The 110,957-nt window shown below is 66.4% G+C and carries 111 protein-coding genes and 2 tRNA genes (2 of these 113 cut by a window edge); 51 read left to right on the top strand and 62 right to left on the bottom strand.

Annotated features, from left to right (window positions below):
* Positions 1-525, bottom strand: the 5' portion of a protein-coding gene (locus EJI01_RS17225; protein WP_126838358.1) for an aspartate/glutamate racemase family protein. 243 nt of this gene lie to the left of the window's left edge; only the first 525 of its 768 coding nucleotides appear in the window; its start codon is at positions 523-525; its stop codon lies beyond the left edge, outside the window.
* Between the two features lie 19 nt (positions 526-544).
* Positions 545-1,429, bottom strand: a complete 885-nt coding sequence (locus EJI01_RS17220) for a transporter substrate-binding domain-containing protein (RefSeq protein WP_126838357.1) — start codon at positions 1,427-1,429, stop codon at positions 545-547.
* A gap of 222 nt (positions 1,430-1,651) precedes the next feature.
* Between EJI01_RS17220 and EJI01_RS17215 the strand changes: the two genes are divergently transcribed.
* Positions 1,652-2,860, top strand: a complete 1,209-nt coding sequence (locus tag EJI01_RS17215) for a D-amino acid dehydrogenase (RefSeq protein WP_126838356.1) — start codon at positions 1,652-1,654, stop codon at positions 2,858-2,860.
* 264 nt (positions 2,861-3,124) lie between these two features.
* Here the strand turns inward: EJI01_RS17215 and EJI01_RS17210 are convergent, their stop codons facing one another.
* From EJI01_RS17210 to polA, 3 genes are read right to left on the bottom strand one after another with little or no spacing between them, the layout of a single operon-like run.
* On the bottom strand, positions 3,125-4,027 hold the full coding sequence (locus EJI01_RS17210) for a LysR family transcriptional regulator (protein ID WP_126838355.1): 903 nt from the start codon (positions 4,025-4,027) through the stop codon (positions 3,125-3,127).
* A gap of 11 nt (positions 4,028-4,038) precedes the next feature.
* The gene (locus EJI01_RS17205) at positions 4,039-5,331 is read right to left on the bottom strand and encodes a M20/M25/M40 family metallo-hydrolase (RefSeq protein ID WP_126838354.1); all 1,293 of its coding nucleotides are present in this window, start codon (positions 5,329-5,331) and stop codon (positions 4,039-4,041) included.
* 25 nt (positions 5,332-5,356) lie between these two features.
* Positions 5,357-8,149: a DNA polymerase I gene (gene polA / locus EJI01_RS17200; RefSeq protein ID WP_126838353.1), complete on the bottom strand. Its 2,793-nt coding sequence runs from the start codon at positions 8,147-8,149 to the stop codon at positions 5,357-5,359.
* Positions 8,150-8,245: 96 nt separating this feature from the next.
* Here polA and EJI01_RS17195 point away from each other — a divergent pair, with 96 nt between their 5' ends.
* From EJI01_RS17195 to EJI01_RS17185, 3 genes are read left to right on the top strand one after another with little or no spacing between them, the layout of a single operon-like run.
* Complete coding sequence (locus EJI01_RS17195) at positions 8,246-8,605, top strand: hypothetical protein (RefSeq protein ID WP_126838352.1); 360 nt, start codon at positions 8,246-8,248, stop codon at positions 8,603-8,605.
* A gap of 9 nt (positions 8,606-8,614) precedes the next feature.
* Entirely contained in the window at positions 8,615-9,673 is a 1,059-nt protein-coding gene (locus EJI01_RS17190) for a homoserine kinase (protein WP_126838351.1), read from the top strand.
* A gap of 27 nt (positions 9,674-9,700) precedes the next feature.
* Entirely contained in the window at positions 9,701-10,504 is an 804-nt protein-coding gene (locus EJI01_RS17185) for a BPSS1780 family membrane protein (RefSeq protein WP_126838350.1), read from the top strand.
* Between the two features lie 181 nt (positions 10,505-10,685).
* On the opposite strand, the gene EJI01_RS17180 is transcribed toward EJI01_RS17185, so the two are convergent.
* Positions 10,686-13,058 carry a UvrD-helicase domain-containing protein gene (locus tag EJI01_RS17180; protein WP_126838349.1) on the bottom strand — a complete coding sequence of 791 codons (2,373 nt, stop codon included), beginning with the start codon at positions 13,056-13,058 and terminating at the stop codon, positions 10,686-10,688.
* Positions 13,059-13,230: 172 nt separating this feature from the next.
* On the opposite strand from EJI01_RS17180, the gene EJI01_RS17175 reads away from it, so the two are divergent.
* The gene (locus EJI01_RS17175; protein WP_126838348.1) at positions 13,231-14,208 is read left to right on the top strand and encodes a GMP reductase; all 978 of its coding nucleotides are present in this window, start codon (positions 13,231-13,233) and stop codon (positions 14,206-14,208) included.
* Here EJI01_RS17175 and EJI01_RS17170 read toward each other — a convergent pair whose 3' ends face one another.
* On the bottom strand, positions 14,209-15,075 hold the full coding sequence (locus EJI01_RS17170) for an alpha/beta hydrolase (RefSeq protein ID WP_126838347.1): 867 nt from the start codon (positions 15,073-15,075) through the stop codon (positions 14,209-14,211).
* 58 nt (positions 15,076-15,133) lie between these two features.
* On the opposite strand from EJI01_RS17170, the gene EJI01_RS17165 reads away from it, so the two are divergent.
* Positions 15,134-15,209 (top strand) — tRNA-Ala (locus tag EJI01_RS17165).
* 40 nt (positions 15,210-15,249) lie between these two features.
* On the opposite strand, the gene EJI01_RS17160 is transcribed toward EJI01_RS17165, so the two are convergent.
* Complete coding sequence (locus EJI01_RS17160; RefSeq protein ID WP_126838346.1) at positions 15,250-15,957, bottom strand: SDR family NAD(P)-dependent oxidoreductase; 708 nt, start codon at positions 15,955-15,957, stop codon at positions 15,250-15,252.
* 99 nt (positions 15,958-16,056) lie between these two features.
* On the opposite strand from EJI01_RS17160, the gene bktB reads away from it, so the two are divergent.
* The 3 genes from bktB to EJI01_RS17145 all read left to right on the top strand — a co-directional run bounded on the left by bktB (position 16,057) and on the right by EJI01_RS17145 (position 18,585).
* Positions 16,057-17,238 (top strand): beta-ketothiolase BktB, encoded by a 1,182-nt coding sequence (gene bktB, locus EJI01_RS17155; protein ID WP_126838345.1) that lies wholly within the window; start codon positions 16,057-16,059, stop codon positions 17,236-17,238.
* Between the two features lie 64 nt (positions 17,239-17,302).
* A tRNA-Lys gene (locus EJI01_RS17150) sits at positions 17,303-17,378 on the top strand.
* Positions 17,379-17,535: 157 nt separating this feature from the next.
* Positions 17,536-18,585: an aldo/keto reductase gene (locus tag EJI01_RS17145; protein ID WP_126838344.1), complete on the top strand. Its 1,050-nt coding sequence runs from the start codon at positions 17,536-17,538 to the stop codon at positions 18,583-18,585.
* 6 nt (positions 18,586-18,591) lie between these two features.
* Here the strand turns inward: EJI01_RS17145 and EJI01_RS17140 are convergent, their stop codons facing one another.
* The 4 genes from EJI01_RS17140 to orn form a co-directional block, all read right to left on the bottom strand.
* A complete protein-coding gene (locus EJI01_RS17140; protein WP_126838343.1) occupies positions 18,592-20,037 on the bottom strand; it encodes an NAD-dependent succinate-semialdehyde dehydrogenase in 1,446 nt (481 codons plus the stop codon).
* A 107-nt stretch (positions 20,038-20,144) separates the two neighbouring features.
* Entirely contained in the window at positions 20,145-20,279 is a 135-nt protein-coding gene (locus tag EJI01_RS29325) for a hypothetical protein (protein WP_260602500.1), read from the bottom strand.
* A 230-nt stretch (positions 20,280-20,509) separates the two neighbouring features.
* Positions 20,510-22,345: a DEAD/DEAH box helicase gene (locus EJI01_RS17130; RefSeq protein ID WP_126838342.1), complete on the bottom strand. Its 1,836-nt coding sequence runs from the start codon at positions 22,343-22,345 to the stop codon at positions 20,510-20,512.
* 211 nt (positions 22,346-22,556) lie between these two features.
* Positions 22,557-23,153: an oligoribonuclease gene (gene orn, locus EJI01_RS17125; RefSeq protein WP_126838341.1), complete on the bottom strand. Its 597-nt coding sequence runs from the start codon at positions 23,151-23,153 to the stop codon at positions 22,557-22,559.
* A 64-nt stretch (positions 23,154-23,217) separates the two neighbouring features.
* Here orn and EJI01_RS17120 point away from each other — a divergent pair, with 64 nt between their 5' ends.
* The 4 genes from EJI01_RS17120 to EJI01_RS29600 are packed head-to-tail and all read left to right on the top strand — an operon-like array spanning position 23,218 to position 26,917.
* Positions 23,218-24,477 carry a M48 family metallopeptidase gene (locus EJI01_RS17120; protein ID WP_126838340.1) on the top strand — a complete coding sequence of 420 codons (1,260 nt, stop codon included), beginning with the start codon at positions 23,218-23,220 and terminating at the stop codon, positions 24,475-24,477.
* Between the two features lie 17 nt (positions 24,478-24,494).
* Positions 24,495-24,836, top strand: coding sequence for a 4a-hydroxytetrahydrobiopterin dehydratase (locus EJI01_RS17115; protein WP_126838339.1), 342 nt, complete (start codon positions 24,495-24,497; stop codon positions 24,834-24,836).
* A gap of 18 nt (positions 24,837-24,854) precedes the next feature.
* Positions 24,855-25,796 carry a ribosome small subunit-dependent GTPase A gene (rsgA, locus tag EJI01_RS17110; RefSeq protein WP_126838338.1) on the top strand — a complete coding sequence of 314 codons (942 nt, stop codon included), beginning with the start codon at positions 24,855-24,857 and terminating at the stop codon, positions 25,794-25,796.
* On the top strand, positions 25,793-26,917 hold the full coding sequence (locus EJI01_RS29600; protein WP_126838337.1) for a glycosyltransferase family 4 protein: 1,125 nt from the start codon (positions 25,793-25,795) through the stop codon (positions 26,915-26,917). Before rsgA ends, EJI01_RS29600 begins: the two co-directional genes overlap by 4 nt.
* 6 nt (positions 26,918-26,923) lie before the next feature.
* Here the strand turns inward: EJI01_RS29600 and hisC are convergent, their stop codons facing one another.
* The 7 genes from hisC to rpsP all read right to left on the bottom strand — a co-directional run bounded on the left by hisC (position 26,924) and on the right by rpsP (position 32,039).
* Positions 26,924-28,003 (bottom strand): histidinol-phosphate transaminase, encoded by a 1,080-nt coding sequence (hisC, locus tag EJI01_RS17100; RefSeq protein WP_126838336.1) that lies wholly within the window; start codon positions 28,001-28,003, stop codon positions 26,924-26,926.
* A gap of 16 nt (positions 28,004-28,019) precedes the next feature.
* Positions 28,020-29,021: a CobD/CbiB family protein gene (locus tag EJI01_RS17095; RefSeq protein WP_126838335.1), complete on the bottom strand. Its 1,002-nt coding sequence runs from the start codon at positions 29,019-29,021 to the stop codon at positions 28,020-28,022.
* Positions 29,022-29,073: 52 nt separating this feature from the next.
* The gene (locus EJI01_RS17090; RefSeq protein WP_126838334.1) at positions 29,074-29,790 is read right to left on the bottom strand and encodes a CoA pyrophosphatase; all 717 of its coding nucleotides are present in this window, start codon (positions 29,788-29,790) and stop codon (positions 29,074-29,076) included.
* A gap of 166 nt (positions 29,791-29,956) precedes the next feature.
* Positions 29,957-30,337, bottom strand: coding sequence for a 50S ribosomal protein L19 (rplS, locus tag EJI01_RS17085; protein WP_126838333.1), 381 nt, complete (start codon positions 30,335-30,337; stop codon positions 29,957-29,959).
* A 99-nt stretch (positions 30,338-30,436) separates the two neighbouring features.
* On the bottom strand, positions 30,437-31,183 hold the full coding sequence (gene trmD, locus EJI01_RS17080; protein WP_126838332.1) for a tRNA (guanosine(37)-N1)-methyltransferase TrmD: 747 nt from the start codon (positions 31,181-31,183) through the stop codon (positions 30,437-30,439).
* A 22-nt stretch (positions 31,184-31,205) separates the two neighbouring features.
* On the bottom strand, positions 31,206-31,760 hold the full coding sequence (gene rimM / locus EJI01_RS17075; RefSeq protein ID WP_126838331.1) for a ribosome maturation factor RimM: 555 nt from the start codon (positions 31,758-31,760) through the stop codon (positions 31,206-31,208).
* A gap of 15 nt (positions 31,761-31,775) precedes the next feature.
* Positions 31,776-32,039 carry a 30S ribosomal protein S16 gene (gene rpsP, locus EJI01_RS17070; RefSeq protein ID WP_093106418.1) on the bottom strand — a complete coding sequence of 88 codons (264 nt, stop codon included), beginning with the start codon at positions 32,037-32,039 and terminating at the stop codon, positions 31,776-31,778.
* Between the two features lie 165 nt (positions 32,040-32,204).
* On the opposite strand from rpsP, the gene EJI01_RS17065 reads away from it, so the two are divergent.
* Both EJI01_RS17065 and EJI01_RS17060 read left to right on the top strand, forming a co-directional pair.
* A complete protein-coding gene (locus EJI01_RS17065) occupies positions 32,205-32,726 on the top strand; it encodes a GNAT family N-acetyltransferase (RefSeq protein ID WP_126838330.1) in 522 nt (173 codons plus the stop codon).
* The gene (locus EJI01_RS17060; protein ID WP_126838329.1) at positions 32,723-33,169 is read left to right on the top strand and encodes a hypothetical protein; all 447 of its coding nucleotides are present in this window, start codon (positions 32,723-32,725) and stop codon (positions 33,167-33,169) included. The genes EJI01_RS17065 and EJI01_RS17060 overlap by 4 nt, the downstream gene beginning before the upstream one ends.
* Before the next feature lie 72 nt (positions 33,170-33,241).
* Here the strand turns inward: EJI01_RS17060 and EJI01_RS17055 are convergent, their stop codons facing one another.
* The 5 genes from EJI01_RS17055 to hda form a co-directional block, all read right to left on the bottom strand.
* Positions 33,242-34,252, bottom strand: a complete 1,011-nt coding sequence (locus tag EJI01_RS17055) for an inorganic phosphate transporter (RefSeq protein WP_126838328.1) — start codon at positions 34,250-34,252, stop codon at positions 33,242-33,244.
* A 13-nt stretch (positions 34,253-34,265) separates the two neighbouring features.
* A complete protein-coding gene (locus tag EJI01_RS17050; protein WP_126838327.1) occupies positions 34,266-34,910 on the bottom strand; it encodes a DUF47 domain-containing protein in 645 nt (214 codons plus the stop codon).
* A gap of 89 nt (positions 34,911-34,999) precedes the next feature.
* The gene (folK, locus tag EJI01_RS17045; protein WP_409513961.1) at positions 35,000-35,389 is read right to left on the bottom strand and encodes a 2-amino-4-hydroxy-6-hydroxymethyldihydropteridine diphosphokinase; all 390 of its coding nucleotides are present in this window, start codon (positions 35,387-35,389) and stop codon (positions 35,000-35,002) included.
* Positions 35,390-35,457: 68 nt separating this feature from the next.
* Positions 35,458-37,029, bottom strand: a complete 1,572-nt coding sequence (gene pcnB / locus EJI01_RS17040) for a polynucleotide adenylyltransferase PcnB (protein WP_126838325.1) — start codon at positions 37,027-37,029, stop codon at positions 35,458-35,460.
* A 27-nt stretch (positions 37,030-37,056) separates the two neighbouring features.
* Positions 37,057-37,743, bottom strand: a complete 687-nt coding sequence (gene hda / locus EJI01_RS17035; RefSeq protein ID WP_126838324.1) for a DnaA regulatory inactivator Hda — start codon at positions 37,741-37,743, stop codon at positions 37,057-37,059.
* A gap of 173 nt (positions 37,744-37,916) precedes the next feature.
* On the opposite strand from hda, the gene purM reads away from it, so the two are divergent.
* From purM to EJI01_RS17015, 4 genes are all read left to right on the top strand, one after another.
* On the top strand, positions 37,917-38,957 hold the full coding sequence (gene purM, locus EJI01_RS17030; protein WP_126838323.1) for a phosphoribosylformylglycinamidine cyclo-ligase: 1,041 nt from the start codon (positions 37,917-37,919) through the stop codon (positions 38,955-38,957).
* A gap of 74 nt (positions 38,958-39,031) precedes the next feature.
* Positions 39,032-40,030: an AI-2E family transporter gene (locus EJI01_RS17025; RefSeq protein WP_126838434.1), complete on the top strand. Its 999-nt coding sequence runs from the start codon at positions 39,032-39,034 to the stop codon at positions 40,028-40,030.
* A gap of 106 nt (positions 40,031-40,136) precedes the next feature.
* Positions 40,137-40,709: an isochorismatase family protein gene (locus tag EJI01_RS17020; RefSeq protein WP_126838322.1), complete on the top strand. Its 573-nt coding sequence runs from the start codon at positions 40,137-40,139 to the stop codon at positions 40,707-40,709.
* Positions 40,710-40,724: 15 nt separating this feature from the next.
* Positions 40,725-41,702: a GlxA family transcriptional regulator gene (locus EJI01_RS17015; protein ID WP_126838321.1), complete on the top strand. Its 978-nt coding sequence runs from the start codon at positions 40,725-40,727 to the stop codon at positions 41,700-41,702.
* Here EJI01_RS17015 and EJI01_RS17010 read toward each other — a convergent pair.
* The 3 genes from EJI01_RS17010 to murJ are packed head-to-tail and all read right to left on the bottom strand — an operon-like array spanning position 41,693 to position 44,584.
* Positions 41,693-42,112: a bleomycin resistance protein gene (locus EJI01_RS17010; protein WP_126838320.1), complete on the bottom strand. Its 420-nt coding sequence runs from the start codon at positions 42,110-42,112 to the stop codon at positions 41,693-41,695. The two genes, EJI01_RS17015 and EJI01_RS17010, sit on opposite strands and share 10 nt — an antisense overlap.
* Positions 42,112-42,963: a SirB1 family protein gene (locus EJI01_RS17005; protein WP_126838319.1), complete on the bottom strand. Its 852-nt coding sequence runs from the start codon at positions 42,961-42,963 to the stop codon at positions 42,112-42,114. The genes EJI01_RS17010 and EJI01_RS17005 overlap by 1 nt, the downstream gene beginning before the upstream one ends.
* A gap of 55 nt (positions 42,964-43,018) precedes the next feature.
* Complete coding sequence (murJ, locus tag EJI01_RS17000; protein ID WP_126838318.1) at positions 43,019-44,584, bottom strand: murein biosynthesis integral membrane protein MurJ; 1,566 nt, start codon at positions 44,582-44,584, stop codon at positions 43,019-43,021.
* A 116-nt stretch (positions 44,585-44,700) separates the two neighbouring features.
* Here murJ and rpsT point away from each other — a divergent pair, with 116 nt between their 5' ends.
* Positions 44,701-45,015, top strand: coding sequence for a 30S ribosomal protein S20 (gene rpsT, locus EJI01_RS16995; protein ID WP_093106455.1), 315 nt, complete (start codon positions 44,701-44,703; stop codon positions 45,013-45,015).
* A 116-nt stretch (positions 45,016-45,131) separates the two neighbouring features.
* Here rpsT and EJI01_RS16990 read toward each other — a convergent pair whose 3' ends face one another.
* Positions 45,132-45,449 carry a DUF3579 domain-containing protein gene (locus tag EJI01_RS16990; RefSeq protein WP_126838317.1) on the bottom strand — a complete coding sequence of 106 codons (318 nt, stop codon included), beginning with the start codon at positions 45,447-45,449 and terminating at the stop codon, positions 45,132-45,134.
* 161 nt (positions 45,450-45,610) lie between these two features.
* On the opposite strand from EJI01_RS16990, the gene EJI01_RS16985 reads away from it, so the two are divergent.
* The 6 genes from EJI01_RS16985 (at position 45,611) to EJI01_RS16960 (ending at position 51,875) form a co-directional block, all read left to right on the top strand.
* On the top strand, positions 45,611-46,816 hold the full coding sequence (locus EJI01_RS16985) for an aspartate aminotransferase family protein (protein ID WP_126838316.1): 1,206 nt from the start codon (positions 45,611-45,613) through the stop codon (positions 46,814-46,816).
* Positions 46,813-47,748: an ornithine carbamoyltransferase gene (argF, locus tag EJI01_RS16980; RefSeq protein WP_126838315.1), complete on the top strand. Its 936-nt coding sequence runs from the start codon at positions 46,813-46,815 to the stop codon at positions 47,746-47,748. The genes EJI01_RS16985 and argF overlap by 4 nt, the downstream gene beginning before the upstream one ends.
* A gap of 74 nt (positions 47,749-47,822) precedes the next feature.
* The gene (gene kynB, locus EJI01_RS16975; protein WP_126838314.1) at positions 47,823-48,467 is read left to right on the top strand and encodes an arylformamidase; all 645 of its coding nucleotides are present in this window, start codon (positions 47,823-47,825) and stop codon (positions 48,465-48,467) included.
* Positions 48,461-49,744 (top strand): kynureninase, encoded by a 1,284-nt coding sequence (gene kynU, locus EJI01_RS16970; protein WP_126838313.1) that lies wholly within the window; start codon positions 48,461-48,463, stop codon positions 49,742-49,744. The genes kynB and kynU overlap by 7 nt, the downstream gene beginning before the upstream one ends.
* 12 nt (positions 49,745-49,756) lie before the next feature.
* Positions 49,757-50,593, top strand: coding sequence for a tryptophan 2,3-dioxygenase (kynA, locus tag EJI01_RS16965; RefSeq protein ID WP_126838312.1), 837 nt, complete (start codon positions 49,757-49,759; stop codon positions 50,591-50,593).
* 34 nt (positions 50,594-50,627) lie between these two features.
* Positions 50,628-51,875, top strand: coding sequence for an SMI1/KNR4 family protein (locus EJI01_RS16960; protein WP_126838311.1), 1,248 nt, complete (start codon positions 50,628-50,630; stop codon positions 51,873-51,875).
* Positions 51,876-51,879: 4 nt separating this feature from the next.
* Here EJI01_RS16960 and EJI01_RS16955 read toward each other — a convergent pair whose 3' ends face one another.
* The 4 genes from EJI01_RS16955 to EJI01_RS16940 are packed head-to-tail and all read right to left on the bottom strand — an operon-like array spanning position 51,880 to position 55,530.
* Positions 51,880-53,061, bottom strand: coding sequence for an FAD-dependent monooxygenase (locus tag EJI01_RS16955; RefSeq protein ID WP_126838310.1), 1,182 nt, complete (start codon positions 53,059-53,061; stop codon positions 51,880-51,882).
* A gap of 7 nt (positions 53,062-53,068) precedes the next feature.
* Positions 53,069-53,350, bottom strand: coding sequence for a DUF6587 family protein (locus tag EJI01_RS16950; RefSeq protein WP_260602492.1), 282 nt, complete (start codon positions 53,348-53,350; stop codon positions 53,069-53,071).
* A gap of 1 nt (position 53,351) precedes the next feature.
* Positions 53,352-55,250, bottom strand: a complete 1,899-nt coding sequence (locus tag EJI01_RS16945) for a ferrous iron transporter B (protein WP_126838309.1) — start codon at positions 55,248-55,250, stop codon at positions 53,352-53,354.
* Complete coding sequence (locus tag EJI01_RS16940; RefSeq protein ID WP_260602491.1) at positions 55,243-55,530, bottom strand: FeoA family protein; 288 nt, start codon at positions 55,528-55,530, stop codon at positions 55,243-55,245. The genes EJI01_RS16945 and EJI01_RS16940 overlap by 8 nt, the downstream gene beginning before the upstream one ends.
* A gap of 98 nt (positions 55,531-55,628) precedes the next feature.
* Here EJI01_RS16940 and EJI01_RS16935 point away from each other — a divergent pair, with 98 nt between their 5' ends.
* Entirely contained in the window at positions 55,629-57,032 is a 1,404-nt protein-coding gene (locus tag EJI01_RS16935) for a C13 family peptidase (RefSeq protein WP_126838308.1), read from the top strand.
* Positions 57,033-57,112: 80 nt separating this feature from the next.
* Here EJI01_RS16935 and EJI01_RS16930 read toward each other — a convergent pair whose 3' ends face one another.
* Together EJI01_RS16930 and EJI01_RS16925 are read right to left on the bottom strand one after the other, a co-directional pair.
* Positions 57,113-59,986 (bottom strand): aconitate hydratase, encoded by a 2,874-nt coding sequence (locus tag EJI01_RS16930; protein WP_126838307.1) that lies wholly within the window; start codon positions 59,984-59,986, stop codon positions 57,113-57,115.
* A 95-nt stretch (positions 59,987-60,081) separates the two neighbouring features.
* Positions 60,082-60,498 (bottom strand): hypothetical protein, encoded by a 417-nt coding sequence (locus EJI01_RS16925; protein WP_126838306.1) that lies wholly within the window; start codon positions 60,496-60,498, stop codon positions 60,082-60,084.
* 131 nt (positions 60,499-60,629) lie between these two features.
* Between EJI01_RS16925 and EJI01_RS16920 the strand changes: the two genes are divergently transcribed.
* Entirely contained in the window at positions 60,630-61,463 is an 834-nt protein-coding gene (locus EJI01_RS16920; protein ID WP_126838305.1) for a helix-turn-helix domain-containing protein, read from the top strand.
* A gap of 38 nt (positions 61,464-61,501) precedes the next feature.
* Here EJI01_RS16920 and acnB read toward each other — a convergent pair whose 3' ends face one another.
* From acnB to EJI01_RS16895, 5 genes are all read right to left on the bottom strand, one after another.
* Complete coding sequence (gene acnB, locus EJI01_RS16915) at positions 61,502-64,087, bottom strand: bifunctional aconitate hydratase 2/2-methylisocitrate dehydratase (protein WP_126838304.1); 2,586 nt, start codon at positions 64,085-64,087, stop codon at positions 61,502-61,504.
* 68 nt (positions 64,088-64,155) lie between these two features.
* Positions 64,156-64,728 carry a hypothetical protein gene (locus tag EJI01_RS16910; RefSeq protein WP_126838303.1) on the bottom strand — a complete coding sequence of 191 codons (573 nt, stop codon included), beginning with the start codon at positions 64,726-64,728 and terminating at the stop codon, positions 64,156-64,158.
* Positions 64,729-64,756: 28 nt separating this feature from the next.
* Complete coding sequence (locus EJI01_RS16905; protein WP_126838302.1) at positions 64,757-65,758, bottom strand: HpcH/HpaI aldolase/citrate lyase family protein; 1,002 nt, start codon at positions 65,756-65,758, stop codon at positions 64,757-64,759.
* Positions 65,755-66,531, bottom strand: a complete 777-nt coding sequence (gene tam, locus EJI01_RS16900) for a trans-aconitate 2-methyltransferase (protein WP_126838301.1) — start codon at positions 66,529-66,531, stop codon at positions 65,755-65,757. Before tam ends, EJI01_RS16905 begins: the two co-directional genes overlap by 4 nt.
* A 121-nt stretch (positions 66,532-66,652) precedes the next feature.
* Entirely contained in the window at positions 66,653-67,639 is a 987-nt protein-coding gene (locus EJI01_RS16895; protein ID WP_126838300.1) for a malate dehydrogenase, read from the bottom strand.
* A gap of 161 nt (positions 67,640-67,800) precedes the next feature.
* On the opposite strand from EJI01_RS16895, the gene EJI01_RS16890 reads away from it, so the two are divergent.
* The 19 genes from EJI01_RS16890 (at position 67,801) to accD (ending at position 87,217) form a co-directional block, all read left to right on the top strand.
* A complete protein-coding gene (locus EJI01_RS16890) occupies positions 67,801-68,559 on the top strand; it encodes a GntR family transcriptional regulator (RefSeq protein WP_260602490.1) in 759 nt (252 codons plus the stop codon).
* A 159-nt stretch (positions 68,560-68,718) separates the two neighbouring features.
* Positions 68,719-69,165 (top strand): succinate dehydrogenase, cytochrome b556 subunit, encoded by a 447-nt coding sequence (gene sdhC / locus EJI01_RS16885; RefSeq protein ID WP_126838298.1) that lies wholly within the window; start codon positions 68,719-68,721, stop codon positions 69,163-69,165.
* 13 nt (positions 69,166-69,178) lie between these two features.
* A complete protein-coding gene (gene sdhD, locus EJI01_RS16880; protein ID WP_126838297.1) occupies positions 69,179-69,544 on the top strand; it encodes a succinate dehydrogenase, hydrophobic membrane anchor protein in 366 nt (121 codons plus the stop codon).
* Between the two features lie 87 nt (positions 69,545-69,631).
* On the top strand, positions 69,632-71,440 hold the full coding sequence (sdhA, locus tag EJI01_RS16875; protein WP_126838296.1) for a succinate dehydrogenase flavoprotein subunit: 1,809 nt from the start codon (positions 69,632-69,634) through the stop codon (positions 71,438-71,440).
* A 22-nt stretch (positions 71,441-71,462) separates the two neighbouring features.
* Positions 71,463-72,164 carry a succinate dehydrogenase iron-sulfur subunit gene (locus tag EJI01_RS16870; RefSeq protein ID WP_126838295.1) on the top strand — a complete coding sequence of 234 codons (702 nt, stop codon included), beginning with the start codon at positions 71,463-71,465 and terminating at the stop codon, positions 72,162-72,164.
* A 13-nt stretch (positions 72,165-72,177) separates the two neighbouring features.
* On the top strand, positions 72,178-72,480 hold the full coding sequence (locus EJI01_RS16865) for a succinate dehydrogenase assembly factor 2 (protein WP_126838294.1): 303 nt from the start codon (positions 72,178-72,180) through the stop codon (positions 72,478-72,480).
* A 23-nt stretch (positions 72,481-72,503) separates the two neighbouring features.
* The gene (gene gltA, locus EJI01_RS16860) at positions 72,504-73,814 is read left to right on the top strand and encodes a citrate synthase (RefSeq protein ID WP_126838293.1); all 1,311 of its coding nucleotides are present in this window, start codon (positions 72,504-72,506) and stop codon (positions 73,812-73,814) included.
* A gap of 122 nt (positions 73,815-73,936) precedes the next feature.
* Positions 73,937-74,077, top strand: coding sequence for an entericidin A/B family lipoprotein (locus EJI01_RS16855; RefSeq protein ID WP_126838292.1), 141 nt, complete (start codon positions 73,937-73,939; stop codon positions 74,075-74,077).
* Between the two features lie 121 nt (positions 74,078-74,198).
* Entirely contained in the window at positions 74,199-75,143 is a 945-nt protein-coding gene (locus EJI01_RS16850) for a LysR substrate-binding domain-containing protein (protein WP_126838291.1), read from the top strand.
* Between the two features lie 32 nt (positions 75,144-75,175).
* Positions 75,176-76,597, top strand: coding sequence for a 3-isopropylmalate dehydratase large subunit (leuC, locus tag EJI01_RS16845; RefSeq protein ID WP_126838290.1), 1,422 nt, complete (start codon positions 75,176-75,178; stop codon positions 76,595-76,597).
* A 14-nt stretch (positions 76,598-76,611) separates the two neighbouring features.
* Entirely contained in the window at positions 76,612-77,262 is a 651-nt protein-coding gene (gene leuD / locus EJI01_RS16840; protein ID WP_126838289.1) for a 3-isopropylmalate dehydratase small subunit, read from the top strand.
* Between the two features lie 27 nt (positions 77,263-77,289).
* The gene (gene leuB / locus EJI01_RS16835) at positions 77,290-78,378 is read left to right on the top strand and encodes a 3-isopropylmalate dehydrogenase (protein ID WP_126838288.1); all 1,089 of its coding nucleotides are present in this window, start codon (positions 77,290-77,292) and stop codon (positions 78,376-78,378) included.
* A 91-nt stretch (positions 78,379-78,469) separates the two neighbouring features.
* Positions 78,470-79,612 carry an aspartate-semialdehyde dehydrogenase gene (gene asd / locus EJI01_RS16830; protein WP_126838287.1) on the top strand — a complete coding sequence of 381 codons (1,143 nt, stop codon included), beginning with the start codon at positions 78,470-78,472 and terminating at the stop codon, positions 79,610-79,612.
* Between the two features lie 261 nt (positions 79,613-79,873).
* On the top strand, positions 79,874-82,495 hold the full coding sequence (locus EJI01_RS16825) for a FimV/HubP family polar landmark protein (protein ID WP_312846061.1): 2,622 nt from the start codon (positions 79,874-79,876) through the stop codon (positions 82,493-82,495).
* Positions 82,496-82,521: 26 nt separating this feature from the next.
* Complete coding sequence (truA, locus tag EJI01_RS16820) at positions 82,522-83,334, top strand: tRNA pseudouridine(38-40) synthase TruA (RefSeq protein WP_126838285.1); 813 nt, start codon at positions 82,522-82,524, stop codon at positions 83,332-83,334.
* Positions 83,331-84,017, top strand: coding sequence for a phosphoribosylanthranilate isomerase (locus tag EJI01_RS16815; RefSeq protein WP_126838284.1), 687 nt, complete (start codon positions 83,331-83,333; stop codon positions 84,015-84,017). The genes truA and EJI01_RS16815 overlap by 4 nt, the downstream gene beginning before the upstream one ends.
* Positions 84,018-84,065: 48 nt before the next feature.
* Positions 84,066-85,343, top strand: coding sequence for a tryptophan synthase subunit beta (trpB, locus tag EJI01_RS16810; protein WP_126838283.1), 1,278 nt, complete (start codon positions 84,066-84,068; stop codon positions 85,341-85,343).
* Between the two features lie 55 nt (positions 85,344-85,398).
* Positions 85,399-86,244, top strand: coding sequence for a tryptophan synthase subunit alpha (gene trpA, locus EJI01_RS16805; protein WP_126838282.1), 846 nt, complete (start codon positions 85,399-85,401; stop codon positions 86,242-86,244).
* A 100-nt stretch (positions 86,245-86,344) separates the two neighbouring features.
* Positions 86,345-87,217, top strand: coding sequence for an acetyl-CoA carboxylase, carboxyltransferase subunit beta (accD, locus tag EJI01_RS16800; protein ID WP_093106545.1), 873 nt, complete (start codon positions 86,345-86,347; stop codon positions 87,215-87,217).
* A gap of 11 nt (positions 87,218-87,228) precedes the next feature.
* Here the strand turns inward: accD and EJI01_RS16795 are convergent, their stop codons facing one another.
* On the bottom strand, positions 87,229-87,789 hold the full coding sequence (locus tag EJI01_RS16795) for a YggT family protein (RefSeq protein ID WP_126838432.1): 561 nt from the start codon (positions 87,787-87,789) through the stop codon (positions 87,229-87,231).
* 49 nt (positions 87,790-87,838) lie between these two features.
* On the opposite strand from EJI01_RS16795, the gene EJI01_RS16790 reads away from it, so the two are divergent.
* From EJI01_RS16790 to EJI01_RS16775, 4 genes are all read left to right on the top strand, one after another.
* A complete protein-coding gene (locus EJI01_RS16790) occupies positions 87,839-88,486 on the top strand; it encodes an LON peptidase substrate-binding domain-containing protein (protein WP_260602489.1) in 648 nt (215 codons plus the stop codon).
* A 91-nt stretch (positions 88,487-88,577) separates the two neighbouring features.
* Positions 88,578-90,116 (top strand): lysine--tRNA ligase, encoded by a 1,539-nt coding sequence (lysS, locus tag EJI01_RS16785; RefSeq protein WP_126838280.1) that lies wholly within the window; start codon positions 88,578-88,580, stop codon positions 90,114-90,116.
* Positions 90,110-91,366 (top strand): Hsp70 family protein, encoded by a 1,257-nt coding sequence (locus EJI01_RS16780; RefSeq protein ID WP_409513964.1) that lies wholly within the window; start codon positions 90,110-90,112, stop codon positions 91,364-91,366. Before lysS ends, EJI01_RS16780 begins: the two co-directional genes overlap by 7 nt.
* On the top strand, positions 91,363-91,872 hold the full coding sequence (locus EJI01_RS16775) for a M48 family metallopeptidase (RefSeq protein ID WP_126838278.1): 510 nt from the start codon (positions 91,363-91,365) through the stop codon (positions 91,870-91,872). Before EJI01_RS16780 ends, EJI01_RS16775 begins: the two co-directional genes overlap by 4 nt.
* On the opposite strand, the gene nagZ is transcribed toward EJI01_RS16775, so the two are convergent.
* From nagZ to EJI01_RS16665, 22 genes are all read right to left on the bottom strand, one after another.
* A complete protein-coding gene (gene nagZ / locus EJI01_RS16770; protein WP_126838277.1) occupies positions 91,869-92,945 on the bottom strand; it encodes a beta-N-acetylhexosaminidase in 1,077 nt (358 codons plus the stop codon). The genes EJI01_RS16775 and nagZ overlap by 4 nt on opposite strands.
* On the bottom strand, positions 92,942-93,337 hold the full coding sequence (gene acpS, locus EJI01_RS16765; RefSeq protein ID WP_126838276.1) for a holo-ACP synthase: 396 nt from the start codon (positions 93,335-93,337) through the stop codon (positions 92,942-92,944). The genes nagZ and acpS overlap by 4 nt, the downstream gene beginning before the upstream one ends.
* A gap of 85 nt (positions 93,338-93,422) precedes the next feature.
* On the bottom strand, positions 93,423-94,166 hold the full coding sequence (locus EJI01_RS16760) for a pyridoxine 5'-phosphate synthase (RefSeq protein WP_126838275.1): 744 nt from the start codon (positions 94,164-94,166) through the stop codon (positions 93,423-93,425).
* Positions 94,163-94,936, bottom strand: coding sequence for a DNA repair protein RecO (gene recO, locus EJI01_RS16755; protein WP_126838274.1), 774 nt, complete (start codon positions 94,934-94,936; stop codon positions 94,163-94,165). Before recO ends, EJI01_RS16760 begins: the two co-directional genes overlap by 4 nt.
* 30 nt (positions 94,937-94,966) lie before the next feature.
* The gene (gene era, locus EJI01_RS16750) at positions 94,967-95,935 is read right to left on the bottom strand and encodes a GTPase Era (RefSeq protein WP_126838273.1); all 969 of its coding nucleotides are present in this window, start codon (positions 95,933-95,935) and stop codon (positions 94,967-94,969) included.
* On the bottom strand, positions 95,932-96,633 hold the full coding sequence (gene rnc, locus EJI01_RS16745) for a ribonuclease III (protein ID WP_126838272.1): 702 nt from the start codon (positions 96,631-96,633) through the stop codon (positions 95,932-95,934). Before rnc ends, era begins: the two co-directional genes overlap by 4 nt.
* Before the next feature lie 45 nt (positions 96,634-96,678).
* Positions 96,679-97,038 carry a DUF4845 domain-containing protein gene (locus EJI01_RS16740; protein WP_093106579.1) on the bottom strand — a complete coding sequence of 120 codons (360 nt, stop codon included), beginning with the start codon at positions 97,036-97,038 and terminating at the stop codon, positions 96,679-96,681.
* Between the two features lie 29 nt (positions 97,039-97,067).
* The gene (lepB, locus tag EJI01_RS16735) at positions 97,068-98,039 is read right to left on the bottom strand and encodes a signal peptidase I (protein WP_126838271.1); all 972 of its coding nucleotides are present in this window, start codon (positions 98,037-98,039) and stop codon (positions 97,068-97,070) included.
* Between the two features lie 5 nt (positions 98,040-98,044).
* Positions 98,045-99,856, bottom strand: coding sequence for a translation elongation factor 4 (lepA, locus tag EJI01_RS16730; protein ID WP_126838270.1), 1,812 nt, complete (start codon positions 99,854-99,856; stop codon positions 98,045-98,047).
* Between the two features lie 521 nt (positions 99,857-100,377).
* Positions 100,378-101,862 (bottom strand): DegQ family serine endoprotease, encoded by a 1,485-nt coding sequence (locus EJI01_RS16725; RefSeq protein ID WP_126838269.1) that lies wholly within the window; start codon positions 101,860-101,862, stop codon positions 100,378-100,380.
* 48 nt (positions 101,863-101,910) lie between these two features.
* Positions 101,911-102,978 carry a MucB/RseB C-terminal domain-containing protein gene (locus tag EJI01_RS16720; protein ID WP_126838431.1) on the bottom strand — a complete coding sequence of 356 codons (1,068 nt, stop codon included), beginning with the start codon at positions 102,976-102,978 and terminating at the stop codon, positions 101,911-101,913.
* Between the two features lie 22 nt (positions 102,979-103,000).
* Positions 103,001-103,636 carry a sigma-E factor negative regulatory protein gene (locus EJI01_RS16715; RefSeq protein ID WP_126838430.1) on the bottom strand — a complete coding sequence of 212 codons (636 nt, stop codon included), beginning with the start codon at positions 103,634-103,636 and terminating at the stop codon, positions 103,001-103,003.
* Between the two features lie 13 nt (positions 103,637-103,649).
* Entirely contained in the window at positions 103,650-104,324 is a 675-nt protein-coding gene (rpoE, locus tag EJI01_RS16710) for an RNA polymerase sigma factor RpoE (protein ID WP_126838268.1), read from the bottom strand.
* Positions 104,321-104,806, bottom strand: a complete 486-nt coding sequence (locus tag EJI01_RS16705; protein WP_126838267.1) for a hypothetical protein — start codon at positions 104,804-104,806, stop codon at positions 104,321-104,323. The genes rpoE and EJI01_RS16705 overlap by 4 nt, the downstream gene beginning before the upstream one ends.
* Positions 104,807-104,819: 13 nt before the next feature.
* Positions 104,820-106,064 carry a beta-ketoacyl-ACP synthase II gene (gene fabF, locus EJI01_RS16700; protein ID WP_126838266.1) on the bottom strand — a complete coding sequence of 415 codons (1,245 nt, stop codon included), beginning with the start codon at positions 106,062-106,064 and terminating at the stop codon, positions 104,820-104,822.
* A 93-nt stretch (positions 106,065-106,157) separates the two neighbouring features.
* Positions 106,158-106,397, bottom strand: coding sequence for an acyl carrier protein (acpP, locus tag EJI01_RS16695; protein WP_007830471.1), 240 nt, complete (start codon positions 106,395-106,397; stop codon positions 106,158-106,160).
* A 99-nt stretch (positions 106,398-106,496) separates the two neighbouring features.
* Positions 106,497-107,240 (bottom strand): 3-oxoacyl-ACP reductase FabG, encoded by a 744-nt coding sequence (gene fabG, locus EJI01_RS16690; RefSeq protein ID WP_126838265.1) that lies wholly within the window; start codon positions 107,238-107,240, stop codon positions 106,497-106,499.
* Positions 107,241-107,266: 26 nt separating this feature from the next.
* Complete coding sequence (gene fabD, locus EJI01_RS16685) at positions 107,267-108,220, bottom strand: ACP S-malonyltransferase (RefSeq protein ID WP_126838264.1); 954 nt, start codon at positions 108,218-108,220, stop codon at positions 107,267-107,269.
* Positions 108,221-108,272: 52 nt separating this feature from the next.
* On the bottom strand, positions 108,273-109,250 hold the full coding sequence (locus tag EJI01_RS16680) for a beta-ketoacyl-ACP synthase III (RefSeq protein ID WP_126838429.1): 978 nt from the start codon (positions 109,248-109,250) through the stop codon (positions 108,273-108,275).
* Positions 109,250-110,338 carry a phosphate acyltransferase PlsX gene (gene plsX, locus EJI01_RS16675; protein ID WP_126838263.1) on the bottom strand — a complete coding sequence of 363 codons (1,089 nt, stop codon included), beginning with the start codon at positions 110,336-110,338 and terminating at the stop codon, positions 109,250-109,252. Before plsX ends, EJI01_RS16680 begins: the two co-directional genes overlap by 1 nt.
* A gap of 61 nt (positions 110,339-110,399) precedes the next feature.
* Entirely contained in the window at positions 110,400-110,582 is a 183-nt protein-coding gene (gene rpmF / locus EJI01_RS16670; protein WP_028248601.1) for a 50S ribosomal protein L32, read from the bottom strand.
* A 150-nt stretch (positions 110,583-110,732) separates the two neighbouring features.
* Positions 110,733-110,957: the 3' end of a YceD family protein gene (locus EJI01_RS16665; protein WP_126838262.1), read on the bottom strand. Its footprint extends 324 nt past the window's final position; the window shows 225 of its 549 coding nt (coding positions 325-549); its start codon lies beyond the right edge, outside the window; the stop codon is at positions 110,733-110,735.

Here is a 110,957-nt window from a genome sequence, read left to right as displayed (position 1 = left end):
GTCGTAGATGCCGCGCATCAGCAGCCGCCGCTCGTCGGCCAGCGGCAGGTGGCAGGCCAGGCCGGCGTCGGCCATCGCCTTCTCGTAGAGGCCGACGCGGTAGGTGCCCTCGGTCGCCATGAGCGCCGCATCGCGCACGCCCTCCGCGGCCAGGTGAGCCGAGACCTCGCGCGCGACGTGCAGCACCTCGATCTGCGGAAAGCGTTCCTGCAAGGTGGCGTGCCAGGCATGCGCGGTGTTGCAGGCGATGGCAACGGCGCGACTGCCGAGCGCAGCCAGCCGGCCCAGCGCTTGCAGCATCGGTTCGAGCGGCTGGTGCGCGCCGAGCGCGGCCGATTCGAGAGCGCCGCTGCGGTCCGGCACCGGCACCTGCGCGAGCCAGTGCTCCGGAAAGCCCTGGTCGCGTACAGGCTCGCCGCGCGAGCGCATGTGCTGCGCGCAGGCCTCGACGAAAAGCCGCACGAAGTCGGCGCCGGCGGCCGGGCCCATGCCTCCGAGGATGCCGACGGTCTGCGACCTGAGCATGGCGTCGCGCCTCGGCCCGTCAGGTCGCGGGTTTGTCGCTGGGCGTCTTGATGTTGTCGCGCAGCTGCGGGCTCATCGGCAGATTGAGCGCCGTGCCCTTCGGCGGGATCGGCGACATGAACCACTTGTTGTACATCTTCTCGAACTCGCCGCTCTTCATGAGGCCGACGATGGTGTCGTCCACCACCTTCTTGAAGGCCGGGTCGTCCTTGGGCAGCATGCAGGCGTAGGGCTCGACCTGCAGGGCATCGCCGACGACCTCGAACTCGGCCGGGTTCTTGGCGTTGGCGATCAGGCCGAACAACAGGATGTCGTCCATCGCGAAAGCCACGGCACGATCGCTCTCGACCAGCAGGAAGGCATCGGCGTGGTCCTTGCCGAGCACGATGTCCATGTCGAGGTTCTTCTCGGCGTTGTACTTGCGCATGACCAGCGCGTTGGTGGTGCCAGTCGTGCTGGCCACCGTCTTCTTCGCCAAGTCGGCGTAGTTCTTGATCTTGGACGACTTCTTCACGAGCAGGCGCGTGCCGGTGTAGAAGTGATTGACGGCAAAGGCGACGTCCTTGCCGCGAGCGCTGTTGTTGGTGGTGGAGCCGCACTCCAGGTCGATGGTGCCGTTCTGGATCAGCGGGATCCGGTTCTGCGAGGTCACCGGCATCAGCGCCACCTGAAGGTTGGGTTTGTTGAGCTTCTTCTTCACCGCCTCGACCACCGCGTTGGAGAGTTCGACCGAGAAGCCGATCGGCTTGCTCGGGCCGTCCAGGTAGCTGAAGGGCACCGAGGATTCGCGGTAGGCGAGCGTGATCTTGCCGGACTCGGCAATCTTGGCCAGGGTGTCGGCGGCTTGCGCGCCGGTCACGGCGACGGTGAGCAGAACGGCGGCCATCAATGCGGAGAGTTTCATGCGAGCCCTTTCGGTGGATATGGAATGTGTTTCGGAGTGTAGGAACGATTCACGTGCGGGGCACAATTCCTTTTGCGCCCATGGCCATGACCAAAAGTTATGGGCGCTGTCGCAGGGCATGAGCTTTGGCTATGGCCCGCGGCGGTTTTGGCATTTCACGCCCGAGCGATCCCTCCCTAGAGTCGACGCATCCAACAACAAGCAACGACAGGAAGGAGCGTCATGCGCGTGTGTGTGCTCGGTGCCGGCATCGTGGGCCTGGCCACTGCCTGGCAATTGAACCGGCAGGGTTTGGAGGTGAGCGTGATCGATCGCGCCGCGCCGGGCGCCGGCGCGAGCGGCGGCAATGGCGCCCAGCTGAGCTATTCGTACGTGCAGCCGCTGGCAGATCCTTCGATCTGGAAGCAGTTGCCCAAGCTTCTGCTCTCGCCCTCCTCCCCGCTCAAGCTGCGGCCGCAGCTCGATCCTCTGCAATGGCGCTGGGGCCTGGCCTTCCTGGCGGCGTGCAACGCGCGGACCTCGCGCGACACGACGATGCGCCTGCTCGCGCTCGCCGCGCAGAGCCGCAGCGCCTTCGAAGACATGCTGGCCGATGTGGCACCCGACTGCGACTTCTCCGCCACCGGCAAGCTGGTGCTCTATGCCAATTCCGCCGCCCTCGAAGGCGCGCGCCGGCAGCTCGACCTGCAGCGGGCGATGGGCAGCGAGCAGCGCCTCGTCACGCCCGAGGAGTGCGTCGCGATCGAGCCCGCGCTGGCCGGCTACCGTGGGCAGATGGCGGGTGCCATCCATACGCCGAGCGAGTGCGCCGCGGACTGCCTCAAGGTCTGCATCGAACTCGAACGGGTGCTGCGCGCGCGCGGCGTGCGCTTCATGCTCGATTGCGAAGTGCGCGGCTTCGATGTCCGCAACCGCCGGGTCACCGCGGCGCAGACCGGCGCCGGCGAGGTGGAAGCCGATGCCTTCGTCATGGCACTGGGCACGGCCTCGCACCGGCTCGGGCGCCAGCTGGGCGCCTACCTGCCGGTCTATCCGCTCAAGGGCTACAGCATCACGGTCGATGTCGATCCGGCGCCTGGCGCGGCGCCGCAGGTGAGCGTGACCGACAGCGCGCGCAAGGTAGTGTTCGCGCGCATCGGATCGCGGCTGCGTGTCGCGGGCATGGCCGAGCTCGTGGGCCACGATGCGAGCATTCCCGCCACGCGCATCGACACACTGGCCGAGGCCACGCGCGCCGTGTTCCCGCAGGCGAGCCGCCTCGAGGCGCTGCATCCCTGGACCGGCATGCGCCCGGCCACGCCGACCGGCGTGCCGATCATCGGCCGCCTCGCGAGCGCGCCGGCCAACATGCTGTTCAACACCGGGCATGGTGCGCTCGGCTTTACGCTGGCCTTCGGCTCGGCGCAGCGCATCGCGCAAGCGCTCGTCTAGGGCCTGTTAACGCTATTTGCGGGGTCGCGAAGGCCTGCCAGGGCGGGCCAATCAAGGCGCGCGACGCCGTGCGTGCGTCGGCACGCACAAGGAGCGCAACGCCGAGTGGCGCGCCCTGGCAGGCCTTCCCTCCGGGTTGCCCAGCCAAGGGGCCGTCTGCGGCGTTGCCCGCGCTTGCAAGGCGCAAGCCTTGCTGCGCACGGGCGCCTTGCATCCAGCCCCTTGGCTGGGCAACGCGATCCCCGCAAATAGCGTTAACAGGCCCTAGGCCATCCCCTCGATCGCCTCGCGCATGCAGCGCGTGATGCCGCGCACCGCCACCGAGTCGGGCTTGCCGGCAAAGCGCAGCGCGCGGATCGGCACCGGGATGTGCGGCTCCAGCGTCAGCACGTCGACCTTGGCGCGGTCGGCCGAGCTCGCGGTGCAGCCGTCGACCAGCGCGACGCCGAGCCCGTGGTGCGCCATCGCCAGCGCCGCGTGGTAGGTCTGCACTGTGACCACCGCCTGCTGGAAGCCCACGCCGGCCTGCCGGCAGGCCTGGCTCAGGCTGGTGCCGACGGGGTCGCGGCTGTCCAGCCCGACCACCGGCAGGTCGGCCAGGTCGTGCAGCGCCGCCGAGCCGTTGCGCACCAGAGCGCGCGGCAGCATGCCCTTGGGCGCGATGCAGACCATGCGGCTGTCCGCCAGCGTCTCCTGCGTCAGCGAGGGATGGACCGCCGGACTGAACGCGAAGCCGACGTCGGCCTCCTGAAGCAGCAGGGCCGACATGATCTGCGGCGAATGCAGCGACTCCACCGTGACGGCGATGCCCGGGTGCTTCTCGCGGAAGGTCTTGAGCGCGCGCGGCAGCACCTCGTAGCTGAGCGCGAGCACGGTGAGGATGCGCAGCTCGCCCACATCACTGGCGCTGCGCAGGTTGGCGGCCAGCCGCTGCACCTCGTCGAGCTGCGCGAACAGGCGCTCGATGTGCGGATAGAGCGCCAGCGCCTCGGTAGTCGGCGTGAGCCGCCCCTTGGCGCGCTGGAACAGCGAGAAGCCGAGCTGGATCTCGGCATGCTGCAGCGTGCGGCTGACTGCCGGCTGCGTGATGTTGATGAGCCGCGCCGCCGCGCTCACGCTGCCGGTGAGCATGATGGCGTTGAAGACTTCGATATGGCGCAGGCGCATCGCGGGACGCCCTAGGGCGCTGCCGCTGCCTTGCCGCGCGAGATGTCCATGATCATCCGCGCCGCGAGGTAGAGCCGCGGCTCGATCGAATCGATCAGCACGTACTCGGCATCGGCCGAGTGCGCGCCGAAGCCCTGCAGCCCGAAGCGCTCCACCACCGGCGCCTTCGTTTTCAGCGCGGCGAAAGCGGCATCGGTGCCGCCGCCCGCAACCTTGTCGTCGGCGCCGAGCTCGCGGCCGAGCTCCTTGTAGACCTGCTGCGCATGGCTGGCCAGTGCGCGCGAGGCGTCGGTGGCTTCCAGCGGCGGACGGCGGCGCTCGAACTTCATCTCGACCTTGGCTTCGGGAATGAGCTGCTTCTTCACGCGCTCCTGCACCTGCTTCTCGATGCGGTCGTAGTCGCCGACCTTCAGCACGCGCACGTCGGCAGCGGCGCTGGCCGAGGCAGGGATCACGTTGCGGTTGCTGCCCGACTTCGAGATGGTCCAGTTCATCTTGAGGCCGACAGCCGGATCGGACAGGTCGCGCATCTGCAGGATCTGGTGCGAGAGCTCGTAGAGCGCATTCACGCCGAGCTCGGGCGCCGAGCCCGCGTGCGAGGCCTTGCCGGTGACGTTGAGCGCGACCGAGGCGATGCCGGCGGTGGCGAGCGAAAGCTTGTCCTCCTTGACGGAGGCGCCTTCGTAGGACATCACCACGTCGTGCTCGCCGCCCAATCGCGTGATCAGGTTGCGCGAGCCGGGCGAGCTGATCTCTTCGTCGCCGTTGATCAACACGGTGAGCGTGCCGTACTCCTTGAAGTCCAGCGCCTTCAGCAATGCGACGGTGTGCGTGATGACTGCCACGCCCTGCTTGTCGTCGGCGATGCCGAGGCCGTAGGCCTTGTCACCCTCGATGCGGAACGGCTGCTTGGCGAGCATGCCGATCTGGTAGACCGTGTCCATGTGCGCGATCAGCATGATCTTCTTGCTGCCCGTGCCCTTGAAGGTGGCGCGCACCACCTTGCCGATCTTCTCGGGCGTGTCTTCCATGCGGTAGGCGTCGGCCGTGGGATCGATCAGCTCGACCTGGCCGCCGAGTGCCTTGAACTTGTCGGCGATCAGGTTGGCGATCTTGTCCAGGCCTTCGAGGTCGCGGCTGCCGGACTCGATCGAGACCAGCTGCTTCAGGGTTTCGAGCAGCGCCGGCTTCTCCTTGGCGGCGAGTGCGGCGATGCGTTCGTCGGGCGCGGCCGCGGCTGCACCGAACCAAGCGGTACAGACGGTGCCGATGACGAAGGCATTCAGATGACGCGAGAGTTTCATTCTTCTTTCCTTGGGTTGTCGTTCATCAGTGCGCTTTGTCCCAGTTGGGACCAAAGCCGATCTCGGCAAGGAGCGGTACCTTGAGCTCCGCCACGCCGGCCATGAGTCGCGGGATCTCGGCGCGAACCCATTCGACCTCATCTTCGGGCACCTCGAACACCAGCTCGTCGTGCACCTGCATGATCATCTTCGTGCGGCGGCGGTCGGCGTCGAGCACCTCCTGCACCTTCACCATGCTGAGCTTGATCAGGTCGGCTGCGGTGCCCTGCATCGGCGCGTTGATCGCCGCGCGCTCCGCCCCGCCGCGCCGCGGGCCGTTGGGCGAATTGATCTCGGGCAGGTAGAGCCGGCGGCCGAACACCGTCTCCACATAGCCCTTCTGCTTGGCCAGCGCCTTGGTCTCGTCCATGTAGATCTTCACGCCGGGATAGCGCGCGAAGTAGCGGTCGATGTAGGAGGCCGCGGCCTTGGTCTCGATGCCGAGGTTGCGCGCCAGGCCGAAGCTGCTCATGCCGTAGATCAACCCGAAGTTGATGACCTTCGCGTAGCGGCGCTGCTCGCTCGAGACCTGCTCCACCGCCACGCCGAAGACCTCGGCGGCCGTCGCACGGTGCACATCGATGCCCTCGGTGAAGGCGCGCAGGAGCGACGCGTCGCCGCTGATGTGGGCCATGATGCGCAGCTCGATCTGCGAATAGTCCGAGCTCGCGATCACGCTACCGGCAGGCGCGACGAAGGCTTCGCGCACGCGCCGGCCTTCGGCGGTGCGGATCGGGATGTTCTGCAGGTTCGGGTCGTTGCTCGACAGCCGCCCGGTTACCGCCACCGCCTGCGCATAGTGCGTGTGGACGCGGCCCGAACGCGGATTGGCCAGCTGTCCGAGCTTGTCGGTGTAGGTGCCCTTGAGCTTGGACAAGCCGCGGTGCTCCAGGATCTTGGCCGGCAGCGGGAAGTCCTCGGCCAGCTTTTCAAGCACCTCCTCATCGGTGCTGGGGGCGCCGCTCGGCGTCTTCTTGACCACCGGCAGGCCCAGCTTGGTGAAGAAGACCTCGCCGATCTGCTTGGGCGAACCGAGGTTGAAGGGCTGGCCCGCGAGCTCGTAGGCCTCTTGCTCCAGCGCCATGATCCGCTTGCCGAGCTCGTTGCTCTGCGCGGCCAGCGTGGGCGCGTCGATCAGCACGCCGTTGCGCTCGACGCGGTAGAGCGCTTCGCTGGACGCCATCTCGAGCTCGTAGACGAAGCGCAGCTTCTCGTCGGCCTCGAGCTTCGGCCACAGCGCGAGGTGTACGTCCAGCGTCTGGTCGGAGTCCTCGCACGAATATTCGGCGGCCTTCTCGATCGAAACCTGGCTGAACGGGATCTGGTGCGCGCCCTTGCCGCAGAGGTCTTCATAGTCGATGCCCGTGCGGCCCAGATGGCGCTCGGCCAGGCTGGCCAGTCCGTGCGGCTTGTGCACTTCGAGCACGTAGCTCTGCAGCATGGTGTCGTGCGCGTAGCCCTGCGCCTCGATGCCGTGATTCGCGAACACGTGGCGGTCGTACTTGACGTGCTGGCCGAGCTTCTTCTTGGTGCCGTCCTCGAGCCAAGGCTTGAGCTTCGCGAGCACTTCGTCGCGCGGCAGCTGGGCCGGCGCATCGGGGTAGTTGTGGGCCATCGGCACGTAGGCCGCCTCGCCGGGTTTGACGCTGAAGCTGATGCCGACGATCTCGGCGCGCATCTCGTCGAGCGAGTCGGTTTCGGTGTCGACCGCGACCAGCTCGGCAAGCAGCAGCTTCTCGAGCCACGCATCGAAAGCCTCCCAGCTCAGGAGGGTGTCATAGGCCAGGTTGGTCGCCTTGGCCGCGGCCTCGAAGCCAGGCTGGTCGAACAGGCCGGTGCCGCCCTCGGGTCCTTGCCTCGCCTTGTTCTCCTCGATCAGCTCGGGTGAGACCTCGTGCGCCTCCAGCGTCTTCACCAGGCTCTTGAAACCGTACTTCTCGTAGAAGCCCTTGAGTTCGTCGATCTGCTGCGGGCCGATCGCGATCGCGTCCAGCGAAGGCAGGCCGGCCACGTGGCCGTCGAGCTCGCAGTCGGTGCGGATGGTCACGAGGCGCCGGCCCTGCGGCAGCCAGTCGAGCGCCTTGCGCAGGTTCTCGCCGGCCTGGCCCTTCACCTCGCCGGCGCGTGCGATCAGCGCATCGAGCGAGCCGTATTCGACCAGCCACTTGGCAGCAGTCTTGGGTCCGACCTTCTCCACGCCGGGCACGTTGTCGACGCTGTCGCCCACCAGGGTCTGGTAGTCGATCATCAGGTTCGGCGGCACGCCGAACTCGGCCGTTACGCCCGCCACGTCGCGCTTCTTGCCGTTCATGGTGTCGATGATGGTGATGTGCTCGTCGACCAGCTGGCTCATGTCCTTGTCGCCGCTGGAGACGATCACCTCGATGCCCTGGTTGGCCGCGGTGCGGGCCAGGGTGCCGATCACGTCGTCGGCCTCGATGTCGGGCACGCACAGCACCGGCCAGCCAAGCAGCTTGACCGCCTGGAGGATTGGCTCGACCTGGCTGCGCAGGTCGTCCGGCATCGGCGAGCGGTTTGCCTTGTACTGCGGGTACCAGTCGTCGCGAAAGGTCTTTCCGGGCGCATCGAAGACGCAGGCGGCGTAGTCGGCCCGCACCTCGCGGCGCAGTGCCTGCATCATGTTGATCATTCCGCGGATGGCGCCCGTGGCGGGGCTGCTGGCATCGCCGGGCACGGCTCGCAGATCGGGCATCGCATGAAAGGCGCGGTAGAGGTAGCTCGAACCATCGACGAGCAGCAGCGTTTTCTTGTCGGTCATCGGAGCATTTTGCCGTGCCGCGCTCGGGCTTCCGCATGACTGCGAAGATCGCCGCCGGCTGACACCTGCCACGAGGCCGGCGCCTACAATCTCCTCATGTCCTCCCCAACCCTTCTGCTCGTTCGCGGCGCCTTGGTGGCCGCCCTGGCCTGCGCTGCACCGCTGGCCGCCGTTCATGCCCAGAGCGCACCGCCGCCCGGCGCGCCGCAGGGTCAGGAACAGGCAGCATCGCCCCGCCAGAACCAGAAGATCGAGCACATCCGCGTCGAAGACAGCGGCGCCACGGTGGACGAAGTGCGCTACGGCGGCCAGACCCAGAGCATCACGGTGACGCCGAAGGCCAACGTGCCCTCCTACGAGGTGCTGCCGAACAACGGCGGGCGCGATCGCCAGGGGCAGTCCGAAACCGGCACCGGCGGCAACGGCCCGCGGGTCTGGAACGTGCTCAAGTTCTGAGCGCGGGCGGTGGCGGTCTTCACTGAAGTCGGGTTCGACGAAGCCGATGCGCTGGTGCAGCGCCTCGGCCTGGGCCCGCTCGCCGCGCTCCGAGGCATCGAGGGCGGAATCGAGAACACCAACTACTTCGCGAGCACGGCATCGGGCGAGTTTGTCCTGACGCTGTTCGAGCGCCTGGGCGCCGAGCAGCTGCCCTACTACCTCTGCCTGATGAAGCATCTGGCCGCGCGCGGCATTCCGGTTCCGGAGCCGGTGGCCGACCCGGCCGTGGCGCCGCCCGACGGCCACGCGCTCTCCATCCCCGCCAATGCGCCCTGCGAGTTCCTGCACAGGGTGGCCGGGAAGCCGGCGGCCCTGGTGCAGCGGCTGCAGGGAAAAAGCGAGCTGGCGCCGACAACCGCGCATTGCGCCGAACTGGGTCGCCTGCTGGCACGCATGCATCTGGCGGCGCGCGACTTTCCGCGCATGCAGCCCAACCTGCGCGGCCTGCCCTGGTGGAACGACACCGCGCCGGTGGTGCTGCCCCATCTCGACGCCCCGCAAGCCGCGCTGCTGCAAAGCGAACTCGCCTACCAGAACCACATCGCCGAATCCTCGGCCTATGCTGCGCTGCCGCGCGGGCCGGTGCATGCCGACCTGTTCCGCGACAACGCGATGTTCGACACCGGAAGCGAGTCACCGCGCCTGACCGGCGTGTTCGACTTCTATTTCGCCGGCACCGACAGCTGGCTGTTCGACCTCGCCGTGTGCCTGAACGACTGGGCCATCGACCTGCAGAGCGGCCGGCACGATGCGGCTCACGCGGACGCCTTGCTGGCCGCTTACGGCACCGTGCGGCCCTTGACCGGGGCCGAGCGCGCCCTGCTGCCCGCCATGTTGCGCGCCGCGGCGCTGCGCTTCTGGATTTCACGGCTGTGGGACTTCCACCTGCCACGGGAAGCGAGCATGCTCAAGGCCCATGACCCGACCCATTTCGAGCGTGTGCTGCGCGAACGCATCCGTGCGCCGGCGACACTGCTCTCCCCTTTCGAAGGCTCGCGTCCGACTGCCGAGCCGCTGGCCGCCTGATGGGGCCTGTGAACAGGCCCTAATCCCATGAAACTGAATCTCGTGCCGGCGCGCACCGGCGCCGAATGGGTCCGCCTCGGACTCAGGACCTTCTGGCGGCAGCCGCTCGCCTTCATTTCGCTGTTCTTCCTGTTCATGGCGGCGATCTCGATCGCTTCGCAGCTGCCCTTCCTCGGCAGCGTGCTGGCGCCGATCCTGCTGCCCTTCATGACGCTCGGCCTCATGGTGGCCACCTCGGTCGCCTACGCCAACGACACCTCGAAGCCCACCGGTGCGGCCATGTTCATCGCGGCAGTGCACGCCGTGCGGACCGAATGGCGGCCGATGGTGGCCCTGGGCATCATCTCGGCGGTCTATTTCGTCGCCGCCGTGGGGGTCTCGGCGCTGATCGACGGCGGCCAGCTGGCGCGCGCCTACCTGCTGGATGAAACGCTCGCGCCCGAGGTGCTCGCAGGCAGCGACTTCCAGACCGCGCGCCTGTTCGTCATGGCCCTCAATCTGCCGCTCTCGCTCGCGATGTGGCATGCGCCGGCACTCGTGCACTGGCATCGGGTCGAGCCGGTGAAGAGCCTGTTCTTCAGCCTGGTCGCGCTGTTCCGCAACTTCGGCGCCTATGCCATGTTCTGCCTGTCGTGGTTCGGCGTGTTCCTCGCCGTGGGCATCGGCATCGGCCTCGTGGCCACGGTGCTGGTGGGCGTCGGCGCGATCGGCATGGGCGATGGCGCCTCGGCCATCGGCGGCGCGCTGATGGTCGGAAGCGCGCTGGTGCTGGCGGCGATGTCGCTGAGCTCGACCTGGTTTACTTTCAGGGACAGCTTCAACGCAGACTGAAATGGCCCCCACGCTCCGTCACTGCGTGTACTCGCTGCCCCCCGGAGGGGGCCGCAGGCCGCCTTGGGGCGGCCCGGCGCCGGCCTGATGCGCCCCCACGCTCCGTCACTGCGTGTACTCGCTGCCCCCCGGAGGGGGCCGCAGGCCGCCTTGGGGCGGCCCGGCGCCGGCCTGAGCCCTCCTACACGGGCGTCAGCTTGGCCACCGACAGCGCCAGCCACTTGATCCCATGGCGCGGGAAGTTGACCTGCGCACGCGCATCGTCGCCGCTGCCTTCGAGCGCCAGCACCGTGCCTTCGCCGAACTTGTTGTGGAACACTTGTATGCCCGAGCGCAGGCCGTGCGAAGGCGCGCTCTTCTGCGGCGGAACCGGCGGGCTGGCGAAGGTGTCCTTGCTGCCTCCGAAGCCGCCGCCGCCGCGCGTGGTCGCGTAGCCGCCGCCATAGCCGAAGGCCGACGGCGCGAAGCTCTGGTTCTTGGGCGTCAGCCACTTGAGCGCGCCTTCGGGCAGCTCGTCGAAGAAGCGGCTCTTCACGTTGTAGCGCGTCTGGCCGTGCAGCATGCGCGTCTGCGAATGGCTGAGGTACAGGCGCTTTCGGGCGCGGGTGATGGCCACGTACATCAACCGCCGCTCCTCTTCGAGGCTCTCGTAGTCGCTCATCGAGTTCTCGTGCGGGAACAGGCCCTCTTCCATGCCGGTGATGAACACGCAATCGAATTCGAGGCCCTTGGCCGCGTGCACCGTCATCAACTGCACCGCATCCTGGCCGGCCTGCGCCTGGTTGTCGCCCGACTCCAGCGCGGCATGGGTCAGGAAGGCCGCCAGCGGGCTCATGGTCTCGCCGGTTTCGGCATCGGGCGCCAGCGGCTCGTCGGTGACGGGGCGGTTCGGGTCGAGGCCCTGGCTCGCCGGCGACTGCCGCAGCTCGTCGATCGGCATCGCCACCGCGTCGCGGCCGAAGCCTTCCTGCGTGACGAAGCTCTCGGCCGCGTTGACCAATTCTTCCAGGTTCTCGATGCGGTCGGCGCCTTCGCGATCGGCCTTGTAGTGCTCGATCAGGCCGCTGTGGTCGAGCACCAGCTCGATGATCTCGCGCAGCGACATGCCCTGCGTCTGCTCGCGCAGCACGTCGATCCTGGCGACGAATGCCGACAGGTTGGAGCCGGCCTTTCCGCCAACGGCGTTCACCGCATCATGCAGCGAGCGCCCGGCCGCACGCGCAGCATCCTGCAGCTGCTCGATGCTGCGCGCGCCGATGCCGCGCGGCGGGAAGTTGACGATGCGCAGGAAGCTGGTGTCGTCGTCCTTGTTCTCCAGCAGCCGAAGGTAGGCCAGCGCATGCTTGATTTCGGCCCGCTCGAAGAAGCGAAGACCGCCGTAGACGCGGTACGGCACGGCGGCGTTGAAGAGCGCGGTTTCGATCACCCGGCTCTGCGCATTGCTGCGGTAGAGCACGGCCATTTCCTTGCGCTCGATGCCGTCGCGCGCGAGCTGGCGCATCTCCTCGACCATCCACTGCGCCTCGGCGAAGTCGCTGGTCGATTCGTAGACGCGCACCGGCTCGCCGGGCCCCTGGTCGGTGCGCAGGTTCTTGCCCAGCCGCTTCTTGTTATGGCTGATGAGCTCGTTGGCCGAATCGAGGATGTTGCTGAAGCTGCGGTAGTTCTGCTCGAGCTTGATCTGGTGGGAGACGTCGAACTCGCGCACGAAGTCGGCCATGTTGCCCACGCGCGCGCCGCGGAAGGCATAGATGCTCTGGTCGTCGTCGCCGACCGCGATCACGCTGTTGTCGCCGGGCACGAAGCGGCCTTCGACGGTGTTGCCCGAAAGCATCTTGATCCACGCGTACTGCAGGCGGTTGGTGTCCTGGAACTCGTCGATCAGGATGTGGCGGAAGCGCCGCTGGTAGTGCTCGCGCACCGGGTCGTTGTCGCGCAAGAGCTCGTAGCTGCGCAGCATGAGCTCGCCGAAGTCGACCACGCCTTCGCGCTGGCACTGCTCTTCGTAGAGCTGGTAGAGCTCGACCTTCTTGCGGTCGTCGTCGCTGCGGATCTCGACGTCGCGCGGGCGCAGCCCGTCTTCCTTGGCGCCGGCGATGAACCACTGGGTCTGCTTGGCCGGGAAGCGCTCGTCGTCGACGTTGTACTGCTTCATCAGCCGCTTGATGGCCGAGAGCTGGTCTTGCGTGTCGAGGATCTGGAAGGTCGACGGCAGGTCGGCGAGCTTCCAGTGCGCGCGCAGGAATCGATTGCACAGGCCGTGGAAGGTGCCGATCCACATGCCGCGCACGTTGACCGGCAGCATCGCGGTCAGCCGCGTCATCATCTCCTTCGCCGCCTTGTTGGTGAAGGTCACGGCCAGGATGCCGCCGGGCGACACCTGCCCGGTCTGCAGCAGCCAGGCGATGCGGGTGGTGAGCACCCGCGTCTTGCCCGAGCCGGCGCCGGCAAGGATCAGCGCGTTACCGGCCGGGAGCGCGACGGCGGCACGCTGCTCCGGGTTGAGGTTGTGGAGCAGCGGCGAGTCTGCGGTGGCCGCAAGGTCAGTGAACATCCGTCGATTGTAGAAAGCCGGGCGTATGCGGGTTATATGAAGCGCCGGAAGAACGGTTTTCGATCGGGCGCGTAAAATCAGTCACCGGGCCCAAGTTTCTTGCGCCCGGTTTTTCGTTTGTGAAAACCGGCCGGACCAAGCGCTCAATTCACCTTCAGAGGAGCTTGGTTTTATGCAGATTTTCGACTACGACAACATCCTTCTGCTGCCGCGCAAATGCGTGGTCGAGAGCCGATCCGAATGCGACGCCAGCGTCACCCTCGGCGGCCGCAGCTTCCGCATCCCGACGGTGCCCGCCAACATGAAGACGGTGGTCGACGAGACCATCTGCACCTGGCTGGCGCAGAACGGCTACTTCTACGTGATGCACCGCTTCGACCTCGACAACCTGCAGTTCGTCAAAGACACGCACGCCAAGGGCGTGTTCGCATCCATCTCGCTGGGCGTCAAGAAGGCGGACTACGACACGGTGGATCAACTGGCTGCCGCCGGCCTCACGCCCGAATACATCACGATCGACATCGCGCACGGCCATGCCGACACGGTGAAGAACATGATCGCGTACCTCAAGAAGAAACTGCCGAAGGCCTTCGTGATCGCGGGCAACGTCGGCACGCCCGAGGCCGTGATCGACCTGGAGAACTGGGGTGCGGATGCCACCAAGGTCGGCATCGGTCCGGGCAAGGTCTGCATCACCAAGCTCAAGACCGGCTTCGGCACCGGCGGCTGGCAGCTGTCGGCGCTCAAGTGGTGCGCGCGCGTGGCGACCAAGCCGATCATTGCCGACGGCGGCATTCGCGACCACGGCGATATCGCAAAGAGCATCCGCTTCGGCGCTTCGATGGTGATGATCGGCTCGCTCTTCGCGGGTCACGAGGAATCACCCGGCCGGACGGTGGAAGTCGACGGCGTGCTCTTCAAGGAGTACTACGGTTCCGCCAGCGACTTCAACAAGGGCGAATACAAGCACGTCGAGGGCAAGCGCATCCTCGAGCCGATCAAGGGCAAGCTGGCCGACACGCTGATCGAGATGGAGCAGGACATCCAGAGCTCCATCAGCTATGCGGGCGGGCGCAAGCTCATGGACATCCGCAAGGTCAACTACGTCATGCTCGGCGGCGACAACGCGGGCGAGCACCTGCTGATGTAGTCAGGCCTCGAGCAGTTGCACTGCGTAGCGGTGCAGCGCGTGCGCCGGATCGGCGAAGGCATCGACGATGCTGAAGTGGTGCAGGCCCGGCAGCACTTCGCAGACCGGCACGGTGTTGCGGCCCCACGCCGCGCGAATCGACGCGTTGTGGCGGATGAACTCCTCGCTCTCATCGCCGCCTGCGACTGCGTAGAGCTGGCCGCGCGGGGGTGCCGGCCACAGCACGGGGCTGGCGCGCAGCACATCCGCATCGCTCAGGCGCAGCACGTGTTCCAGGAAGGGCGTGCGCTGCAGCGGCCGTAGATCGTAGAGGCCCGAGATCGAGAGCGCGTTGCGCGCCAGTTGCGCCGGCAAGTCGGGTGCGACCGCCTTCCAGTCGCAGGCCAGCAGCGCCGCCGCCATGTGTCCGCCCGCCGAGTGGCCGGCAACGGTGATGCGTGAAGGATCGCCGCCGTACGCCGCGATGTGTCGCCATGTCCATTGGAGCGCGCGCACCATCTGCAGCAGGATGTGCGGCACGCTGACCGGCCGCTCGGCCGGTCCGGGGCACAGCGCATAGTTCGGCACGACCACGCACACGCCGCGGTCGTTGAGCGCAGGGGCGACGAAGGAATGGTCGCTCTTGTCGAGCGCGCGCCAATAGCCGCCGTGGATGAACACCAGTACGGGCGCATCGGGCACCGGCGCCGGGAAGACATCGAGCGTTTCGTTGGGTCCCCCGCCATAGGGCAGGTCGAGCCTGCCAGACAAGGCGTCGCGCGCCGCGGCGGAATCGCGGGTCCAGCGCCCGAGGTACGCAGGATGGTCCTTCACCCGCGCCAGGTTGTTGTACATGCCCTCCAGCCAGGCGGGGTCGTCGAAGGCCATGAGATTCGTGCTCCTTGTGCGCCAGGACATGGGTTCTGGTTAAAATTCGCTCTGCGTTGGGGGGGTAGCTCAGCTGGGAGAGCGCCGCGTTCGCAATGCGGAGGTCGGGAGTTCGATCCTCCTCCTCTCCACCAACATCTCGAAGGCCTCGGTACTCGCCGGGGCTTTTTCTTTTCAGGCGTCCAATGTCAGGTGCTGCCCGTGCAGCGCCGCGGCCGCCGGCGAGGCCAGGAAACCGATGGTCTGCGCTGCCACGGCGGTCGACACCCAGTTGTCGGGTTTGGCGTCGGGCATCGCCTGGCGATTGGCAGGCGTGTCGAGCACACTGGGAGCGATGCTGTTGACCTGGATGCCGTGCGGCGCCAGCTCGGCGGCGGCCGCCTCGACCAGACGCTGCAACGCGCTCTTCGACGCGATGTAGGCCGCCATCCCGGCCGCGCCGCGCGCCGCGGTCTTGGCGCTCACGGCGATCACGCTGCCGGCCTTGCGCTCGATCATCGAGGGCACCAGCGCCTGCGAGACAGCCACGAAGGACCACGCGTTCAGGTTCATCATCCGGTCCCAGGCCGCGCGGCTCAACGCATGCACCGGCTCGCCCATCTCGAAGCCGCCTGCGATGTGGACCAGCGCGTCGACCTGCTTGAAGGCCGCCAGGATCTGCGTCGCGGCCTCGGCCATGGCCGAGGCCGAAGTCACGTCGGCTTGCAGCAACAGGTGTTGCGAGTTGTCGAGCCCTGGAAACGCGTCGGTCAGATGCTCCATGCGATGGTCGAGCAACGCCACGCGGGCGCCCTGGTCGAGAAAGTGCTGCACGACGGCGCGGCCGAGCGCGCCGGCAGCGCCGGTCACCACGATGTGGCGGATGGTATTGGCTTCGATCATTTGGCGGCTCCTTGTTCGGGCAGGCATGGTAACGCCGGCGTCAGTGCAGGAAGCGCTCGGCTGGCATCATTAGGCTTCCTTTCGCACCGGAGAATCGTCATGAAAGAAGTGGTTGTCGTGAGCGGTGTGCGCACCGCCATCGGGACTTTCGGCGGGAGCCTCAAGGACGTGCCGCCCACCCGGCTGGCGGCGCTGGTGACCCGGGAAGCGTTGGCGCGCGCCAAGGTCGACGGCAAGGATGTGGAGCACGTGGTGTTCGGCCACGTGGTCAATACCGAGCCGCGCGACATGTACATGGCGCGCGTGGCTGCCATCGAAGGCGGCTGCGCGCAGGAAACCCCTGCCCTCACCGTGAACCGGCTGTGCGGATCGGGCCTGCAGGCGATCGTGAGCGCGGCGCAGAGCATCCAGCTCGGCGATGCCAAGGTGGCGGTCGGCGGCGGCGCGGAAAGCATGAGCCGCGCACCGCTCTCTTCGCTCACGGCGCGCTGGGGTGTGCGCATGGGCGACGCCAAGCTGGTCGACATGATGATCGGCGCGCTGCACGACCCCTTCGAGAACATCCACATGGGCGTGACGGCGGAGAACGTCGCAAAAAAATGGGGCATCAGCCGCGAAACGCAGGACCAGACAGCGCTCGCCAGCCACCAGCGCGCGCAGAAAGCCATCGAGAGCGGCTACTTCAAGACGCAGATCGTTCCGGTGCCGCTGGAAAGCCGCAAAGGCCCGACGCAATTCGACACCGACGAGCACGTGCGCTTCGACGCCAGGATCGAAGACATGGCGAAACTTAAGCCCGCCTTCCTGAAAGAGAACGGCACGGTGACGGCCGGCAACGCCTCGGGCATCAACGATGCGGCCGCGGCCGTGGTGCTGATGGAGAAGGAAGAGGCGGCGCGGCGCGGCCTGAAGCCGATGGCGCGCGTGGTCGCCTATGCCTTCGCGGGCGTGGATCCGGCCTACATGGGCATCGGCCCGGTGCCGGCCTCGCGCAAGGCGCTGGAGAAGGCGGGCCTGAAGGCGACCGACATGGACGTTGTCGAGGCCAACGAGGCCTTCGCGGCGCAGGCCTGCGCGGTGAGCAAGGATCTCGGACTGGATGCCGCGAAGGTGAACCCGAACGGCTCGGGCATCTCGCTCGGTCACCCGATCGGCGCCACCGGCGCGCTGATCACCGTGAAGGCGCTGTACGAACTCGAACGCATCCAGGGCCGCTACGCATTGGTGACGATGTGCATCGGCGGCGGCCAGGGCATCGCGTGCATTTTCGAGCGCACCTGAGCGAAGCCGCCTCGCGGTATGGCTATAATCGTGGGATTGCCTGAATGACAGCAATGTCGATCAGGGGCTCTTAGCTCAGTTGGTAGAGCAGCGGACTCTTAATCCGTAGGTCGAGTGTTCGAGTCACTCAGGGCCCACCACAACCTCATGAAGCCCGCCATCGGATCGATGGCGGGCTTTTTCTTGGCGCCGCAGAATCAGGCAAGAGACGAAGAGGATCGGGCTACCGCGAGCGTTCCTGCCGGAACGACACTTGCGCAACTGCACGCTCGCAGCACGCAACCCAAGGAGCCTCTCATGCGCTACAGAAAATTCGGCCGCACCGGCCTGTTCGTTTCGGAGCTCTGCCTAGGCACGATGACTTTCGGCGGCGGAGGCGGCATCTGGGCGCAGATCGGCGACCTGCAGCAGGCCGACGCCGAGCGCCTGATCGGCCGCTCGCTCGATGCCGGGATCAACTTCATCGATACCGCGGACGTCTACTCCGACGGCCGCTCGGAAATCATCACCGGGCAAGCGCTGCGAAACCTTCAGGTGCCGCGCGAAAACGTGGTGGTCGCCACCAAGGTGCTCGGCGAAGTGGGCACGAAAGGCGCCAACTCGCGCGGCATGTCGCGCTACCACATCATGGACGGCGTGAAGGCGAGCCTGAAGCGCCTGCAGCTCGACCACATCGACCTGTACCAGATCCACGGCTTCGACCCGGCGACGCCGATCGAGGAGACCGTGCGGGCGCTCGACAACCTCGTGCAGCACGGCCACGTGCGCTACGTCGGCGTATCGAACTGGGCGGCATGGCAGATCATGAAGGCCCTCGGCATCTCGGAGCGGCTGGGGCTCGCGCGCTTCGAATCGCTGCAGGCGTACTACACCGTCGCCGGCCGCGATCTCGAACGCGAACTGGTTCCGCTGCTCAAGAGCGAAAGCGTCGGCCTGATGGTCTGGAGCCCGCTCGCCGGCGGTCTGCTGAGCGGCAAGTACGGGCGCGACGTCAAGGCCGAGGCAGGCAGCCGCCGCACCACCTTCGACTTTCCGCCGGTAAACGTCGAGCGCGCCTACGACTGCATCGACGTGATGCGCGGCATCGCGCAGGCGAAGGGCGTTTCCGTGGCGCAGATCGCCCTGGCCTGGCTGCTGCACCAGGCAGCGGTGACGAGCGTGATCATCGGCGCCAAGCGCGCGGAGCAGCTCGACGACAACATCGCGGCGACCGCCATCGCCTTGAGCGGCGAGGAACTCGCCGCGCTCGACAAGGTCAGCACGCTGCCGGCCGAATATCCGGGTTGGATGCTCGAACGCCAGGGCGGACCCCGGCACAGGCAGCTCGCGGAATCCGCCGGCGCCTGAGGACGGCTACACCGCCATGATCGACACGGCCTTGGTGTTCAGGTAGGCCTCCATGGCCTCCGGACCACCCTCGGAGCCGTAGCCCGAGTCCTTGATGCCGCCGAAGGGCATTTCGGGCGAAGGCGCGGCAGGCTGGTTGATCCACAGCATGCCGACTTCCATCTGCTGCGACAACAGATGCGCGTTCTTGATCGACTTGGTGAACGCATAGCCGGCCAGGCCGAAAGGGAGGCGGTTGGCTTCGGCGATCGCCTCCTCGATCGTGTCGAAACCGCGGATGGCGGCGATCGGGCCGAAAGGTTCGTTGTTGAACACGTCGGCTTCGAGCGAGACGTCCGTCAGCACCGTGGGCGCGAAGAAGTTGCCGGAGGAGCCCACGCGTTCGCCGCCGGTGGCGACCTTCGCGCCCGTGGCGCGCGCGTCGTCGAGCACCTTCGCCATCGCAGTGAGACGGCGCGCGTTCGCGAGCGGGCCGAGGGTGGTGCCTTCGGCCAGGCCGTCGCCGAGCTTGAGGCTCTCGGCATGCTTCACCATCGCGTCGGCGAAGGCTTGCTTGATGCTGTTGTGCACCAGGAAGCGCGTCGGCGAGATGCACACCTGGCCGGCGTTGCGGAACTTGGCGCCACCGGAGGCTTTCACGGCCAGCGCCACATCGGCGTCCTCGGCCACGATCACGGGCGCGTGGCCGCCCAGCTCCATGGTGGCGCGCTTCATGTGCGCGCCGGCCAGGGCCGCCAGCTGCTTGCCGACCGGGGTCGAGCCGGTGAAAGTCACCTTGCGGATGATCGGGTGCGGAATCAGGTAGCTCGAGATCTCGGCCGGATCGCCGAACACCAGCCCCACCGTGCCGGCAGGCACGCCGGCATCCACGAAGGCTTGCAGCAGCGCTGCGGGCGAAGCCGGCGTTTCTTCCGGCGCCTTGACGAGGAACGAGCAGCCGCTCGCGAGCGCGGCACCGAGCTTGCGCACGATCTGGTTGATCGGGAAGTTCCACGGCGTGAACGCGGCCACCGGGCCGAGCGGTTCCTTGATCACCAGCTGCTGCGCCGCCAGGTTTCGCGAGGGCACGATGCGGCCGTATACGCGGCGGCCTTCGTCGGCGAACCATTCGATGATGTCGGCGCCGGCGAGCACCTCGCCACGCGCTTCGACGAAGGGCTTGCCCTGCTCCTGCGTGAGCAGGCGCGCGATGTCGGCGGCGCGCTCGCGGACCAGGCCGGCGGCTTTGCGCATGGTGGCCGCGCGCTCGTTGGCCGGAATCTTGCGCCAGGCTTCGAAGCCGTGCTGCGCGGCGGCCAGTGCGCGGTCCAGGTCGGCAATACCCGCATGGGCGACCTTGCCGATGGGCTTGCCCGTGGCGGGGTTGATCACGTCCAGGGTCTTGCCGCTCGCGGCGTCGCACCATTCATTCTCGATCAAGAGGCGGGTGTCGGTGTAGCTTGCTGTGCTCATGTCGGTCCTTGGGATTCTTTCCGGGTGGTGATGCTGGCGCGCAATACGAAACCGGAACGCGCGGCCAACCGGCATTGTCGCCCGCGACGGTTACCCGGCTTGCGCGGTCAGTCTTCCGTGTACCACCGATCCTTGGCGAGCATCACGCGATGATGCCCCTGGCCAGCCGGCATCATCGGAAAGCAGTTCTCCTCCGGCGCCACCAGCACGTCCAGGAAGAAGGGCCCCTCGTACGCCAGCACTAGGCCGCTGCGGCGTTGAAGTCGGCTCGCCGGTTACGGCGCGAGCTGAGCATCCGAGCGGCTGCTGCGCGAGAAGCTCTAGATTCCGGGCATCCCCCACAGCCGGTCGCCCTTCGTGCTGCGCGTGCTCAAGGAAGCGAGCGTGCCGCTGGCCTGAGCGCACACAAAAAAAAGCCCGCCTTCGTGAGGGCGGGCTTTGGCGCGTGGGGCAGCCGTCAGGCTGCGGACGCTCAGCGGTTCGGCTTGAAGGCGCCGCGCCGTTGCGCGTCGCGCGGCACGAACACCTTGCCGCCGCCATGCCCGGCGCCGCTGCCGCGAGGTGCAAAGCCGTCGCCGCGTCCCGCACCAGCACCGCCACGCGGAGCGTTGTCGCCCCAGCCCGGCTTGCGGCCGTAGCCGCCGTCGTCGCGACCACCGCCGAAGCCTGCATTGCCCTGGTTCTGGAAGCCGCGGGGTGCCGGTGCACCGGGGCCGCGTGCGGGACCACGGTCGTTGAAACCGCTGGCGCCCGCGTAGCCGCCTGCGGGGCCGCCACGAGGAGCGCCGCCGCCGAACTTGCGATCGCGCGAGTGGTTGTCACGGCTGTCGCGGCCACGGCCGCCAAAGTCGCCTCCCGGGCGCGACTGCGGGGAGCGCTGCTGCGGCTCGAGACCGGGGATCACCTCGGCCTTGAACTGCTGGCGGCTGTACGACTCGATGTCGAAGATCTTGCGGCGATCGCGGAACTCGGCAAAGGTCACGGCCAGGCCGTCGCGCCCTGCCCGGCCGGTGCGGCCGATGCGGTGGGTGTAGTCCTCGGCCTTCATGGGCAGACCGAAGTTGAAGACGTGCGTGATGGTCGGCACGTCGATGCCGCGCGCGGCCACGTCGGTAGCCACGAGGATCTGCACCTGGCCCTGGCGCAGCGCCATCAGCCGGCGATTGCGCAGGCCCTGGCTCAGCGCGCCGTGCAGCGCAACGGCGCTGAAGCCGTCCTGCTGCAGGTCGTTGGCAAGACCGTCGCATTCGACCTGCGTGCTCGCGAACACAATGGCCTGGTTGATGGTGGTGTCGCGCAGCCAGTGGTCGAGCAGCTTGCGCTTGTGCTGGCTGTTGTCGGCCCAGAACAGCGCCTGCTTGATGTTGGCGTGCTTCTCCTGCGGGCTGTCGATGGTCACGCGCTGCGGCTCGCGCATCACGCGCTGCGCCAGCTGCTGGATGCGCGGCGCGAAAGTGGCGCTGAACATCATGGTCTGCTGGCGCTCGATGGTGAGCTGGTTGACTTCGGCGAGGTCGTCCGAGAAGCCGAGGTCGAGCATGCGGTCGGCCTCGTCGACGACGAGGAACTTGACCTGGTCGAGCTTGATCTGCATCGAGCGCTGCAGGTCGAGCAGCCGGCCCGGCGTGGCGACCACGAGGTCGGCGTTCTGCAGCTTGGCGATCTGCAACTGGTAGGGCATGCCGCCCACCACGTTGGCGATGCGCAGGCCGCGGCAATGCCTGACCAGGTCGATGGCGTCATGCGCCACCTGCTGGGCGAGTTCGCGCGTGGGGCACAGGATCAACGCGCCGGGCGTGGCCGCCTTGAAATGGCGCGCGTTGGTCGGGTCCTTGCGCTTGGGCTTCTTGGGCGGCGCTTCGCCGCGTGCGGCGGCTTCGGCCGCCAGGCGCTGGAATTCGGCCTTGGCCGCAGCCTCGGCTTCGGCCTGGCGCTGCAGCAGGGTGTGCAGCACGGGCAGCAGGAAAGCGGCGGTCTTGCCGCTGCCGGTCTGGCTCGACACCATCAGGTCGACGAAACGCGTGGCGCCGTCGGCTTGGCCGCTGGCGGTCATGGCGCGCGGAATCACCTGTTCCTGAACGGTGGTCGGCTGGGTGAAGCCGAGGTCCTCGACCGCAGCGATCAGTTCGGGCGCGAGACCGAGCTTGACGAAGCCGTTCGGCAGCTTCGGCTCGGCGGCTGCTACGGCATCGAGCGCCTCGAAAACAGTCGTTTCGGTGGGGATAAGCGATTCCCCGGCAATGGCGATGGCGAATTCATCGGATTGCACAGGCGCAAAGTCGCCCTGCGCTGCAAAAGCGTCGTTCATTGAAAAATCTCATACGCGAGCGCTGCCGCAGGCGGCGCTCCGTCGGGTGGTGAAAAACATCAACCATCCAACGACATTCAGCAAGGACTTTCGTCTTTGCTGCGGCCCATTCAAAGGGGCGCGGTGTGCAAGATAGGGAGATGCAAGAAACGCTGCCTGAATACTTCCCGGCAGCGAAGCCCGCGATTATCGCATGGCTTCGGGTTTTTACCTAATCCGCGATGCGCAGAAAGGTATCCCGGTAGTGCGCGAGCTCCTCGATCGACTCGTGGACGTCGGCCAGCGCGGTATGTGCCTGCTGTTTCTTGAAGGCGTTGTAGGCAGCCGGCTTCCAGCGTTTGGCCAGTTCCTTGAGGGTGCTGACGTCGAGGTTCCGGTAGTGGAAGTAGGCTTCCAGCTTGGGCATGTACTTGACCAGGAAGCGCCGGTCCTGGCCGATGGTGTTGCCGCACATCGGCGAACCGTTCTTCGGGATGTAGCGCGCGACGAATTCGAGCAATTGCTGCTCGGCCGCGGCCTCGTCGAGCGTGGAGGCCTTGACCTTGTCGATCAGTCCGCTGCGGCCGTGCGTTCCCTTGTTCCAGGAATCCATGCCGTCGAGCACTTCGTCGCTCTGATGGATGACGAGCACGGGGCCATCGATGCGCGGCACCAGATCGGGGCCGGTAACGACCACGGCGATCTCGAGCAGGCGCTCCTTTTCAGGGTCGAGGCCGCTCATTTCGCAGTCCAGCCAGACGAGGTTCTGGTCGCTTTTCTTGAGGGTGGTGGCGGGCACGGGCGCGGCCGGGGCGGTGGATTCTGACATCGGGGGATTGTCGTCGATGACCCTGTGCGCGAGCGGCTGGCGTGCGGGCTAAACTCGCCTCGCCATGTCCGCCGCCCTCCTCTTCACTTTTGCGTTCGCCCTCGCGCTGGCTGCGGGCCTCGTCGTCAAGCTCTGGCTCGCCACGCGGCAGGTGCGCCATGTGGCGCGCCATCGCGATGCGGTGCCTGCCGCCTTCGCACAGGCCATCACGCTCGCAGCGCATCAGAAGGCAGCCGACTACACGGTGGCCAAGACCCGTTTCGGCCTGCTCGAAATGGCATGGGGCACGGCAGTGCTCTTGGGCTGGACCCTGCTCGGCGGGCTCGATCTCCTCAACAAGTTGCTGATGGACTGGGTGGGTGGCGGCATGCTGCAGCAGCTCGCGCTGCTCTCCGCCTTCGCGCTGATCAGCGGCCTGCTCGACCTCCCGTTCACGCTCTGGCAGACCTTCAGGCTCGAGGAACGCTTCGGCTTCAACAAGATGACCTGGCGGCTTTGGCTCCTCGACGGCGTCAAGTCGCTGCTGCTGGGCGCGCTGATCGGCCTGCCGATCGCAGCCCTGATCCTCTGGCTCATGGGCGCAGCCGGCAGCCTGTGGTGGCTGTGGGCGTGGGGCGCATGGATGGCATTCAATCTGCTGCTGATGCTGGTCTATCCGACCTTCATTGCGCCTCTCTTCAACAAGTTCAAGCCGCTGGACGACGCCGCGCTCAGGGCACGCGTCAACGCGCTGATGCAGCGCTGCGGCTTCGCGGCCAAGGGCCTGTTCGTGATGGACGGCAGCAAGCGCAGCGCGCACGCCAACGCCTACTTCACCGGCTTCGGCGCCAGCAAGCGCGTGGTCTTCTACGACACGCTCCTGCGCCAGCTCAACGCCGGCGAGGTGGAGGCGGTACTCGCGCACGAGCTGGGCCATTTCAAGCGCCGGCACGTCGTGAAGCGCATGGCCGCGATGTTCGCGCTCAGCCTGGCCGGCTTCGCGCTGCTGGGCTGGCTGTCGGTCCATTCGTGGTTCTATGTCGGCCTAGGCGTGCAGCCCAACATGGCGGCACCGAACGACGCGCTCGCCATCCTGCTGTTCATGCTGGCGGTGCCGGTGTTCGGCTTCTTCGTCGCACCGCTGCCGGTGCTCATCTCACGCAAGCACGAGTTCGAGGCCGATGCCTATGCCATCGCGCAGACCAGCGGCGCCGACCTCTCGGCGGCGTTGCTCAAGCTCTACCAGGACAATGCCTCGACGCTCACACCCGACCCGGTGTTCGTCAAGTTCTACTACTCGCACCCGCCCGCCTCCGAGCGCCTCGCGCGCATGGCGGCGGGTTGAACCTGAGAAAGCCGACCATGAGCAGCATGTTCACACCCAAGGACTGGAAGAAGCACGCGCGGCGCGCGCTGAGCGCCACCGAGATCGTGGCGGGCCTTGCGCGGCTCGAAGGCTGGAAGCTGACCGGCGACGGCGCCGATGTCGCGATCGAGAAGACTTTCGGCTTCGCGAACTATTTCGAGACCATCGCCTTCGTGAACGCACTGGCCTTCATTGCGCACACGCAAGACCACCACCCCGACCTTTCGGTGCACTACAACCGCTGCGTCGTGCGCTTCAATACGCACGACGTGGGCGGCATCTCGGCCACGGACTTCGACTGCGCAGCGCAGGCAGACGCCCTGCTGGCAACGGCCTGAGCTCGATGGAACGCGCCCTTGGCTAAGCAACGCAGCGACGCCGCGGGCGCCGCATTGCGCGACGGACTCGTCATTGCCAGCCATGGCCGCCACTGCCTCGTCGAAACGCCCGAGGGCGAACGGCTGATCTGCCACCCGCGCGGCAAGAAAAGCCAGGCCGTGGTGGGCGACCGCGTGCGCTGGCAGGCCAGCGAGGACGAGGGCACCATCGAACGGGTGCAGCAGAGAAAGAACCTGTTCTATCGGCAAGACGAGATTCGCACAAAGTCCTTCGCGGCCAATCTCGACCAGGTGCTCATCCTGATCGCGGCCGAGCCCGAGTTCTCCGAGACCCAGTTGGCGCGTGCACTGATCGCGGCCGCGGCCGAACGCATCGCGCCGATCATCGCGCTCAACAAGAGCGATGTCGTCGCCCCCTTCGAACGGGCCTGGGCCAGACTCGCGCCCTACCGCGGCATGCACCATGGCGTGCTGCCGCTGTCGCTCAAGGCCTCGCCGGAGGCCGATCGCGCGACCTTGATGAAATTGCTGGCGGGCAAGACCACTCTGGTGCTCGGCCCGTCGGGCGCCGGCAAGAGCACGCTGACCAATCTGCTGGTGCCTGGCGCGCTGGCCTCGACAGCCGAGATCTCGCAAGCGCTCAACTCGGGCAAGCACACCACGACCAGCACCACCTGGTACTGGGTCGACGACGCGCGGACCACGGCGCTGATCGATTCGCCGGGCTTCCAGGAATTCGGGCTGCAGCACATCGAAGCGATGCATCTCGCACACCTGATGCCCGACATCGCCGAACACGCCACGGCATGCAAGTTCTACAACTGCACGCATCTGCACGAACCGGGCTGCGGCGTGATCGCGCAGGTGGAGTCGCCCGGCCATCCGGGTGCGATCGGCCCCTCGCGCTACCGGATCTACGGCGAGCTGTTCGCCGAACTGAGCCAATCCCGCTACAAATGAAGGTGCTGCTGTATTCGCATGTGTTCCATCCGTCGGTGGGCGGCGTCGAGACCGTATCGCGCGCGCTCGTCGAGGGCTTCGTGGCGAAAGGCATCGACTGCAAGGTGGTGACCCAGACGTCCGATCAGGACGGCGCGCAGCCGTTCCCTTTCGAGGTGATCCGCCAACCGGCTGGCGCGCGCGTGCGCGAACTTCTGCGCTGGGCGGACGTGGTCCTCTTCAATGGGGCGAGCCTGGCGCTTCAGCCCTGGGTTCTGGCCTATCGCAAGCCCTTCGTCTGGGTGCACGTCGGCTACCAGGCCTCGTGCATCGACGGCGCCGGCTGGGTCGACAACGCCCCCGCTCCGCTCGAGCCCGTCGCATCTTTTCTCTTTCATGCGCGCAGAAGCGGCTACATGCGCGGCGTGAAGGATGGACTGAAGCTGCTGCTGCGACGCGGCATCGCCAAGTTCGCCGTCGCGCGGAATGTCGCGATCACCGAGTGGATGAACAAGACGCTGCCGCTGCCGCGGCAGGTGCAGATCTACAACCCCTTTCCGATCGAGCGCTTCCAGGCAGCCGACCGCGGCGAGCCCGAATACGAGTTCTTCTACATGGGCAGGATCGTGCAGGAGAAAGGCGTCGACACCTTGATCCGCGCCTTCGCGAAGGTCGTTCAGCGCAGCCGGGAAGCGCCGCGACTGCTGCTCATCGGGGACGGGAGCGCCCGGCCTGAGATCGAGCGGCTGGTGGCCGAATCGGGCCTCTCCGCTTCCGTCGTCTTCGCCGGCTCGCAATCGGGCCCTGCGCTCGTCGAATGGGTCTCGAAGGGCATGATCGGCGTGATCCCGTCGGCGTGGTACGAGCCGATGGGCGGTGTTGCCGTCGAACTCCTCGCGGCGGGCAAGAGCCTGATCGTCTCGGCCAAGGGCGGACTTTCGGAGTGCGTCGGCGATGCCGGTCTCGTCTTCACGAACGGGGACGATGAAGCGCTGGCTGCGCAGATGCAGCGGTTGCTGGGCGATCCGGTCCTTCGGGCCGCGCAAATGGCAAAGGCCCGCGAACGTGCGCGGGACTTCATGCCCGCGCGCCTCGTCGATCAATACATCGCCCTGCTCGAGGAAGTGACCGGCCGAGCCTGAGGCGATTCAATCGAGGATTTGCGCCAGTGCATCGACCAGCGCGCTGCACTGCTCTCGCGTGCCGATGCTGATGCGCAGGTACTCTGCGATGCGCGGCTGATTGAAATGCCGCACCAGCACGGCGCGCGCCCGCAGCGCCGCCGCCAGTGCGACGGCATCGTGCGAGGGATGGCGCACGAACACGAAGTTGGCTTGGGAGGGCAATATCTCGAAGCCCAGATCCTCCAGCTGCAGCGTCAGCCCGTCGCGGGTGTCGATGACGGCGTCGCGCGTCTTCGAGAACCAGGCTTCGTCGGCGAGAGCGGCAATGGCGCCCGCCGCCGCCAAGCGGTCGAGCGGATAGGAGTTGAAGCTGTTCTTGACCCGCTGCAGCGCATCGATCAGCTGCGCCTGCCCGCAGGCGAAGCCCACGCGCAAACCGGCGAGCGAATGCGATTTCGACAGCGTCTGCACGACCAGCAGGTTCGGATAGCGCGCGATCAGGGGCAGCGCGCTTTCGCCGCCGAAATCCACATAGGCCTCGTCCACCAGCACCACGCGCTGCGGGCAGGCCTGGAGCAGGCGCTCGATGCATGCGAGCGGCATCCCGATGCCGGTCGGCGCATTGGGATTCGCGATCACGATGCCGCCGCAACCGGCCGCGGCACGCGCGGCCAGCGCGTCGGCATCGAGGCGTAATCCTTCGTCCACCGGCTGCAGCTCGCACGCGATGGCATAAAGCTGTGCGTAGACACGGTAGAAGCTATAGGTGACGTCCGGCATCAGCAAAGGCTCGGCCTGCTGGAAGAAGGCGAAGAAGGCATGCGCCAGCACCTCGTCGGAGCCATTGCCCACAAACACCTGCGTGCCGTGCAGCCCGCAGCGCGCGGCGATCGCCTCGCGTAGTGCAACCGATTCGGGATCGGGATAGCGCTCGAGCCCCTTCTCGGCCGCCTCCTGAATGGCATCGAGCACTCGCGGCGAGGGCGGATAGGGGTTCTCGTTGGTATTGAGCTTGACCAGATTCGCGATGCGCGGCTGCTCGCCCGGCACATAGGGCTCCAGCGCCGCGATGCGCGGACTCCAGAAGCTTGGAACGGTGCTCAAGGCCGACCCACCCGGCTCAGCCCAGCAGCCGCGCCAGCGTGAGCAGCGCGAGCAGCACCATCCACATCACGACCGAACGCCAGACCAGGCCGACGACGCTGCGCAGGTGCGCCGGTTCGGGCTCGCGCCCCGGGGTGCTGCCGCTGTCGGGGCCACGCCCGCCGCCAAGCGGATCGCCCGCCTGCGCCCTCGACAGCGGATCGGTCAGCGGGACCGGACTCAAGGTGCCGCCTCCGAGCCGCACGTTGACTGCACCCGAGGTCGCTGCCAGGATCACGCCGTCGTTCTCATTGGGAAAGCGCCGCGCGTCGTTGCGCCAGCAGTCGATCGCCTCTTCGAAACTGCCGACCACCGCGAAACCGAGCGCCGTGATGCGCGCCGGCAGCCAGTCGATCACGCCCCAGGCCCGGTCGGCCGCATGCTGGACCCACGTGCTGGACGGCTGGATAGAAGCGCCGCTCTTGTGCGCCCAATAGCGCGAAACGAACTCGCTCATGCGGTAGAACACTGCGCCGGCAGGCCCCAGCCCGGCGGCCGCGAGGATGGAGAACCACGCAAGCACACCGAACACATGCCGATGCGCCGCAATCACCGAGTGCTCGATCACGTGCCGCACGATCTCGCTGCGCGGCAGGTCCGCCGCATCGACACGCTGCCAGTGGGCGAGCAGCGAGCGTGCAAGCGCTTCGTCGCCATCGTCGAGGGCATCGCGGATGCCGGTGAAATGATGACTGAACTGCCGAAATCCCAGAGTGACGTAGAGCACCGCGACGCTCCACAGCACCGCGAAGGGCAGCCCCAGCGTGAGCACCAGCAGCCAATGCACGCCCAATGCGAGCACCGTCGGCACGAGCACCGCAAGCCCCCACGCCACCCAGCCGTGGTGCGGCTTGCCGGCGTCGAAATTGCGGCTGGTCCAGCGCGTCCATGCGAGAACGCTGCCGTACACCGGGTTGTGATACGCAAGCGGCCGCACCTGTTCGATCAGCAACGCGCACAGGATCGCAAAGAAACTCATCCATCGATGATAGCGAGTGCCTCCCGAGCACCAGGACGGAGTCGCGCCCGGATCAGGCCGAGAGGAAGCGGTAGAGGTTGCGCAGCATGCCCGCCGTCGCACCCCAAACGTAGCGCTCGTGAGGACCGTCCTGGTAGGGCATCGAAAACCACTCGCGCGACTTGAGGTCTTCGCCGACGAGCGCGTGGCGCCGGTGGTTCGCCGGATTCATCAAGTGGGCGAGCGGCACTTCGAAGGCCGCCGCCACCTCATAGGGATTGATGTTCAGCTCGAAGTCCGGACGCACGAGCGCGACCACCGGCGTCACGATGAAGGACGTGACGGTCGTATAGGTCGGCAGGCAGCCCAGCACCTCGATGTACTCCGCCGACAAGCCGACCTCTTCCCATGCTTCGCGCAAGGCCGCCGCCGCGATATTGGCGTCTTCGGGGTCGACCCGGCCGCCCGGGAAGGCCACCTGGCCCGAGTGGGTCGACAGATGCGTCGTCCGCTCGGTCAGCAGCACGGTGGGTTCCTCCCTCATCACGATCGGCACTAGCACCGCCGCCTGGGCGGGCACACGATCCGTCAGCCGCGGCTCGCGCCGCAGTTCAGGCACCCAGGCCGGCGGCGTGGCGAAGCGTGCACGCAAGGCGCGTGCATCGAAGCGTGCGGGCGCCACCGCCGGCAGCGCGGCGTCGATGCCGACCACCGGTACCTGGCGCGGGTCGAAGGACCGCAGCGCCGACGGCAGGACGGCGTTGACGGATTCGACGGAAGCAGGGCGCATGGTGGATGGTGGAGGGGTCAAGAAAGGACTTACTGAAGTAGAGCGCAAAAACCGCGCCGGGGCGATGCGCGGCACAACAACAAAATTCACGATTGCATCGATGCATCGGAGCACCAATGCAAAAAGCCGCCTCGATCGGCGGCTTTTGCACGACGGGAGGCGCTCTTTACTGAGCAGCCGCTGCCGACGACTTGCCCGGCAGCTTTTCCTTGATGCGTGCCGAACGGCCGCTGCGCTCGCGCAGATAGTAGAGCTTGGCACGGCGCACATCGCCGCGACGCTTGACTTCGATGCCGGCGATCAGCGGGCTGTAGGTCTGGAACGTACGTTCCACGCCTTCGCCGCTGGAGATCTTGCGCACCGTGAAGCCGCTGTTGAGGCCGCGATTGCGCTTGGCGATCACGACGCCTTCGTAGGCCTGCACGCGCTTGCGGGTTCCTTCGACGACGTTCACGCTGACGATGACCGTGTCGCCGGGCATGAAATCGGGAATCTTCTTGCCGAGCCGGGCGATTTCTTCCTGCTCGAGGGTCTGGATGAGGTTCATTTGTTTCCTGGATTCGATCGTGCTCGCGCTACACAAAAGGCGTCATGAAGCCCTGGGGGCCAAGGCGACGCGGCCGGCAGAGGATCGGGGAGCCCGAGATTATAGCTTTTTCTGCAGCGCTTTCTCGTCCGCCGGGCTGAGCCGTCCGGCTGCGCGCGCCGCCTCGATCAGGTCGGGGCGTTTTTGCTGGGTGATCGCGAGTCGCTGATCGCGTCGCCAGCGCTCGATCTGTACGTGGTGCCCGGAGAGCAGGACGGGAGGAACGCCCTCCCCCTTCCACTGCTCCGGCCGGGTGTAGTGAGGGCAGTCGAGCAAGCCATCGAGCGCCGGATTGAAGCTGTCCTGGGCGTGACTGTCCTCGTCGCCCAGCACGCCCGGCTGGAGCCGCGCGACGGCATCGAGGAAGGCCATGGCTGGAATCTCACCGCCGGAAAGCACGAAGTCGCCCATGCTCATCTGGTGCGTGACCCTCGCGTCGATGAAGCGCTGGTCGATACCTTCATAGCGTCCGCATACCAGCACCGCACCTTCACCGGCGGACCAGCGCTCGACCGCCTCGTGCCGCAGGGTTTCGCCGATCGGCGAGAAGAGAATCACCGGCGCCGCAGCACCTCGCGCCGCCAGCGCCGAATCGAGGCAGGCTGACAACGGCTCGGCCATCATGACCATGCCTGGGCCGCCGCCGAAGGGGCGGTCGTCGACGCGCCGGTAGTTGCCGTCGGCGAAATCGCGCGGATTCCAGAGCACGACCTCGACCTGTTTCGACTCGAAGGCGCGGCGCGTCACGCCGCTCGCGAGAAAGGGCGCGAACAGCTCGGGAAAGAGGGTGATGACGTCGAAGCGCATGGTGGCGCTGGAGCCAAGTGGCTCAGTAGTCAGGCTGCCAGTCGACTGTAATCAGCCGGCCCGGCAGATCCACCTTGTCGACGAAGGCCGAGACGAAGGGGACCATGCGCTCGACCGGCTTGCCCTCCTCCAGGGCGTCCAGCACCAGCGTGGTCTGCGGCCCGGTGGCGAGCAGTTCGCGCACGGTGCCCAGCGCGACACCTTCGCGGTTCACGACGGCAAGGCCGATCAGATCGACCCAGTAGTACTCGTCGTCGCCGGCAGTCGGAAAGCTCGAACGCGGCACGAACACGCGCGCCCCGCGCAGCGCTTCGGCCGCGTTGCGGTCAGGCACGTCCTCGGACGAGGCGACGATGCAGTCGGAGTGTTCCTTGGCTTCGCGGATCGCGAGCCGGAATGCGCCCGCGGTCTTTGCGCCGGGCGGCTGCAGGAACCAGCGCTTGGATGAAAAAAGCGCCTCGGGCTGGGCGCTGTGGGGCAGGACCTTGAACCAGCCCTTGATGCCCCAGGCGTCGGCGATGCGCGCCACTTCGATCGCATCCGCCGGCAGTTCGGCGGCTTCGAGCGTGGGCAGCATCGCCGGATCGGCAGCTTAAGCGGCCGCCTTGGGAGCCGCTGCGGCGGCTTGCTTGATCAGACGATGGACGGTGGGCGAGGCTTGCGCGCCGACGCTCTTCCAGTAGGCTAGGCGATCCTGCGCGATGCGGATGCTTTCTTCGTTTTCCTTGGCGGTCGGGTTGTAGAAACCCAGGCGCTCGATGAAGCGGCCATCGCGGCGAACACGCTTGTCCGACACGACGATGTTGAAAAACGGACGGCCTTTGGCGCCGCCGCGGGAGAGTCGAATGACGACCATGATTTATCCTTCGGGTGGTGCAGCAAACCCGAATAGGTTCGCCCACAGTGTTCTTCCAGCGTCGAGACACGCGACATGGCCACCCGGCCAGCGACACGCTGAAAAGCCTGCGATTATAGCCCGAGCGACTTTTTTCACTACCTTGGCACTGCCAGGCGTCTCAGAATGACCACCATCCGCCCCAGCCGCGATGAAGATATCGAGGCAATCACCGCCATCTATGCCCATCATGTGCTGCACGGCACGGGCACCTTCGAGACCGAGCCGCCCAGCGCCGCCGACATGGCCGCCCGCCGGGCCGACGTGCTGTCGAAGAACCTGCCCTTCCTGGTGGCCGAACAGGACGGCGAGCTGCTCGGCTTCGCCTACTGCAACTGGTTCAAACCCCGGCCGGCCTACCGCTTTTCGGCCGAGGATTCGATCTATCTGGCCGAAGCCGCACGCGGCCAGGGCCTGGGCGCGCGGCTGCTGGCCGCGCTGACGCAAAGCGCCGAATCCGTCGGCGTGCGCAAGCTGATCGCGGTGATCGGCGACTCGGCCAACGCGGGATCGATCGGCGTGCACCGCGGGCAGGGCTTCGCCCATGTGGGCGTGCTCAAGGACTGCGGCTGGAAGTTCGGCCAATGGCGCGACGTGGTGCTGATGGAAAAGGTGCTGGGCGAAGGCAGCTCGACAAGCCCCGAATGAAGAGCAAGACCGTGGCGGCCTGGCTCGCCTTTCTCGGCGGGCCTCTGGGTCTGCACTGCTTTTACCTTCGCGGCTTCGGCAGCACCTTGGGCTGGCTGCTGCCGATCCCGACGGCGCTCGGGCTGTACGGCATCGAACGCCTGCGCCTCTACGGCGTCGACGACGGCTGGAGCTGGATCCTGCTCCCCCTGCTCGGCTTCACGATCGCGGGCTGCGCGCTCACCGCCATCGTCTACGGGCTGATGACGCGCGAAAAATGGAACGCACGCTACAACGCCGGCGCCTCCGTCGACGCGCCCGCCGGACGCACCAACTGGCTCACCATCGGCGCCGTCGTGCTGGCCCTGTTCTTCGGCAGCACGATCCTCATGGCCAGCATCGCCTTCAGCTTCCAGCGCTTCTTCGAGCACCAGATCGAAGAAGGCCGGAAGATTTCTCAGTAATCGCCGCTGCGCAAGGCTTCGACAAGCTCAGCCCGAACGGACACGGACGCATGCGCGCAACCAGGGGGCAAGCTAGAACACCTGGAGGCCGATCCAGTAGGCGATCGCGGCCACGAAGGCCGAAGCCGGGATCGTGAAGATCCAGGCCCACACGATGGTGCCGGCCACGCCCCAGCGTACCGCGCTGGCGCGCTTGGTGGAGCCGACGCCGACGATCGCACCGGTGATGGTGTGCGTGGTCGAGACCGGAATGCCCATCGCCGTGGCGAGAAACAACGTCAGCGCCCCGCCCGTCTCGGCACAAAAGCCGCCGACCGGCTTGAGCTTGGTGATCTTCTGGCCCATGGTCTTGACGATGCGCCAGCCGCCGAACATGGTGCCCAGTGCGATCGCCGCATAGCAGGCGCCGACCGTCCAGGCCGGCGGCGCCTCCGCATCGGCGGCCCAATAGCCGGTCGCGATCAACAGCATCCAGATGATGCCGATGGTCTTCTGCGCATCGTTGCCGCCGTGACCCAGGCTGTAGGCGCCGGCCGAAACCAGCTGCAGCGTGCGGAACCACCGGTCCACGCGCGAGGGCGTCGAACGCCGGAATGCCCAGGCGACGACGATCATCATCAACGAGCCGAGCAGAAAGCCCAGGAGCGGCGAAACGAAGATGAAGGCCACGGTCTTCCAGATCCCGGCGGCGATCAAGGCGCCCGAGCCGGCCTTGGCGATGACCGCGCCCACGATGCCGCCGATCAACGCGTGCGACGAACTGCTGGGGATGCCGTAGTACCAGGTGAGCAAGTTCCAGCTGATGGCGCCGACGAGCGCGCCGAACACCACGTGCACATCGACGATGCCCGGCTGCACGATGCCCTTGCCGACGGTCGCCGCCACGCTCAGGTGGAAGACGAAGATCGCGATCAGGTTGAAGAACGCCGCGAACACCACGGCGTGGCCGGGCTTGAGCACGCCGGTCGATACGACCGTGGCGATCGAATTCGCCGCGTCGTGAAAGCCGTTCATGAAGTCGAATGCGATGGCCAGCGCGACCAGCGCCACCACCACCCAGAGGGCGACCTGCACCGTTGTCATTCGGCGCCCGCGATCAGGAGTTCTCGAGGACGATGCCCTCGATCACGTTGGCCACGTCTTCGCACTTGTCGGTGATTGTCTCCAGCAGCTCGTAGATGGCCTTGAGCTTGATGACTTCGCGCACGTCCGGCTCTTCGCGGAACAGCTTGCTCATCGCGCTGCGCATCACGCGGTCGGCGTCGGATTCGAGCCGGTCGATTTCCTCGCAGGTCTTGAGCGTGGCCTCGGCGATGGCCGGGTCGGTGATCTTGCCGAGGAACTTGACCGCATCCTTCACCCGCTCGCAGCACTTCACGCTGAGCGTGGTCAGGCGCGTGATCTCCTCGGTCATGTGGCGCACATCGTAGAGCGCCATGGTCTCGGCCGAGTCCTGGATCAGGTCGGCCACGTCGTCCATCGTGTTGATCAGCTTGTGGATCTGTTCGCGGTCGATCGGCGTGATGAAGGTCTTGTGGATCAGCCGGTTGACGTCATGCGTCACGCGGTCGGCAGCGCGCTCGGCATTGTCGACATCTCGGTTGTACTGCTCGCGCAGATGCAGATCGTTGTAGTTGGCGACGAGTTGCTCGAAGGCGCGCGCGGCTTCGACGATGCGGTCGGCGTGCTGATTGAACATCTCGAAAAAATTCCCCTCGCGGGGCAGCAGCTTGCCGAACATGGCGTCTCCTGGATTCGTGGCTACCACACTCGTGTGACGCCATCGTGAAAAAACCGCGCAAGTGTACTGGTCGTGCGCGGGGAGGAGCGTCAGAGGCGTTCGATGCGCTGATCGGCCACCTGTGCAAGCTGGGCCGGCGTGACCAGCTCCGGCGCGATCTCCGCCAGCGGCAGGAGCACGAAAGCGCGCTCGGCTAGGCGCGGATGCGGCAGCGTCAGCACCGCCGTGTCGATCACCACGTCGCCATGGCGCAGCAGATCGAGATCGAGGGTGCGCGGCGCGTTGCGGTAAGGGCGCTGGCGGCCCGCGCCGCTCTCGAGGCGCTGGAGCTCGGCCAGCAGTGCCGTCGGACCGAGTTCGGTTTCGAGTTCGACCACCGCGTTGATGAAATCGGGGCCCTGCGCATCGACAGGGGCGCTGCGATAGAGCGAAGAGCGCGCGCCCACGCGCGTGCCGGGCAGCGCAGCCAGATCGTCCATTGCCTGCCTCACAGCCGCACGCGCGTCGCCGAGGTTGGCCCCAATCGCGACGTAGGCCCGGCTCGGCGTCATTCGGCCGCGACGCTGCTGCCGGCTTCGCCGCCGCTGCGCGGCTTGCGCCGGCGGCGCCGCTTGCGCGGCGCGGCGGCAGCGACCTCGCCGTCGGGCGGAAGCTCCGCCTCGCCGGCGCCGGCCGGCGCGGCGGCTGCGGCCGGCGCACGCGCGGCGGGCGCGCGCTGGCGCGTTTTCTTTTGCTGTTCGTCGCGCACCTGATCCAGCAGATCTTGCCGGCGCACCTCGTCGGCCGTGCTGAATTCCTGCCACCACTCGGCGATCGCTTCGCTGACCTCGCCGACGTCGGCGCGCAAGCGCATGAAGTCGAAGGCCGCACGAAAGCGCGCCTGCTCGACCAGGCTGTAGGGCGTGGCACCCGTGCGCTTGTCGAAGCGCGGCTGCATCATCCAGATCTCGCGCATGTCGGCGGCCAACTTGCCGCGGCCCGAGACGTCGCCGATGCGCGCATTGAACACGTCGTCTATCGCATCCTGCAGCGCCGGGAACGCAGCTTGCCCGCGCTGGCCGTGACGGCCCTCGACGCGCTGGGCCCAGCCGTCGCGCACGTCGGCCCACAGCACGCACGCCAGCAGGAAACTCGGCGCCACCGGCTTGCCTTCGCCGACGCGGCGGTCGGTGTCTTGCAGCGCGGCCTTCACGAAAGACAGATCGGCGCGCTCGACCACGACGTCGAGCAAGGGGTAGATGCCGGTCGTCAGCTCGAGCTTGCGCAACTGCGCGACGGTGGCGACGGCGTGGCCGGTCTGCAGCAGCTTGAGCATCTCGTCGAACAGACGGCTTTGCGGCACGTCGGCCAGCAGCTTGCTCGATTCGACCAGGGGCGCCGCGGTCTTGGGCTCGAGCTTGAAGCCGAGCGCTGCCAGCTTGGCCGAGAAGCGGATCGCGCGAATGATGCGCACCGGGTCTTCGCGGTAGCGCGTGATCGGGTCGCCGATCATCCGCAGCGTGAGCTTCTTCGAGTCCTTGATGCCGTTGTGATAGTCGACCACGATCTCGCTCGCCGGGTCGTAGTACATCGCATTGACGGTGAAGTCGCGCCGCGCGGCGTCTTCTTCCTGCGGGCCCCAGACGTTGTCGCGCAGCACGCGGCCGCTGGCGTCGACTGCGTGCTTCATGCCCGCGAGCTCGCCCTTGCTGGTGCGTTCGTTTCCGGCCACCTGCTCGGCGCCGTTGCTGTCCATGTAGGCACGGAAGGTCGAGACCTCGATCACCTCATGCTCGCGTCCGCGGCCGTACACCACGTGCACGATGCGAAAGCGCCGGCCGATGATGAAGGCGCGGCGAAACAGGCTCTTCACCTGCTCGGGCGTCGCGTTGGTCGCGACGTCGAAGTCCTTGGGGCGCAGGCCGAGCAGCAGGTCGCGCACCGCGCCGCCGACCACGTAGGCCTCATAGCCGGCATCCTGCAGCGTGGTAACGACGTTCTTGGCGCGCTCGTCGACCAGCGCCGGGTCGATGCCGTGTACCGAGGCGGGCACTTCCTGGCGCTTGCCGAAACGGGCCTTGCCGCCCTGTGCGGCATCGCCGGATTTGCCGAGGAGTTTGTCGATGAATTTCTTGATCATTGGAAAGCTTCGGCGCCTCAGGCGCCCTCATTCATTTTCGAGCATCGACCGGATCAGCGGGATCGTGATCGCGCGCTGGGTCTGCAACGCATAGCCGTCGAGCTGCGCGAGCAGTTCCATCAGGCTGCCGAGATCACGGCTGAAACGATGCAGCATGTAGTCGAGCACTTCGTCCGACAGCATCACGCCGCGGCTGTCCGCGGCCTGGCGCAGCACGGCGCGCCGCTCCGATTCGCCGAGCACCTGCAAGTGGAACACATGGCCCCAACCCAGGCGCGTGCGCAGGTCCTCGCGCAGCGGCAGATCGGCCGGCGGCACGGCGCCCGCCGCCACCACGCCGCGCTGCAGGCTCTGCGCGTTGACGAACCAGTTGAAGGCGGCATGCTGCTGCACCGCGGTGTAGAGCTGCACGTCGTCGAACAGCACGGCGCCCCAGCGCTCGTCGAACTCGGGCGGATCAAGCAGCCCCGCATGCAACCAGCCTACGCTCGCACCCTGCTCGCGCAAGGCGCCTCGCACGGCTTCGAGCAGATGCGTCTTGCCGCTGCCGCCCTCGCCCCACAGGTAGGTCGGCACCGGAGAATGCAGCGTGGTCGAGCGCGCGTCTCCGACCCACAGCGCCAGGTGCCGCAGCGCCGGCTCGTTCGGCCCCGCGAAGAAGCCCGCGAGCGTGGGGCCGGTCGCAATGCCGATATCGAGCGCGAGCTGCTTCATGCCAAGGCCGCCGAGAGCGGCTGAGGTGGCGCGGATGACGCAAAAATGGGGTTCATGGGACAGGGCATGGCCGCCCTTAAAATCGTGGCGAATTCTATCGGCCCGGCTGCTTCGGTTGCCGGCGTCATTGTCCTCCTTCCTTTCGCCCCTCCCTTCCTTCGTCCGGCAAGTCCATGAACTCCACCCCGCCCACCCCGCTCAGTTACAAGGATGCCGGCGTCGACATCGATGCCGGCGACGCGCTGGTCGATCGCATCAAGCCGCTCGCTAAAAAGACAATGCGCGAGGGCGTGCTGGCCGGAATCGGCGGCTTCGGCGCGCTGTTCGAAGTACCCAAGCGCTACAAGGAGCCGGTGCTGGTGAGCGGCACCGACGGCGTGGGCACCAAGCTCAAGCTCGCCTTCGAATGGAACATGCACGACACCGTCGGCATCGACCTGGTGGCCATGAGCGTCAACGACGTGCTGGTCCAGGGCGCCGAGCCGCTCTTCTTTCTCGACTACTTCGCCTGCGGCAAGCTCGATGTCGATACCGCGGCCGCCGTGGTGGGCGGCATCGCCCGGGGCTGCGAACTCAGCGGCTGTGCGCTGATCGGCGGCGAGACCGCCGAGATGCCCGGCATGTACCCGGCCGGCGAATACGACCTCGCGGGCTTTGCGGTCGGGGCGGTCGAAAAGTCGCTGATCCTCACCGGCCAGAACGTCAAGCCAGGCGACACGGTGCTGGGGCTGGCGTCGGCAGGCGTGCACTCCAACGGCTTCAGCCTGGTGCGCAAGGTGATCGAACGCGCAGGCACCGACCTGCCCGCAACGCTCGACGGCCAGCCCTTCCGCGAAGCGGTGATGGCGCCGACGCGGCTGTACGTGAAGCCGGTGCTGGCGGCGCTGGCCAAGCACCCCATCAAAGCGCTCGCCCATATCACCGGCGGCGGCCTGCTGGAGAACATTCCTCGCGTGCTGCCCGATGGCACGGCGGCCCACCTCAAGAAGGGCGGCTGGCCGCAGACCGAGCTGTTCGCCTGGCTGCAGCAGGTGGCCGGCATCGACGACATCGAGATGAACCGCACCTTCAACAACGGCATCGGCATGGTGGTCGTGATCGACGCCGCCGAAGCTGCCGCCTGTGCGGCGACGCTGCGCGCCGCGGGCGAGACGGTGCATGAGATCGGCGTCATTGCCGAGCGCGGCGCCGGCGCAGCCGTCGTCGTGGCCTGAGTGGCCGGCACCGAGTGAGCGATATACCCTCCACGCCGTCATCGCGCGCGCTGGTGACGGCGAGCTACCTGCTGATGGCAGGTGCATTGCTGCTGATCATGTGGCAGGGCCTGCTGCCCGGCCTGTTGTGCGTATGCATCGGTTTTCTCGTTACGCGCTGGTTCGCTCGCGTGCTTGACGCAGGCTTCCGTCGCCTGCTGCCCCGGCCGTCGTCGGGCCTGGCATCCGCCGTTCCCTCATGGTCGCGCGTCATCGCAGCCACGCTGGTGATGCTGGCGCCGCTCGGCCTTTTGAGCGTGGCTTTCTCAGAGGCGCGTGACTTTGTTCTCAACGCGCCGGAGCAGTACCAGGAACTGCTCGACTACATCGCGCGCACGGTGCTGGAACTGCGCCTCAAGTTGCCGCCCGAGATCGGCGCCTACCTGCCGGAAGGCGCGGCGGAGGTGCAGCGCATCGTCGCCGGCTACCTGCGCGCCCAGGCCGGAGCGCTCGCGCTGACCGGCCGAGCCTGGCTGGGAGGCGTGCTGTTCGCCTACGTCGGCATGATCGTCGGCGCGCTGGCCGCCATTGCCCCCCATCCGCCGGCGCGCCGCCCGCTGGCCGAGCAATTGAAGCAGCGCATCACGCTCTTCGGCGAGGCCTTCGGCCAGATCGTGGCCGCCCAGTTCTGGATCGCGGCCTTCAACACTTTCCTGACCGCCATCTTCCTGCTGTTCCTGCTGCCGATGTGGGATCTGCGACTGCCATATACGCCGGCCCTCATCACCTTGACGTTCGTCGCCGGGCTGGTGCCGATCGTCGGCAATCTGTTGTGCAACATCGTTATCACCCTGGTCGGCCTCTCGGTATCCCCGATTACGGCGTTGGCGTGCCTGGGCTTCCTGATCCTGATCCACAAGGCCGAGTACTTCATCAATGCCAAGGTGGTGGGCGCCCGCACGCAGATGGGCGTGTGGGAGCTGCTGGCCGTGATGTTCGTGGCCGAAGCAGTGTTCGGCCCGGCCGGACTGGTGGCGGCACCGCTGTTCTACGCCTACCTCAAGAAGGAACTGCAGGCCGCCCGGCTCGTCTGAGACGATGTCCTGATTTGATCGATTCTTGTCCGGTGAAGCGCGGACGGAACGCCCGCAGGGTAGAAAAATAAGGCGCATCATCCACTCGACCCCAGAGCGTTCTGCCATGAAAACCTGTCTGATAGTGATCGATGCCCAGGAATCGTTTCGCCATCGCCCTTACTTCGCGCAACGCGACTATGGCCCCTACGTCACGGCGCAGAACGCGTTGATCGAAGGCTGCGCCGCGGCCGGCATTCCGATCGTGCGGATCTTCCACGTCGACGGCCCGGCAGGCGCGAGCAACCCCTTCGCGATCGAATCAGGTCATGTGCGGCCGCTCGAAGAGCTCGCCGCCTTCGATGCCGCCGCCACCTTCACCAAGCATCGCCACAGCGCGCTGGTCAACAGCGGGCTGGATGTCTGGCTCACCGAGAACGGCATCGGCCGGCTGATCGTGAGCGGCATCCGTACCGAGCAATGCTGCGAGACCACGACGCGCCACGCCTCCGACCTGGGCTGGTCGATCGACTACGTACTCGACGCCACGCTGACCTTCGACATGACCCAGCCCGACGGCCGTCCGCTGTCCGCGGCCGACATCAAGGCACGCACGGCAACCGTGCTCGAAGGCCGTTTCGCCAAGATCTGCAGTGTCGAACAGGCGCTGGAGCGCGCCGGCGCACTGGCCGTTGCCTGAAGGATCTTGCGCACGATGAACTTGCCTTCGATCCGGGTCGTCTTCGTGCTGCTGCCCCACAGCCTCGTGCTGGACTGGGCCGGTCCGGCAGAGGCCCTGCGCATTGCCAATCAGCAACTGCGCGCCGACGGCCAGCCTGAGCGCTTCAGGATCGAGTTCGTCTCACCGGATCCTGCCGCGGTCGGCTCGGTCGGTGTGACGCTCGCCGGCCTTTCGCCGCTGCCTACCCGATGGGATGGCCCCGCGTGGATCGTGCTGGTCGGACTGCCGGGCGACACCATCTCGACGGCGGGCTCGCAGGCGCAGGCCCTGCTGCGGTGGCTGCGCAGCCTGCGTTTCGAGCGCGACCGGCTCGAACTCGTCACGATCTGCGCGGGCGCCCTGCTCGCGGCCCATGCGGGCGCGCTGGCGGGCCGGCGCGCCACCACCCACCATCACCATCTGGACGAGCTGCGCCGGGTGGAGCCGCGCTGCGAGGTGGTCGCCAATCGCGTGTTCGTGATCGACCCGCCGCTCTACAGCAGCGCCGGCGTGACAACCGGCATCGACCTGATGCTGCACCGGATCGCCGAAAGCTGCGGCGAAGCCCTCGCTGCGCAGGTCGCGCAGACCATGGTGGTGGCGCTTCGGCGGGGCCCGCACGACCCCGAGCTCTCGCCCTTCCTGGCCTACCGCAATCATCTGCATCCCGCGCTGCACCGCGTGCAAGATGCGGTGAGCGAGGAGCCGCAGGCCGAATGGACGGTGCCCCGCATGGCGGAAGTCGCCCACACTTCGGCCCGGCACCTGACGCGCCTGTTCGTCGAGCATGCGGGCGTGGCGCCGCTCGCGTATCTGCGGCGCTTGCGGCTCGCGACCGCGCAGCTCGCGCTGCAGTCGGGCGCCAACGTCACGCGCGCCGCAGAGCTTTCGGGCTTCGGTTCGGACACGCAGCTGCGCCGCGCGTGGCATCAGTTCGGACTGGCGGGCTCGCCCTCGGACGCTCAGAGGTAGCCGCAGAAGCGCAGCACATGCCCGTCGGGCTCGCGGATCGCGAACTCGCGCAGGCCCCAGGGCTGCGAGGCCACCGGTTCGATCACGTTGACGCCGCGCTTCAGATAGGCAGCATGCAGTCCGTCGACGTCCTGGCCGACATGAATCACGATCTCGCCGCGCCAGGGATCGGTTTCGCGCCGCCCGCATTGCCAGAGGCGGATATAGACGGGGTCGCCGTAGCTGCGATCGCCTTTTTTCACGCGCGCATAGCTCGGCGGCTCGCCGGCGATGAAGTCGAGCTCGAAGCCCAGCACATCACAGAAGTAGCGCGCAGCGCGCGTCGCATCGGCCACCGGCAGCACCGGCTGGATGCCGTGGAACTCGTGCCGCCTGCCGAGGTCGACAGCGGTGGCATTGGCCTGGTCCATCAGTATTCCGCCCGGCGCAGCGCAGCGACGCGTTCGGCGATCGCATCGATGTCGAGCGCGTCCTCGGCATGCTTCAGATAGGTTTCGAGGTCTCGCACCGCCAGCGCACTGTTGCCCTGCTCGGCATGCGCCAGGCCGCGGTCGCGGTGCTCGCCCCAGGCTTCGGGAAAGAGCGCCACCAGCCGGTCCTGCACCGCGATCGCGCGCTGCCAGTCTTCCTGCGCACGATGGATTTCCTTCAGGTTGCGCAGCATCCGGCCGATGATCTCGCGCGGCGAGGCCGGCTGCAGGTACAGGCCCAGCGGCACGTCGAAGTCGCCCACCAGGCCGTTGCTGCGCTTGTAGGGCTCGAGCCGCTCGCTGAGTTCCTCGCGCGAGAGCGACTTGCCGGTGAAAGGGTCGATCACCACCTGTCCTTTCGGCAGCGTGACCTTGAGCATGAAGTGCCCCGGAAAACCCACGCCCCGCGCCTGCAGGCCCAGGCCCTGCGCAAGCTCCATCCACAGCACCGCCAGCGAGATCGGGATGCCGCGGCGCGTGCGCAGCACCGCGTTGAGATAGCTGTTGTCGGGATCGTAGTAGTCGTTGACGTTGCCGCCGAAGCTCAGGTCATGAAAGAAGAACTGGTTGAGCGCCCGCAGGCGCTGCAGGGGCGCCGCATCGGCAGGAAGACGGCGCCTGAGCCGCGCGAGCAACTGGTCGACGTCGCCCAGTACCTGCTGTACATCGAGGTCGGGATATTCGTCCTGCGCCAGGCTGGCGGCCGCTTCGAGCAGCGGAAAGTGATCGTCGCTCTTGACAAGCGAGTCGAAGTACTCCAGAGCAGTGGGTGCCGAGAAGCTGAACGTCATATGTCTTTGTAGAGGAGCGCGCGGAGAGCGTCAAGGCGACCTGCGCGTTGCGCATTCAGCGACGCACAAAACTGCGCAATTTGACGCCGCCGACCGCGAGCACGACGAAATAGAGCAGCGCGGCGCCCGCGATCAGCGCCGCCAGCAGCCCGATGCGGCGCAGGCGTTCTGCCTGCAAGCCGATCCAGTCGAAGTGCTGAGCGCCCCAGACCAGCAGCGCACCCAGCACCAGCGCGCCGGCCATCACCTGCAGCACGAATTTGCCCCACCCCGGCTCGGGCTTGTAGCTGCCGCGCCGGATCAGGCCGACCAGCAGCCAGGTCGCATTGACCAGCGCCCCGATGCCGATCGTCAACGTCAGCGCGGCATGCTGCAGCACCGGCACCAGGACGACGTTGAGCAGCTGCGTGAGCACCAGCACGGCCACGGCGATCAGCATCGGCGTGCGGGTGTCGTGTTTGGCATAGTAGCCCGGCGCCAGCACCTTGATCGCGACCAGGCCGACCAGGCCGACGCCGTAGCCCATGAGCGCCAGGCTGGTGCGCTGAACGTGCAACTCGTTGAAGGCGCCGTTGTGGAACAGCACTGCAACCAAAGGCTTGGAAAAAACCAGCAGGGCCAATGCGCAGGGCACCGAGAGCAGCACCACGAGGCGCAGCCCCCAGTCCAGCATCGAGGAATAGCGCGCGTCGTCCTTGGCGGCCCGCGCGCCGGCGAGCTGCGGCATCAGCACCACGCCCAGCGCAACGCCGAGCAGGGCGGTCGGGAACTCCATCAGCCGGTCGGCATTGGTGATCCAGCTGACGCTGCCGGTCGCCAGATAAGACGCGATCTGCGTGTTGATGAGCAGCGAAATCTGCGCCACGCTGACGCCGACCAGCGCCGGCAGCATGAGCTTCGTGATCTTGCGCGTCGTCGGATCGGCCCAGGCGGCGCGAATCGCGCGGAAGCTCGCGCCGACGCGCGGCACCATGCCGAGCCCGCGCAAGGCCGGTATTTGCAACGCCAGCTGCAGCACCCCGCCCGCCATCACGCCCACGCACTGGGCATAGATCGGCTCGATGCCGAGCCGCCGGAACCACGGCGCGCCGAGCACGATCGACAGGATCAAAGCCACGTTCAGCAGCACCGGCGACGCCGCCGGCACGGCGAACTTGCGCCAGGTGTTGAGAATGCCGCCGGCCAGCGCGACCAGCGACATGAAACCGATGTAGGGAAACATCCAGCGCGTCATGACGACCGCGGCGTCGAAGCTCTGCGGGTTCTGCTTGAGGCCGCTGGCCATGGCCCAGACCAGCAGCGGCGCAGCGATCACCCCGGCCGCGCAAACGAGGACCAGGGCCCAGGTCAAGAGCGTCGCGACGTGGTCGACCAGTTGCTTGGCTCCCTCTTCGCCGTGCTCCGTCTTGCTGGCCGCCAGCACCGGCACGAAAGCCTGGCTGAAGGCGCCCTCCCCGAACACGCGCCGGAACAGGTTGGGGATGCGAAAGGCGACGTAGAAGGCGTCGGTCATCGCGCTGACGCCGAACACCGAGGTCATGAGCACGTCGCGGACCAGTCCCGTGACCCGAGAGGCGAGCGTCAGCAGGGAGACGATGGAGGCGGATTTGAACAGGGACACGGGCGGAAGTGTATGTGGCGGCGCGTGCTCTTCCCGCTCCACAGGACGCCTGTGGACTCCTCGCCTATAATGGAGGGCTTTGCTGCATCATCCCCAGACACTAAAGGAATACATCCATGGCATCCGCCAAGCCCAAGAAAAAGAACCCGCGCCTCGCGTCGGGCCGTAAACGCGTCCGCCAGGACGTCAAGCTCAACGCCGCGAACACCTCGCTGCGTTCCAAATACCGTACCGCCGTGAAGAACGTCGAGAAGGCCGTCCTGGCCGGCGACAAGACCAAGGCGGCAGAACTCTTCGCGAAGGCCCAGAGCATCGTCGACACCGTCGCCGACAAGGGCATCTTCCACAAGAACAAGGCCGCTCGCGACAAGAGCCGCCTCGCGGCCAAGGTCAAGACCCTGGCCCTCGCCCCTGAAAAGGCCGCCGCCTGACGTCATCAGGCATTAAGCCCGGACGGGTTTTCATCAGCCAGTCCGCCGTTTGATCGGGGTGCGCTGCAGCAAAGTGACGAAACCGCCTTCGGGCGGTTTTTTCATGGGCGTGCGCTTCAGCGGGGCGGCGCGTCGGGCACCAGGCATGCTTCTGCCACTTGCAGTTCGTTGTCCTTGGCGAAATTCATCACGAAGTCCCAGGCCATCACCTCGGCTTCGCGCAGTTCGCTGCTGACCACCACGCACTTGACGCCGTTGATGACCGTCGGCACGCACCATGGCGAATAGTTCAGGTGGCTGCCCGGCTGGGGCCCGCCCGGGCGGAACGAACACATCACGCCAGCCAATCGCTCCGCCCAGTCGCTCGGGCGAAATGTCCGGCCATCTTGGGTGGTGCCCTGGATGAAGACTTGTTTGGCGGAGGGGGGAACCATCGGTTGGCAAGAGGAGAAAGCGCGCTCGTGCTGCGCTGCACAACGATTCTATCCGGCGGTCCTGCGGGCGACACCTGCGGCGGCATTGCTGTGATGCGCAATCCTCAACGACCCTGTCAAAGGGCACGCCTAGAATCCGCGTTCCCTTTTCCGGAGATCGTATGAGCGCCACTGCCGCCCCCTCGTCGCCCCATGTCATGAACACCTACGGCCGCCTGCCGATCGCGCTGTCGCACGGCCAGGGTTGCCGAGTCTGGGACACCGAAGGCCGCGCCTACCTCGACGGGCTGGGCGGGATTGCGGTCAACACGCTGGGCCACAACCACCCCGAACTGGTGCCCGCGCTGCAGGACCAGATCGCCAAGCTGATCCACAGCTCCAACTACTACCACGTGCCGGGCCAGGAACAGCTGGCAACCAAGCTGACCGAGCTCTCGGGCCTCACCAATGCCTTCTTCTGCTGCACCGGGCTGGAGGCCAACGAGGCCGCGCTCAAGCTGGCGCGCAAATTCGGCCACGACAAGGGGATCGAGCGCCCCGAGATCGTGGTCTACGAGGCCGCCTTCCACGGCCGCAGCATCGCCACGCTGTCGGCCACCGGCAACCCGAAGGTGCAGAAGGGCTTCGGCCCGCTGGTCGAAGGTTTCATCCGCGTGCCGCTCAACGACATCGAAGCGCTCAAGAAGGCGACCGAAGGCAATCCGAACGTGGTGGCCGTGTTCTTTGAAACCATCCAGGGCGAAGGCGGCATCCATCCGATGCGCTGGGAATACCTGCGCCAGGTGCGCGCGCTCTGCGACGAGCGCGACTGGCTCATGATGATCGACGAGGTGCAGTGCGGCATGGGCCGCACCGGCAAGTGGTTCGCGCACCAGTGGGCGGACATCTTGCCGGACGTGATGCCGCTGGCCAAGGGCCTCGGCTCGGGCGTGCCGATCGGCGCCGTGGTGGCCGGCCCGCGCGCCGCCAACCTCTTCGGCCCGGGCAACCACGGCACGACCTTCGGCGGCAATCCGCTCGCGATGCGCGCCGGCATCGAGACCATCCGGATCATGGAAGAGCACAAGCTGCTCGAGAATGCAGCCGATGTCGGCGCGCATCTCAAGGCTGCGCTGGAGCGCGAGCTGGGCGGCCTGGCAGGCGTGACGGAGATCCGCGGCCAGGGCCTGATGCTCGGCATCGAGCTCGACCGGCCCTGCGGCGTGATCCTCAACCGCGCCTGCGATGCCGGCCTGCTGCTGAGCGTGACGGCCGACAGCGTCATCCGCCTGGTGCCGCCGCTGATCCTCAGCATCGCCGAAGCGGACGAGATCGTCGCGATCCTGGCGCCGATCGTGAAAGCCTTTCTTGCGGAGCCTCGGCCATGAGCGACAAGACACCCGCCATCCGGCACTACCTGCAGTTTTCGGATTTCACGGCCGACGACTACGCGTACGTCTTCGCGCGCGCTGCACTGATCAAGAAGAAGTTCAAGGCTTACGAGAAGCACCAGCCGCTGGTCGACCGCACGTTGGCCATGATCTTCGAGAAGGCCTCGACCCGCACCCGTGTGAGCTTCGAGGCCGGTATGTACCAGTTGGGCGGCAGCGTGGTGCACCTGACCACCGGCGACAGCCAGCTCGGCCGCGCCGAGCCGATCGAGGACAGCGCCAAGGTCATCAGCCGCATGGTCGACCTGGTGATGATCCGCACCTACGAGCAGACCAAGATCGAGGCCTTCGCGGCGCATTCGCGCGTGCCGGTGATCAACGGGCTCACCAACGAATTCCACCCCTGCCAGATCCTGGCCGACATCTTCACCTTCATCGAGCAGCGCGGCTCGATCGCGGGCAAGACGGTCGCCTGGGTCGGCGACGGCAACAACATGGCCAATACGTGGCTGCAGGCCAGCGAGATACTCGGCTTCAAGGTGCATGTGAGCACGCCCAGCGGCTACGAGGTCGACCAGTCGATCGCCGGCATCCGCTCGGCCGAGAGCTACAAGGTGTTCAAGGACCCGATGGAAGCCTGCCGCGGCGCCGACCTGGTGACCACCGACGTCTGGACCAGCATGGGCTACGAAGCCGAGAACGAAGCGCGCCGCGCAGCCTTCGCCGAATGGTGCGTCGACGAGGAGATGATGCGCGTCGCCCATCCCGACGCCCTCTTCATGCACTGCCTGCCCGCCCATCGCGGCGAGGAAGTGCAGGCCGAAGTGATCGACGGCCCGCAGTCGGTGGTGTGGGACGAGGCCGAGAACCGGCTGCATGCGCAGAAGGCGCTGATGGAGTTCCTGCTGCTGGGACGGCAGACGAACTGACTCCGCGCCGGGTGTTTCCATTCTGTTGGAAATAACCGACACCACGACCCCGTCCACGGCGCTAACTTTGCGCCATGAACCAACGCATCTGGGATATCTCGCCGCCGGTGCATGAAGGCGCGCCGGTGTTCCCCGGCGACACGCCCTACCGGCAGCGCTGGGCGGCCACCATTACGCCGGGCTGCCCGGTCAATGTCAGCGAAATCACGCTGTCGCCGCACGTCGGCGCGCATGCCGACGCACCTCTGCACTACGACCCGGCCGGCGCGACCATCGGCGATGTCGATCTTTTCCCTTACCTCGGCCCCTGCCGCGTGATCCATGCGATCGAGTGCGGGCCCTTGATCGAGTGGGGGCACCTCGTTCACGCCATCGACAAGCTGCCGCCGCGCGTGCTGGTGCGCACCTACCGGCGTGCACCCGTCGACCGCTGGGACGGCGCACTCGCTGCCTACGCACCCGCCACCATCGAGCGCCTCGCCGCGCTGGGCGTGAAACTCATCGGCATCGACACCGCCAGCATCGACCCGGCCGAGAGCAAGACGCTGGCCAGCCACCAGGTCATCCTCCGCCTCGGCCTGCGCGTGCTCGAGAACCTCGTGCTCGATGCCGTGCCCGAAGGCGACTACGAACTCATCGCGCTGCCGCTCAAGCTGGTGACGGCCGATGCCTCACCCGTTCGCGCCGTGCTGCGTGAACTCACGCCCATCCGATCATGACCCTCGACGATTGCAAGCGCCTCGATGCGCAAGACCCCCTCGCCGCCCTGCGCGATCTGTTCATCCTGCCCGGGGGCGTGATCTACCTCGACGGCAACTCGCTGGGCGTGCTGCCCAAGGCTGCACCCGCGCGCATCGCCGAAGTGGTGAGCAAGGAATGGGGCGAAGGCCTGATCCGTTCCTGGAACAGCGCCAGCTGGATCGACCTGCCGCAGCGCCTGGGCGACAAGCTGGCCCGCCTGATCGGCGCCGCGCCCGGCGAAGTGGTGTGCACCGATGGCACCTCGCTCAATCTGTACAAGGTGCTGTTCGCCGCGCTGTCGCAGATGAAGGCCGGCGGCCGCAAAGTCGTGCTCAGCGAACGCAGCAATTTCCCGACCGATCTCTACATCGCCGAGTCGCTGTGCCGCGAGCGCGGCTTCACCCTGAAGCTGATCGATGCCGATGATCTGCCCGCGGCACTCACTGACGAAGTCGCGGTGCTGATGCTGACGCACGTGAACTACCGCACCGGCGCCATGCACGACATGAAGGCGCTCACCGCCGCCGCCCAAGCGGCCGGCGCGCTCACGGTGTGGGACCTCGCGCACAGCGCGGGCGCCGTGCCGGTGGCGCTCAACGACAGCGAGGCCGACTTCGCGATCGGCTGCGGCTACAAGTACTTGAACGGCGGGCCCGGCGCACCAGCCTTCGTCTGGGTGCATGCGCGTCACGCGAGCCGCTTCGAACAGCCGCTCTCGGGCTGGTTCGGCCATGCGGCACCCTTCGAGTTCTCTCCGCACTATCGACCCGCGCCGGGCGTCGCGCGCTACCTGTGCGGTACCCAGCCCATCCTTGCGCTGTCCGCGCTCGAATGCGGGCTCGACACGGTGCTGGCTGCGGCGCCCTTCGACGGCGGACGCGGCAGCATGGCGGCGCTGCGAGACAAGTCGCTGGCGTTGACCGACGCCTTCGTCGCTCTGGTGGAAGAACGCTGCTCCGGCCGCTTCACGCTGGTCACGCCGCGCGAACATGCAAGGCGCGGCTCCCAGGTCTGCCTGGCACTCAGCGACAACGGCCCCGGTGCCTACGCGATCGTGCAGGCCCTGATCGCGCGCGGCGTGATCGGCGATTTCCGCGCCGGCGACACGCAGATGCCCGACATCCTGCGCTTCGGCTTCACGCCGCTGTACCTCGGCTTCGAAGACGTGTGGAATGCCGTCGAGCACCTGGTGCAGGTCCTGGAACACGACGAATGGAAGCGTCCTGAGTTCAATCAGAAACTCGCGGTGACCTAGGGAGGGACGTTTATGAGCACCGAAAAAATCGTCCACGAAGAGAAGGCGCAGCTCGACTTCAGCGCCTCGATGAGCTACAGCGACTACCTGAGCCTCGACGTCATCCTCAACGCCCAGCATCCGCGCTCGCCGGCGCACGACGAGCTGCTCTTCATCGTGCAGCACCAGACCAGCGAGCTGTGGATGAAGCTCATGCTGCACGAGCTGCGCGCCGCGATCCGCTGCATTGCGGACGACGACCTGTCCAGCGCCTTCAAGATGCTGGCGCGCGTCTCGCGCATCATGGAGCAGCTGGTGCACGCCTGGGATGTGCTGGCGACCATGACCCCGCCCGAGTACAGCGCGATGCGGCCCTACCTCGGCAGCTCCAGCGGCTTCCAGAGCTGGCAATACCGCTGCATCGAGTTCGCGCTCGGCAACAAGAACGCCGCCATGCTCAAGCCGCATGCGCACCGCCCCGAGCTGCTGGCCGAGGTTGAGGCGGCGTGGCGCGCGCCTTCTCTGTACGACGAGGCGCTGCGTCTGCTGGCGCGCCGCGGGCTGCACATTCCGGCCGATCACCTCGAGCGTGACTGGACCAAGCCCTATGAACTCAGTGACGGCGTCGAGCAGGCATGGCTCGTGGCCTACCGCAACCCGAAGGCGCACTGGGACATCTACCAGCTCGGCGAGGAGTTGACCGACCTGGAGGACGCCTTTCGCCTCTGGCGCTTCCGCCACGTGACTACGGTCGAGCGCGTGATCGGCTTCAAACGTGGCACGGGCGGCACCGGCGGGGTAAGCTATCTGCGCAAGATGCTCGATGTGGTGCTGTTCCCGGAGATCTGGAAGCTGCGCACGGATCTCTAGAGCCGCCTTCTCGATAACAAACCGGGAGACGACGATGAGCGACGACTTTGCCGACGACGAACTGGCCCTTCTGCGCAAGCACGGCATCGTGCTCTTTGCCGAGCGCGTGATCTTCGATGCCCGGCCGCCGATGCCCTTCGAGCAGATCGCCGCGGTACAGGCCCTGTGCGCCGGGCCGATCCCGCCCGAACTCGTCGCGCTCTGGCAGCAGACCGCGGGCGGGCGCATCGACTACGACCTCCACCTGCGCATGAACGGCAACGAAGAAGCCGTCAGCTGGAGCGAGCTGTTCTGGAACGGCAGCGACGGCTACCACGACCTGCAGGGCTGGATCGATCACGAACGGCAAGTAGCGCAGGAAGCCGCTGCGGCGGGCGACCAGCCCTGGGACGGAAAGCTCACTACCCTCCCCTTCGGCGGCTTCGAACACAGCGACCGCATCTACGCCGTGGTCGAGCCCGGTGCGGACTACGGCCACATCCTGGCGTGGAAGCAGGGCCTCCCCGAGGCCTGGGCGCATGCGCTGCACGAAGACGGATTGACCACCGTGGCACACGATCTCACCGCGGCCTTCGCCGTGCTGCACCTGGACGAAGACCCGCTCGAACCGGCCGGCGACTACTTCACCGGACAAGCGCTGCTCGCCTATCTCGACGAGCGTCATGAAACGCACGGCCTATCCCTGGAGCTGATGGACAAGCTGGTCGCGTTCTACCGTCGCGCCACGGTCGACTGGAAGACGCCGCTGGCCGATGGCACGCTGGGCCAGGACGGCCCGCTCTCGCGCATCGCATTGCGCCACGCGGTCGCAACCGACGATGCCGGGCTGGTCGAAGGGCTGGCCGCTGTCGGCGTGGCACTCGACGGCCCGCTGCAAGGCAGCGCCATCGCCACCGATCTGGCGCTGAGCCATGGTGCCCATGCCGCGGCGGCCGCACTGGTGCGTGCCGGCGCGCCGGTGGCGCCGGACGCGCTCGACTACATCGACAGCGCGGTCTCGCCCGAGCTCGTCGAGCTACTGCTCGAGCACGGCGCCGAGCCCAGCGCGACGGCCGTCGCCGAGTGCGTGGCCTGCGGTGCACCCGCTGCCGCGCGCCTGATCGCCGATGCCTACGGGCGCAAGCGCGACGACCTGCCGGCTGCCTTCGAAGCGGTGAGGAACAACATGCTCGCCGAACTGGAGACCTCGCTGGCCGAAGTACGCACCGGCAAGGTCAGCCACTACCTCGGCGCGAACGGCCTGGCCACACGCGTCGACCACCTCCAAAGCTTCAGCCTCTGAAAATTCAGGCGCCGTAGAGCCAGGGCTGATCGAGCAGTCGTGCGCCGAACAGTCTCAGGGCCGCGTCGCGGCCCATGCGCACCAAGCCGGTGGCATGAAAGATCTCGCCGTTGCGCCGCGCCCGCGCCTGCACCTGGGCGTTGCGCTCCCAGCGCGCGGCGGCGTAGCGCGCCAGGGCTGCGGGCACGGCTTCCGAATCGCCGCCGTCCAGCGCATCGGCGAGCGCCACCGCGTCCTCGATCGCCATGCCGGCACCCTGTGCCAGATAGGGCAGCATCGGATGTGCCGCATCACCGGCCAGGGCCACGCGTTCGCTGGCCATCTGCTCGGGTCCAGTGAGCGGCGCACGGTCGCTGAGCGTCCACGCGCCCCAGGAAGGCATCGCTTCCAGCAGCGCCTGCAGGCTTGCGCAGGTTCGACCGACAGCCGTCTGCAGCGCAGCCAGGCTGCTCGCCTGGTCCCAGTCGCGGGCATCGCCGGCCGGCGCGGCCTCGGCCAGCACCACGACATTGAGCGCATCGCCACGCCGAACCGGATAGGCCACCGCATGCAGCCGCGGCCCGAGCCAGACCGTGATCTGCGTGCTGCGCAGCGCCGCAGGCAGCGCCGACTGCTCGATCAACGCGCGCCAGGCCGTGTGACCGGTCGCGCGCGGCGGCGGTGAATCCTCAATCACGCGCGAACGCACTGCGCTCCAGAGGCCGTCGGCGCCGATCAGCGCATCGCCCTCCCAGGCTCTCGAGTCCGTGCTCGACACGCAAACCGCGCCGGCGCGCGCCACCGCCTGGTCGACGCGTGCACCGGTGTTGAGCGTGACGGCGCCGCTGCCGCGCACGGCTGCCAACAGCAGCGCATGCAGGTCGGCACGGTGCACGCAAAGGTAAGGGGAGCCGTAGCTTCGCAGCATGGCGTTGCCGAGCTGCAGGCGGGCGATTTCGCGGCCACCGGTCGCGCTGCGCACCACCAGCGACTCGGGCCGCGCCGCGATGCGCACGAGCGGCTCCCACACGCCCAGCGATTGCAGCCGGCGCGTGACGTTGGGGCCGAGCTGGATGCCGGCGCCGACCTCGCCGAAGGCCACGGCCTGTTCGAACAGGTCGATGCGATGACGGCGCCGGGCCAATGCGAGCGCGCTCGCCAAACCCGCAATGCCCCCGCCTGCGATCAGGATGTGAGCGGCCGGCATGCCCCGCTCAATGCGCGCGCGTTGCTGGCTTTGCGCGATCCGGCGCTGCCGCAGGACCGCTCTTGGTGGTGCCGCAACTGCCGCAGCTGTCGCACGAACCGCAGCCCGAACTCTTGGCGAGCGAGTCGGCCAACTGCCGTGCCCGCTCCGCATCGACCAGGCCCGCGCGCTGCGTGCCCGACGCGAGCCGGGCCGCCGCGGCGCGGCGCCAGCCGGCGGGCATCCAGCGCCAGACCGCATAGATCGCGGCCAGCGCGACGATCAGCCCGACGATGATCTGTTGTGTCATCTCATCCTCCTGTGAGTGCCAGAGCAACCCTATAGGTTATCCAGCACGCAATGTAGGCGAGCGCGAACAAATAGCCGGCCATGATCCACACGTAGCGCCACGATCCGGTCTCGCGCTTGACCGCGGCCAGCGTCGAGATGCATTGCGGCGCGAACACATACCAGACCAGGAGCGACAGCGCCGTGGCGAGCGACCAGCCGCCGGCGATCAGCGGCTCCAGCTGGCCCGCGACGTCATCGCCGGTGGCCGACAGCGCATACACCGTGCCGAGCGCACCCACCGCCACCTCGCGCGCCGCCATGCCCGGCACCAGCGCGATCGAGATCTGCCAGTTGAAGCCGATGGGCGCGAAGATGTGCTCCAGCCCGCGGCCGATCATGCCGGCCAGGCTGTACTGGATCGCCGGGCCGGTCGCACCCTCGGGCGGCGACGGGAAGGTCGAGAGGAACCACAGCAGGATCGTGAGCGTGAGGATGATCGTGCCCACGCGCTGGATGAAGATCCACGCCCGTTCATAAAGGCCCAGCGCCAGGTTGCGCAGGCTGGGCCAGCGGTAGGCCGGCAGCTCCATCATCAGCGGCGAATGCTGCCGGCTGCCGCGGAAGCGCTTCATGACCCAGGCCACCGCCATCGCAGAGACGATGCCGAACACGTAGAGCGCGAACAGCACCACGCCTTGCAGATTGAACACGCCACCCACGGTGCGCGCCGGGATGAAGGCCGCGATCAGGAGCGCATAGACAGGCAGGCGCGCCGAGCAGGTCATCAGCGGCGCAATCATGATCGTGGTGAGCCGGTCGCGCCAGTTGCTGATGGTGCGCGTGGCCATCACGCCCGGAATGGCGCAGGCGAAGCTCGACAGCAGCGGAATAAAGGACCGGCCCGACAAGCCCACCGTGCCCATCACGCGGTCGAGCAGGAAGGCCGCGCGCGGCAGGTAGCCGGAATCTTCCAACGCAAGGATGAACAGGAACAGGATCAGGATCTGCGGCAGGAACACGATCACGCCGCCCACGCCGGCGATGATGCCGTCGACCAGCAGGCTCTGCAGCATGCCCTCGGGCACGAAGCGCTTGATGAGCTCGCCGAGGGCGGCGGTTGCGTCCTTGATTGCATCCATCGGCACGTTGGCCCAGCTGAACACGGCCTGGAACATCAGGAACAGCGTGACGGCGAGCACCAGCACGCCCCACACCGGATGCATCACCACGCGGTCGATGCGGTCGCTGGCGGCCAGGCTGCCGACCGGCTCGCGCACCGCCACGTCGAGGATGCGCCGCACCTCGCGCTGCGTGGCGAGCACATCGTCGAGCCCGGGCGCCTGCCACGGCTGGGGCGCCGCGACCGCCACCGGCGCATCGAGCGCCTCGAGCAGGCCCTTGGCGCCGCCCGCATGCACGCCGACGGTCTGGATCACCGGCACGCCGAGTTCGCGCGACAGCAGCGCGACATCGACCACGATGCCCTGCTTCTTCGCCATGTCGGCCATGTTCAGCGCCACCACCATCGGCAGGCCCAGGCGCTTGGCCTCGAGCACCAGCCGCAGGTTGAGCCGCAGGTTGGTGGCGTCGGTCACGCACACCAGCAGATCGGGCAGCGCCTCCTGGCTTCTGCCGGTGACCACGTCGCGCGTCACCGCCTCGTCGGCCGAGAGGGCATTGAGGCTGTAGGCGCCCGGCAGGTCGAGCACGAACACGCGCCGGCCCGCCGCGGTGCGCAGCAGGCCCTCCTTTCGCTCGACCGTCACGCCGGCGTAGTTGGCCACTTTCTGGCGGCTGCCGGTGAGCAGGTTGAACAGCGCCGTCTTGCCGCAGTTGGGATTGCCCAGCAGCGCGATGCGGCCCGGCGGCGCCGACGAGACAGAGGCGCCGGGCTGGAAGTTCAGCGTCGCTTCAACCATGCGCCGCTCCCGGCATCACGCGGATGAACGAGGCCTCGTGGCGGCGCAGCGCGAAGGTGGTGTGGCCCAGGCGCACGGCCAGCGGCTCGCGGCCCGGTACGCCGTTGGCGACGATGCGCACCGCCTCGCCGGGCACGAAGCCGATCTCGGTCAGCCGCAGCACCAGCTCGCGGCCTTCCGTCTCTTCGGGCTGAAGCACATCGAGCACGGTCGCCCACTGGTTGTTGGGAAGCTGGTCGAGGCTGATGGCGGCCAAGGCTGCGCCGTTCGTGGTGGTCACCCGCGGAATCCAATCGTCAAAATGAGAATTATTCTCGAAAACGCCGGCGTTTGGCGAATCGGGGCCGAAGATCCCTGCCTGCAAGGCATCATCCGGGCATGACAGACGAGCATCCCGACCTACCCGCACACGACGTGCAACGCCGTCCCAGCTTCTGGCATTGGATCGTCGAAGGCCTGCGCGCCTCGGTGCTCCTGGCCCCTCGCATCGCGGCCTCGCCCAGCCCCTGGCAGTTGATGCTCATCGTGCTGATCCCGCTCCTGCTGGTGCTGGGCATCGAACGGCTCCAGATCGACGGCCCGGCCACCTTCCACCCGGCCGCTGAGCTGAATGCCTGGTGGGCCACCGCCCTCACGCTGTGGGTCGGTTGGGCGGCGCTGTCACCGGCTGCCAGCGTCAGCCGCTGGTTCGCGCTCTTCACCTGGGCCTCCGTGCCATGGAACCTGCTCATGGCGGGCTTCGCCCTCGCCTACTTCCGGGGCTGGTTGCCGCAACCGCTCACCACCACCTCGGGCTTCTGGGCGGTCTACGGCAGCTTGATCGCGTGCTGGCTCCTAAGCTCGGTGCGCCTGATGGCGCGCTGCGCGCCTTCGCGCATGCGCCTGGCCCTCTTCGTGCCCGGCATGCTTGCCATCACTGCCATAGGCATCTGGCAGAGCATGCAGGACCGCGAGCGGGTCTGGCAGCCGGACCACAGCGCCTCGGCGGCGCCGGAGCGGCCCCGGCTGCAGCTGACGCAGGAGACCTTCGAGGAACAGCAGGCCGTGTGGCAGCGCGCCGTCGCCGAGCTGGCGCCGCGGCCGGACGGCGAATCCCATGTCTACGGACTGGTGTTCGCCCCCTATGCCTCGGAAGACGTCTTCCTGCGCGAAAGCGCCATGGTGGCCACGCTGCTCGAAGAGCGTTTCGACGCCAAGGGGCGCGTACTGCGCCTGGTCAACCACGCGACCACCACGCAGGAACTCCCCTGGGCGACGCCGCTGAACCTGCGGCGCGCCGTGGAAGCGCTGGCCGAGCGCATGGACCGCGAGCGCGACGTGCTGGTGCTCTACATGACCTCGCACGGCGCGCGGGACTTCAAGCTCGCCGCCACGCACTGGCCGCTGACCGTGCCGTGGCTGACGCCGCAGGAAGTGCGCGGAGCGCTCGACGCGGCCGGCATCCGGCACCGCGTGATCGCGATCTCCGCCTGCTATTCGGGCGGCTGGATCGAGCCTCTTGCCACCGAGCACAGCCTCGTCATGACCGCCGCCGATGCCCAGCACACCTCCTACGGTTGCGGCAAGCTGTCCGAACTCACCTTCTTCGGCCGCGCGGTATTCAACGAGGAACTGCGCAAGAGCCACTCCTTCGAAGCAGCCTTCGCGGCGGCCGTGCCCTTGATTCGCCAGCGCGAAATCGACGCCGGCAAGGACGACGGCTTCTCGAATCCGCAGATCCAGGTCGGCGAAGGCATCCGCCCGGTGCTCGAGCGCCTGGCGAAGCGGCTCGACAGCAACTGAAGGTCAGGCAGCGAGGAGCTGCCGCAGCACACCGGCACGCGGCCGCGTGCCGGCCACAGAGGCAGGCTCTGCCTGTGTGCTCAGGCAGCGAGGAGCTGCCTGAGCACAAAAGGCAGGATCCCTCCGTGTTTGTAGTAGTCGACCTCGATCGGCGTGTCGATGCGCAGGCGCACCGTCACTTCCTGGTGGCTGCCGTCGGGACGGTGCACCACGATCTTGACGTCCATCTGCGGCTTGAGTTCGCCGCCGATCACGACATCGATCTTCTCGTCGCCGGCGAGCCCCAGGCTCTCCCATGAATCGGCGCCGCGGAACTGAAGCGGCAGCACGCCCATGCCGACCAGGTTGGCGCGGTGGATGCGCTCGAAGCTTCGCGCCACCACAGCCTTGATGCCCAGCAGCTGCGTGCCCTTGGCCGCCCAGTCGCGCGACGACCCGGTGCCGTACTCCTCGCCGCCGAAGATGACGGTGGGCACGCCTTGCTCGATGTACTTCATCGCCGCGTCGTAGATGAACATCTTCTCGTTGCCCGGCTGGAACAGCGTCACGCCGCCCTCCTCGCGCGAGCCGTCCGGGCCCGGCGGAATCATGAGGTTCTTGATGCGCACGTTGGCGAAGGTGCCGCGCATCATCACGTCATGGTTGCCGCGGCGCGAGCCGTAGCTGTTGAAGTCGGCCTTTTGCACGCCATGCGCCTTGAGCCAGATTCCCGCCGGCGAGCTTTCCTTGATCGAGCCGGCCGGCGAGATGTGGTCGGTGGTGATCGAGTCGCCGAAGAGCGCCATGATGCGCGCCCCGGTGAAGCCGGCGTCCGATGCGTGCGGCTCCATCCTGAAGCCCTCGAAGAAAGGCGGCTCGGCGATGTAGGTGGACTTGGGCCAGTCGTACACCTGTCCGGCCGTCCCCTTGATGCTGCTCCACAGCTTGCCCGGGTTGACCGCGATCTGCTCGTAGTTCTTGCGGAAGGCCTTTGCATCCATCGCATAGCGCAGGTTCTCGTCGATCTCCTTCATGCTGGGCCAGATGTCGCCGAGGTAGACGTCCTTGCCCTGCTTGCCCTTGCCCACCGGCTGGGTCATGAGGTCGACCATCACGTTGCCCGCGATGGCATAGGCCACCACCAGCGGCGGCGAGGCCAGGAAGTTGGCCTTGATGTTCGGATGGATGCGCGCTTCGAAGTTGCGGTTGCCCGAAAGCACGGCCGCGCCCACGAGGTTGTTCTTGGTGATCGCCTCGTTGATCTCGGGCGCCAGGTCGCCGGCATTGCCGATGCAGGTGGTGCAGCCGTAGCCCGCCAGGTAGAAGCCGAGCTTCTCGAGGTATGGCAGGAGGCCCGCCTTCTCGAGGTACTCGGTCACGATGCGCGAGCCCGGCGCCAGCGAGGTCTTGATGTGCGGCTTGACCGTCAGCCCCGCCTCCACCGCCTTCTTGGCCAGCAGGCCGGCAGCCAGCAGCACACTGGGATTCGATGTGTTGGTGCAGGAGGTGATGGCGGCGATCAGCACGTCGCCGTTGCCGATGGTCACGCCGCTGGCTTTCACATGGGCTGCGGTGTCGCCGACGTGCGCCGACTCCGACGTCGGCTTGTTGTCGGCCATTTCGACCACCGGGCGCGGGGCGCCCGGATGCGGATCGGGCGGCTCCTGCTCCGCCGACTCGCCGTTGCGGTCGTGCGGCAGCGGATAACGTACCTTGAGCTTGTCGGCCGGCTGGTTGAAGCCGTTGGCCTCGTTGGGCTTGCTGTAGAGCTCGGAGAACTTGGTCGCGAGATGGCCGAGATCGATGCGGTCCTGCGGGCGCTTGGGGCCGGCGAGGCTGGGCGTTACGGTGCCGAGGTCGAGCTTGACGACCTTGGTGTAGTTCAATTCACCCGGCGCCGGCATGCCGAAGAGGCCCTGCGCCTTGTAGTAGGCCTCGAAGCGCTCGATCTCCTTGTCGGTGCGGCCGGTGCCCTTGAAGTAGGCCACTGTCATCTCGTCGACCGGGAAGAAGCCCATGGTCGCGCCGTACTCGGGCGCCATGTTGCCGATGGTCGCGCGGTCGGGCACCGTGATCGATGCTGCGCCGGGTCCGAAGAACTCGACGAACTTGCCCACCACCTTCTCGGCGCGCAGGATGGCCGTGACGTAGAGCACCAGGTCGGTGGCCGTGACGCCTTCGCGCAGCTTGCCGCCGAGCTCGAAGCCCACCACGTCGGGCGTGAGCATGTAAACCGGCTGGCCCAGCATCGCGGCCTCGGCTTCGATGCCGCCCACGCCCCATCCGACCACGCCGATGCCGTTGATCATGGTGGTGTGGCTGTCGGTGCCGACCAGCGAATCGGGGTAGTAGACCGGCGGGTCACCGTCGTCGTTCGGGCTCTTGTAGACGCCGCGCGCGAAGTACTCGAGGTTGACCTGGTGCACGATGCCGAAGCCGGGCGGCACCACGCCGAAGGTGTCGAAGGCCTGCATGCCCCACTTCATGAACTGGTAGCGCTCGTTGTTGCGCTGGAACTCGAGCTTCATGTTGAGGTCGAGCGCCTTGGGCGTGCCGTAGTGGTCCACCATCACCGAGTGGTCGACCACCAGGTCCACCGGCACCAGCGGCTCGATGGTCTTGGGCGACTTGCCCAGCGACTGCGCCACGCTGCGCATGGCGGCGAGGTCCGCGAGCAGCGGCACACCGGTGAAGTCCTGCAGCACCACGCGGGTCACGACGAAAGGAATCTCGTCGGTGCGCTCCGCGTTGGGCGCCCAGTTGGCGAGCTGCTCGATGTGTTCGGCGGTGACCTTCTTGCCGTCGCAGTTGCGCAGCACCGATTCGAGCACGATGCGGATCGACACCGGCAGCTTGTCGACGTTGGGATATTGCTTCGCGAGTTCCTTGAGTGACCAGTATTTACCGGCTTTGCCCGATGCGGTCTTGAAGGTCTTGAGCATGGGGGCAAAAGCGTGCGCCGGTTCTTTGGCCATGAGGGGACTCCTGTGATTCGTGGAAGCGCCTCAAAGATAGCAGGGATCGATGACAGGGGCTGTAGTCGGGGAGCGCGCCCCGGCGCTGCGTGGGTTCATGCCGCGACCGCGCCGCGGGCCGCCGGCCGGCTGTGGCGCAGGCCCATCCATTGCAGCTCGGCCAGCACGACCACGGTCACGGCCTGGGCGATCACCCAGGCCCAGCCGAGCGGCGCGATCGCGGCCCCAGCGATGGCCAGCAGCGCAACGCAGGCCGCGGCCCAGCCGAAGTTGCCGAGGACCACCAGCCCGATCAGCCGGCGCGGCGGGACGGCCCGGCTGGCCATCCAGGCCGCAGCGGCCGCATAGATCAGCAGGAAGACGCCGGTGCCCAGCAGCAAGGGGGCGGGCAGGCCGGTCAGCCGGGCCAGCGCGCCGGTGAAAGCGACCTGCAACGCCCCGGTCGCGGCACACGAGGCAGCATCGGCCCACATCACGCGGGGCAGAAAACGGGAAGAGGCGAAGACGGACATGAAGGACTCCTTGTGTTGCACGCTGCAGGCCCTTCCTGCCGCGTTGGGGTCCATCATTCCGGCGGCGCGGCCGACGGTCGATGACGTGGGAGGTCATGGCCGCGGCGCGCGGCTTCACTAGGATGGCAGCCATGAGCTCCCACAGCACACCTCCTACCGCGGCCGATTCCTTCGGCACCCATCTGCGCCACTGGCGCCAGCACCGCCGCCTGAGCCAGCTCGATCTGGCGCACGAGGCCCAGGTCTCGACGCGCCACCTGAGCTATGTCGAAACCGGCCGCGCGGAACCCAGCCGCGAGATGGTGCTGCGCCTCGCCGAGCGGCTCGAAGTGCCGCTGCGCGAGCGCAACACGCTGCTGGTGGCGGCCGGCTATGCGCCGATGTACCGGCAGCGCTCGCTCGACGACCCTGCCCTCGCCTCGGCGCGCCGGGCGGTGGACTTGGTGCTCAAGGGGCATGAGCCCTTCCCGGCGCTGGCGGTCGATCGCCACTGGAACCTGGTGGCGTACAACGCGCTCGTGCCGCTGCTGATGGCCGGCGCCTCGCCGGAGCTGCTGAAGCCGCCGGTCAACGTGCTGCGGCTGAGCCTGCACCCCGAGGGCGTGGCCTCGCGCATCGCGAACCTGGCCCAGTGGCGCGCGCACCTGCTCGAGCGGCTGCAGCAGCAGATCGCGGCCACGGGTGACGCAACGCTCGCGGCATTGCACGACGAACTGGCGGCCTACCCGGCGCCGAACGTCAGCCACGACACGCCTGCCGCAGGCGGCGAGCTCAACGGCGTGGTGGTCCCCTTCCAGTTCGTGACGCCGCAGGGCGTGCTGAGCTTCATCAGCACCACCACCATCTTCGGCACGCCGGTGGACGTCACGCTGCAGGAACTGGCGGTGGAGTCCTTCTTTCCGGCGGACTCGCAGACGGCCGCAGCACTGGCAGCGCTCCACGAAGGAGAAAAAAAGCCCGCCTGAAGGCGGGCTTTGCTTGTGCGCCTGGCGGCGAACTACGGTCAGGCCGCGACCGTATCGGCCACGCCCCGGTAGTCCTCGATCTTGTCGAAGTTCAGGTACTGGTAGATCTGCGCGCTCGACGCATCGAGCACGCCGACGCCGGCCATGTACTCTTCCCTGGTCGGAATGCGGCCGAGGCGCGAGCAGATCGCGGCCAGTTCGGCGCTGCCGAGGTACACGTTGGTGTTCTTGCCCAGGCGGTTGGGGAAGTTGCGCGTGCTGGTCGACATCACGGTCGCGCCTTCGCGCACCTGCGCCTGGTTGCCCATGCACAACGAGCAGCCCGGCATCTCGGTGCGCGCACCCGCGTTGCCGAATACGCCGTAGTGGCCTTCCTCGGTGAGTTGCTGCGCATCCATCTTCGTCGGCGGCGCGATCCACAGCTTGACCGGGATGTCGCGCTTGCCTTCGAGCAGCTTCGAGGCCGCGCGGAAGTGGCCGATGTTGGTCATGCACGAGCCGATAAACACTTCGTCGATCTTGGCGCCGGCCACGTCCGACAGCGTCTTCACGTCGTCGGGGTCGTTCGGGCAGGCCACGATAGGCTCCTGGATGTCGGCCAGGTCGATCTCGATCACGGCGGCGTATTCGGCATCGGCGTCGCCCTTGAGCAGCTGCGGATCCTTCAGCCAGGCTTCCTGCGCGGCGATGCGGCGGGCCAGCGTGCGACCGTCGGCATAGCCCTCGGCGATCATCCAGCGCATCAGCGTGATGTTGCTGTTGATGTACTCGATGATCGGTTCCTTGTTGAGGTGCACCGTGCAGCCGGCGGCCGAACGCTCGGCCGAGGCGTCGCTCAGTTCGAAGGCCTGTTCGACCTTGAGATCCGGCAGGCCTTCGATCTCGAGGATGCGGCCCGAGAAGATGTTCTTCTTGCCCTTCTTCTCGACCGTGAGCAGGCCGGACTTGATCGCATAGAGCGGAATCGCGTTGACCAGATCGCGCAGCGTGACGCCCGGCTGCATCGTGCCCTTGAAGCGCACCAGCACCGACTCGGGCATGTCCAGCGGCATCACGCCGGTCGCGGCCGCGAAGGCCACCAGGCCCGAACCGGCCGGGAAGCTGATGCCGATCGGGAAGCGTGTGTGGCTGTCGCCGCCGGTGCCGACGGTGTCGGGCGTCAGCAGGCGGTTGAGCCACGAGTGGATCACGCCGTCGCCCGGGCGCAGCGAGACGCCGCCGCGATTGCTCATGAAGTCGGGCAGCTCGTGGTGCATCTTGACGTCGACCTTCTTCGGGTAGGCCGCCGTATGGCAGAAGGACTGCATCACGAGGTCGGCGCTGAAGCCCAGGCAGGCCAGGTCCTTCAGCTCGTCGCGGGTCATCGGGCCGGTGGTGTCCTGCGAGCCCACGCTGGTCATCTTCGGCTCGCAGTAGGTGCCAGGGCGCACGCCCTGGCCTTCGGGCAGGCCGCAGGCGCGGCCGACCATCTTCTGCGCCAGCGAATAGCCCTTCTTCGAGTCGGCCGGGCTGACCGGCAGGCGGAACAGCGTCGAGACCGGCAGGCCCAGCGCTTCGCGTGCCTTGGCCGTGAGGCCGCGGCCGATGATCAGCGGAATGCGGCCGCCGGCGCGCACTTCGTCGAACAGCACGTCGCTCTTGAGCTTGAACTCGGCAATGACCTTGCCGTCCTTCAGCGCCTTGCCCTCGTAAGGACGCAGCTCGACCACGTCGCCCATCTCCATCTGGCTCACGTCGAGCTCGATCGGCAGCGCACCCGCGTCTTCCATCGTGTTGTAGAAGATCGGCGCGATCTTGTTGCCCAGGCACACGCCGCCGAAGCGCTTGTTGGGGATGAAGGGGATGTCCTGGCCGGTGAACCAGAGCACCGAATTGGTGGCGCTCTTGCGCGACGATCCGGTGCCGACCACATCGCCCACGTAGGCGATCAGGTGGCCCTTTTCCTTCAGCGACTCGATGAACTTGACCGGGCCGCGCTTGCCGTCTTCTTCCGGCGTGATGCCGGGACGCGCGTTCTTGAGCATGGCCAGCGCGTGCATCGGGATGTCGGGACGCGTGGTGGCGTCCGGTGCGGGCGACAGGTCGTCGGTATTGGTCTCGCCGGTCACCTTGAACACGGTGATGGTGAGGCTCTGCGGCACCTCGGGCCGGCTGGTGAACCACTCGGCATCGGCCCAGCTCTGCAGCACCGCCTTGGCATTCGCGTTGCCCTTGTCGGCCTTTTCCTTGACGTCGTGGAACTGGTCGAACATCAGCAAGGTCTTCTTCAGGCCTTCGGCCGCGACGGCGCCCACCTCGGCGTCGTCGAGCAGGTCGATCAGCGGGCTGATGTTGTAGCCGCCGAGCATGGTGCCCAGCAGTTCCGTGGCATGGGCGCGCGAGATCAGCGTGCTCTTCTCGCTGCCGTGGGCCACGGCCGCCAGGTAGCTCGCCTTGACCTTGGCCGCATCGTCCACGCCGGCAGGCACGCGGTGCGTCAGCAGGTTCAGCAGGAATTCGCCATCCTTGGCGGTGGCGTTCTTCAGCAGCTCGATGAGCTCGCTGGTCTGCTGGGCCGACAGCGGCAGCGGCGGGATGCCGAGCGCGGCGCGCTCGGCGACATGGTCAACGTAGGCTTGCAACATCTTTTCTCCGGATCTGTAACCAGTGGCGGCCTAAGCAAAAGGCGGGCCGCCGGCACCTTGGGTTTGGTTTACTTCTTGGGGGCGTCCGAGCCTTCGAATAGGCTCTTCGGCGGGTTCTTCTTCAGCTCTTCGGAAGCTGCCAGCTGCTCGGGCGCCTGGCATTCGTCGGCGAGGCGCAGGCCCTGCTTCTGGTTCATCAGCATCGACTTGTTGGCGATCTGCAGCCACATCGCGCCGGCCTTGGGGTCTTCGAGGCGGATCGCACCGGTGCGGCTTTCGACCGGATGCATGCGGTAGCGCGCGCCCTTGGTCGAGACGGTGAAGAAGCCGGGCTTCTTGTCGTCGGCGGTCACGGTGACGTCGGCGCCCAGTTCGCACTGGATCTTGCCGGTGTGCACGCGCTTAGCGACTGCGAGATCGGCATCGGTCAGCGTGACGTTGGCGTCATCGGCGATCGGCGTCACTTCCTCGACGGCCTTGGCGGCCTTGCGCGTGACTTGGCGCTTCTTCGCAGGCGGCTTCTCGGCTGTCTTGGCGGCCGGTTTTGCCGCCGGCTTGGCAGGGGCGGTGCCCGAGCCCTGGGCGACCGCGGCGAACGGCAATGCCAGTGCGACGGCAGCGGCAAGAACAAGTTTCTTCATGGGAGTTTTCCTTTGGAGGCGTGATGTTTCAGGAGACGCCGGGGGCAAACCAAGCTTGCGCCTCGGACGGCAGCGCACGGCCGGTGGCGTGCGCACGCGTAAGTAGCTGCCAGAAATGACGGTAGCTTGCGCGGTCGTGCAATGTGCCATCAAAACTGACCGGCGCCCAATCCGCGGCGATGGCGGCCGCTATGATTTTTGTAGCCATTTGAATCTGCCGCTCGTCGGGCGCGAAGGCCTCGAGGATGGGGCGGATCTGGTTCGGGTGGATGCTCCACATGCGCGTGTAGCCGAACTCGCCGGCCGCCTTCTTCGCGGCGGCGCGCATCGCATCGATGTCGTTGAACTCGGTCACCACGCAATGCGACGGCACCTTGCCGTGCGCGTGCGCGGCCGAGGCGATGTCCAGCTTGGCGCGCACCACCAGCGGGTGCGTGAACTGCCCGGTCGCGCCCATGCCCTCGGCCGGGATCGCTCCGCCGTGCGCCGAGACGAAATCCATCAGGCCGAAGCTCAACGACTGCACGCGCGGATGCGCGGCGATCTCGAAGGCATGGTGCACCGCCAGCGGCGATTCGATCAGCACATGCAGCGGCACCGCTTCGGCGCCGGCCGCGTTGAGGGCCTCGACGGCCTCGCGCACGTCGTCGGCCGATTCGACCTTGGGCACCATCAGGTGGCTCAGCCGATGGCCGGCACGCCCCGCGACGGTGATCACATCGCCGGCAAAGGCCGGGTGGTCGACCGGATGCACCCGCACGCCGACGCGCATGCCGGGCGCGGCGGCGAGCGCGAGTTCGGTGACCAGCGCGGCATGCTCGGCCTCGCCGCCCACGGGGGCGCCGTCTTCGCAGTCGAGCGTGACGTCGAACACGCAGGCGCCGAACTCCTGCGTCATCTCGGCCTGCAGCGCCAGGCTCTTGCGCATGCGCGACTCGACGCCGCTGTAGTGGTCGCACACCGGCAGCACGACCGCACCGGCTTGTGCGCCGAGCAGCACGTCCCGCGGATGGGCGGAAGAGTTGTTCATGACTTGCGCCGCGCCACGATGAACATGCGCGGGAAGGCAAGCAGGCGCTTGCCGTCGGTGCGCACGGGATAAGCGCCGTCGACACGGCGCTGGTACTCGGCCAGGTAGCTGGCCTGCAGTTCGGCCGGCAGCCGATCGACGAAGGGCTTGAGCCCGGTGCCGCGCACCCACTCGACGATCGCGGCGGCAGAAGCCATCGGATGCTGGTAGGCGGTGCGCCAGACGTCGACCTGTGCCGCGTCGGCCGCCAGCAGGTCGTAGTAGCCGTCGATCGGCAGCAGCATCGTGCGCAGCTTGTCCGCATCGCCGATCGCTCGAGCCCACGGCGCCTCGGCCGCGACTTCACGCATCAGCCGGTGCGTAGGCTCCTCGCGGTTGTCGGGCATCTGGATGGCAAGCACGCCGCCGGGCGCCAACGCAGCGAACAGGCGCGGGATCAGCGTCTCGTGGTCGGGCACCCACTGCAAAGACGCGTTGGCATAGATCAGATCGGGCGCCAGCTCGGGCTGCCAGCGCGCGATGTCGCTGAGTTCGAAGCGGGCCTGGGGCAGGCGCTCGCGCGCGCTGACCAGCATGGCTTCGGAGTTGTCGGTGCCGACGACTGCGGCGCCGGCAAAGCGCTGCACCAGTAGCTCGGTGGAATTGCCCGGCCCGCAACCGAGGTCGACCACACGGGCCGCCCCGGTCAACGGAACGCGCGCCAGCAGCTCCTGTGCGGGGCGCGTGCGCTCGTCCTCGTAGCGACGGTAGAGCGCAGGGTTCCAGTCGAGCATGCCTGTCACTTCATCAAGAAGCGCTGAGGCGGCCGCCGCCGGGCCGCCCCAAGGCCAGCCGCGCCTCCCCCTCGGGGGTGGAGTTACACGAGCGCAGCGAGTGAAAAGCCGGGGGGGCCATTTACAGCAGATGGGCCACGCCGGCTTGCTCGTCCTGCAATTCCTTCAGCGTCTTGTCGATGCGCTCCTGGCTGAAGGCGTCGATCTCGAGGCCTTCGACCAGCTTGTACTCGCCGTTCTCGGTGGTGACCGGGAAACCGAAGATCACGTCCTTCGGAATGCCGTACTGGCCGTCCGACGGGATGCCCATCGTGACCCACTTGCCGTTGGAGCCCAGGGCCCAGTCGCGCATGTGGTCGATGGCGGCGTTGGCAGCCGAAGCCGCCGAGGACAGGCCGCGCGCTTCGATGATCGCGGCGCCGCGCTTGCCCACGGTGGGCAGGAACACATCGGCGTTCCAGACCTGATCGTTGATGAGGTCCTTGACGCTCTTGCCGCCGACCTTGGCGAAACGGTAATCCGCGTACATCGTGGGCGAGTGGTTGCCCCAGACGGCGAGCTTCTCGATGTCGCCGACGGCGGTGCCGGTCTTGGCGGCGATCTGGCTGGCGGCGCGGTTGTGGTCCAGGCGCAGCATCGCCGTGAAGTTCTTGCGCGGCAGGCTTGGGGCGCTCTTCATCGCGATGTAGGCGTTGGTGTTGGCGGGATTGCCGACCACCAGCACCTTGACGTTGCGGCTCGCGACCTGGTCGAGGGCCTTGCCCTGGGCCGTGAAGATCTGGGCGTTGGCGGCCAGCAGGTCCGCGCGCTCCATGCCGGGGCCGCGCGGGCGGGCGCCGACCAGCAGCGCGTAGTCGGCGTCCTTGAAGGCAATCAGCGGATCGCCGGTGGGGATCACGCCGGCGAGCAGCGGGAACGCGCAGTCTTCGAGCTCCATGATCACGCCCTTGAGCGCCTTCTGCGCTTTCTCGTCCGGAATCTCGAGCAGTTGCAGGATGACCGGCTGGTCCTTGCCGAGCATTTCGCCGGAGGCGATGCGAAACAGCAGGGCATAACCGATTTGGCCGGCGGCACCAGTGACGGCAACGCGAACAGGCTTCTTGCTCATGGGAAAACTCCAGGATGTGATGTAAACGGTGCGCGGCCGCGGATGCGGCCGCGGAGGTCGGCCCGGGCGATCCGCCCGGGCGCAAAGGCCGGCGAAGATTTTATGCCGATTTGCGCTTTCGATGGCGCCAGTCTTGTGTCTTATATAAGATGTCGGCCGACATGAGCACCTCCCCCACCGCGCTTGCCGAGCTGACGCCTTCGTTCAGCCCGCTCTACCAGCAGATCAAGTCATTGATCCTGCAGAGCCTGCACACCGGCGAGTGGAAGCCCGGGGAGCCGATTCCGAGCGAGATCGAGCTTGCCGCGCGCTTTCGCGTGAGCCAGGGCACGGTGCGCAAGGCCATCGACGAGCTCGCGGCCGAAAACCTGGTCGTGCGCCGCCAGGGCAAGGGCACCTTCGTCGCCACGCACGCCGAGCAGCATGTGCAGTACCGCTTCCTGAAACTCGTGCCCGACAGCGGCAACGTCGACAGCGAGGGCCCGGCCGAGCGAGAGATCGTCGACTGCAAGCGGCTGCGTGCCACCGCTGACGTCGCGCGCCTGCTGGCGCTTCGCACCGGCGATGCCGTGCTGCAAGTTCGGCGCGTGCTGGCTTACCGCGGGACGCCGACCATCCTCGAAGATCTCTGGCTGCCGGGCGCGCCCTTCAAGGGCCTGACGGCGGAGCGGCTGAACGCCTGGCATGGCCCCATGTACGCGATGTTCGAAACCGAGTTCGGCGTGCGCATGGTGCGCGCCGAAGAAAAGATCCGCGCCGTGCTGCCGGACGCGGCGCAGGCTGCGCTGCTCGCCGTCTCCACCGCGACGCCGCTGCTGAGCGTGGAGCGCGTGGCCCACACCTATCACGACACGCCGATGGAGCTGCGCCGCGGCCTCTACCGCACCGACACGCACCACTATCGCAATGAACTCGGCTGACCCGTGAGCGCCAAGCTATCGAATCAATAGCAACCGAGCGAAGCAGTGCGACGACTTCGCAGCGCGCGAAGCGCGATGGTGCGTTGCAATAGAATTTTGCGTTGTTTGCATTTCCGCCAAAGATCGAGCCGCCCCTCGAAAAATACACCGAAAGCCCCCATGACAGAGCTGGCCACACCACCCCGACCGCAGCGGCGCGAGTTCCGCAACATCAACGCCTTCACCGACCTGACCACCTACCGGCTTCCGCCGGCCGGCATCGTGTCGATTCTTCATCGCGTGAGCGGTGGCCTGATGTTCCTGCTGCTTCCTTTCATCATCTGGATGTTCGACACCTCCGTGTCTTCCGAGTACTCGTACGCACGCTTCAAGGCCGCTTTCAACAGCGGCCTTGGTTTCGTTCCGGGCTGGTTTCTGAAGCTGGTGGTGCTGGCGCTGATCTGGTCTTACCTGCACCACTTCGTCGCCGGCCTGCGCCATCTGTGGATGGACGTGAGCCACGCCGCGGTGAACAAGGAATTCGGCCAGAGCTCGGCAATCGCCACGCTCGCCATCAGCATTCTCTTGACCGTCGTGTTCGGCGCCAAGTTGTTCGGTCTTTATTGAGAAGGAGCACGAGATGTCTGTGAACTACGGCTCCAAGCGCATCGTCGTCGGCGCGCACTACGGTCTGCGCGACTGGCTCAGCCAGCGCATCACGGGCGCCCTGATGGCGCTCTTCACCGTCATCCTGTTGGCGCAGGTGCTTTTCACCCGCGGGCCGATCGGCTACGACGAGTGGGCCGGCATTTTCGCGTCGCAGTGGATGAAGGTGCTCACCTTCACGGTGATCGCTTCGTTGCTCTATCACGTCTGGGTCGGCATGCGCGACATCTGGATGGACTACGTCCAGCCGGTCGGCATCCGTCTCGTCTTGCAGGTTTTCACGATCGTCTGGCTTGTTGCATGCGCGGGTTGGGCCATTCAAGTGCTCTGGAGAATTTAATGCCCCCACGCTCACCATTTCATGTATTCGCTGCCCCCCAAGGGGGCGCGGCCCCCCTTGGCGCGGCCCGGCGGGAGTCCTGACCCCATGTCCTATACCAAAGAACAAATCACCAAGCGCAAGTTCGACGTCGTCATCGTCGGCGCCGGCGGCTCCGGCATGCGCGCCTCGCTGCAACTGGCGCGCGCCGGCCTCAACGTGGCCGTCCTGTCCAAGGTGTTCCCGACCCGTTCGCACACCGTCGCGGCGCAGGGCGGCGTCGGCGCCTCGCTCGGCAACATGAGCGAGGACAACTGGCACTACCACTTCTACGACACCATCAAGGGCTCCGACTGGCTCGGCGACCAGGACGCGATCGAGTTCATGTGCCGCGAAGCGCCGAAGGTGGTGTACGAGCTCGAGCATTTCGGCATGCCCTTCGACCGCAATCCGGACGGCACCATCTACCAGCGCCCCTTCGGCGGCCACACCGCCAACTACGGCGAGAAGCCGGTGCAGCGCGCCTGCGCGGCGGCCGACCGCACCGGCCACGCGATGCTGCACACCCTCTACCAGAAGAACGTCGAGGCGCGCACCCAGTTCTTCGTCGAATGGATGGCGCTCGACCTGATCCGCGACGCCGATGGCGACGTGGTCGGCGTGACCGCGCTCGAGATGGAAACCGGTGACCTGCACATCCTGCAGGCCAAAACAGTGCTCTTGGCCACCGGCGGCGCGGGCCGCATCTTCGCGGCCTCGACAAACGCCTTCATCAACACCGGCGACGGCCTCGGCATGGCGGCGCGCTCGGGCATTCCGCTGCAGGATATGGAGTTCTGGCAGTTCCACCCGACCGGCGTGGCCGGCGCCGGCGTGCTGCTGACCGAAGGCTGCCGCGGCGAAGGCGCGATCCTGCTCAACAGCAACGGCGAGCGCTTCATGGAGCGCTACGCGCCCACGCTCAAGGACCTGGCGCCGCGCGACTTCGTCTCGCGTTCGATGGACCAGGAAATCAAGGAAGGCCGCGGCTGCGGCCCGAACAAGGACTACGTGCTGCTGAAGCTCGACCACCTCGGTGCCGAGACGATCCACAAACGCCTGCCTTCGGTGTACGAGATCGGCGTCAACTTCGCCAACGTCGACATCACGAAGGAACCGATCCCCGTGGTGCCGACCATCCACTACCAGATGGGCGGCATTCCGACCAATATCAACGGCCAGGTGGTGATCCAGAAGGGCGAGGACAACAGCGCCGTGGTCAACGGCCTGTACGCGGTGGGCGAATGTTCCTGCGTGAGCGTGCACGGAGCCAACCGCCTGGGCACCAACTCGCTGCTCGACCTGCTGGTGTTCGGGCGCGCGGCCGGCAACCACATCGTCGAGTTCAACGACAAGCTGAAGGAACACAAGCCGCTGCCGGCCGATGCCGCCGACCGCACGCTGGAGCGCCTGAACCAGCTCGAGGCTTCGACTTCGGGCGAGTATGCGCAAGACGTGGCGGGCGAGATCCGCTCCGTGATGCAGCAGCACGCCGCCGTGTTCCGCAAGCAGGCCTCCATGGACGAGGGCGTCAAGAAGATCGCCGCCGTGCGCGAGCGCGTGGCCAAGGTCACGCTGAAGGACAAGTCGCGCGTCTTCAACACCGCGCGCATCGAGGCGCTGGAAGTCGACAACCTGATCGAGGTGGCGCAGGCCACCATGGTCTCGGCCGCCGCGCGCAAGGAGTGCCGAGGCGCGCACACGGTCGAGGACTACGAGCGCCCGTCCGACGACCCCGTCGCGCCGCTGGGCCGCGACGACGCCAACTGGATGAAGCACACGCTCTGGTACAGCCAGGACAACCGCCTGTCCTACAAGCCCGTCAAGCTCAAGCCGCTGACGGTCGAGTCCGTGCCTCCCAAGGTCCGTACCTTCTAAGAACATACCCAAGGTTTTCACGATGAAGCGCACATTCCAGATCTACCGCTACGACCCGGACAAGGACGCCAAGCCCTACATGCAGACCGTCGAGATCGAACTCGACGGCCACGAACGCATGCTGCTCGACGCCCTGATGAAGCTCAAGGCGCAGGATCCGACGCTGTCGTTCCGCCGCTCCTGCCGCGAAGGCGTCTGCGGCTCGGACGCGATGAACATCAACGGCAAGAACGGCCTCGCCTGCCTGACCAACATGCTCACGCTCAAGGGCACGATCGTGCTGAAGCCGCTGCCCGGCCTGCCGGTGATCCGCGACCTCATCGTGGACATGACGCAGTTCTTCAAGCAGTACAACTCGATCAAGCCGTATCTGCAGAACGACACGGTGCCGCCCGAAAAGGAGCGCCTGCAGTCCCCCGAAGAGCGCGACGAGCTCAACGGGCTCTACGAATGCATCCTGTGCGCGAGCTGCTCGACCAGCTGTCCGAGTTTCTGGTGGAACCCGGACAAGTTCGTCGGCCCGGCCGGCCTGCTGCAGGCCTACCGCTTCATCGCCGACAGCCGCGACGAGGCCACCGCCGAACGACTGGACAACCTCGAAGACCCGTACCGCCTGTTCCGCTGCCACACGATCATGAATTGCGTCGACGTGTGCCCGAAGAACCTGAACCCGACCAAGGCGATCGGCAAGATCAAGGAACTGATGGTGCGCCGCGCCATCTGAGCTTTTGAAAACCATGCAATCCGCCACCGACCTCCAGCAGCCGATCAGCGAACGTGCGCTGAGCAAGCTGAGATGGCGCTGCCGGCGCGGCTTGCTTGAGAACGACCTCTTCATCGCGCGCTTCTTCGAGCGGCATGAAGAAGGTCTGACCTGCGGGCAGGCGCAGGCACTGGAGACATTGATGGACCTGTCGGACAACGATCTGCTCGACCTGCTGCTTCGAAGAAAGGAACCCGAGCCCGAATGGGCCGGGGCCGACGTGATCGAACTCCTGCAGTTGATGCGCACCGACGGCGCGCAATCCCAATCTTCCTGAACACTCTTTGAAAGACACTCGCAATGAAAGCATCCGAGACCAAGGCCACCCTGTCGTTCAGCAACGGCGGACAGAACGTCGAGTTGCCGATCTACAAGGGCACCATGGGCCCCGACGTGATCGACATCCGCAAGCTCTACGCCCAGACCGGCATGTTCACCTACGACCCGGGCTTCATGTCGACGGCGTCGTGCGAGTCGGCCATCACCTACATCGACGGCGACAAGGGCGAACTGCTCTACCGCGGCTATCCGATCGAACAGCTCGCGACCAATTGCGACTTTCTCGAAACCTGCCACCTGCTGCTGTACGGCGAGCTGCCGAATACGACGCAGAAGACCGACTTCACCAAGCTCGTGACCAACCACACGATGGTCAACGAGCAGATGCAGTTCTTCCTGCGGGGCTTCCGCCGCGATGCGCATCCGATGGCCATCATGACCGGCCTGGTCGGCGCGCTGTCGGCCTTCTATCACGACAGCACGGACATCAACAATCCGAAGCACCGCGAGATCGCCGCGATCCGCCTGATCGCGAAGATGCCGACGCTGGTCGCCATGGCCTACAAGTACACGATCGGCCAGCCCTACATGTACCCGAAGAACGAACTCAGCTATGCGGGCAACTTCCTGCACATGATGTTCGCCACGCCCTGCGAGGAATACAAGGTGAGCCCGGTGCTCGAGCGCGCGCTCGACCGCATCTTCATCCTCCATGCCGATCATGAGCAGAACGCCTCGACCTCGACCGTGCGCTTGTGCGGCTCCTCGGGCACCAACCCCTTCGCAGCCATCGCGGCGGGCGTGGCCTGCCTCTGGGGTCCGGCCCACGGGGGCGCCAACGAAGCGGCGCTCAACATGCTCCACGACATTCAGAAGGCGGGCGGCGTCGACAAGATCGGCGAGTTCATCAAGCAGGTCAAGGACAAGAGCTCGAATGTCAAGCTGATGGGTTTCGGGCACCGCGTCTACAAGAACTACGATCCCCGCGCCAAGCTGATGCAGGAGACCTGCAAGGAAGTGCTGAACGAGCTTGGCCTCGAGAACGATCCGCTGTTCAAGCTTGCGATGGCGCTCGAGAAGATCGCACTCGAAGACGAATACTTCGTCTCGCGCAAGCTCTACCCGAACGTCGACTTCTACTCGGGCATCGTGCAGCGCGCGATCGGCATCCCGGTGCCGCTCTTCACCGCGATCTTCGCGCTCGCGCGCACCGTCGGCTGGATCGCCCAGCTCAACGAGATGATCGGCGACCCGGAGTACAAGATCGGTCGTCCGCGCCAGCTCTTCGAAGGCTCGCCCAAGCGCGACGTGCAGCCTATCGCGCAGCGCTGAGCCTCGTCTTCGCGCTCACCCCGGAAAGCTGCCCTCGGGCAGCTTTTTTGCGTCTTGGCTGACACGCAGTGCCGGCAAGGGGGGCATAGGCTGCAAGGCACCCAAACAGAAGGAGTTACGCCATGAAGAAACTTGCCGCACTGGTCGCCATCGCTTTCACCCTGTCCGTGCCGCTGGCCGGCTGCAATACCTGGAGAGGCGCGGGCCAGGACGTGCAGAAGGCCGGCGAGAAGATGGAAGACTCGAGCAAGAAGCGTCAATAGCGCCTTCTCGCCTCACCATCGCACTCTGGCAGCGATGCCATCGCGCATCGCGATGACTAACACGTAAAAACAGAGGGAAAATAGGGGCTTCCATCTCCAACCGAGATGCCGAAGCCCCGAAATGACCTCGTCCGAACGCAATTTCGCCCGCCGCATCGACCTCACGTCGTTGCAGCTGTTCGTGGCCGTCTGCGAGCTGGGCACTATCGGACGGGCGGCGGAGCGCGAATTCATCGCCGCCTCCGCCATCAGCAAGCGCTTGTCGGATCTCGAAGCCACGCTCGGCACTCCCCTGCTTTATCGCCATGCACGCGGCGTCGACCTGACGCCAGCGGGCGAGAGCCTTCTTCACCACGCACGCTCCGTGCTCTACAGCCTGGAGAAGATGCAGGGCGAGCTGAGCGAGTACGCCGACGGCATTCGCGGTCATGTTCGGGTGCACGCGAACATCTCGGCCATCGTGCAGTTTCTCCCCGAGGACCTCGGCGCCTTCACGCGCGAGCATGACGCGATCAAGATCGACCTGGAAGAACATCTCAGCAGCGAGGTGGTGCGCGCCGTGCACGAGGGAGCGGCCGACCTCGGCATCTGTCACGTACCGGAAGGCACGAGCGAACTGCAGAGCCTGCCGTACCGCCGCGATTCGCTGGTGCTGGTCGTGCCCGCAGGCCATCCGCTGGCGGCGCAGCGCGCAATTGATTTCGCGGACTCGCTGGATGTCGACCACGTCGGCCTGCATACCAACAGCTCGATCTACGTCGCGATGCACCAGGCCGCGCTGGCCGCCGATCGCACGATCAAGCTGCGCATCCACGTGACCGGCCTCGACGCCATGTGCCGAATGATCGAGAACGGCCTCGGCATCGGCGTGATGCCGCTGCGCGCCTTCGAACTGATGCAAGGCGGCATCGGCCGCGGCTTGACGAGCGTGGCGCTGAACGACGCCTGGGCGGCGCGCGAGATCCGCCTGGTCGCGCGCGATTTCTCGACGCTCCCGGTCGCGGCGCGCATGCTCGTCACGCACCTGCAGGCGCCGGCGGCGGCGCCCGACCAGCTGGCCGCATAAGACAATCACCCTCCCACGAAAGAGACCATCACATGGCACGCACGCTCTACGACAAGCTCTGGGACGAACACGTCGTCCACACCGAGGAAGACGGAACCTCGATCCTGTACATCGACCGCCACCTGGTCCACGAAGTGACCAGCCCACAGGCCTTCGAGGGGCTGCGCGAAACCGGCCGCAAGCTGTGGCGCATCAGCTCGGTGGTGGCCACGGCCGACCACAACACGCCGACCACGAACTGGGAGCGCGGCTACGACGGCATCGCCGACCCCGTCAGCCGCGAGCAGATCACCACACTGGACAGCAACATCAAGGAATTCGGCGCGGCTGCGTTCTTCCCCTTCCTGAGCAAGCGCCAGGGCATCGTGCACGTGATCGGCCCCGAGTCGGGCGCGACGCTGCCGGGCATGACGGTGGTGTGCGGCGATTCGCACACCTCCACGCACGGCGCCTTCGGCGCACTGGCGCACGGCATCGGCACCAGCGAGGTCGAGCACGTGATGGCGACCCAGACCTTGCTCGCCAAGAAGGCGAAGAACCTGCTCGTCAGGGTGGAGGGCAAGCTGGCGCCGGGCTGCACCGCCAAGGACATCGTGCTGGCGATCATCGGCAAGATCGGCACCGCCGGCGGTACCGGCTACACGATCGAATTCGCCGGCTCGGCGATCCGCGACCTCAGCATGGAAGGCCGCATGACGGTGTGCAACATGGCGATCGAGGCCGGGGCGCGCGCCGGACTGGTGGCGGTGGACGAGAAGACCATCGCCTACGTCAAGGGCCGCCCGCTCGCGCCCACGGGCGTCGAATGGGACCAGGCCGTTGCCTATTGGAAGACGCTGCACTCGGATGCCGATGCGCATTTCGACACCGTGGTCGAGCTCGACGCCGCGCAGATCAAGCCGCAGGTCACCTGGGGCACCTCGCCCGAGATGGTGGTGCCGGTGGACGGCCGCGTGCCCGATCCGGACAAGGAAAAGGATGCCAACAAGCGCGGCGCCATCGAGCGCGCGCTGACCTACATGGGCCTGGAGCCGAACAAGCCGATGAACGACATCCTGATCGACAAGGTGTTCATCGGCTCCTGCACCAACAGCCGCATCGAGGACATGCGCGAAGCCGCGGCCATGGTCAAGAAGCTGGGTCAGAAGGTCGCGAAGAACGTCAAGCTCGCAATGGTCGTTCCGGGCTCCGGCCTGGTGAAGGAACAGGCCGAGCGCGAAGGGCTGGACCAGATCTTCAAGGCCGCGGGCTTCGAATGGCGCGAGCCGGGCTGCTCGATGTGCCTGGCGATGAACGCCGACCGGCTCGAGCCCGGCGAACGCTGCGCCTCCACCAGCAACCGCAACTTCGAAGGCCGGCAGGGCGCCGGCGGCCGCACCCACCTGGTGAGCCCGGCCATGGCCGCCGCCGCCGCGGTGCACGGCCATTTCGTCGACGTCCGCCAATTCGCCTGAAGGAGCCACACACCATGCAGAAATTCACCGTGCACAAGGGCCTCGTGGCGCCGATGGACCGCGAGAACGTCGACACCGACGCCATCATTCCCAAACAGTTCCTGAAGTCGATCAGGAAAACCGGTTTCGGCCCCAACCTGTTCGACGCCTGGCGCTACCTCGATCCGGGCGAGCCCGGCCAGGACCCGAAGTCGCGCAAGCCGAACCCCGACTTCGTGCTGAACCAGCCGCGCTACGCGGGCGCCTCGATCCTGCTCGCGCGCCAGAACTTCGGCTGCGGCTCGTCGCGCGAGCACGCGCCCTGGGCCCTCGACCAGTACGGCTTCCGCGCCATCATCGCGCCCAGCTATGCCGACATCTTCTTCAACAACAGCTTCAAGAACGGCCTGCTGCCGATCGTTCTGAGCGAGTCGCAGGTCGCCCAGCTCTTCGACGAGACCTTCGCCTTTCCAGGCTACAGCCTCACCGTCGACCTCGAGCGGCAAGTGATCGTCAAGCCCGACGGCAGCGAGCTGCCCTTCGAGGTCCAGGCCTTCCGCAAGTACTGCCTGATCAACGGCCTGGACGACATCGGCCTGACGCTGCGTCACAAGGACAAGATCGAGGCCTTCGAGGCCGAGCGCCTGGCGCAGAAGCCCTGGCTCAGCCACCAGTTGATCGCCTGACCCCTTCCACTTCTTCAGAACACCTTCATGAAAATCGCAGTCCTTCCCGGTGACGGCATCGGCACCGAAATCGTCGCCGAAGCCATCCGCGTGCTCGACACGCTCGACCTCTCCTTCGAGATGGAATCGGCCCTGGTCGGCGGTGCAGCCTACGAGGCCCACGGCCACCCGCTGCCCGAGGCCACGCTCAAGCTCGCCAAGGAGGCCGATGCCGTGTTGTTCGGCGCCGTGGGCGACTGGAAGTACGACAGGCTGGAGCGTTCGCTGCGGCCCGAGCAGGCCATCCTCGGCCTGCGCAAGAATCTCGGCCTGTTCGCCAACTTCCGCCCGGCGATCTGCTACGAGCAGCTGGTCGGCGCCTCGAGCCTGAAGCCCGAACTGATCGCGGGCCTCGACATCCTGATCATCCGCGAGCTGACGGGCGACATCTATTTCGGCCAGCCGCGCGGTCGCCGCACCGCCGTCGACGGCCACTTCCCCGGCGCCGAGGAGGCCTTCGACACCATGCGCTATTCGCGCCCCGAGGTCGAGCGCATCGCCCACGTCGCCTTCCAGGCGGCACGCAAGCGCAGCAAGCGGGTGACCAGCGTCGACAAGGCCAACGTGCTCGAAACCTTCCAGTTCTGGAAGGACGTCGTGACCGAGGTCGGCAAGGAATACCCCGACGTCGAACTCGATCACATGTACGTCGACAACGCCGCGATGCAGCTAGTCAAGGCGCCCAAGAAATTCGACGTGGTCGTCACCGGCAACATGTTCGGCGACATCCTGTCCGACGAAGCCGCCATGCTGACGGGCTCGATCGGCATGCTGCCCTCGGCCTCGCTCAACGCCGGCAATCAGGGCCTGTACGAGCCCAGCCACGGCAGCGCGCCCGACATTGCAGGCAAAGGGGTTGCCAATCCTTTGGCTACAATCCTGTCCGCTGCCATGATGCTCCGCTTTTCCCTAAACCAACCCGAGGCTGCCGACCGAATCGAGTCGGCCGTCAAGCACGTGCTGGCGCAGGGTTTGCGTACGGCAGACATCTGGTCCGCGGGCACGACCAAGGTCGGCACCCGCGAAATGGGCGACGCCGTGGTGGCAGCCATCACCAAAAAGACGATTACCGGCTAACCGCAGCCTGCTTCGTCACGCCCTCCCCCGGCTCTGACGAGCCGGGCGCAAAGAAAAGACAGCTTTCTTTTTTTCACAAGGGCAAATTGAAATGGCGAACGCAACTCAACCTCTGGTCGGCCTCGTGGGCTGGCGCGGCATGGTCGGCTCGGTCCTCATGGACCGCATGCAGGCCGAAGGCGACTTCGGACTGATCGAGCCGCTTTTCTTCTCCACCTCCAACACCGGCGGCAAGGCCCCGGCGACGGCGAAGAACGAGACCACGCTGAAGGACGCGCACGACATCGAAGCACTCCGGAAGTGCGACATCGTCATCACCGCACAGGGCGGCGACTACACCAGCGCGGTCTTTCCCAAGCTGCGCGCCGCGGGCTGGAGCGGCCACTGGATCGACGCCGCCTCCACCCTGCGCATGAACGAGGACGCGGTCATCGTGCTCGATCCGGTCAACCTGCCGGTGATCCAGAACGCGCTCGCCAAGGGAGGCAAGAACTGGATCGGCGGCAACTGCACCGTGAGCTGCATGCTGATGGGCGTCGGCGCCCTCTACAAGGCCGGCCTGGTCGAGTGGATGACCAGCATGACCTACCAGGCCGCCTCGGGCGGCGGCGCGCAGCACATGCGCGAGCTGCTCACGCAGTTCGGCTCGATCAACGGCGAAGTGCGTGCGCTCCTGGACGATCCGAAGTCAGCGATCCTCGAGATCGACCGCAAGGTGCTGGCCAAGCAGCAGTCGCTGAGCGCGGCCGAAACGGCCAATTTCGGCGCACCGCTCGGCGGCAGCCTGATCCCGTGGATCGACAAGGATCTCGGCGACGGCATCAGCAAGGAAGAGTGGAAGGCCGGCGCCGAAACCAACAAGATCCTCGGCCAGGGCGCAGGCTTCGGAACCGCAGCGACACCGGTCGACGGCTTCTGCGTGCGCATCGGCGCGATGCGCTGTCACAGCCAGGCGCTGACATTCAAGCTCAAGAAGGATGTGCCGGTCGCCGATATCGAAGCACTGATCGCAGCCGACAACGACTGGGTCAAGGTCGTGCCGAACAACCGCGAAGCCACGCTCAAGGACCTGACGCCGGTGGCGGTGACGGGCACGATGAGCATTCCAGTGGGCCGGGTGCGCAAGCTCGCCATGGGCCCCGAGTACGTCGGCGCCTTTACCATCGGCGACCAGCTGCTCTGGGGTGCGGCGGAGCCGCTCCGGCGCATGCTGCGCATCCTGCTGGAGGCCTGAAGCGATGTCGGGCGCCCTTCCGGACGCCCGACGTTGCGGTGCCGCAACGCAGAATGCGCTCCGAAGTTGGCGCGCACTGGGTAGATAAGGCCTGTCGCCTTGTCAGTGCGGGGTGTTGATGTTAACGTCCTCTTACACTTTTGGGCCGCGCTGCCCCCTACCAGCATGACACGACATCCGTTGCCTGCGGCCCGCCTCCCGGCCACTTGCCCGACTCCGACGATTTCAGGTCGGTGTCAGCTCTCACTTCTCAGTGCCGCCGTGGCCTTGGCCCTGGGCGCGTTCAGCACCGATGCGGCCGCGCTTGCGCTCGGACGGCTCAATGTGCAATCGGCCTTGGGCGAACCCCTCAGGGCCGAAATCGAGGTCACCGAGATCACGCCGGCCGAGGCTGACGGCCTGAAGGTCAACATCGCCTCGGCCGACGCGTTCAACGCCGCCGGCGTGCCCTACAACGCCGCCCTGGCAGACGTGCGAACCAGTCTGCAGCGGCGCGCCGATGGCCGCTACGTGGTGAGGCTCAGCAGCAATCGCATGCTCAGCGAGCCTTTCATCGACCTGCTGCTCGAAGCGACCTGGAATTCCGGCCGCGTCGTGCGCGACTACACGGTGCTGCTCGACCCACCGAAGAGCCGGACTGCAACGGCGGCCGCACCGATCGCACCGCAGATCAGCGCGCCTTCCCAGCGCACGGCTCCCGCCGTCGTGCAAGCCCCGGCGCGCCGCGAACGCGCCGCGCCCGCGGCAGCAGCAGCGGCCCCCGCACCTCCGACGCAAGCCGACAGCACGGTGCGCACCGGCAGCGGCGACCAGCAAGTGACGGTGCAGCCCGGCGATACCGCCAGCAGGATCGCCGGCGCGTACAAATCGGCCGACGTTTCGCTCGACCAGATGCTGGTGGCGCTGCTGCGCGCAAATCCCGATGCTTTCATCGGCGGCAATGTCAACCGCATCAAGGCAGGCGCCGTGCTCGATGTGCCGAGCGCAGCGCAAGCCGGCGCCGTGCCGGCTCCCGAAGCCCGGCGTACTGTGACCGCGCAAAGCCGCGATTTCGGCGAGTACCGCCGCCGCCTGGCCGAAAACGCACCCGCTTCGCGCGTCGCCGACGCCGACCGCCAGGCCTCGGGCAAGCTGCAGGCCAACGTCGAGGATCGCAACGCCGCCAACGCGGCCGCCGACAAGCTCAAGATCACCCAAGGCGGCGCGGTCGCCGGCCGGCAGACCGAAGAACAGCTGGCCAAGGCCCGTCAGGCCCAGGAAAGCAGCACGCGCGTCGCCGAGCTGTCCAAGAACATCAGCGAGCTGAACAAGCTGCAGGCCGCGAGCGGATCGCCTGCAACGGCGGGCAGCGCCGCGCCGGCCGCGGCACCCGCACCTTCGGCGGCAGCGCCGGCGGCGGCCCCGCCCGCGACGGGCGAGACCCCGGCTCCCGCGGCGGCAGCGCCTGCAGCCAGCCCGGCGATCCCCGCTCTTCCGGCCGCTGTTGCGCCTGCCGCAACGGCCCCGGCCGAAGCCCCGGCAACGCCTCCGGTCGCCACCGCTACGCCGCCCGAGGCTGCCGCATCTGCAGCAGCAGCGCCGGCACCGGTGCCCGCTCCTGCAGCAGCAGCCAAGCCCGCGCCGACCGCGCCTGCACCCGCAGCCGTGGAACGCAGCTTCTTCGACGAACTGCTAGACAACCCCATCATGCTCGGCGCAGCAGCGCTGGTCGCGCTCCTGGTCGGCTTCCTGCTCTACCGCGTGCTCGGCCGCAAGCGTCGCGATGCCAACGACAGCGTGTTCCTCGAAAGCCGTATTCCCAAGGACTCCTTCTTCGGCGCCAGCGGCGGCGAGTCGGTGGACACCAAGAACCGCGGCAATTCGGTCGTTTCCTCGCTGTCGTACTCGCCGAGCCAGCTCGATGCCGGCGATGTCGATCCGGTGGCCGAAGCGGACGTCTACCTGGCCTATGGCCGCGATCTGCAGGCCGAGGAGATCCTGCGCGAAGCGCTGCGCGTCAACCCCGAGCGCACTGCCATCCATCTGAAGCTGCTCGAAATCCACGCCAAGCGGCGCGACCTGCGCGCCTACGAAGCGCTGGCCTCGGACGTGCACAAGCTGACCGGCGGCACCGGCGCCGACTGGAACCGCGTAGTCGAACTCGGCAAGGACCTGGATCCGGGCAACCCGCTGTACGAATCGGGTGGCCGCAGCGTCTCGACAGCAGAAACGGCCGCCTTTGCCGGCACGCTGGCTGCGGCAGCCGCCACGCCGGCCCCGGCCGCTGCTGTGCCGGCGCCGAGCCCGGTGGCAAAACCCGTTGTCGCCGCTGCACCGCCGCCAGCCTTCGTGCCCTCCGTCGCGCCGCTCGATTTCGACCTCGACTTGAGCAAGCCGCCGGCACCTGCGCCGGTTGCTGCGGCCCCGGTCAACGCCACCCTTCCGGCCGCGCGCAACGGCGCTGAGAATGCCGCAGCCCCGTCGCTGATCAAGTACAGCGCACCTCTCGCTTCGAGCGCCAAGATCGATCTCAACAACGACTTCGACACCGCGCCGGGCGCGCTGGAGCCGAACATGGCACGTGCGCCGCTGAACTCCGAGGAAGAGTTCACGCAGCCCGCGACCCTGCGCGCCGGTCTGCCCGGCGACTCCGGCTTCATCGAGTTCGACATGAGTTCGATGGCCGGCCTGTCGGGCCGCAACCCCGCCGACACCGAGCGCGGCCGCCTGGAGCCGGTGGAGGACAGCGGCGAAAGCCCGCACGCCATCAAGCTTTCGCTGGCGCGCGAACTGAAGGCGCTGGGCGATGTCGAAGGCGCCCGCTCGCTAGTCGAGGAAGTGGCTTCCGAAGGCTCAGGCGAGGTCAAGGCCGAAGCCAAGCAACTGCTCGGCCAGTTGCGCTGAACGGCCGTGCGGCCGCCGATCCCGCTGTGAGGCTGGCCCTCGGCATCCGCTACAACGGTCAAGCCTACGAAGGCTGGCAGAGCCAGCCTTCGGGCCGTACCGTCCAGGACAAGCTGGAGGCCGCGCTCGGCCGCTTCGCCGCCCAGCCCATCTCAACCCTCTGCGCGGGGCGAACCGATGCCGGTGTCCATGCCCTGATGCAGGTGGTGCACTTCGACACCTCCGTCGAGCGCGCACCCTTCTCCTGGGTGCGGGGCACCAACCGCTTTCTTCCCGACGACATAGCGGTCCAATGGGCGCAGCCGGTGCCAGACCAATTCCACTGCCGGGCCAGCGCGCTCGCCCGGCGCTACCTGTACGTGCTGTCGCAGTCGCCGGTGCGCCCGAGCCTGGATGCGGGCCGCGTGGGCTGGTCCATGTACGAACTCGACGGCGATGCGATGCGTGCCGCGGCCGCGATGCTGGTGGGCCGGCACGACTTCAGCTCCTTCCGCGCCTCGGCCTGCCAGGCGCGTTCACCGGTCAAGGATTTGCGGCGCATCGAGATCACGCGGCATGGCGACGCCGATCGCTGCCGCTGGCACTTCGAGTTCGAAGCCGACGCCTTCCTGCACCACATGATCCGCAACATCATGGGCAGCCTGGTGCGCATCGGCCGCGGCGACGCGCCTGCGGAATGGATGCGCGAAGTGCTGGAGGCGCGCAGCCGCGTGGTGGCCGCCCCGACCTTCTCGCCGAACGGCCTTTACTTCCTGGGGCCGCTCTACGCCGCCGGCTGGGGGCTTCCGCCCGAGGCCACGATGCCGGCCACCGGTGCTGCGTATGATGGCCCGCCATGAATTCCGCCCCTTCCCTCGCGCGCACGCGAATCAAGATCTGCGGGCTGACGCGCGAGCAGGACGTGGATGCCGCGGTCGATGCCGGGGCAGACGCGGTGGGCTTCGTGCTCTATCCCGCCAGCCCCCGCGCGGTGACCGCGGAACGCGCCGGCCAACTGGCTGCTCGGCTGCCGCCCTTCGTCACGCCGGTGCTGCTTTTCGTCAACGAGCTCGTGGCCCAAGCCGCAGCCTCGCTGGCCGGCGTCCCCGGTTCCATGGCCCAGTTCCACGGTGACGAGACGCCCCACCAATGCTGGGAAGCCAGCGGCCGCGGCGCCCATCGCTTCGTGCGCGCGGCCCGCATTCCGCTGGGCGCGGCCGGAGCGGGCTTCGACCTCGTAAAATACGCGTCCGATTACTCCCGCGCCCACGCCATCCTGCTCGACGCCCACGTCGAAGCCTATGGCGGTGGCGGCAAGGCTTTCGATTGGTCACTTCTTCCACCCGTCGTCGACGCTCACCTCGTCTTGAGTGGTGGGCTCACACCTGCAAACGTGGGCGATGGCATTCGCCGTTTGCGAACGGCAGCGAAGTCGCTGTCCGTTGACGTGAGCTCCGGCGTCGAAGCCTCCAAGGGCATCAAGGACGCCGTGAAGATCCGCGAATTCGTGGCCGCCGTGCGTGCGGCCGATGCCCTCAGCTAGCTGGCTGCCCTCGATCGAAGGAGGCAGCCGGCCCCACCGATCGAGACCATGAACACCTACCAGCAACCCGACGCCAGCGGCCATTTCGGCATCTACGGCGGCACCTTCGCCAGCGAAACGCTGACCCACGCGATCAACGAATTGCGCGACGCCTACGCGAAGTACAAGGACGATCCGCAGTTCCAGGCCGAGTTCCACCACGAACTCACGCACTTCGTGGGCCGGCCCTCGCCGATCTACCACGCCGCGCGCACCAGCCGCGAGATGGGCGGCGCACAAATCTATCTGAAGCGCGAAGACCTGAACCACACCGGCGCGCACAAGGTCAACAACACCATCGGCCAGGCGATGCTCGCCAAGCGCATGGGCAAGCCGCGCGTGATCGCCGAGACCGGCGCCGGCCAGCACGGCGTAGCCACTGCCACCATCTGCGCCCGCTACGGGCTGGAGTGCGTGGTCTACATGGGCAGCCAGGACGTGAAGCGCCAAAGCCCCAACGTCTACCGCATGAACCTGCTGGGCGCGACCGTGGTGCCGGTGGAATCGGGCAGCAAGACCCTGAAGGATGCGCTCAATGAAGCAATGCGCGACTGGGTCACCAACGTCGAGAACACCTTCTACATCATCGGCACCGTCGCCGGGCCGCACCCCTATCCGACCATGGTGCGCGACTTCCAGAGCGTGATCGGCACCGAGTGCATCGAGCAGATGCCCGCCATGCTGGCGGCCCAGGGCATCACCGGCGAGGCCGAGGGCCGGCAGCCCGACGTGGTGGTCGCCTGCGTGGGCGGCGGCAGCAACGCCATTGGCATCTTCCATCCCTACATACCCTTCGCGGACACGCGCCTCGTCGGGGTGGAAGCGGCGGGCGAAGGCTTGGACAGCGGCAAGCACGCGGCCTCGATCCTGCGCGGCAGCCCCGGCGTGCTGCACGGCAACCGCACCTACCTGCTGCAGAACGAGGACGGGCAGGTCACCGAGACCCACAGCATCAGCGCGGGCCTCGACTATCCCGGCGTCGGTCCCGAGCACGCCTACTTGGCCGACATCGGCCGCGCCGAGTACGTGGGCGTCACCGACGCCGAGGCGCTCGAAGCCTTCCACTACCTGTGCCGCACCGAAGGCATCATTCCCGCGCTCGAATCGAGCCATGCTTTCGCCTACGCGATGAAGCTCGCGAAGATCATGCGCCCCGACCAATCGATCCTGGTCAATCTCTCGGGCCGCGGCGACAAGGACATCGGCACGGTGGCCGACCTCTCAGGCGTCGATTTCTACGACCGGCCGTCGATGCGCGGCTTGAGCGTGAAGGGAGGCCGCGCATGAGCCGCCGGGCCGCTCCCAAGGCGAATACCGCAGCGCGCAGCGCGGAGGTTTCTCAATGAGCCGCATCGCCGCCACCTTCGAGACACTGAAAAAAGACGGCCGCAGGGCGCTGATTCCCTACGTTACCGCCGGATTCCCCTTCGCCGACATCACGCCCGCGCTCATGCACGGCATGGTCGAAGCAGGGGCCGACGTGATCGAGCTCGGCGTGCCGTTCTCCGATCCGATGGCCGACGGCCCCGTGATCCAGGCGGCCGGCGAAGCCGCGCTGGCGCTGGGCATCGGCATGAAGCAGGTGCTGGCCATGGTCGCCGACTTCCGGCAGAAGAACGAGGCCACGCCGGTGGTTCTGATGGGCTACGCCAATCCGGTCGAGCGCTACGACGGCGTGCACGGCAAGGGCAGCTTCATCCGCGATGCGGCGGCCGCCGGGGTGGACGGCCTGTTGGTGGTCGACTACCCGCCCGAGGAATGCGAAGACTTCGCCGCCGAGCTCCGGGCGCACGGCATCGACCTCATCTTCCTGCTGGCCCCGACAAGCACTGGCGAGCGCATGGCACAGGTCGGACGCATCGCCACCGGCTACGTCTACTACGTCTCGCTCAAGGGCGTGACCGGCGCCGGCCACCTCGACACGGAAGCGGTCGGAAGGATGATTCCGCGCATCCGGGATCACGTGAAACTGCCGGTGGGCGTGGGCTTCGGCATCCGCGATGCGCGCAGCGCACAGGCGGTCGGATCCACGGCCGACGCGGTCGTGATCGGCACCCGCATCATCCAGCTGATCGAGGGCCAGCCGCGCGACCAGGTGGTGCCGCTGGTGCGCGAATTCCTCGCCGAGATCCGCCAGGCCCTCGATGCCTTGCCGGCCGCCACGCCTAAGAACGCGGCTGGCCGATAATCGCAGGCTGGCCCTCACCCCCTCCCCTCTCCCGCGGGCGGGAGAGGGGAGCTACTTGTCGCGAAGGCTTCCTTCGCGAGAACTTCGAACTGGAGCCCCCATGAGTTGGCTTGAGAAACTGCTTCCCCCCAAGATCGCGCCCACCGACCCGAGCGAGCGCCGCCAGATGCCCGAAGGGCTCTGGATCAAGTGCCCCAGCTGCGAGACCGTTCTCTACAAGACGGACCTCGAGCACAACCAGAACGTGTGCCCAAGCTGCGGCCACCACCACCGCATCGGCGCGCGCGCGCGGCTCGATGCCTTTCTGGACTCCGAAGGCCGCTACGAAGTGGGCCAGGAAGTGCTGCCGGTCGACGCTCTCAAGTTCAAGGACAGCCGCAAATACCCCGAGCGGCTCAAGGAAGCGCTGGAGAACACCGGCGAGACCGACGCGCTGGTGGTCATGGGCGGCTCGGTGCACAGCATCAACGTGGTGGTCGCCTGCTTCGAGTTCGACTTCATGGGCGGCAGCATGGGCAGCGTGGTCGGCGAGCGCTTCGTGCGCGGCGTCGAGACCGCGATCGAGCAGAAGGTGCCTTTCATCTGCTTCACCGCCACCGGCGGAGCGCGCATGCAGGAGGGCCTGCTTTCGCTGATGCAGATGGCCAAGACCAACGCCGCGCTCACGCGCCTGGCCAAGAAAGGCCTGCCCTACATCAGCGTGCTGACCGATCCGACGATGGGCGGCGTGAGCGCCGGCTTCGCCTTCGTGGGGGATGTCGTGATCGCCGAGCCCAAGGCGCTGATCGGCTTCGCCGGACCGCGCGTGATCGAGTCGACTGTGCGGGTGACCTTGCCTGAAGGCTTCCAGCGCGCCGAGTTCCTGCAAACCAAGGGCGCGATCGACTTCATTTGCGACCGCCGCGAGCTGCGCAAGACGGTGGCGAGCACGCTTGCGATGCTGCTGCGCCAACCGGCCGACGCGGTGATCTGAAGCAGCGCGGCCTAACGGCCGAGGCCGAAGGCCGTGGCCATCAGGCTGCCGAGCACGATCGCTCCAATCTGCAGCAGGACGACGGCGGCGAGCGGCGACAGGTCGACACCGCCCACCAGCGGAATGAAACGCCGCAGCGGCCGCACCAGCGGTTCGGCCAGCCGCCCGATCAGATCCTGCAGCATCGACGATGCATTCGGCACCCAGGACAGCACCACGTAGACGATCAGCAAGGCGGTGAGGCCCGAGATGGCCAGCTGTAGCAGGCCGATGAGCGACACCAGCGGGAGGATCGCCCAGCGGCCCAGGCTGCCCATCAGCATCCAGAGCAGCAGGAATTTGGCCATTACCAACAGCCAGGCGGCTATGGCGCTCGCCAGGTCCCAGCGCTTGACCGACGGCACGATGCGCCGCAGGGGCAGCACGATCCAGTCGGTGACGGCGAACACGAAACGCCCCAGCGGATTGCCGAATGGCACCCGGTGGTACTGCATGTAGAGACGCAGCAGGCAAGCGCCGCCGAGGAGGCCGACGATCACGTCGAGCAGGAACGAGGGAATCTGGTAGAGCATGGCGCGCGGTCGTAGACGGAATGCGATGATAGCCATGCAAGGTTCATCGATGACGACTCAACCCCTTCTGCATTCCCTTCCCCTGTTCCCGCTCGGCACAGTGCTCTTTCCCGGCGGCCTCCTGCCGTTGCGCATCTTCGAGGTGCGCTACCTCGACATGATCGGCAAGTGCCACAAGGCAGGCGCCCCCTTCGGCGTGGTCAGCCTCACGCAGGGCTCGGAGGTCCGCAGGGCGGGTGCGCAAGCCGAAAGCTTCGCCGCGCTCGGCACGCTCGCCGTGATCCGCGAGTTCGACGCACCCCAGGCGGGCTTGATGCAGATCGAATGCGTGGGCACGCACCGCTTTCGCGTGCGTTCCAGCGAACTCCACAAGCACGGGCTGTGGACGGCCGATGTCGAGGCGGTGTCCGATGACGTCGCGCTTGCAGTCCCCGAGGATCTGCAGCCGACGGCCGAAGCGCTGCGCCGCCTGGTCCAGACGCTGGAAGAGCGGCGCGGCATCGAGGGCAACGAGAACGTCCGGCTGCCGATCACGCCGCCTTACCGCTTCGACGATTGCGGCTGGGTGGCCAACCGCTGGTGCGAGCTGCTGCCGGTGCAGTCGGAGCTCAAGCAGCGCCTGATGGAGCTCGACAGCCCGCTCATGCGGCTAGAACTGGTGAGCGACCTGCTGGCGCGCACCGGCATTACCAAGTAGTCCGCTCTTTATTCCGTAGCGCGAGGGCAAGGGTCGGCCGGCTAAAATGGCGGGTTGCGCGCGCGACCGCCTGCGCCCCTCTTCCTCTCCCATGTCAGACGCTTCGACCTCCCCCATTCCCACCCCTGCCGCCGACGACAACCAGCTCATCGCCGAACGGCGCGAAAAGCTGAAGGCGCTGCGTGCCGCGCAGGCCGAAGGCAAAGGGGTCGCATTCCCGAACGACTTCAAGCCCGCCGATCGCGCAGCGGCGCTCGTTGCAACGCACGGCGAAACGGCTGCCGAGCTGCTCGAAGCGAATCCGATCGCGGTCAGCGTGGCCGGCCGCATGATGCTCAAGCGGGTGATGGGCAAGGCCAGCTTCGCGACCGTGCAGGATGCAACCGGCCGCATCCAGCTCTACATCACGCGCGACGCCGTCGGCGAGGAGTCCTACGCCGAATTCAAGCACTGGGACCTGGGCGACATCGTCGGCGCCGAGGGCTCGGCCTTCAAGACCCGCACCGGCGAGCTCTCGGTCAAGGTCACGAAGCTGCGCCTTTTGACGAAGAGCCTGCGCCCGCTGCCCGACAAGTTCCACGGCATGGCCGACCAGGAGCAGAAGTACCGCCAGCGCTATGTCGACCTGATCACCGACGAGTCGGCACGCGAGCGCTTCGCGGCGCGCAGCCGTGCCGTGAGCGCGCTGCGCGAATTCATGGTGGTCAACGACTTCCTCGAGGTCGAGACGCCGATGCTGCACCCGATCCCGGGCGGCGCCAACGCCAAGCCCTTCAAGACGCACCATAACGCGCTCGACCAGGAGATGTTCCTGCGCATCGCGCCCGAGCTCTACCTGAAGCGGCTGATCGTCGGCGGCTTCGAGCGCGTGTTCGAGATCAACCGGAGCTACCGCAACGAGGGCATCTCGGTGCGGCACAACCCCGAGTTCACGATGATGGAGTTCTACGCGGCCTACTGGAACTACCGCGACCTGATGGACTTCACCGAGACGCTGATCCGCACGATCGCCCGGAAGACTGTGGGCAAGCTCGAGCTCGAGTACCAGGGCAAGGCGGTCGACCTGAGCCCGCCCTTCGAACGGCTCACCATCCGCGAGGCGATCCACAAGCACACCGATGCCGGCGCGAACGCCGACGATGCAGCCTGGCTCGTCAACGCGCTGCGCAAGCTCGGCCTCACCGAAGAAAAGGACAAGCTCACGCAGCGCAGCCTGGCGAGCCTGCAGGTGATGTTCTTCGAGGAGACGGTGGAAGAAAAGCTCTGGCAGCCGACCTTCATCATGGAGCACCCGACCGAGATCTCGCCGCTGGCGCGCGCCAACGACGAGCGCCCAGAGGTCACTGAGCGCTTCGAGCTCTACATCACGGGCCGCGAGTTCGGCAACGGCTTCAGCGAGCTCAACGATGCCGAAGACCAGGCCGCACGCTTCAATGCGCAGGTCACGGCCAAGGACAGCGGCGACGACGAGGCTATGTTCTACGACCACGACTTCGTCCGCGCGCTGGAATATGGAATGCCGCCCACCGGCGGCTGCGGCATCGGCATCGATCGCCTGATGATGTTGCTGACCGACTCGCCGAGCATCCGCGACGTGATCCTGTTTCCTGCCTTGCGCCGGGAATCTTGAAGACGCCCGCTCCAGCCATCGGCATCGATTTCGGCACGTCCAATTCCGCGGTCGCCTGCGTGGCGGGAAGCGGACTTGCCAGCATGCTGCCGCTGGAAGGGTCGGCGACGACGATTCCGACGGCCGTCTTCTTCAATTCCGAAGACCGCAGCACGCATTTCGGGCGCGAGGCGATTTCGCTCTACCTCGCCGGCACCGAAGGCCGGCTGATGCGATCGCTCAAGAGCCTGCTCGGCAGCTCGCTGATGCAGGACCAGACCGAGATCGACAACCAGCGGGTCAGTTTCGAGGACATCATCGCCCTCTTCCTGTCGGAGCTTGCGACGCGCACCCAAGGGCAAATCGGCGTCGAGCCCGCACGGGTCGTGATCGGCCGCCCGGTGCATTTCGTCGATGACGATGCGGTGCGCGACCGCGAGGCGGAGGCCACGCTGCGCCGAGCCGCGCAAAGCGCCGGCCTGGGCGAAGTCAGCTTCCAGTACGAACCGATCGCCGCAGCCTTCGACTACGAAAGGCGCGTCACGCGCGAGTCGCTGGTGCTGATCGTCGACCTCGGCGGCGGCACCTCCGATTTCACGGTCGTTCGCCTCGGTCCCGAACGCATGGGAAACGCGGACCGTTCACGCGATGTGCTGGCCACCGCCGGCGTGCACATCGGCGGCACCGACTTCGATCAGCGGCTCAGCGTCGAATGCGTGATGCCGCATTTCGGTTTCCGGCACATCGGCCCGCAAGGCCGCGAAGTTCCGAGCAAGACCTTCTTCGAACTGTCGTCCTGGCACCTGATCAACTGGCTCTATGCGCCGAAGGCGATCCGGCAGGTTCAAGAATTGCGCGTCAACTACCTCGATCCACGACTGCACGACCGGCTCATGAACGTGCTTGTCGACCGGCAGGGACACCGCATCGCCAGCGAGGTGGAGGAAGCCAAGATCCGGATGTCCGCGACCAACGAGGTCGTGGCCATCGACCTGTCTTTCGCGGACGCAGACCTGCGTGCTGCACTCACGGCGAACGACATGGCCCGGCACCTCTTGGCGCTGCTCGACAGCGTGGTTTCCTGCGCGCGCGAATGCTTGCGGCGCAGCGGCACAACGGGCGGCATGCTCGACGCCATCTACCTGACGGGCGGCTCCTCGGCGCTGAGCCCGTTCCAAAGTGCGCTGCGCCGCGCGTTTCCCGGCACGAAGATCATCGAAGGCGATCTGTTCGGTGGCGTGGCCGCCGGCCTGGCCTACGCCGCTGCATGAAATACCTTTCCGCCTATCCAGCGGATCTGCGCGCCCAGGTCGAGCATCTCATGGCACAGGGCAAGCTTGGCGACTTGCTGCTGAAGCGCTACGGCAGCGTGCACGATATCCGCACCGACCGCGCGCTCTACGACTACGTGAGCGGCCTCAAGAACGAGTTTCTGCGCAATGCCGAGCCGCTGTCCAAGGTGGCTTTCGACAACAAGCTGCACGTGATTCGCAACGCGCTCGGCACCCACACGACCATCTCGCGCGTGCAGGGCAGCAAGCTCAAGGCAAAGCGCGAGATCCGGGTTGCGAGCCTGTTCAAGGAGGTGCCGATCGAATGGCTGCGCATGATCGTCGTGCACGAGCTGGCGCACCTGAAGGAGCGCGAGCACGACAAGGCCTTCTATCAGCTCTGCGCCCACATGGAGCCGGACTATCACCAGCTCGAGTTCGACCTGCGCCTGTATCTGACGCACCTCGAAAGCGGCGGCCAGCGGCTCTGGTCGCCCGAAGTCTAGGGACGCGGAAGCATCGCGGCAGCGCGTCGGTAGGCCGGCGACTGCATGAGCGCGTCCCAATCGAGCGCCGGTGCACACGGCAGCAGGCTGCGCCGGCGCGTCTCGCTGGCGGCATCCGGCTTCCAGCGGCCGCTGCGCCGGCCGGCGGCGAGGCCATCGAGCACTTCGTCGAGCACCGTGCTCTCGCCCACGCTCTGATTGCACAGCAGCGCGAGGTCGCAGCCGGCCTCCAGCGCAGCGAGCGCCGCGTCGGTGTAGCCCAGCATCTCGCCCTCGATGCGGCGTGCCGCCTCCATGCTGAGGTCGTCGCTGAACACGGCGCCATCGAAACCCAGCTTGCCGCGCAGGATCTGCTGCAGCCATTTCGCCGAAAAACCTGCGGGCCGGCCATCGACCTTGGGGTAGATCACGTGCGCCGGCATCACCGCCGAGAGTGTGCCGCCCAGCCAGTCGTAGGGACGCGCATCGTCCGCCAGGATGGCCTTGAGGCTGCGCCGGTCCACGGGAATCGCGACGTGCGAATCGGCCTTGACGAAACCATGGCCGGGGAAATGCTTTCCGCAGTTGGCCATGCCAGCTTGCAAAAGTCCGTGGGCCAGGCTGCGCGCCAGCAGCGCGACGACGCGCGGATCGCGATGGAAGCTGCGATCCCCGATCACGCTGCTTTCACCGTAGTCCAGATCGAGCACAGGCGTGAAACTGAAGTCGATGCCGCAGGCGCGGAGTTCGGCCGCAAGCACATGGCCGCAGGCCACCGCAACCTGCGCCGCGCGCAGGGGTTCTCCCATCCACAGCTCGCCCAGCATGCGCATGGACGGAAGCCGCGTGAAGCCGTCGCTGCGAAAACGCTGCACGCGGCCGCCCTCGTGATCGACGCAAATGAGGATGTCGGGCCGCAGCGCCTTGATCTCGGCATTGAGCGCGCTCATCTGCGCGCGGTCCTGCCAGTTGCGCGCGAAATGAATCACGCCACCCACCAATGGATCTGAAAGACGGCGCCGATCGGCCGCGTTCAATCCAGTGCCCGCGACGTCGATGATCAACGGGGCATGCAATGCGTTCTTGTCTGTCATTCTTTGCGTTCGACCACGACGAAGCTCGCCGCGTAGTCGGTCTCGTCGGTCACGGTCACGTGCGCCGTCAGGTGCTCGGCCTCGAACCAAGCCTTCAGCGCGCCATGAAGCACGATCACGGGTTTGCCGCTGCGCTGGTTCGCGATCTCGCACAGGCGCCAGCTCATCGGCGTGCGCATGCCCTTGCCGATCGCCTTGCTGAAGGCCTCCTTGGCGGAGAAGCGCGTGGCCAGGTAGCGCAAGCCGCGCTTGGGCCAGCGGGCGCTGCGCGCGCGCCAGACCGCGAGCTCGGCGTCGCTCAGCACGCGCTGCGCGAATCGCTCACCTTGGCGCTCGAAAGTCGCCTCGATGCGGCGGATGTCGCAGATGTCGGTGCCGATGCCGTAGATCATTTCAGCATCCGCCCGGCCGCCCGAAGGGTGCTGAACGCCCCCTCGGGGAGCAGCGAGCACACGAGGTGACGAGCGTGGAGGCCATTTACGTGGCTTCTCGAATGCAGCGCAGGTAGTCCTTGGTGGCGGCGGCATAGCCGAGCTCCAGGGCGTCGGAGACGAAGGCATGGCCGATCGAGACCTCGCGCACGTTGGGCACGGCCCGCAGGAAGTCCGTGAGGTTGTCTCGACTCAGGTCATGACCGGCGTTGACTTCGAGGCCGGCAGCCTGCGCGGCGCGCGCCGCCTGAACGTAGAGCTGCAGCACCGCATCCGCCTTGGAGGTGCCGCGCGAGGACGCATAGCCCTCTGTGTAGAGCTCGATGCGGTCGGCACCGGCCGCTTTGGCGGCTGCCATCATGTCGGGTTCCGGATCCATGAACAGGCTCACGCGGACACCCAGCGTCTTGGCTTCGGCGATCACCGGCCGCAGCCGCTCGGCGTCGTAGGGAAAGTTCCAGCCGTGGTCGCTGGTCGCCTGGGTTTCGCTGTCGGGCACGAAGGTGGCCTGGTGGGGCCGCAGCTCGCGCACGAAATCCATCAGGTTGTGGAAAGGATTGCCTTCGATGTTGAACTCGGCCTGCGGCCAGTCCTTGGCCAGCAGTTCCGACAGGTCCTGAACGTCCTGCGGGCGGATATGGCGCTCGTCGGGCCTGGGGTGCACGGTGATGCCGTGCGCGCCGGCATCCAGGCACAGCGCGGCAGCGAAAAGCACGCTCGGGATGCCGAGAGGCCGCGTGTTGCGAACCAGGGCAACCTTGTTGAGATTGATCGACAGGGAAGTGCTCATAAGGCTTGCAAGTCTCTCATCATCTGGCGCGTGCGCAGCATGCTCACGCCGCAATGGTAGTTGAGCAGCGTGCGCAGCTGGTTGCGCAAGGCACTGTTGGTGCCGCCGTTCATCAGGGCGACCAGGCGCAGTGTGGCGGGGAATGGCGCCCGGTCCCCAAGGGAACGCTCCAGAGCCTGCCATTCGGCGCCGCTCAGCGCGGCTTCATCGTCGACAGCCTGGCGCAGACCCGCTTCGGGCACCAAGGTGTAGCGCGCGTCCGCATCCAGCGGCGTCAGCGTGAGGGTTTGGACATCGAGCGCCGGCAGCAGGCCGACCTCGCGCAGCAGCAGAAGCTCGAAGGCTCGCAGCGCCGCCGCCTGCGTGGCGGCCTGGGCGTGCGCATGGTCGCCCGCCAGCACCTGCACCGCGCCTGCATAGGCGTCGAACAACGCCTCGTGCGCGTCGTCCCGGGCCAGCAGGCGCAGCAGGAGCTCGTTGAGGTAGTAGCCCGACAGCAGCGCCTCGCCGGTCGGCATCACGTGGCCGCCCATCCATTCGGCGGCCTTGAGCGTGCGGATCTCGGCGTCTCCGCCGTAGGAAAGCTGCAGAGGCTGCAACGGCAACAGCACCGGGCGAAAGTTGGAACTGGGCCGCTTGGCGCCTTTCGCCACCAGCGCGATGCGGCCGTGATGGCGGGTGAAGACCTCGAGGATTAGGCTGGACTCGCTCCAGTCGTAGCGGTGGAGCACGTAGGCCGGTTCGTGCGAAATGCGGTGCGCGGCGGCCATCTCAGCCTCTCACGCTGGCCAACTGGCGGCTCACTCGTAGCCGAAGGAGCGCACGCGAGCCTCGTCGTCCGCCCACCCCGAACGAACCTTGACCCAGAGCTCGAGGAACACCTTGGCATCCGCCAGCTTCTCGAGCTCCTGCCGCGTTTCGGTACCGATGCGCTTGATGCGTTCTCCCTTGTCGCCGATCACCATCGCCTTGTGGCCGTCGCGCTCGACGACGATCGTGGCGGCGATCCGCAGCAGGCGCTTCTGGCCCTTGCGCGCGGGCGGCTCTTCCTCGAACTTGTCGATGACGACGGTCGAGGTGTAGGGCAGCTCGTCGCCGGTGAGGCGGAACAGCTTCTCGCGCACCAGCTCGCTCGCGAGGAAGCGCTCGCTGCGATCGGTGAGCTCGTCTTCGGCGTACCACCAGGCCTGCTCGGGCAGGTACTTTTCGCAGATGCCGAACAGGCGCTCGATGTCCTTCGGGTTCTTGGCCGACATCGGGACGAACTCGGCGAAGGCATGCTTCTGCTGCATCGTCTGCAGCCAGGGCGCGATGTCGCCCCGGCGGTGCACGTTGTCGAGCTTGTTGGCGATCAGCACCGTCGGGATGCCGGCACCGAGGAGCTTGAGCACGCGCTCGTCGGCCGGCGTGAAGCTGCCGGCCTCGACCACGAACAGGATCAGGTCTACGTCCGACACCGCGCCCACCACGGTCTTGTTCAGGGACCGGTTGAGCGCGTTGGCGTGCAGCGTCTGGAATCCCGGCGTATCGACGAAGACGAACTGCGTCGAGCCCAGCGTGCGCATGCCGGTGATGCGGTGGCGGGTGGTCTGCGCCTTGCGCGAGGTGATGCTGATCTTTTGGCCGACCAGCGCATTGAGCAAGGTCGACTTGCCGACGTTGGGCTTGCCGACGATGGCCACCAGGCCGCAGCGCTGCGAAGGATTCGGCCCCGCGGCGTCCTCGCCCTCTGCAGGAGGGATGGTGATGGAATCGATGGGGTCGTTCATGTGGATGCCTTTGCCTCGCTGCGCGCCTTGAGCCGGATCAACATGGCCGCCGCGGCGGCCTGCTCACCGGCGCGGCGCGAGCCGCCGATGCCGCGTTCGCTGAGGCCCAGATCGGGGACTGCGCATTCGACATCGAAAGTCTGCTTGTGCGCCGCGCCCAGCGTGCCGACCACGCGATAGACCGGCAGCTTCATTTTGTGACCCTGCAGCCATTCCTGCAATTCGGTTTTCGGGTCCTTGGCCACCGCCTCCATGCGCGGCGTGATCGCCACCGATTCGTAGAGGCGGCGCACCAGCGCCTGCGCCGGGCCATAGCCGGCGTCGAGGTAGACGGCGCCGATCAGCGCCTCGAGCGCATCGGCCAGGATCGAGGGACGATTCGGGCCGCCCGAGCGCGCCTCGCCCTCGCCGAGCCGCAGCAGTGGGGACAGCGCGAGCTTGAGCGCTAGCTGGTGCAGCGTCTCCTGCTTCACCAGGTTGGCGCGCACGCGGGAGAGATCGCCTTCGGGCAATTCCGAAAGGCGCTCATAGAGAAGGTGGGCGACGGCGAGGTTCAGCACCGAATCGCCGAGGAACTCGAGCCGCTCGTTGTGGTCGGCCGAAAAGCTGCGATGCGTCAGCGCAAGCTGGAGCAGCCGCGCGTCCGAGAACGAATGCTGGAGGCGCGCCTGCAGCGCGGCAAGACCACCTTCGTTCACAGTGCGGTCGACGCCGGGCCGGCGTGGGCGTGGGGGCGTTTCATCCTAGCGGGACTGGCCCTTGTATTTCAACAGCAGGAAAGCCGGGCCAAACAGATGAATTTCGCGCTCGTAGGAATAAGAGACCACGACCTTGTCGCCGACCTTCTGCACGTCGAGGTCCTTGCCGGTGACCGATTTGAAGTCGTCGATGGCCTGCGCACGATCGAAGATGGCTCGGACTTCGGGCACCGTCGTGCCTTCCTTGGCCTTGTTGGCGGCCTTGTCGATCGCCTGGTATTCGATCAGGGTCGGGATCACCTGCGCGGCAACCACGCCCAGGCAGGCCAGCACGCCCGCGACGAACAACAGCCCGATGAACGAGATGCCGCGCTGGCCCCGTTTGGATTGACTTCTTGCTCTCATGCCCTCTATCCCTCGAATGAAATGCTCGATTATTGGAATCCGCCGATGCGCTTGAGATTGCCGAAATTCATCCAGACGAAGAAGGCCTTGCCCACGATGTTCTTATCCGGAACAAAACCCCAGTAGCGCGAGTCGAGCGAATTGTCGCGGTTGTCGCCCATCATGAAATACTGGCCGGCGGGCACCTTGCACACCACGCCCTCGACACTGTAGCGGCAATTTTCCTGATTCGGGAACGCCATGATCTCGACCTCGGAGAGCCCCGCGCGGCGCGTATCGTCGTTGAGCAGCCTGTGCTCCTTGCCGCCCAGGTTCTCAGAATACTGCTTGAGGTAGCGCATCGCCTCCTCGTCGAAGTAGTCGGGCACGGGCTGCTTGTCGACCGGCTGGCCATTGATGGTGAGCTTCTTGTTGAGGTAGGCCACCTCGTCGCCCGGCACGCCGATCACGCGCTTGATGTAGTCCATGCTCGGCTTGGGCGGGTAGCGGAACACCATCACGTCGCCCCGCGCCGGCGGCGTGCCGTCGGTCAACTTGGTGTTGATGACCGGCAGCCGCAAGCCGTAGGTGAACTTGTTCACCAGGATCAGGTCGCCCGTAAGCAGGGTCGGCATCATCGAGCCCGAAGGAATCTTGAAGGGCTCGAACAGGAAGGAACGCAGCAGGAACACGGCCAGGATCACGGGGAACAGGCCCGCGGTCCAGTCCAGCCACCACGGCTGCATGACCAAACGCTCGCGCGCCTTGGCGTCCACGGTATCGACCTGCGTGATGCCCTGGCGAGCCAGCTCTTCGCGGCGCTGGACCAGCGATGTATCCAGCGCCTCGGCCGCCTGCCGGCGCTTCGGCAGGAAATAGAAGCGCTCCGCCAGCCAGTAGAAGCCGGTGACGACGGTGGCCAGGAACAGCAGCAGCGCGAAATTGCCTTCGACCGCGCCGAAATACCAGGCTCCGATATAGCCGACGAAGGCAGCGAGGATCAGGGAGGTGAGGAATGCCATTCTTCTTAGTCTTCGACTTGCAGGATGGCGAGGAAGGCCTCTTGCGGGACCTCGACCGAGCCGATCTGCTTCATTCTTTTTTTGCCCGCTTTCTGCTTCTCGAGCAGCTTCTTTTTGCGGGTGATATCGCCGCCGTAGCACTTGGCGAGCACGTTCTTGCGCAGCGCCTTGATTGTCTCACGCGCGATGATGTTGGCCCCGATGGCGGCCTGGATCGCGACGTCGTACATCTGCCGGCTGATGATCTCGCGCATCTTGGCAACGACCGCCCGGCCGCGGTACTGGCTCTGGCTGCGGTGCACGATGATCGACAGCGCATCGACCTTCTCGCCGTTGAGCAGGATGTCGACCTTCACGACATCCGAGGCGCGGTATTCCTTGAACTCGTAGTCCATCGACGCGTAGCCCCGGCTGACCGACTTCAGCTTGTCGAAGAAGTCCAACACGATCTCGCCGAGCGGCATCTCGTAGGTCAGCATGACCTGCCGGCCGTGGTAGGCCATGTTCATCTGCACGCCGCGCTTCTGGTTGGCCAGCGTCATCACTGCGCCGACGTACTCCTGCGGCATGTAGAGGTGGACCGTGACGATCGGCTCGCGGATTTCCGACATCTTGCCGACGTCGGGCATCTTGGACGGGTTCTCGACCATGATCACTTCGCCGTCGTTCTTCATGACCTGGTAGACCACGCTGGGCGCGGTCGTGATCAGGTCCTGGTCGAACTCGCGCTCGAGCCGCTCCTGCACGATCTCCATGTGCAGCAGACCGAGAAAGCCGCAGCGAAAGCCGAAGCCGAGCGCCTGCGACACCTCCGGCTCGTAGTGCAGCGACGAATCGTTGAGCTTGAGCTTCTCCAGCGCATCGCGCAGCGAGTCGTACTCGCTCGCTTCGGTCGGGTAGAGGCCGGCGAACACCTGGGGCTGTATTTCCTTGAAGCCGGGCAAAGCCTCGGTCGCCGTGGCGGCCGCGCCGCCCGTCCCGGTCTTGATCAGCGTGACCGTGTCGCCAACCTTCGCGGCCTGCAGCTCCTTGATGCCGGCGATGATGAAGCCCACCTCGCCCGCTTCGAGCGACTGCCGGACTTCGGTCGCCGGCGTGAACACGCCGAGGTTGTCGGCGTTGTAGGTCGCGCCCGACGCCATCATCTTGATGCGCTCGCCCTTCGCGAGGCGGCCGTCGACCACGCGCACCAGCATCACCACGCCCACGTAGGCGTCGAACCAGCTGTCGACGATCATCGCCCGCAATGCTGCGTCGGGATTGCCTCGCGGCGCCGGCACCTTGGCCACGATGGCCTCGAGAATCTCGTCGATGCCCATGCCGGTCTTCGCCGAGCACGGGATCGCATCGGTCGCGTCGATGCCGATCACGTCTTCGATTTCCGATTTCGCGTTGTCGGGATCGGCTTGCGGCAGATCCATCTTGTTGAGTACCGGCACCACCTCGACTCCGAGATCGAGCGCGGTGTAGCAGTTGGCGACCGTTTGCGCTTCGACGCCTTGGCTCGCATCGACGACGAGCAATGCGCCTTCGCATGCCGAGAGCGATCGGCTCACTTCATAAGAGAAGTCGACATGGCCCGGCGTGTCGATCAGATTGAGGTTGTAGACCTGCCCGTCGCGTGCCTTGTAGTGCAGCGCGGCGGTCTGCGCCTTGATGGTTATCCCACGCTCTTTCTCGATGTCCATCGAGTCGAGCACTTGCGCCTCCATCTCGCGTTCAGCGAGCCCGCCGCAGCGCTGGATCAAGCGGTCTGCGAGCGTCGACTTGCCATGGTCGATGTGCGCAATGATCGAAAAATTTCTGATGTGATTCATCAACGGGAACGCTTAAGTACTTGAATTGGCTCGTGCGCAGAAGGCGACAGGCAAGAAAAAAGGGCGCGTCCACAAGAGACGCGCCCTGAACCAACAAGCAATGGCAACTGCAGTAGTTGGAACTTCATTGTAGGCAAAAAGGGGGGCGCGTACAGTCGGACCAGAGTCCCAGAACGGTCGTTGCAGGTCAGCAACATGGGAGTTATGAACAACTTATCAACAGGATCGGTGGAGCAATTACTTAACAACTTGTGGGCGATCTGTGGAGCATCGGTGGACGGCCGGGAAGAATCTCGCATCGTGAAGAAGCGCGTCCGGCTTATGCGCCGACTTCTGGCCGATGGGGCCCTATTCTACTGAAAATCATCATTAGCCTTCCAACAAGTTAGTGAATGCCAACTAATTTAACCCTCTTAAGGCGCCAAAAATTTTTGTTTCGGCGGTTGCCAGAATGCGAAAACAGCCGAAAAAAAGCCCCAAACCCGACTGCCGGGTGGGGCCACTTGACGCCAGGCGCCAGATCAGCGTGAGGGCCGGATCAACGCATATTGCGCCCACTCACCCCGACGGAAAAGCACGCTGACCGGCTTGGTCTTGTCTGCCTTTACCAGTGCGGCTTCGAACTCCTTGGCGTTGGCCACCTCGGTGTTGTTGATGGCCAGCAAGATATCTCCCTCGCGCAGGCCAGCTCGCGTAGCCGCGTCGGTGGCGGAGTCGATCTTCACGCCGCCCTTGAGTTTGAGCTCCTTCTTCTGCGCTTCGGTGAGGTCGCTGACCGCGAGTCCCAAGGATTTGGCGGCGGCGGATGCCTGCGGCTTGGCTGCAGGCTCTTCTTTCTCGGCCGCCCGCTTGGCGGGCTTATCGGGCTCGATCTCCGCGATCGTCACGACCAGTTCGCGCGAACTGCCGCGACGGAACACGGAGAGGGAACTCTTGGTCCCGGGCTTGGTGTTGCCCACGAGTCGCGGCAGGTCGCTGGGCTTCTCGATGGCCTTGCCGTCGAACTTGGTGATGATGTCGCCCGGCTCGATGCCGGCCTTCTCGCCCGGCGAGCCGGCCTCGACCCCGCGCACCAAGGCACCCTGCGCCTTCCCGAGGCCGATGGACTCCGCCACGTCCTTCGTGACCTGGTCGATCTGCACGCCGATGCGTCCGCGCGAGACGCGGCCATTCGCGCGAAGCTGATCGCTCACCCGGATCGCTTCGTCGATCGGGATCGAGAACGAGATGCCCATGAAGCCGCCCGAGCGCGAGTAGATCTGGCTGTTGATGCCGACCACTTCGCCGCGCATGTTGATCAGCGGCCCGCCGGAATTGCCGGGGTTGATGGCAACGTCCGTCTGGATGAAAGGCAGATAGTCGCCGGTGTCGCGCTGCTTGGCGCTCACGATGCCCGCCGTCACGGTGTTCTCGAGGCCGAAGGGCGAGCCGATGGCCATCACCCATTCGCCCACGCGCAGCCTGGAGATGTCGCCTACCTTGACCGCCGGCAGGCCGGTCGCTTCGATCTTCACGACCGCGACGTCGGTACGCTTGTCCGCGCCGATCAGCTTGGCCTTGAATTCGCGCTTGTCGACAAGCGTCACCAGCACCTCGGATGCGCCATCGACGACGTGCGCGTTGGTCATGACGAAGCCGTCGGTCGTGAGGATGAAACCGGAACCCACGCCACGCGGGCGCTCCTCTTCCTGAGGCTGCTGAGGCCGGTTCGGACGCGGTCCCTGGCGCGGGATGTTCGGCATCGGCTGACCGAAGAAACGGCGGAAGAATTCCTGCATTTCCTCGTCCATCTCGGCGTTTCCGCTGCGCTGCGCCACCTTTTCGACGGTCCGGATATTGACCACCGAGGGCCCGACCTGATCGACCAGATCGGTGAAATCCGGGAGGACGCGGGCGGCTTGCGCATGCGCGGGCGCGACGGGCAGCAGCGCAGCGCCGGAGGCCAGCGTGAGCACGCCGGCCATCAGGAATGAACGGATTTTGTTCTTCTCGAACTTGAACATCATCGGTTTCCTTCGTTTGAAAGACCTGTAAACAACGATCAATATGGCGACTCAACGCGCACGAACAAGACTTTGCGCAAACGCATCGAGCGTTTGCGGCGGCACCTCGCCGACGGCAGTCAGCCACCAGTCGCCGTCCTTGCCCGGCAGCCGACGCGTCAGCGTATAGGTCGCGCCGAGTGCGAGCAGGACTTCCCGCGGCTGGCGTTGCGCGTCGTACGGCTCGACGAACAGCGAGACCGACGCAAGGCCATCGGAAAACGTCCACTGCATCGTGTGCCCCTGCGCGCCGCTGCCTGCTACCCCCGTGGGGCGCCGATAGCAGCTAACCGGCTTGAAGCCGGCGATGGGCGCACGCAGCGACCAACCTTCTTTCGCGGCCGTGGTGCGCTCGAGCTCGAATTTCTCGACGCGATAACCCGCGGTGCTGCCCATCATCTGTGCAAGGGCCTGCGCTTTGACCGGCGCATCGAGCTGAAGTTCGGAAAATGCGGACTGCTCGATCACGCGGCTTTCGCCGTCGATAGTTTGCAGCTTCACCACCAGGCCGGATCGGCGTTCGCTCCAGACGCGGTAGCCGAAACGAAGGCCGTCGCGCGGCTCCAGCTGCACCACGTCGGCATCGAAGCCCGCCACCCGGTCCTTGCCCAGCACGCGCGCACCGTAGAAGTCGCCGATGGAGGATTGGGGGGTGCCGAGCAGGTTCGGAAACAGTTCGAGGTTTTCGCGCTTCTCGCTCTTCACGACCTTTGTCTCGGGCAGAAAGGTCATCACGTGGTCGTTGCGCCTGAAGGTCGAGCGAGGCGGTCCGGACAAGGCCTCGATGCGCTCCATCTGGAGGTCACCCTCGCACACATGCCAGATGCGGGCGCTCGACAAACTGCCCGTAGGCGCCGATACCACGAAAGTTCCGACGTAGGACCGCTGCCGCGAAGCGGCATGCATACGCTGCAACCACTCGACCACACCCAGGGTCGGCGTCTCGCCGCCGGCAGGGCTGATCGCACTCTTCACTGACGGCGAGGGTGTCCGGTTCTGCGCCGTCACGGCTTGCGCCACGCACAGCGCGGCAACGAGAACCACGGCACCACGCGCGGAAATCGGCATCGGAACGGTCATTGCAATGGCTGCGGACGCGCGATCAACGCGATGGCCCATCGAAGGTGGCGTTGCGCAGGAAGCCGGAAGGCATCTGCGAGGCACCGCCCGCCTGCTGGTGCGCTTCGAGCAACTGGTCCAGCCGCGGATCACGCAGCATGACCTGCGGATTGCCATTTCCGACGATTACCCTCATCGGCGCGAGGTTGGAAGTTGTCTGCGGTGAAGAATTCGACGCAGCGAGCACCGAACTCGAGCTCTGCTGCTGCGCCAGCTGTGCAGCGGCCGGCTGAGGACCGGTGCTTCCGACCCAGTTCCATCCGATGGCCGCCGCAGCCGCCAGCGATGCCGCACCGGCGACGAGCTTCCATCGGAACACCGGTTCGTTGGCGGCTTCGACATGGTGCACAACGGTCTTTGCCGCCTCGGGCGCCAGCATCGGCGCAGACGGTTCGGCCGCCAGTTGCTGCTGCAGCCGCGACAGGAACAGCGAGGTATCGCTGCAGGCGGAGTGCACGCCGGAACGCAGCACTTCCCCGACCACATGATAGGTATGCCAGGTCGCACGCAGATCGTCGTCCGTGCAGACCTTCTCGATCACCTGTGCAAACTCGTCGTCCCGCAGGTGACCATCGGCCAGCGCGGAAACCTGCTCGTGGACTGTGCTTGTGTGCTTCATTTCATTCACCTGCTTACCAGCGCTTGCCAGACTGGTTATCCAGCAACGGCTTGACTCTTGCCGAAATAGCTTCACGGGCCCGAAAAATCCGCGAGCGTACGGTACCGATCGGGCAATTCATCACCTCGGCGATCTCTTCGTAGCTCATGCCTTCGATCTCGCGCAGGGTCACGGCCTGCCGCAGCTCGGCCGGCAGTGCTTCCATTGCAGCTTCGACGGCGGCCGCGATTTCGTTGGCGGCCATGACGGATTCGGGCGTCTCGTCGCTGATTGGTTCGTTTCCGGGCCGGTAAGTTTCATCCTCGTCCTCAGAAGACGAACGCAGTGCGCTCTCGGAAACGGTCGGATCGCGTTTCATGTCCACCAGGGCCTTCTTGGCGGTATTGACGGCGATGCGGTAGAGCCAGGTGTAAAACTGAGCTTCGCCCCTGAACTGGTGCAGGGCACGGTAGGCGCGGATGAAAGTCTCCTGTGCGATGTCCTCGACCAGGTTCACGTCGCGCACCATGCGGCCGATGAGACGCTCGATCCGGCGCTGGTACTTGATGACGAGCAGCTCGAAAGCCTTCTGATCGCCCGCAACCGTGCGCTGAACCAGCTGAAAGTCGACCTCCCCGGGCCTCACCTCTGCAGGGGGCGCATCGGTCAAGCCGGTGTCGGGCGGCACGGGCGGTGGAGAGGCAATCATGAAAGAGAATGGTGCGAGCCGGATGCCGACGGTTGCCGCGAGTCGGCAATCGGGCTCGCCAGCGGGGCGCGCGAATATACCGCACGGCGCAGATCCTGCCAGCGCTCCGGCAGGGTGCTTCGGTCGAGCCAGACCCAGCGCCGCGCACGACCTGCGTCAGTCAGGCACACGAGCAGCGAAGATTGAAAATCCAGAGCGGCTTTCGCCCCCGCCGCCCGCAACCCGGCAGAGCCCTCAAGCGACCAATGCCGGCCGTCGAAGCTCAACTCCACGGATGCGGTGCGTCGCAGCGCGCTCCGCCATGCCGCAGCGCCGGCACCGATGATGCTGAGCGCCAGCAATCCGACCCGCCAATCTGCGCCGTCGAACCGATAGCACGCTGCGGCCACGCAGCACGCGCCGCAAGTCCAGACGATCGAGAGCAGCCGATCGGCGCTGCGCGAACGCCCCACCGGATAACTCACCGATGGAGCGTCGTGCATGGGTCAAGGAAAATCAAGCGCGCCTGAACACCAGCGTGCCGTTGGTGCCGCCGAAACCGAAGTTGTTTTTGACCGCCACGTCGATCTTGAGATCGCGCGCCTCATTGGCGCAGTAATCGAGATCGCACTCCGGATCTTGATTGAAGATGTTGATCGTCGGCGGGCTCTTCTGGTGGTGCACCGCCAGCACGGTGAACACCGATTCGATGCCGCCGGCACCGCCGAGCAGGTGGCCAGTCATCGACTTGGTCGAGTTCACCACCAGCTTTTTGGCGTGGTCGCCAAAAGCGTTCTTGATCGCATTGGTCTCGTTGATGTCGCCGATCTGCGTCGAGGTCCCATGCGCGTTGAGGTAGTGCACTTGGTCGGCATTGACTCCGGCATTCTTCAAGGCCATATCCATCGAGCGGCGGGGCCCATCGACATCGGGCGCTGTCATGTGGAATGCGTCGGCGCTCATGCCGAAGCCGGACACTTCGGCGTAGATCTTGGCGCCCCGCGCCTTGGCATGCTCGTATTCCTCGAGCACCAGTACGCCGGCACCCTCACCGAGCACGAAGCCGTCGCGCTCGCGATCCCAGGGGCGGGAAGCGGTGGCCGGATCGTCGTTGCGGGTGGACAGTGCGCGCGCCGCGGCAAAGCCTCCGATGCCGAGCGGCGACACCGTCGATTCGGAGCCGCCCGCAATCATCACATCGGCATCGCCGTACTCGATCATCCGAGCCGAGGTGCCGATCGCATGCAAACCGGTCGTGCAGGCAGTGACGATCGCGATGTTCGGGCCCTTGAAGCCATACTTGATGGACACATGGCCGGAGATCATGTTGATGATCGATGCCGGCACGAAGAATGGAGACACGCGGCGCGGGCCGCGGCTGGTCAGTTCGCCGTGCGTGGCCTCGATCATGGGGAGCCCCCCGATTCCTGAGCCGATGTTGCAGCCGATGCGAACGGCTTCTTCATAGCTGAGGGCCTCGCCGGTCGGCAAGCCGCTGTCCTGCACCGCCTGGATCGCGGCAGCCAGCCCGAGGTGGATGAAGCGATCCATATGGCGCGCTTCCTTCTCGGGGATGTATTGCGTGATGTCGAAGCCTTTGACCTCGCCTGCGAATCTGCAGGCAAAGGCGCTCACATCGAACTTGGTGATGGTGTCGACGCCCGACTTCCCGGCCAACAGATTGGCCCAGGACTCGGCGACGGTGTTTCCGACAGGGGCAATGCAACCGAGCCCAGTGACGACGACGCGGCGTTTGGTCATGCCGGCAAACCTTTCTGAAAGCGCCGAGGCCGCTGTGCGACGCGTGCAGGCTGGGAAGCCGCAGGCCGGAACGGGAACTCAGCGTGGCCGATATCAGGCCTTTTGATTCTTGGTGGCGTAGTCGACGGCGTTCTGGACAGTCGTGATCTTCTCGGCGTCTTCGTCCGGGATCTCGATGCCGAATTCGTCTTCGAGTGCCATCACCAGTTCGACCGTGTCGAGCGAGTCAGCGCCGAGATCAGCCACAAAAGCTTTTTCGTTGGTGACCTGGGACTCTTCAACGCCGAGTTGTTCGGCAATGATTTTCTTGACACGTGCTTCGATATCGCTCATTTGGTTCCCTCTGAGGGTTGTAGGTAATCGGTGGATTTTAGCCGGCCGCATTGTGGCATCTGCCCCAAGGCCGTACGACAAAAGAATTGCGCCTTGCACTTACATATGCATGCCGCCGTTGACGTGCAGTTCCTGGCCCGTCACATAGGCGGCCTGGGGCGAAGCCAGGAAGGCGACGGCATGCGCGATGTCGGCCGGCTTGCCCAAATGACCGAGCGGGATCTGCGACAGCAGCGCTTGCTGCTGGGCCTCGGGCAGGCTTGCGGTCATGTCGGTTTCGATGAATCCCGGCGCTACGCAATTGACCGTGATGTTGCGGCTTCCGAGTTCGCGTGCCAGCGCCCGCGTCATGCCCGCCACGCCGGCCTTGGCGGCCGCATAGTTGGCCTGCCCGGCGTTGCCGGAGGCACCCACGACGCTGGTGATGCTGACGATCCGGCCGTAGCGCTGTTTCATCATGGGGCGAATCACAGCACGGGAAAGGCGGAAAACGGCCTTGAGGTTGGTGTCGAGCACCGCATCCCAATCCTCATCCTTGAGGCGCATGGCGAGCATGTCGCGGGTGATACCGGCGTTGTTGACCAGCACGTGGATTGCGCCATAGGTCTTGACGATCTCGTCGACCAGCGCTTCGACCGACGGCCCATCGTTGACGTCGAGTGCGCACCCCCGTCCGCCATGGGCGGCGAGCGCGGCCGTGATCCTGTTCGCGCCATCTTCGGTGGTGCCGGTTCCGACGACCGTGAGACCGCGCTGCGCCAGTTCGAGCGCGATGGCAGCACCGATACCCCGCGAAGCGCCGGTGACCAGCGCGACCTGGCCTTCGAATTTTGGAATGCTCATAAGAGAATGATGTGGGAGCCCGGCATTCAGCCGCCGAGCAGTTGTCTTGCTTCCCCCAGCGTCGCCGGGTCGTACACAGAGGCCGCGGCAAGGTCGGGCGCAATGCGTTTGGTCATGCCGGTCAGTACCCTGCCGGGACCGCACTCGACGATGACTTCCACCCCACGCGCCGTCAGCGCCTGCACACCTTCGACCCAGCGCACCGGTCCCGCGGCTTGACGCACCAACGCGTCGCGGATCCGGGCCGGGTCGGTTTCGACCGCCACGTCGATGTTGTTGAGGACGGGAATCTGCGGCGCAGCCAGGCTGAGAGATGCCAGCCGTTCCCGCAGCGCTTCGGCGGCCGGCTTCATCAGGCTCGAGTGGAAAGGCGCCGACACCGGCAACGGGAGCGCCCGCTTGGCGCCCTGGGCCTTGAGCACTTCGCAAGCCTTTTCAACCGCGGCCTTGCTGCCTGCGATCACGGTTTGCATCGGATCGTTGAAGTTCACCGCTTCGACGATTTCGGCGCTGCCGGCGCCGAACGAGGCCGTCACTTCGGCACAACCTGCCTTCACCTTGCCGGCATCCATGCCGAGGACCGCCGCCATGGCGCCCGCCCCCACGGGCACGGCCTGCTGCATGGCCTGCGCACGAAAACGCACCAATGGCGCCGCCTGCGTGAGCGTCAGGACGCCGGACGCGACCAAGGCGGAATATTCGCCCAGCGAATGACCGGCAACGACAGAAGGCTTGGCGCCGCCTTCCGCCAACCAGGCCCGCCAAGCCGCGATGCCGGCGACCAGCATCACGGGCTGCGTATTCGTCGTGAGCGCCAGCGCCTCCTTGGGCCCGTCGTGGATCAAGCGCGAAACGTCTTCATCCAAGGCATCGGATGCTTCCCGCAACGTCTCGGCCACGGCCGGATGGCCGCCCCATGCGTCGAGCATGCCGACCGCCTGCGAGCCCTGGCCAGGAAATACGAAAGCGAAGGATTTCATTGTTTGCGTCTCCAGTCGCGCGCCGCTGCCCTCTTCGGAGCAACGCGCTGCATTACATGGTCAACAGTACCGCGCCCCAGGTGAAGCCGCCGCCAACGCCTTCCAGCATCACCGTATCGCCCTTCTTGACCTTGCCTCCGCGCACCGCCTCGTCCAATGCCAAGGGGATGGAGGCCGCGGAGGTGTTGCCATGCTCGTTAACCGTCACGACCAGCTTCTCGAGCGGTAGCTTCAGCTTCCGCGCGGTGCCTTCCATGATGCGGATGTTGGCCTGATGGGGAATCAGCCAGTCGATGTCGGCTTCGGTCTTGCCTGCCTTCTGCAAGGTGGCGCGTGCGGCCTCTTCCAGCACGCGTACGGCGAGCTTGAAAACGGCTTGCCCGTCCATATGGAGCAGCGGCGTGCCGAGCACATCGCCGCCCGAGACATGGCCCGGCACGCAAAGGATGCCCACGTGCTTGCCGTCGGCATGCAGGTCGCTGGCAAGAATCCCGGGCTCATCGCTGGCCTCGAGCACGACGGCGCCGGCGCCGTCTCCAAACAGGACGCAGGTGGTGCGGTCGTTGAAATCGAGAATGCGCGAAAAAACCTCCGCACCGACGACCAATGCGCACTTGGCGCTTCCTGTTCGGATCATGGCGTCGGCCACCGTCAAGGCATAGACGAAGCCGCTGCACACCGCCTGTACGTCGAATGCAGGACAGCCTGCAATACCCAGCTTGTTCTGAAGAATGGCTGCCGACGACGGGAACACCATATCGGGGGTCGAGGTCGCGACGATGATCAGGTCGACGTCGCCGGGACTGCGGCCTGCCGCTTCCAGCGCGTTCCTTGCGGCCTCCAGCCCCAGTTCGCTGCTCGTGACTTCCGGTGCGGCAAAGTGCCGGGCGCGAATGCCCGTGCGCTCGATGATCCATTGATCAGAGGTCTCGATGCCGCGCGTGGCCAATTCGCGGGCGAGGTCGTCGTTGGTCACTCGGCGCGGTGGCAGGTAGCTGCCGGTACCGGTGATGCGGGAAAAAGGAGTCATCAAACGTGGAGCGCCGCCGTGTCGACCGGCGTCGCCGGTTCTTGTCGCGCGAGGAGTGGCGCGGCGTGGGCGATGCGGGCCCGCACGCGATCGAGCAGGTTGTTGCGAGCGGCATCATAAGCGCGATCGAGCGCATGACCGAAGGCCACTTCGTCAGCCGAGCCATGACTCTTGAAAACGAGACCTCGCAAGCCCAACAAGGCCGCGCCGTTGTACCGCCGATGATCCAAGCGGCGTTTGAGCGCTTTTAGAACCGGATAGGAGACGATCGCAGCAAATTTGCTGAAAAGTCCATTCGAATATTCAATGCGCAGGAAGTCGACAATCATCGAAGCCACTCCCTCCGTCGCCTTCAATGTGACATTGCCCACGAAACCGTCGCACACGACGATATCGGTCGTCCCCTTGAAGATATCGTTGCCCTCGACGTTGCCGTAAAAATTCAAATCCTGGGAATTGGCTGCTTTTCTTAGCAGTTGGCTGGCTTTTTTTATCGTTTCGCTTCCCTTGATCGCCTCTTCACCTACATTGAGAAGTCCGACGGACGGTGATTCGTTGCCTGTCAGGGCCGACACGAGGGCGGAACCCAGCACGGCGAACTGCAACAGGTCTTCGGCATCGCAATCCACGTTGGCACCGAGGTCGAGCACGGTGGTCGCCCCACCTTTTCTATTGGGAAGCTGCGGCGCGATTGCGGGCCTGTCGATGCCATCCAGCGTCTTGAGCAAGTAACGAGCGATCGCCATCAAGGCCCCGGTGTTGCCGGCCGAGATCGCGGCCTGCGCGGCACCGTCTTTCACTTGCTGAATCGCGACCCGCATCGACGAATCTTTTTTCTTGCGCAGCGCAATCTCGATAGGGTCGTCCATTCCGACCACCTCGCTGGCCGGAATGACCCGGGCACGCGGATGCGAGAAACCGGCCAGCGCTGCCGGAGCCCCGACCAGCAGCAACGACGCTTCCGCGTGCCGATCGAGAAATGCTCGGCAGGCCGCGAGCGTGACGCGCGGACCGTGGTCGCCTCCCATGCAATCGACGGCAAGCGTGATCGCGGAGGGGGCAGAAGCGAATTCGGAAGGCGTGACCATCAAAACAAAGGCCCGACGCTACGACAAAAGTAGCCTCGGGCCTTTGGCCTTGACACTGGAATCAGGCTTCAGACTTGGTCTTGAGCACTTTGCGGCCGCGATAGAAGCCGTTCGGGCTGATGTGGTGGCGCAGGTGCGTTTCGCCGGTGGTCGGTTCAACGGCAATGCCGGGCACGCCCAAAGCATTATGGGAACGGTGCATGCCGCGCTTGGACGGCGACTTCTTGTTTTGCTGGACGGCCATGCTGGCTCCTGGAAGTATTCGGGTGAGTGGGTAAGCACGCGGGGCGGCCGCAATGCTCTGCAGAACGCTCTAACGTCAACGGCGGCGCGCGCGAAGCCCATGATTATAGCCCAAGCTCGATAAGGAGCGCCAGCCACGACGTTTTGGGGCCTATTCCGGCTTGCGCGAACGCAACGCGCCGAGCACCGCGAAGGGATTCGGACGCGCGGCATCGGCCGCCTCGAAATCGGGATCCGCGGCCGATAGCTGCACCGGCTCGGGACAACGTTCGTGCCGCGGTGTGACCGGGATTTCCATGAGGAGCTCATCCTCGATCAAGGCATGGAGGTCGAAATCGCGGCTCGCGACCAGAACATCCTCCTCGGACTCTTCGTC

This window comes from Variovorax sp. MHTC-1 (assembly GCF_003984645.1).
GTDB lineage: Bacteria > Pseudomonadota > Gammaproteobacteria > Burkholderiales > Burkholderiaceae_C > Variovorax.
This window is presented reverse-complemented; position numbering and strand designations above follow the sequence as displayed.

Coding starts and splice junctions, on each gene's coding strand:
- EJI01_RS17220 (WP_126838357.1), bottom strand. CDS start 1,429: ATGAAACTCTCCGCATTGATGGCCGCCGTTCTGCTCACCGTCGCCGTG.
- EJI01_RS17215 (WP_126838356.1), top strand. CDS start 1,652: ATGCGCGTGTGTGTGCTCGGTGCCGGCATCGTGGGCCTGGCCACTGCC.
- EJI01_RS17210 (WP_126838355.1), bottom strand. CDS start 4,027: ATGCGCCTGCGCCATATCGAAGTCTTCAACGCCATCATGCTCACCGGC.
- EJI01_RS17205 (WP_126838354.1), bottom strand. CDS start 5,331: ATGAAACTCTCGCGTCATCTGAATGCCTTCGTCATCGGCACCGTCTGT.
- polA (WP_126838353.1), bottom strand. CDS start 8,149: ATGACCGACAAGAAAACGCTGCTGCTCGTCGATGGTTCGAGCTACCTC.
- EJI01_RS17195 (WP_126838352.1), top strand. CDS start 8,246: ATGTCCTCCCCAACCCTTCTGCTCGTTCGCGGCGCCTTGGTGGCCGCC.
- EJI01_RS17185 (WP_126838350.1), top strand. CDS start 9,701: ATGAAACTGAATCTCGTGCCGGCGCGCACCGGCGCCGAATGGGTCCGC.
- EJI01_RS17180 (WP_126838349.1), bottom strand. CDS start 13,058: ATGTTCACTGACCTTGCGGCCACCGCAGACTCGCCGCTGCTCCACAAC.
- EJI01_RS17175 (WP_126838348.1), top strand. CDS start 13,231: ATGCAGATTTTCGACTACGACAACATCCTTCTGCTGCCGCGCAAATGC.
- EJI01_RS17170 (WP_126838347.1), bottom strand. CDS start 15,075: ATGGCCTTCGACGACCCCGCCTGGCTGGAGGGCATGTACAACAACCTG.
- EJI01_RS17160 (WP_126838346.1), bottom strand. CDS start 15,957: ATGATCGAAGCCAATACCATCCGCCACATCGTGGTGACCGGCGCTGCC.
- bktB (WP_126838345.1), top strand. CDS start 16,057: ATGAAAGAAGTGGTTGTCGTGAGCGGTGTGCGCACCGCCATCGGGACT.
- EJI01_RS17145 (WP_126838344.1), top strand. CDS start 17,536: ATGCGCTACAGAAAATTCGGCCGCACCGGCCTGTTCGTTTCGGAGCTC.
- EJI01_RS17140 (WP_126838343.1), bottom strand. CDS start 20,037: ATGAGCACAGCAAGCTACACCGACACCCGCCTCTTGATCGAGAATGAA.
- EJI01_RS17130 (WP_126838342.1), bottom strand. CDS start 22,345: ATGAACGACGCTTTTGCAGCGCAGGGCGACTTTGCGCCTGTGCAATCC.
- orn (WP_126838341.1), bottom strand. CDS start 23,153: ATGTCAGAATCCACCGCCCCGGCCGCGCCCGTGCCCGCCACCACCCTC.
- EJI01_RS17120 (WP_126838340.1), top strand. CDS start 23,218: ATGTCCGCCGCCCTCCTCTTCACTTTTGCGTTCGCCCTCGCGCTGGCT.
- EJI01_RS17115 (WP_126838339.1), top strand. CDS start 24,495: ATGAGCAGCATGTTCACACCCAAGGACTGGAAGAAGCACGCGCGGCGC.
- EJI01_RS29600 (WP_126838337.1), top strand. CDS start 25,793: ATGAAGGTGCTGCTGTATTCGCATGTGTTCCATCCGTCGGTGGGCGGC.
- EJI01_RS17095 (WP_126838335.1), bottom strand. CDS start 29,021: ATGAGTTTCTTTGCGATCCTGTGCGCGTTGCTGATCGAACAGGTGCGG.
- EJI01_RS17090 (WP_126838334.1), bottom strand. CDS start 29,790: ATGCGCCCTGCTTCCGTCGAATCCGTCAACGCCGTCCTGCCGTCGGCG.
- rplS (WP_126838333.1), bottom strand. CDS start 30,337: ATGAACCTCATCCAGACCCTCGAGCAGGAAGAAATCGCCCGGCTCGGC.
- trmD (WP_126838332.1), bottom strand. CDS start 31,183: ATGCGCTTCGACGTCATCACCCTCTTTCCCGAGCTGTTCGCGCCCTTT.
- rimM (WP_126838331.1), bottom strand. CDS start 31,760: ATGCTGCCCACGCTCGAAGCCGCCGAACTGCCGGCGGATGCGATCGAA.
- rpsP (WP_093106418.1), bottom strand. CDS start 32,039: ATGGTCGTCATTCGACTCTCCCGCGGCGGCGCCAAAGGCCGTCCGTTT.
- EJI01_RS17065 (WP_126838330.1), top strand. CDS start 32,205: ATGACCACCATCCGCCCCAGCCGCGATGAAGATATCGAGGCAATCACC.
- EJI01_RS17060 (WP_126838329.1), top strand. CDS start 32,723: ATGAAGAGCAAGACCGTGGCGGCCTGGCTCGCCTTTCTCGGCGGGCCT.
- EJI01_RS17055 (WP_126838328.1), bottom strand. CDS start 34,252: ATGACAACGGTGCAGGTCGCCCTCTGGGTGGTGGTGGCGCTGGTCGCG.
- EJI01_RS17050 (WP_126838327.1), bottom strand. CDS start 34,910: ATGTTCGGCAAGCTGCTGCCCCGCGAGGGGAATTTTTTCGAGATGTTC.
- folK (WP_409513961.1), bottom strand. CDS start 35,389: ATGGACGATCTGGCTGCGCTGCCCGGCACGCGCGTGGGCGCGCGCTCT.
- pcnB (WP_126838325.1), bottom strand. CDS start 37,029: ATGATCAAGAAATTCATCGACAAACTCCTCGGCAAATCCGGCGATGCC.
- hda (WP_126838324.1), bottom strand. CDS start 37,743: ATGAAGCAGCTCGCGCTCGATATCGGCATTGCGACCGGCCCCACGCTC.
- purM (WP_126838323.1), top strand. CDS start 37,917: ATGAACTCCACCCCGCCCACCCCGCTCAGTTACAAGGATGCCGGCGTC.
- EJI01_RS17025 (WP_126838434.1), top strand. CDS start 39,032: ATGGCAGGTGCATTGCTGCTGATCATGTGGCAGGGCCTGCTGCCCGGC.
- EJI01_RS17020 (WP_126838322.1), top strand. CDS start 40,137: ATGAAAACCTGTCTGATAGTGATCGATGCCCAGGAATCGTTTCGCCAT.
- EJI01_RS17015 (WP_126838321.1), top strand. CDS start 40,725: ATGAACTTGCCTTCGATCCGGGTCGTCTTCGTGCTGCTGCCCCACAGC.
- EJI01_RS17010 (WP_126838320.1), bottom strand. CDS start 42,112: ATGGACCAGGCCAATGCCACCGCTGTCGACCTCGGCAGGCGGCACGAG.
- EJI01_RS17005 (WP_126838319.1), bottom strand. CDS start 42,963: ATGACGTTCAGCTTCTCGGCACCCACTGCTCTGGAGTACTTCGACTCG.
- rpsT (WP_093106455.1), top strand. CDS start 44,701: ATGGCATCCGCCAAGCCCAAGAAAAAGAACCCGCGCCTCGCGTCGGGC.
- EJI01_RS16990 (WP_126838317.1), bottom strand. CDS start 45,449: ATGGTTCCCCCCTCCGCCAAACAAGTCTTCATCCAGGGCACCACCCAA.
- EJI01_RS16985 (WP_126838316.1), top strand. CDS start 45,611: ATGAGCGCCACTGCCGCCCCCTCGTCGCCCCATGTCATGAACACCTAC.
- argF (WP_126838315.1), top strand. CDS start 46,813: ATGAGCGACAAGACACCCGCCATCCGGCACTACCTGCAGTTTTCGGAT.
- kynB (WP_126838314.1), top strand. CDS start 47,823: ATGAACCAACGCATCTGGGATATCTCGCCGCCGGTGCATGAAGGCGCG.
- kynA (WP_126838312.1), top strand. CDS start 49,757: ATGAGCACCGAAAAAATCGTCCACGAAGAGAAGGCGCAGCTCGACTTC.
- EJI01_RS16960 (WP_126838311.1), top strand. CDS start 50,628: ATGAGCGACGACTTTGCCGACGACGAACTGGCCCTTCTGCGCAAGCAC.
- EJI01_RS16955 (WP_126838310.1), bottom strand. CDS start 53,061: ATGCCGGCCGCTCACATCCTGATCGCAGGCGGGGGCATTGCGGGTTTG.
- EJI01_RS16950 (WP_260602492.1), bottom strand. CDS start 53,350: ATGACACAACAGATCATCGTCGGGCTGATCGTCGCGCTGGCCGCGATC.
- EJI01_RS16945 (WP_126838309.1), bottom strand. CDS start 55,250: ATGGTTGAAGCGACGCTGAACTTCCAGCCCGGCGCCTCTGTCTCGTCG.
- EJI01_RS16935 (WP_126838308.1), top strand. CDS start 55,629: ATGACAGACGAGCATCCCGACCTACCCGCACACGACGTGCAACGCCGT.
- EJI01_RS16930 (WP_126838307.1), bottom strand. CDS start 59,986: ATGGCCAAAGAACCGGCGCACGCTTTTGCCCCCATGCTCAAGACCTTC.
- EJI01_RS16925 (WP_126838306.1), bottom strand. CDS start 60,498: ATGTCCGTCTTCGCCTCTTCCCGTTTTCTGCCCCGCGTGATGTGGGCC.
- EJI01_RS16920 (WP_126838305.1), top strand. CDS start 60,630: ATGAGCTCCCACAGCACACCTCCTACCGCGGCCGATTCCTTCGGCACC.
- acnB (WP_126838304.1), bottom strand. CDS start 64,087: ATGTTGCAAGCCTACGTTGACCATGTCGCCGAGCGCGCCGCGCTCGGC.
- EJI01_RS16910 (WP_126838303.1), bottom strand. CDS start 64,728: ATGAAGAAACTTGTTCTTGCCGCTGCCGTCGCACTGGCATTGCCGTTC.
- EJI01_RS16905 (WP_126838302.1), bottom strand. CDS start 65,758: ATGAACAACTCTTCCGCCCATCCGCGGGACGTGCTGCTCGGCGCACAA.
- tam (WP_126838301.1), bottom strand. CDS start 66,531: ATGCTCGACTGGAACCCTGCGCTCTACCGTCGCTACGAGGACGAGCGC.
- EJI01_RS16895 (WP_126838300.1), bottom strand. CDS start 67,639: ATGAGCAAGAAGCCTGTTCGCGTTGCCGTCACTGGTGCCGCCGGCCAA.
- EJI01_RS16890 (WP_260602490.1), top strand. CDS start 67,801: ATGAGCACCTCCCCCACCGCGCTTGCCGAGCTGACGCCTTCGTTCAGC.
- sdhC (WP_126838298.1), top strand. CDS start 68,719: ATGACAGAGCTGGCCACACCACCCCGACCGCAGCGGCGCGAGTTCCGC.
- sdhD (WP_126838297.1), top strand. CDS start 69,179: ATGTCTGTGAACTACGGCTCCAAGCGCATCGTCGTCGGCGCGCACTAC.
- sdhA (WP_126838296.1), top strand. CDS start 69,632: ATGTCCTATACCAAAGAACAAATCACCAAGCGCAAGTTCGACGTCGTC.
- EJI01_RS16870 (WP_126838295.1), top strand. CDS start 71,463: ATGAAGCGCACATTCCAGATCTACCGCTACGACCCGGACAAGGACGCC.
- EJI01_RS16865 (WP_126838294.1), top strand. CDS start 72,178: ATGCAATCCGCCACCGACCTCCAGCAGCCGATCAGCGAACGTGCGCTG.
- gltA (WP_126838293.1), top strand. CDS start 72,504: ATGAAAGCATCCGAGACCAAGGCCACCCTGTCGTTCAGCAACGGCGGA.
- EJI01_RS16855 (WP_126838292.1), top strand. CDS start 73,937: ATGAAGAAACTTGCCGCACTGGTCGCCATCGCTTTCACCCTGTCCGTG.
- EJI01_RS16850 (WP_126838291.1), top strand. CDS start 74,199: ATGACCTCGTCCGAACGCAATTTCGCCCGCCGCATCGACCTCACGTCG.
- leuC (WP_126838290.1), top strand. CDS start 75,176: ATGGCACGCACGCTCTACGACAAGCTCTGGGACGAACACGTCGTCCAC.
- leuD (WP_126838289.1), top strand. CDS start 76,612: ATGCAGAAATTCACCGTGCACAAGGGCCTCGTGGCGCCGATGGACCGC.
- leuB (WP_126838288.1), top strand. CDS start 77,290: ATGAAAATCGCAGTCCTTCCCGGTGACGGCATCGGCACCGAAATCGTC.
- asd (WP_126838287.1), top strand. CDS start 78,470: ATGGCGAACGCAACTCAACCTCTGGTCGGCCTCGTGGGCTGGCGCGGC.
- EJI01_RS16815 (WP_126838284.1), top strand. CDS start 83,331: ATGAATTCCGCCCCTTCCCTCGCGCGCACGCGAATCAAGATCTGCGGG.
- trpB (WP_126838283.1), top strand. CDS start 84,066: ATGAACACCTACCAGCAACCCGACGCCAGCGGCCATTTCGGCATCTAC.
- trpA (WP_126838282.1), top strand. CDS start 85,399: ATGAGCCGCATCGCCGCCACCTTCGAGACACTGAAAAAAGACGGCCGC.
- accD (WP_093106545.1), top strand. CDS start 86,345: ATGAGTTGGCTTGAGAAACTGCTTCCCCCCAAGATCGCGCCCACCGAC.
- EJI01_RS16795 (WP_126838432.1), bottom strand. CDS start 87,789: ATGCTCTACCAGATTCCCTCGTTCCTGCTCGACGTGATCGTCGGCCTC.
- EJI01_RS16790 (WP_260602489.1), top strand. CDS start 87,839: ATGACGACTCAACCCCTTCTGCATTCCCTTCCCCTGTTCCCGCTCGGC.
- lysS (WP_126838280.1), top strand. CDS start 88,578: ATGTCAGACGCTTCGACCTCCCCCATTCCCACCCCTGCCGCCGACGAC.
- EJI01_RS16775 (WP_126838278.1), top strand. CDS start 91,363: ATGAAATACCTTTCCGCCTATCCAGCGGATCTGCGCGCCCAGGTCGAG.
- nagZ (WP_126838277.1), bottom strand. CDS start 92,945: ATGACAGACAAGAACGCATTGCATGCCCCGTTGATCATCGACGTCGCG.
- acpS (WP_126838276.1), bottom strand. CDS start 93,337: ATGATCTACGGCATCGGCACCGACATCTGCGACATCCGCCGCATCGAG.
- EJI01_RS16760 (WP_126838275.1), bottom strand. CDS start 94,166: ATGAGCACTTCCCTGTCGATCAATCTCAACAAGGTTGCCCTGGTTCGC.
- recO (WP_126838274.1), bottom strand. CDS start 94,936: ATGGCCGCCGCGCACCGCATTTCGCACGAACCGGCCTACGTGCTCCAC.
- era (WP_126838273.1), bottom strand. CDS start 95,935: ATGAACGACCCCATCGATTCCATCACCATCCCTCCTGCAGAGGGCGAG.
- EJI01_RS16740 (WP_093106579.1), bottom strand. CDS start 97,038: ATGAGAGCAAGAAGTCAATCCAAACGGGGCCAGCGCGGCATCTCGTTC.
- lepB (WP_126838271.1), bottom strand. CDS start 98,039: ATGGCATTCCTCACCTCCCTGATCCTCGCTGCCTTCGTCGGCTATATC.
- lepA (WP_126838270.1), bottom strand. CDS start 99,856: ATGAATCACATCAGAAATTTTTCGATCATTGCGCACATCGACCATGGC.
- EJI01_RS16725 (WP_126838269.1), bottom strand. CDS start 101,862: ATGATGTTCAAGTTCGAGAAGAACAAAATCCGTTCATTCCTGATGGCC.
- EJI01_RS16720 (WP_126838431.1), bottom strand. CDS start 102,978: ATGACCGTTCCGATGCCGATTTCCGCGCGTGGTGCCGTGGTTCTCGTT.
- EJI01_RS16715 (WP_126838430.1), bottom strand. CDS start 103,636: ATGAAGCACACAAGCACAGTCCACGAGCAGGTTTCCGCGCTGGCCGAT.
- rpoE (WP_126838268.1), bottom strand. CDS start 104,324: ATGATTGCCTCTCCACCGCCCGTGCCGCCCGACACCGGCTTGACCGAT.
- EJI01_RS16705 (WP_126838267.1), bottom strand. CDS start 104,806: ATGCACGACGCTCCATCGGTGAGTTATCCGGTGGGGCGTTCGCGCAGC.
- fabF (WP_126838266.1), bottom strand. CDS start 106,064: ATGACCAAACGCCGCGTCGTCGTCACTGGGCTCGGTTGCATTGCCCCT.
- acpP (WP_007830471.1), bottom strand. CDS start 106,397: ATGAGCGATATCGAAGCACGTGTCAAGAAAATCATTGCCGAACAACTC.
- fabG (WP_126838265.1), bottom strand. CDS start 107,240: ATGAGCATTCCAAAATTCGAAGGCCAGGTCGCGCTGGTCACCGGCGCT.
- fabD (WP_126838264.1), bottom strand. CDS start 108,220: ATGAAATCCTTCGCTTTCGTATTTCCTGGCCAGGGCTCGCAGGCGGTC.
- EJI01_RS16680 (WP_126838429.1), bottom strand. CDS start 109,250: ATGACTCCTTTTTCCCGCATCACCGGTACCGGCAGCTACCTGCCACCG.
- plsX (WP_126838263.1), bottom strand. CDS start 110,338: ATGGTCACGCCTTCCGAATTCGCTTCTGCCCCCTCCGCGATCACGCTT.
- rpmF (WP_028248601.1), bottom strand. CDS start 110,582: ATGGCCGTCCAGCAAAACAAGAAGTCGCCGTCCAAGCGCGGCATGCAC.